This window comes from Proteus sp. G2669, assembly GCF_009915245.1.
GTDB lineage: Bacteria > Pseudomonadota > Gammaproteobacteria > Enterobacterales > Enterobacteriaceae > Proteus.
Window position 1 is genome coordinate 115343 of record NZ_JAABLX010000012.1, and the last position, 82158, is coordinate 197500.

Genomic DNA, 82158 nt, shown 5'->3' on the forward strand with positions numbered 1-82158 from the left:
AGAGCAAGTAATAAATGCATTTGAGAAAATTAATGCTCATCGCGAGATATGTTTAGTGAAATCATTTTCTAAAAAAACAATTAGTACTCGAAATAGAGAATTAAATAAATTTATTAAAAAAGGTGGGAGTGTTGTTAATGTATCTAAATATTCAGTAGAAGAATTTACGGATATTTATGATGAACTTTATTTCAAAAGACGAAATGAACATTCGAATAAAAAAGAGATACAAGAAATATTAAATACATTCCCTGATTTAGTCTTTGGTAATATATTATGGCTAGAGAATAATCCAGTTGCTATGCAATATGTTATAAGGAAAGAATCACCAAACTGGGTTTGTTTTGATTATATTAATAGCGGAATGGATATGAGTTATCCTGATTTATCTCTAGGAACAATAGCTGCCTGGGTAAATGTCCGTGATGCAATTGAATATACAAATAAAAGAAATTTAGAATTAAGATATTGTTTTGGTAGGCCAACATTTGATTACAAAGAAAGATGGTGTAACCGTTCCTCTCTACAAAGAGTAATATCAATATAGTTAGATTGGCTTTTTCATGCATAATACCTTGAAATTAAATTATATTTTTTAATCTTTACAATCTACTTTTGGGTAAAATGAAGAAAATAGGTACATTTTCTTCTGATATTCAATTTAATAGTATTCTTATTTTCTCTACGACAATGCTCGGGGAACTTTATGTGTAATACTTCTGTGGTCCGAGCTCACTATTTTGATGCACATATCATATTGGTTTCTAGCTAAAAATAAGTTATTAGTTGAAAATGATAATCAAATAGACAGCGTAGTAATGGCTGGTTGTCAGTACATTTTACGTAATACTTATGATGTAATCTCACATTTGGTTTAAAGAATGGATTGTTGCCAGCCTCTAGCCATGTTATTCAAAGTAAACTTGATGAAGTATTATATACATTAACTAAAAAAGATAAGGGACTTAACCCTTATCTTAATTAACTGAATTTAATTTTTAAATATTTTTTCTTTATACTTAGTCTTATTTTTTTATCAAGAATAAAACTAAGCATATTGAGTTCATTAATCCTGTTTTTTAATTTTTCGATAGTTTCTTTTTTTAGTTCCTTTTTATATTTATATAAATGAATTATACAGTGCGATATATTTAAATGGAGGTGTTTTTGGGGTAGTGTGTCTAGCATGGAGATCATAGCTTCAGCCATCAACTCTATTTTTTCTTTACTTAAATTATTTGATAGACTACTTGGATGTTTTATATAGTTATATAAAATACTATCAGAGTATAGAAATCTATTGGATAGATTTAGATATTTTGGGAAGAAAAAAGCATCTTCATAGCAAAAAACATCTGGAAACTCTATTTTTAACATCAGCTCTCTTAAGAAAAATTTACTACAAAGATGAGCTTGAAATTTTTTATGAACTAAAAATTCAGATATAATCTCATCTTTGCTTTCTATTTTATATTTTATATTTTCTTGTTTTTCTATTATTTGTTTATCATTAAATACTTCTTGTATTTTTGTTATAAGGAGATCTGGTTTTTCTTTACTTAGAATAGAAAAAATATCTAGCATATCAAAATCAGAAAGAAAATCATCACCATCTACAAAAGTAATATATTCACCTTTACATAAGGGAATAGTGTATTTTCTTGCTTTGCCAACATTATTAAAACAAACTTTTTTATAGTAAAAAGAAGGATGTGTATTTACATATTCTTTTAATATTTCTTCTGTTCTATCGGTTGAGTTATCATCAATAAGAAGCACTTCATAGTCATTTTGATTACAATTTCTAAGAGCATAATTAATTGAACTAACACATTTTTCTATTAGTGTTTCTAGATTTTTTATATTAACGATAATAGATAAAATCATAATAAATCCTAAAATAATCTTGATGGTAAGATGTAATGCATAGAATCAGAAATATATTTTTAGGTGTAATCATAACGTCAATAGAGTCAATTAAGATTACTTTTCTGTTTACTGAAGCTAAGATTAGTTAAAGTATTGAAAAACATCATGCGCACTTATCTCCCCAATATCCCCACCTTCTGCTTTTACAGCCGTTTGGGCTTTACCATAACCGCCAATTAAGCCGGGATCGGTAGGGCCAAATAGGGTGATATTGGGTTTATCTAATGCGGCCGTTAAATGGCTTAATCCGGTATCCACAGAAACGACGCTTTTAGCACCAGCAATAACCTGAGCCACTTGGGCTAATGACATCTTCGGTAATACATCAACGTAGTCAAAATCTTTTGCTAAGCGAATGGCTCTTTGATGTTCATGCTCTGCACCCCAAGGTAATTTGATGCGTACTCCAGAATCTGCAAGTAGGGCGATTAACTCTCTCCAATGGGATTCAGGCCAATGTTTTTCATCACGCGTAGTTGCGTGTAAAAAGACTAAATAAGGGCGCTCATCAAAGGAAGGAAGTGAGAGAAAATGTTGTGCAATTCCATAATCCCCCTGAGACTGTGGGATCGGATAATTTAAGCTTAGTGCAAATAGTTGGCGAATTCGTTCAACAGCATGCATTTTTTTACTGACATTGTGGCGAATGTCGTAAAAGAAACTTGCTAAAGGCTCGCGGGCACATTGACGAGAATAACCATGTTTAGTGCCTTTGGCGTATCGAGTCACTAAGAATGCACTTTTCAGTAACCCTTGCGCATCAATAACGGCATCATAATGATGAGATTGAATAGCGCGACGAAATTGCGCGCGCTCAGCACGAATAGGGGCACTAAACCAGTTTTTTCGCCAACGGCGTATCGCCACAGGAATAACCGTATCAACAGCTTGATGCCAGCTAGGGATCTGTGCAAAGCCTTCTTCAACTGCCCAATCAAAACGAATATCAGGATAAACATTTATTGCATCAGTTAATGCTGGCAATGTATGTAAGACATCACCCATGGAGGAGGTTTTAACAATTAATACCCGCTTCACGCTGATGGCTCCGTTGACAATAAACTTTCTAATTCAGCAAAAACCTTCTCTGGCTGAATATCAATTAAGCTTTGGTGATAGCCTTGTTCGGCATCCCCTTTACGTACTTTGTGGTAGCCAGTAATTAAACGGATCACGCGCGCTTTATGTGATAAAGGAGGGGTAAAGTCAGGGCTACTTGGGCCATAAAGTGCCACTAACGGACGCTCTAACGCAGCTGCAACATGCATTAAACCGGAGTCATTACTGACGACCGCTTTACAAGATGCAATCAAATTAACTGCCTGCTCAAGACTGGTTTCGCCAGCAAGATTAAAACACGCTTCTCGAGCATCTGGTGTTAAAGCTTGTTTTATCTCTTCACCGGCTTCTTTATCTTTTTGAGAGCCAAACAAGAAGATTTGATAGCCTTGCTCTGTGATAAGTTTTTGCGCTAAAGCAGCATAATGATAATGAGGCCAACGTTTTGCAGGGCCAAATTCAGCACCTGGGCAAAAACCAATAGCAGGACGTTGAATAGATAACGAAAATTGATGCAATGTGGTAGAGATATCACTCTCGGTTACGGATAACTTAGGCCATAACAGAGGTTGAGGTAAATCAGTCGCTTTTTGCACCTTTTGTTTGTCATAAGCAAGTGCAACATACCGTTCAACCATTAAAGGAAATGCGTCTTTGTCTAAAGGTCGTAAATCATTTAATAGCCCATAGCGCATTTCTCCACGCCATCCTGTGCGTTTAGAAATATCTGCAAAGAAAGGGACTAATGCAGACTTAAACGAGTTAGGTAATACATAAGCGTGAGTATAACCTTGCCCTTTTAATTGTTTTCCTAAGCGACGGCGTTCACCAATGGCTAAAGCACCGTGCCCTAATGGCATTGGGATCGCATTATCAACTTCTGGCATTTTTTCCAGTAATGGACGACACCACGCAGGTGCCATTACATCAATTGTTGCCGCCGGATGTAATGCTTTCAATGTACGATAAAGACTTTGGGACATCATCATATCCCCGACCCATGACGGCCCTACCACAAAGATTTTCATAAACAGTGATTACTTACCTTGATTTAACCATTGCATATAAAGCTCTACGCCTTCAGCAACTGTTTTAAAAGGTGCGGAATAACCTGCTTTACGTAAATTTGTTAGATCAGCTTGAGTAAAGGCTTGGTAACGACCTTTCAATTTCTCAGGGAACTCAATATGTTCAATAGAGAGATCTTTATCTTTATGATGAGCAATAACGGCATCGGCAACAGCTTGGAATGATTCCGCACGGCCTGTACCGCAGTTAAAAATACCGGATACATTATTACGCCAGAACCATAAATTAACCGCAGCCACATCTCCAACATAAATAAAATCACGTTGGAAGGTTTCGCTACCTTCAAATAATTTTGGATTTTGGCCAGCATTTACTTGGTTATTTAAATGGAATGCAACACTTGCCATGCCACCTTTATGTCCTTCTCGAGGGCCATAAACATTAAAATAACGGAAGCCACAAATCATCGAATCTGCTTCAGGTAAAATCTGGCGTACATATTCATCAAATAAGAATTTTGAATAGCCGTAGACATTTAAAGGTGCTTCGTATTTTCTATCTTCGATAAAATTATCAGTGCGACCACCATAAGTGGCTGCAGAAGAGGCATATAAGAAAGGAATTTGGCGTTCAAGACAAAAATGAAGTAGCTCTTTAGAATATTGATAGTTGTTATCCATCATATATTTGCCATCCCACTCAGTGGTAGAAGAGCAAGCACCTTCATGGAAAACAGCATCGATATCACCAAAATCATCACCAGCAACAACGCTCGCAATAAAATCTTCCTTATCCATATAATCAGTGATGTTTAGATCAACTAAATTAACGAATTTGGTGCCATCTTTGAGGTTATCAACAACCAAAATATCGGTATAACCTTCATCATTTAATGCTTTAACTATATTGCTGCCGATAAAACCTGCACCGCCCGTGACGATAATCATGTGGCTACCCCTTCATATAAAAATCTTAAAATTAGCTCTAGGTCTATAATAACACTGAACAGCGTTAACGGTAGTATTCATCACGGAACAACAGACTGAAATTCTCAAAAAATGCAGTGTGTATTAGTGATCTTAATTACATAAATAACATTATTTATTTACATTTGTCGTTTTTAATAGAACAAAGGAATAGAATAAGAAACAATATTGACTATATTATAGTCAAACTATTTATGTTTTCGCTTTTCAGCTTGCTGTCTTAGGAGAAAGTATGTCTACTCCCGCGTTTTATCAACAAATTAATCAACAACTCGAACAAACTCGTCAAGATGGCCTCTTTAAAAATGAGCGCATCATCACTTCTTCACAAAGCGCAGATATCGCAGTTGCTGACGGAAGCCATGTTATTAACTTCTGTGCCAATAACTATTTAGGTCTTGCTAATCATCCAAAATTAATTGAAGCCGCAAAAGCAGGTATGGATAGCCACGGATTTGGTATGGCATCTGTCCGTTTTATTTGTGGTACTCAAGATTCACATAAAACATTAGAAAATAAAATTGCTGAATTTTTGGGAATGGAAGACGCCATTTTGTATTCATCTTGCTTTGATGCCAATGGTGGATTATTTGAAACATTAATGGGCCCAGAAGATGCCATTATTTCTGATGCTTTAAACCACGCATCTATTATTGATGGTGTGCGTTTATGTAAAGCAAAACGTTATCGCTACGCCAATAACGATATGGCAGAACTACGTGTTCAACTTGAAAAAGCCAAAGCAGATAATGCCCGTCATATCATGATCGCCACTGATGGTGTGTTTTCAATGGATGGTGTTATTGCTGATCTAAAATCTATTTGTGATTTAGCTGATGAATTTGGTGCTCTCGTCATGGTCGATGATTCTCATGCTGTTGGTTTTGTGGGTGCACAAGGTCGCGGAACCCATGAATATTGTGATGTGATGGGAAGAGTTGACATTATCACGGGTACTTTAGGTAAAGCGCTAGGTGGTGCTTCTGGTGGTTATACCGCAGCACGTAAAGAAGTCGTTGAGTGGTTACGTCAACGTTCTCGCCCTTATTTATTCTCCAATTCATTAGCCCCTGCAATTGTTTCAGCCTCTATTGCTGTTTTAGATATGCTGAAATCAGGAGATGAAATACGTGCTCGTTTATGGCGCAACGCCTCTCTTTTCCGTGAAAAAATGAGTGCCGCTGGTTTTACATTGGCGGGTGCTGATCATGCCATTATTCCAGTGATGTTAAGTGAAGCTAAATTAGCGCAAGAGTTTGCAACACGCTTACTTGATGAAGGAATTTATGTCACAGGATTCTTCTATCCTGTTGTGCCTCAAGAGCAAGCGCGTATTCGTACACAAATGTCGGCTGCACATACTCCAGAGCAAATTGAACGGGCAGTGGCAGCATTTATTAAAATTGGTAAACAACTTAATGTGATTGCATAAGGCTCCCATATGAAAGCATTGTCAAAATTAAAAGCACAAGAAGGTATTTGGATGACCGATGTTCCAGTACCTGAAGTTGGTCATAACGATGTGATGATCAAAATTCGTAAAACAGCGATTTGTGGCACTGATGTTCATATTTATAACTGGGATGAGTGGTCACAAAAAACAATTCCTGTGCCGATGGTCGTCGGCCATGAATATATCGGTGAGATTGTTGCAATAGGACAAGAAGTTAAAGGCTTTAATATTGGTGATCGTGTCTCGGGTGAAGGGCATATCACTTGCGGGCATTGTCGTAATTGTCGTGGTGGTCGCACTCATTTATGTCGTAATACTATTGGTGTCGGTGTTAATCGCCCAGGTTGTTTTGCAGAATATCTAGTTATTCCTGCTTTTAATGCGTTTAAAATTCTAGACAACATTCCTGATGAGTTAGCCGCTATTTTTGACCCTTTTGGTAATGCTGTACATACCGCGTTATCTTTTGATTTAGTGGGTGAAGATGTACTGGTCTCTGGCGCTGGCCCCATTGGAATTATGGCCGCTGCAATTTGTAAACATGTTGGGGCTCGTCATGTGGTGATCACCGATATTAATGAATATCGCCTTGAGCTTGCGAAAAAAATGGGTGTTACCCGAGCCGTTAATGTTAGCAAAGAGAACCTGACTGATGTTATGAAAGAATTGGGTATGACCGAAGGGTTTGACGTAGGTTTAGAGATGTCTGGGGCACCTCCAGCGTTTCGTACCATGCTTAACACCATGAATCATGGCGGTCGTATTGCCCTTTTAGGTATTCCACCTTCCGATATGGCAATTGATTGGGGACAAGTTATCTTTAAAGGGCTGTTTATTAAAGGTATCTACGGTCGTGAGATGTTTGAAACGTGGTATAAGATGGCAGCACTTATTCAGTCTGGCCTTGATCTCTCTCCGATTATTACTCATCAATTTCCAATCGATGAATTCCAAAAAGGTTTTGATATCATGCGTTCCGGTCAATCAGGTAAAGTGATTCTTGATTGGCAGTAATGAGTGATCATTAAGCAAAAAAGAGCCTTCTAAGGCTCTTTTTTATTGCGTTACTTTTCAAATTCATCCATTGAATTAGGATTAGGAGGAGAGGGTAATTTCTTTTTTTCTGATGAGTCAAATCCATTGGATAACGTATTAATCAGTGTACTTTTTTTCATCGAAATAATGGCTTCTTGTGCTGGCTTTAGCCAAGACGCAGGTTTTGGCTCTTTGGGTTGTTCTGTTGGTGGTACAACTTTTGGTGGTTCAGGCTGTGCTGGTTTTTCTGTTTGTGGTTTTAATAAGCTACTTGGTGCGACTAATTGAATATCAGCAGGTAGTAAAGGCAGCTGTTGTTGCAATGCTCTGACGGTAGAAGGGTGAGGGTGTCCAATAGCGATGGCTGAGCCATTTTTTCGCGCTAAAGCAATTGCACGAGCAAGTTGTTGGCGAGTCTCAGCTTCTGTTTGTACGTTATCAAGAAAGACATGGCGACGCAAAGAAGGAACTCCTGCGGCTTTAGCAGCAATGGCAGCTTGTGTATTACCAATGGTTACGCTATCTAAAAAATAGAGGTTTGAGTGATTAAGCGCTTTAATAACTCTATCCATCGCTTGTCTATCTGATGTCATCGCACTGCCCATATGGTTATTCATACCGACAGCGTAAGGGACATTATTAATAGCATGTTGAATAATACGGTTAATTTCAGCCTGATCCATTGACGGTTTTAGTGTGTCGCGCTCTAGAGGTTGTTTACTAATGGGTGCCATGGGCATATGGATAAGAATTTCCCGTCCTTGTGCATGGGCTTTAGTCGCCACTTCTTTTCCATGAGGTGAATCAGGCAAAATGGCGATAGAAACCGCAGTTGGAAGTTGCAAAATTTGGTTATCTTCTTTTTTACGATACCCAAAATCATCAATCACAATAGCTAATTTGGCCGCAAATGCAGGTGTGCTCACAACCAGACTTAGCAACATTAAACTAAGTAAAAAAGCACTCTTGCGTTGTAATGTGCCAAGTAATTTCAAACCTACCTCCCAAGCCAAGGAACAGGGTTTACTGCTTTTCCTTGACGTCTAATTTCAAAATAGAGTGCTGAACGCTCTTGTCCACCACTGTTACCAACTAAAGCAATAGATTGGCCTGCTTTAACTTGTTGACCAACATTCACTAAAGCACTTTGGTTATAACCATAAAGGCTCATATCACCTTTACCGTGTTCAACCACGACAACTAAACCATAGCCTTGAAGCCAATCTGCTAATAATACACGACCATCAGCAATGGCTTTTACCTCGGTGCCTTGAGCTGCAGGTATAACAATCCCTTTCCAACGTAATTCACCAGAGCCAGAAATAGATTCACCAAAGCGGTGTAATAAAGAGCCCCTGATTGGCCAAATGGCTTGTCCTGCAGGTTTACCTAAACCGCCTGTACGTGACATCAATGATTGTTCTTCAGCTGTTGGTTTATAGGTTGAACCTCGCTGTTGGGCTTCACGTTGTTTGGCGGCGATGCGGGCAGCTTCTCGAGCTTCTCGCTCTGCACGGGCCTTAGCTTCTCGCTCTGCTTGAGCGATTTTATTTCTTAATTGGGATTCGTTAGCTCGCATAGTGGCTAAGTTTTTCTGATCCGCTTTTAAGGTGGATTCAAGTTGGGTTAGTGTTTTTTGTCGAGCCGCTAATGCGTTATCAAGCTTTTGTTTTTCTTGCTGCTGTTTAGTTAAGACTTGTTTTTGTTCGTTCTGTTTTGCTTGCTGTGCGTTTTTTTCAGCCTCAAGTTCTTTTGAGGTTTGAGCCAGTTCGGCCATTGTCTCTTTTCGTGCGTCGTTGATATAGCTGTAATACGCTAGAATACGCTCTTCACGCTGGCCTTCTTCCCCACGAAATAGAAGTTCAATACCTTGGTGTTTACCCTGACGATAAGCGGCGTCCATTTGGCGGGCTAATAACTCTTGTTGTGAATGATATTGTTTTTGTAGACGTGCAATATTCGCGGTGATGGTTTTGATCTCTTTACCTAAAGTTTGTAAGCGACTTTGAGTTTCATGCACTGAACGACCTGCATTAGAGATTTGTGTTTCTTGCGTTTTTAATTGATTAAGAAGTGCAGTACGTTGTTTTTGTTGCTCTTGAACTTGTTTTTCTTTTTCTGCAATCGTGGTTTGTAGATCTTTTAATTGATTGCGATTATCTGTTAATGAATTGGCAAAAACAGGTGCGGCTGAAAAGAGAGTTGTACTAATAAGCAACGTGATTAACGGTAAAGAAAATACACGATAAGACTGATGTGTTTTTTTTTGAAGATCCATTTTCTCTGCCATCTGACCAACGTACCTTTCATAACAGTTTGTAAGATTATTTCATGCCACAAAACAACTGACCAGCTAACATGAAATAAAGCCAAAATTTCAGATAATACCTAACAGGTAATCTATTCAATTAATAAGAGATTATAAAGCAATAATAGAAGGAGAGAGGAAAAAAGAGGCAATCCGTGTGACAGCGCAATAAAATATCACGCTGCCCACGAGAGATATTATTCGACGATAGTACCCCAAAGGTCATATTCATCTGCATGTTCAATAAGAACACGAACGATTTGTCCTGGTTCAACATCAAACTGCTCATTAAGGTAAACCGCACCATCAATTTCAGGTGCATCAGCCATACTTCGACCAATAGCGCCTTCTTCATCGACTTCATCAATCATAACAAGTAGCACTTTACCAATTTTCTCTTGTAAGCGTTCAGTCGAAATTTGTTGTTGTAGTTTCATAAAACGGTGATAGCGTTCTTCTTTCACTTCTTCAGGTACTTGATCGGCTAATTCATTCGCTTTCGCGCCATCAACAGGGCTGTATTTAAAGCAACCAACACGATCTAAGCGTGCTTCGGTGAGGAAATCCAATAACATTTGGAAATCTTCTTCTGTTTCACCCGGAAAACCAACAATAAAAGTAGAACGTAAGGTTAATTCGGGGCAAATTTCACGCCAGCGTTTTACACGCTCTAAGGTGCGCTCAACAGAGCCTGGGCGTTTCATCAGTTTTAAAACTTTCGGGCTTGCGTGTTGTAATGGAATATCTAAATAAGGCAAAATTTTGCCTTCAGCCATTAAAGGAATAACATCATCAACATGTGGATACGGATAAACATAATGCAAACGAACCCAAATCCCTAATTTTGCAAGCTGTTCACATAGACTCACCATACTGGTTTTAACTGGCATTCCATCCCAAAATCCTGTTTGATGCTTAGTATCAACACCATAAGCAGACGTATCTTGTGAGATAACCAGTAATTCTTTTACCCCTGCGTTGACTAATCTTTTGGCTTCATTTAATACTTCACCAATTGGACGACTGTCTAAATCACCACGCATTGATGGGATGATGCAGAATGTACAACGATGATTACAACCTTCAGAAATTTTCAAATAGGCGTAATGACGAGGTGTTAACTTGACACCTTGTTCGGGTACAAGGCTGATAAAAGGGTTGTGATCAGGTTTTGGTACATAGTGATGAATATGTGATAAAACTTGTTCGTAACTATGAGGTCCTGTGATTTCAAGTACCTTTGGGTGCACTTCACGAATTTGATTCTCTTTTGCACCTAAACAACCAGTAACAATGACTTTACCGTTTTCATCGAGTGCTTCACCAATTGCTTCTAGTGATTCTTGTACTGCGCTGTCAATAAACCCACAGGTGTTGACGATGACTAAATCAGCATCATTATAGGTAGGAACAACTTGATAACCTTCTGTACGCAGTTCGGTTAGGATACGTTCAGAGTCCACTAAATTTTTAGGACAACCTAACGAAACGAATCCAATTTTAGGCACTTGATTTGTTTGCGACATGCTCGTGTTCTCAATACTTTTAAATAAATAACAGATTGTTGTTTCTCAGACAGGTGTGAATTTTACGCAAAGGGTGATTTCTACGTAAATAGCCATTATAAGGGATGCTGATTTATTAATAGCTTGCCTGAAGAGGGATCTTGTAGAGTAAAAAGGGGTGACCTTTTTAATTCATCATTTTTCATAAATCCGATGCTAATGGTACATAAATCCGTCAATAAAAAAAATGATTGTTGAGAAACTTTCCGCAAAAACTGAAAGAGAAACGCAGGAATAGGCTGTAATTGCGCCATGACAAAGGTATACTTTGGCTCTTTGATACTATTTTTAACTAACGAGAGTGATTGCATCCTATGCTGCAAGAAGTAATGCAATTTTTCAACCGGCACACCCTGTTAAGTTTTGTTTGGGTTGCGCTGCTGGTGGCGGTCATTGTATTGACCTTTAAAGGGCTTTTTTCTAAGACGAAAAATATTTCCCGTACAGAAGCGATTTCTTTGATAAATAAAGAGAATGCGGTATGTGTTGATATCCGTAGCCGTGATGAATTCCGTAAAGGACACATCATTGATTCTATCAATTTAACGCCTTCTGAAATCAAAAATAATAATATTGCTGAGCTGGAGAAATATAAATCACAGCCAGTTATTGTTGTATCACCGTCAGGCATTGAAGGTGCAAAACCTGCTGAAAGCCTAATTAAACTCGGTTTTGAAAAAGTCTTTATCTTAAAAGATGGTCTTTCAGGCTGGAGTGGTGAAAATTTACCACTGGCTAAGGGTAAAAAATAACGAGCGAGCAGATTGAGTTCTATACTTACTGCTATTCAATTAATAAGGATATAAAAAGGTAAGATTATTATGTCAGAACAGCAAAACCAAGAGATGACTTTTCAAATTCAGCGTATCTATACAAAAGATATCTCTTTTGAAGCACCTAATGCTCCACAAGTTTTCCAAAAAGAGTGGCAACCAGAAGTTAAATTAGATTTAGATACATCTTCTAATACTTTAGCTGAAAACGTGTATGAAGTTATTTTGCGTGTCACTGTAACTGCAACTATGGATAACGAAACTGCATTCCTGTGCGAAGTGCAACAAGCAGGTATCTTCACTGTTGAAGGTATTGAAGGCACTCAATTAGCACATTGCTTAGGTGCATATTGCCCTAACGTTCTGTTCCCTTATGCTCGTGAATGTATCACTAACTTAGTCAGCCGTGGTACTTTCCCACAACTGAACTTAGCACCAGTTAACTTTGATGCGTTGTTTATGAACTATTTACAACAGCAACAAACTGATGCCGCTAATGAAGGGGCTGAAGAAGCTTAATGAACGCTTCTATGACAGTTATCGGTGCCGGTTCATACGGCACCGCTTTAGCGATTACCTTAGCGCGCAATGGCCATGATGTTGTACTTTGGGGTCATGATCCTGAGCATGTTGCTGCATTAGAGCAAGCACGCTGTAATCAGGCATTTCTGCCCGATGTTTCCTTTCCTGATAGTTTATACATGGAAGCTTCTTTGCAAAAAGCCATTGAAGCCAGCCGTAATATTCTTGTTGTGATCCCAAGCCATGTTTTTGGTAATGTATTACAACAGATCAAACCCTTTTTACGTCAGGATGCACGTGTTGTTTGGGCGACAAAAGGACTTGAGGCTCATACTGGTCGCTTGTTGCAAGATGTAGCGCGTGAAGTATTAGGTAATGAAATCCCGCTAGCAGTTTTATCAGGCCCTACTTTTGCCAAAGAGCTTGCAGCAGGTCTGCCTACTGCGATTTCAGTTGCATCAACGGACAATACCTTCTCTGAAGAGTTACAGCAGTTGTTCCATTGTGGCAAAAGTTTCCGTGTGTATAAAAACCCTGACTTTATCGGTGTGCAATTAGGTGGCGCGGTAAAAAACGTGATTGCGATTGGCGCAGGTATGTCTGATGGTATGGGGTTTGGTGCGAATGCACGTACAGCACTAATCACTCGTGGCCTTGCTGAAATGAGCCGTCTAGGTAAAGCATTAGGTGCAGATGCTGCAACGTTTATGGGAATGGCAGGATTGGGCGATTTAGTTTTAACCTGTACCGATAACCAATCTCGTAATCGTCGATTTGGTATGATGCTAGGTCAAGGTTTTGATGTTGATACTGCCCAAGAAAAAATCGGGCAAGTCGTTGAAGGTTATCGCAATACCAAAGAAGTTCGCGCATTAGCAGAACAAGTCGGTGTTGAAATGCCTATTACAGAGCAGATCTACCAAATTTTATATCAGCATAAAGACGCGAAAGAAGCCGCATTATCTTTATTAGGCCGAGCCACTAAAGATGAGATAGACAGCAATCTTTTCTAAGTCTATTTTAGATAGTTATTTATTTCTGTTTTAAACATAAAAAGCCTAAGTTTTTACTTAGGCTTCAATGTAAAAAGAATGAGAGTGAGTATGTCGCTAGAAGAGCTAAAAAGAGTCTGGGATCATATTAAAAATGAAGCAAGATGTTTGGCAGATTGTGAGCCAATTTTGGCGAGTTTCTTCCATGCGACATTACTCAAACATGAAAACTTAGGTAGCGCCTTAAGTTATATGTTGGCGAATAAGCTGGCAACCCAGACGATGCCTGCGATCGCCGTTCGTGAGATTGTTGAAGAAGCATATCGTAGCGATAATTCTATGATTGAATCAGCGGCTTATGATATTTCAGCCGTTCGTTTACGCGACCCTGCAGTTGATAAATACTCTACGCCACTACTTTATTTAAAAGGGTTTCATGCGCTACAAGCTTATCGTATAGCCCATTGGTTATGGAACCAAGATCGTAAAGCGCTTGCCGTTTATCTGCAAAATCAAATCTCTGTGACTTTTGGTGTCGATATTCACCCTGCTGCACGTATTGGTCACGGTATTATGCTTGATCACGCAACGGGCATTGTCATTGGTGAAACGGCTATCGTAGAGAACGATGTTTCTATTTTACAATCTGTGACTTTAGGTGGAACAGGTAAAACTTGTGGTGATCGTCATCCTAAAGTACGTGAAGGTGTGATGATTGGTGCAGGTGCTAAAATACTCGGTAATATTGAGATTGGTCGCGGTGCCAAAATTGGCGCAGGATCAGTCGTTTTACATGAAGTTCCTGCACACACTACCGTTGCTGGTGTTCCTGCCCGTATTGTTGGTAAGCCAACGAGTGACAAGCCTTCACTCGATATGGATCAACACTTTAATGGTGTGGTACCGGGATTTGAATGTGGTGATGGCATTTAATGGCATTAACTGAAGTTACGCTCTCTGAACTTAAGGCTTGTTTACACGCCGAGTATATTGGTGATAACAAGCCTTTTAGTTGGATAAGACTATTTCATCGCGTCTTTTTCTGCCAACGTTCACGTTATCTATTTTGGTGGCGTGTCGCCCAATTCTTTTATTTTTCTAAAAATCGTTTTCTTAAAAAATTAGGCATTCGTATTGGTGCTAAAAACAATCGTAAATATTGCAACGATATCTCATTAAGAACGCGCATAGGTAAAGGCCTTTCATTACCTCATCCCATAGGGATTGTACTGACTAATTACTGTCAGTTAGGTGAGAATGTGACGTTAATGCAAGGTGTCACCATTGGAGTAAAAGAGAAGGATGGCAAAGCAGATATTCGAGTTGGCAACCATGTTTATATTGGTTGTAATTCTTCGATTATCGGCGGAGAGATAGAGATTGGTGATAATGCGGTGATTGGTGCTCACGCATTGGTATTAAAGGATGTAGGGGAAGGGTGTCGGTATATTACTAAAGTTGTCGCCGAAATCAGACAATCATCAGAGTAATAAGTTAGATTTTTAGTCGTTTGAAATTAAAAAAAGCGCTAGTCATTATTTATGATCAGCGCTTTTTACATTTCAGTCTCTTAGTAATGCACCAGGATAACCAAGTTGACGCCATGCTTCAAAAACCACAACCGCAACGGTATTTGATAGGTTCATACTACGGCTATCTGCAAGCATTGGAACTCTGATTTTCTGCTGTGTTGGCATATTGTCTAACACATAAGGCGGTAAACCACGGGTTTCAGGTCCAAAAAGGAGATAATCTCCATCTTGATAACTCACATTACTATGTGCTGGTGTGCCTTTTGTCGTTAACGCAAATACACGTGCGCCAGTTGGCGATTGTGCATTATCAGGGTTTAAACCTTCACTTTCTAAAAAAGTATAGTAATCGTGGTGCTGTTTAATATCAGCAAATTCACGATAATCAAGCCCTGCACGACGAAGACGTTTATCATCCCAAGTAAAGCCCAATGGTTGGATCAAATGAAGATGAAAGCCTGTGTTAGCACACAGGCGGATAATATTACCCGTATTCGGTGGAATTTCGGGTTCAAATAAGACGATATTGAGCATGGTTTATTTAACTTGATAATAATTTTTATACCAATCAACGAACTGTTTTACGCCTTCATCTACACTTGTTTGAGGTTTATAGCCAGTTGCTTTAAATAAATCCTCAGTGTCTGCCCATGTGGTGTAAACATCACCAGGTTGCATTGGTAACATATTTTTATCTGCAGTTTTTCCTAAGTGAGCTTCTAATGCACTAATATAATCCATTAAATTAACTGGAGAACCATTACCAATATTATAGACTTTATAAGGTGCTGAACTATTAGCAGGAGTGCCTGTACTGACTTTCCAATCTTGCTGTGGTACTGGTATTACATCAGCGATGCGAGCAACACCTTCCACAATATCTTCAACATAAGTAAAGTCTCGTTTCATTTCACCATTATTATAAATATCAATAGGCTCATCGTTGATAATAGCTTTTGTAAATTTAAATAATGCCATATCAGGGCGACCCCAAGGACCATAGACGGTGAAAAAGCGTAATCCAGTTGTTGGTATACCATATAAATGAGAATAGCTATGAGCCATTAATTCATTAGCTTTTTTCGTTGCCGCATATAAAGAAACAGGGTGATTAGCTTGATCATGAGGTGAAAATGGTAATTCATCATTTAAGCCATAAACAGAACTGGAAGAAGCATAAACAAGATGTTTAATATTGTTGTGACGACAACCTTCTAAGATTGTCAGAAAGCCAGTTAAATTGCTATCAGCGTAAGAAAATGGGTTAATTAGTGAATATCTAACCCCAGCTTGTGCAGCTAAATGAATAACTTTATCAAACTTCTCAGTTTCAAATAGGCTAGCTATTTTTTCTCTATCAGCTAGATCAATAAGAGAAAATGAAAAATTATGTAGTTTATTCAGAATGTTAAGCCTAGATTCTTTTAAGGAGACATCATAATAATCATTGAGATTATCGATACCAACAACAATTTCACCTTGTTGGATTAGTTTTTTTATTAGATGAAAACCAATGAATCCTGCTGCACCAGTGACTAAATATTTCATTACGTAATTAACCCATATTTATTAATTAATCGTTACCAAATAGGTCACGAGTATAAACTTTTTCTTCAACGTCGTTTAGCACTGATGACATTCTATTGGTAATAATGACATCAGACATAGCTTTAAACTCATTTAAATCACGAACTAATCTTGAGTTAAAGAAGGTTTCTTCTTTCATTTCAGGTTCATAAATCACCACTTCAATTCCTTTGGCTTTAATGCGTTTCATAATGCCTTGGATAGAAGAAGAGCGGAAATTATCAGAGCCAGATTTCATAATTAAACGATAAACACCTACGATTTTTGGTGATTTAGCGATAATTGAGTCGGCAATAAAATCTTTACGAGTACGGTTAGCTTCAACGATAGCACTAATAATATTATTAGGAACAGAGTCGTAGTTTGCTAACAGTTGTTTGGTATCTTTTGGTAAACAGTAACCACCATAACCGAACGATGGGTTATTATAATGATTTCCGATACGAGGATCTAAGCAAACACCTTCAATGATTTGTTTTGCATTTAAGCCATAAGCTTGAGCATAGCTATCTAATTCATTAAAGTAAGCAACACGCAGTGCTAAATAAGTATTAGCAAATAATTTAATCGCTTCTGCTTCTGTAGAGTCAGTGAACAGAACATCAATATCTTTTTTCAGTGCACCTTGTTGTAAAAGGTCTGCAAATTTTTGTGCTCTTTCTGATTGTTCACCAATAACAATACGAGATGGGTATAAATTATCGTAAAGTGCACGACCTTCACGTAAGAATTCTGGTGAGAAAATAATATTATCCGTATTATATTTCTCTCTCATTTCTTTTGTAAAACCAACAGGAATGGTTGATTTAATAATCATTGTCGTATTTGGATTATATTCTAAAACATCACGAATAACAGACTCTACCGATGAGGTGTTAAAATAGTTTGTTTTAGGATCGTAATCAGTAGGTGTTGCAATGATAACAAAATCAGCATCTTTATAAGCGAATTCTTTATCTAATGTAGCCGTAAAGTCGAGCTCTTTGGTTGCTAAAAATTCTTCGATTTCTTTATCAGAAATTGGCGAGATTTTTTTGTTAAGTAATTCAACTTTTTCTTTATTGATATCTAACGCAACAACTTTGTTGTTTTGGGAAAGAAGTACCCCGTTAGATAGACCGACATAGCCGGTTCCTGAGATGGTTATTTTCATATTAATATCACTTTCAAATGTTAAGAGTTATTTATAATCTTTTTTTTATTGCATTAAAAATATAATGAAAAAAATAGTACACACTCTTGATTAATGGTAATTTCAACTCATTTCTGTAAATATTCCATTGCCATTTTATGGCATGATATTTATTCCCAGAAAGAGATTGATTACTTATTCTATATTTAGCTAAAAATTGTTGAATACAATAAGCTTTATCACATTTTTTTAAAATCGTTAACCACATTAAATAATCTTCATGTCCAATTTTTTTTTGATAAAATTTACCAAGTTTTTTGGCATTATATGTACCAGTTAAATTTCCTATATGACAAGTTTTCAGTAAATCATTAAATGAAAATATTTCAGGTGATTTTCTGTAATTAGTAATATTATTTTCATTAAAGGTTCCATAGTTAGAACAGACTACATTCCAACCCATATTAAAGTATTTTAAGTGTTGGGCTAGTTTCTCTTTTTCCCATAAATCATCACTATCTAAAAATGCAATATAATGTCCAGTACATAAATTTATTGCTAAATTTCTTGATTCAGCAACACCCATATTTACATTGTTATTAATAATAACTATTTTATTATTTTTATTGTACTTGGATAATATTTCTTTTGTATTATCTGTTGAACAGTCATTTACAATATACAATATATAATCAGAATATGTTTGTGAAAATACAGACTGAATACTGCTTTCGATAGTTTTTTCAGCATTATAAGCTGGCATGATAATTGAGAAGGTTTCATTTTTCATAATATTATTTTTTTTTAGAAAGTAATATCTTTATATTGCCTTTTATTAAGAAGTAACATTCTTTAAAAAAAGAATGTTTTTCTTTATATAAAGGATGTTTTTTAATTGCAAAGAATATACTGGCTATTAATGATTTATATCCTAGTATTCTGGCAAAACCAGCTCCTCTAGAAATTTCTAAAATAGGGGTGAATTTTAATCCAGTGCTAATAATATCAGGATGCCGTACAACAACTATAGGTATATAAGATATATCAATTCCCTTTTTATAACAATCAGTTATAAATATATGATATTCACAAGCTGGATATTTACAACCTAATCCAAACCTTTCATCTAATAAGATATTTTTAGCTTTAATAATATTACTTTTGAAAAATATTTCCCAATCACCAATAGATAATAATGAACGAAAAGTATGTTTAAAATGATTATTTTTATAATATTTTATATCTTTATTAGAGTTAATAATACCCGTTTTGAAGGTAATAATATCAGTATTTTTTTGTTGAAAATTATTAATTATTTTTTCTATTATACCTTTTTCATAAATTAAATCATCATCTGTAAATGTACATATATCTCCTATCATATTTTTAATAGCAAGGTTTCGACTAACAGATGTTCCTTTTTCAGTTACAGATAGAACTCTAATATTATCATGGGGGATATCTATTTTTGATGGTAAAGGGATATCTATACATTGATTTATTACCAATATATATATATCATCAATATTAATGTTCTGGAAAATTCTATCTATAAACTTTAAATCTGTTCTGTTTGTTGTTGCTACTAAAAATTCTACTTTCATTTTTAATAATCTCGATCTCTAGTTATATTATGTTCATAATTAACATTGAATATAGATTGATATTCTAGATTAACGGCATGTCTTTTATATATGGATATTTGAAAAAACAGAATAAGAAATATAGTTATACTTATTTTAAATAAAATATCTTTAGATGTTGATAATATATCAGCAAGAACAAATATACTAAATATTAGAAAATATTTTGACATTCTAGATATGTTAAGGTTTCCTGATGAAATTAAAAGTAGTATTATACCAAAAAAAATGAAGTTTACTAGTTTGTAATTAATTTTTTTATTTGATGAAAGAATGCAAATAGAAAAAATGAAAACATTCAATAATACACCTAGCCCACTACCAACGGCTTCTCCTACATTAGTATAATTGTTATTATAAGCGTAGTTTTTATATATAGGAAGAATTGAAAATAACTGTTTTATTACTATATTAATCCAACCAAGATAAAATGATATAATTGAAACTAAAATAATAATAAGCATTATATGTTTGGGCCATTTTATTTTCACTATATAAAAAAATGGTATCATCAAAAGAGCTGAAGTATGACAAATACTAGCAATTAAACAAATTATAGTATATTTAATAAATTCATTTGACTTTATATATTTCATTGAGTAGGCAAAAATTGACATTGCTAATGCCTGCCTTACTTGATCATCAAAAGTAAAATATCCAACATTTAATGTAATGAAAAATAATAATACATAATGGATATTATTTTTACTAGATAAATTGAGTATTAAAATAATACTACAAATGAAATAGCCACCTAACACATACACATAACCATGTTTACTAAAAGAAAATAAATTACTCATGTAATAAAATAAATATTCAACATACCAAGGTTTATCAATTCCTTTTTGTATCTCAGTAAATATACCTATATATCCTTTATAGTCAGGCCCCACATCATATCTAAGTATAGTTGGAATAATAATAATTAATAATGATGTTAATATAAAAAAGTAAGATAAAGCTTTATTGTTTTCCTTACTATAAAGGTAAGCAAAAAAAGTGGAAAATAGTAATATAAAATTATATATGATAAAATGGAAAATCATAATATTTTCTCATAAAGGTATATGATTTCTTTAATGCCATATTTATTTTTGATGGATTTTTTTAGTGTTTCTCTTGAAAAATTAATATTTAATAGCTCTTCTATTTTATCTGCAACTAATTCTTTTTCAATATCAAAAACAATACCATTACTCTCATTTATAATTTCATTTATTCCTCCTGGGCATATATTGGATATAGCTGGTGTTCCACAGTATATTGCTTCTAATAAAATATTGGGAAAACCTTCAAATCTACTACTTAAAATAAATACATCTGCCTTTTCAAGCCAGTTATATATATTATCTTTAAAACCAACAAACGAGACAATACTTTCTAAATTATATTTAACAACTATTTTATGTAACTTAATACTAATATCTCTTTTATCATTTTCTCCAACTCCTATAATTGTCAAATGGTACTTATTAGAACTTAATTTTTTTTTGGATATGTTTTTTAATAGTAAATCAAAGCCTTTTTGATAAGTTAATCGACCACATGCAATAATATTAATTTTATTTTCAGAAAGTTCTATTTTTTCATTTATATTACATGATAATTGAGAGTCAATATAATCCGTGTCAATTGGATTGTTTATTGTGTGGATTTTATGAGATGGTATATTAAATATATTAATTAGATCTTTTCTCATGTCATCACACTGGGCAATTATTAGGTCGTAGTTTTTATAAAAAAGATTATAAAATACTTTAGCTAAATATTTAGTTGTATTTAAACTTGCAAAATTAGTTTCTCTGACTATCCATTTTACTTTCTTATTAAATATAATTAAAGGGCTTAGAAGTAGGCCTAAATGACCTGAACCAATAAAAACAGTATCAGGTTTTATTTTTTTTACTGACTTCAGTATATCAAATAAGCAAAACTTTAAACTCTTATTTTTCTTTAATTCATATATTTTGATATTTGAGGTTATTTTCTCTAAAAATGTATGCTTTACATCAAAAACAAGTAACAACTCTATATTAAATTTTTCTTTATTAATATTATTTATTAAGTGAGTAATAATTCTTTCTGCTCCAGCACCAGTTAATGATGGAATAATAAAAAGTATTTTTTTCATTAGATACGCTTTTTATGTTTGTTATTAAAATAAGTAAGTTTCAATATGTTCCATGGCATAGGATATACCCAGTTAGATACAGCCCAAGTGAGAATAAACCTTATAAACATAGATATGCAGAATGCATAACTAACTCCAATTAGTTCATATTTTCTGATTAATATAAAAATTAATATTATATTTATACAGCCTGATATAATAGTAATTAGAGAGAGCAAGTATGTTTTTTTGACATAAGTGATATAGTTGGTTACTACTAAATATAACCCTTGAAAACTTTGTCCTATACATAACCAAAAGACAATTTCTTGAGCTTTTAAGTATTTAGAACCAGCTATAAAACTAATTATATATGGAGAAATTATGGATGCTAATAATCCTGATATTATACAAAATATAAAGAAAATATATGAATAAATAATGATTTTATTTTTTATTTCTGTATTCATATTTACATTTGTTAATTGTTGGAATAAATATGGCATGAAGGTTTTATTTAAAGCATCGAAGACTAAAATAATAGCTAAGCTAACTTGAACAGCCATCATATATATTCCTGCCTCTGATAAACCATATTCTTTATTTATTATGAATCTATCAATAGAACTTAATAGAAAAACCCCAAGTATGTGAGGAGCTAGTGGAATTCCAAAATATAAATTATCTTTAATATAAAATAGAGAGCTTTCTTTTGTTGACAATAAATTATTTTTATACAGTGAAATAAAACATAAGATAGCTGTAACAAAGGATGTGATTAAAATCCCATAAATTCTACCTTCTGCACCAAAATTTAAAAAAACAATTAAAAAAATTGATATGGTAAAACTTAAAAAGCTATTACTAACTTGAATTGCTCCATATTGAAATGCTTTATTTCTTATTTGCAACTGAGTTAATTTGAATCTTAATATATAGTCTAGAGTGGATGAAAAAATAGCAAATACAAGCCATTCTTTTGGAATGTTAAAAAATGAAATAAAACTGTCAGAAAATAAATAAAATAAGATAAATATAACAATTGAACTTAGAAATAGAATAATAAAACTTGAATTATTATATTGTATTAGTATTTTATTATCTTTTGTATCAAAGAACTTTCTACTAGCAGCTCCGGTGGTATTTAATCCTATAATAGCATTTAATCCAGATAAAAGAATCTGAAAAATTGCTATTTTGCCATATTCTTCAGTAGATAAATAATAACTAAATACGGGTAATAACACAAAAGGAATAGATGCATTTAATATATTAGAAGATAAATATATAAACGATTGTTTTAATAGAATATTTTTTTTCATTATCTTTTTGATTAAATAGAACATTTAATAGCTAAAAAACTATATAAACAAAGAAAAGCTACCGCACTGGGTTTACGGCTCCCAGAGCGCCAAGATTCATCTCGAAAAATCCTTATATCATTGTAATATAAAGACTTTATTATATAAGCATACTTTATCAATATGCTAAAAACCGCACTGAGAGTAGACTCTTCAAACCAGACGGTCAAGTAATAGCTGGGTATTTTAGCATTGATTGAGGATATATAAATACTGGAATAGCTGTCGATTCAGCCAGATCATTCTGAATTACATCAACAAACGTTAATGAAAAGAATATGCCACCTATTCATCAATAGGTGGTAGGATGTTTTGATACAACAATTTAATTACTCTATTTGTTTGTTTCCAATGGTTAAGTTTCTGTTCGTGATCCATGTTATCGGTTATTATTTACTTTAGTGTGTTATTCTCATGCTACTGCAAGAACTTCTTCAGAATTCTAATCACGGCGGTATTCACTAATCTCATTCCTTCCTTTATAGTAATCGTTTATAAGAGTAAGAAACTTTAAGTGTAAAATGAAAAATACCTATAAAATCAGCGTGTTGATGTCAGTATATAATGATTCAATACATTTGAATGAAGCTATAGATTCTATTTTAAATCAGACTTTTAAAGATTTTGAATTTATCATCATTAATGATGGTTCTACCGATTTGTCTATTGATATTTTAAAAGAATATGAAGAGAAAGATAGCAGAGTAAAAGTGTATACTAATGCATCTAATATCGGGTTAGCTAAATCTTTGAACAAAGGTTTTTTACTTGCGTCTGGTGATTATATTGCTCGAATGGATGCTGATGATTACTCATATCCAACTCGCCTTCAAAAGCAGTTTGAGTTTATGGAAGACCATAAAAACATTATGGTCTGTGGTACATCGATGGAAATTTATGAACAAGATGACAAATTCATGATTCTTCCAACAAGCCATAATGCAATAGCTGCTGGATTGATTTTTGGAACTAATTTTTATCATCCTACAGTCATATTTAGATCTGATTTCATTAAACAAAATAAAATTGTATACCCAGAAGATTATCAATATGCTCAAGATTATGGGCTCTGGGTCAATTTATTAAAGCTAAATCAGGAAAATATTTTTTCTAATCTAGAAGAGGCATTATTAAAATACAGAATTCATCCAGAAAGAAATAGAAAGAACTACTTTAGTACACAAACCTCATTTGCTATAAAAGCACAAATTAATGCGTTAAGTATGTTTAATATAGAAGCCAGCAAAAATGTATTATACAACTTAAATTTTTCAAATGAAGAATTAAGTTTATGTAATATAAAAGAATGTGATGTAATTTTGGATAAAATAAGAACTAAAAATAAAGAACTTTGCCCTTATTTTTACAAAAATCTTGAAGTTGCTATTGTGCGAAAAAAAGTATCATTATTTCGGCGTTGTGAGAAAAAAAGCCTTTTTTATCCTTATATGAAAGTCAAAGCAAGGCTTATTTACTTAATGAATAGGAAAATGATTAAGGCTCTAAACTAAGGGTCCGCCCTTAGTTTAGTTTTAGGTAATTTCCAAATATTAGATCAACATTTTTGTTTTCTTCATTATTTAATTCTTTATCCATACCTGCTGACGGAATAAAGGTTAATTCTCCAAAATGAATTACACCACTATTTAGGTATAAATCGACTCTAACAAAAGGAAATGGTTTGGATAGTTTTTCAGCATATTCAAAGAGTTTTTGATAGTTTTGAGGTTTATCTAAAACAGTAGATACTTCACTATTTTTATAATCAATACCATAAGGTAATAATTCCCATTCTTTGTTAACAAAATAGAATTTAGGGTGTTGTGATTCTCTTTCAGTGCAGATCATGACAAACAAAGGTTCACCATGAAAACAGAATAATTTGTAATCATATGGAAGTTCATTATTTTTTGTTTCTATGAATTTTTCACAAATTATTTTTTTAGAGATATCCTTATAAACAAATTCAACAGCTAATCGCCAATAGTCTTCATTTAGCCAAGTTGTTAATGTTTGTCTAATGTTATCTGGGGATATCTTATCTTTATCTCTGCAAATGATATTATAACCTGCACCATGATTGCATTTTAGTACAAATTTATTAGGCAACTCAGAGAAGTTAATATCGTCAGGTTGATCCCATACTTGATGGATTTCATTAAGTATTTCTTCGCAACCACAATCTTTAACATATTCTCGAGCAGCGTATTTATCTGCACATTTTGTGACTAATGGGTTATTTTTATATAAATTTAACTTTAGGTGCTGTAATTTCTCATTAAATGTTTGTGGAAAATCTAAATTTAGAGTTTTCCTCATTCGTTCTTTATATATTGATTTAGTTACTAATTCTGGAAAAGTATCACAATATTTATAACGTAATTTATTTCTTAAAATTTTCAGGTATTTATTCATAAAGGTAATAAAATATAATTTAGCAAAATCGTATTTTAAGGCTAAAAATCACATTTAGATAGATTTTACTTTGTTTTTGGCAACCAAATCTCAACCCTTAACCCACCTAATGGGCTATCATCAGCTTTAACATGACCTCGATGTTGGCTTACGGCTGTTTCTACAATAGCTAACCCCAAGCCAGTACCCCCTGATTCACGATCTCTTGCTTCATCTGTTCGGTAGAACGGTCGGAAGATATGCTCTCTATCTTCAGGACTAACACCTGGACCATCATCATCAACAATAATAGTGATACCTTGGTTTTGTTCAGTAAATGCAACCTCAATGCGAGAGTTTGAATAACGTAGAGCATTACGAACAATATTTTCAAATGCACTAGCAAGTGAATATGGATTGCAGTAAATAGGCCATGCTCCCGGAGGAGTTGTGACTTGTAGGGTCTTATTACTTTGTTCAGCCTCAAATTTGGCATTATCTAAAATGTCATCCCACAATTCGTTGGCTTTTACTGTTTCGCGTAATAACTCGTTTTTATGCTGGTTGCGTGAAAGAACGAGTAAATCATTAATCATGCCATCAAGACGCTGAGTTTCAGTTTCAATACGCTCTAGCTCTTTACTTTCTCCACTACGACGACGTAATAATGCACTCGCTAATTGTAAGCGTGTTAATGGTGTTCGTAGTTCGTGAGAAATATCAGAAATTAACCGTTGTTGTGCCTCAACCATGCGTTCAAGAGCACTTATCATCTGATTAAAGCTGGTACCTGCTGCCAAAAATTCTTGAGGGCCTGTTTCTAGTTCAGGGTGAGGGCGTAAATTACCTTTCGCAACATCATCAGCCGCATTTTTAAGTTGTCTTGCCGGTTTTGCTAGGCTCCAAGAAAGCCACACTAATAACGGTGTGCTGATAAGCATGGTAAATATGAGTAGTAATAACGGTTTATCAAATAATAAGTTGATAAAGTCAGATTGAGGGCTACTTGATGGACGAACAAGATAAAGCTGGTAATGATCTTCACCATCTCTTACTGAAAATGGCCCTAACATCTCAGAACGGCCATATTTTTTCTTTTTAGGGTGATCGGCGTTATCAGATTGACCAATAAAGTTTCTGACAACCTGCATCTCATTACGTTGAGCACCGATAATGCGTCCTTCACTGGTCACGATAATTAAACGCTGACCAGGTGGAGCCCATTTATCAATAGCGCGAATTAATCGACGCCACCAAAGGAGATCGTTAGCGGGATCTTGAGCTAATTCCGCTTCGATATGTTGTTCTAGCATAACACCTTGACGGTACTCACTCTCTAAAAGAGGGGTAAGCTGGCGCGAGTCCAGCTTTGGAACCATCATAACTAGCACCAGAACTAATGCTAGCGTCAGCCAGAATATTGCAAAAATACGCGCTGACAGACTATTTATCATAAAAAATATTTATCAAGTTATTGAAACCATCAGATAACCACGGCCACGTAACGTTTTGAACCACGGTTGTCCATCTGTTCTTTCTGGTAATTTACGGCGTAAATTGGAAATATGCATATCAATCGCTCTATCAAAAGGTGTTAAGCGCTTACCAAGCACTTCTTGACTTAGATGTTCGCGTGATACGACTTGCCCCAAATGCTGAGCAAGTAGATAAAGCAAAGTAAACTCAGTTCCTGTTAACTCTAGCGGTTCGTCATCAAAACTCGCTTCTTGTCGGCCTGGGTTAAGTTGTAGTTTATCAACCTGTAGTGTTGGAGATGTATTGCTATCAGTCTGTTTTTGTTCGCTCCAGTTAGAACGACGTAAAATAGCTCTGATACGAGCAACTAGCTCTCTATCATTAAAAGGTTTTGGTAAATAGTCATCAGCACCAAGCTCTAAGCCAAGTACTCGGTCAAGATCACTGCCTCTTGCCGTTAACATGATGACAGGGGTCTGGAAATTTTGGCGTAACTCTTTGAGTGTCTCAATCCCGTTTTTACGTGGCATCATAATATCCAGTAATAACAAGTCGATAGAAGCATCCAAAAGTTTAAGTGCTTGTTCGCCATCAGAGGCGATTACAACATTAAAGCCTTCCATTTCAAGCAATTCTTTCAATAGCGATGTTAATTCGCGATCGTCATCCACTAATAAGATTTTATGCATTCGTCAATTCCTCCAAGAGAAAAATACGATAATAAATAGCGCGAATCTATGACTTTACGTTCTTTTACACGCTCTGACGCTAGTTTGCAGCCGCAACGGTATAGTAATCCACATAGCAAAGAATTACACATATTTAGGTAGCATTAATTAGGTCGGTATTAATCACCGAGTTTAGGAGTAAGAGCAATGCGTAAAGTAGCAGTAGTTGCATTAGCATCAATGTTTTTAGCAGCTCCGACAGTGGTATTAGCTGAAACAGCAAATACCAATCCGCCTACTGAGCAACAATATAATGGTAATTATCACTGCGGTTATGGCTATGGTATGCATGGCGACCGTGATTATAGAGGTCACCGCGGACAACGTGGCCATATGATGAATAACGGTGGACAAATGATGGATCGCAATTATGGCGGATCTCATATGTTTAACGGAATCACATTAACTGAGCAACAACGTACCCAAATGCGCGATTTAATGCGCCAGCATCATCAAGGCAGATATAACGGAAACTACCGTCAACGTCATGAGAATATGCATAAATTAGTTACTGCACCTCAATTTGATGAAGCAGCAGTAAGAGCACAAATGCAAGATATGGATAAACAAGCAATTGAGCGCCATGTTGAAATGGCGAAAGTCCATAATCAGATGTATCAGTTATTAACCCCAGAACAGAAAGCGCAGTTGGAAAAGAATTACCAACAGCAAATGTCAGATTTTGACCAACAAGGTCAACAAAATCAGTAACGAAGTAAGTAAGAGTGTAGTGCAGCAGTACCTAGTTAGAGAGTAAGTAGCAACAACGAAGTTTTTTCCTTGCCATAGACACCATCCCTGTCTTTTGCAGCCCCTCTGGAGAGGGGCTTTTTTTTGTCCAGACCTACAACAACGCCTCAGGAGATTCAGGTAAAATCTGTCCGCCATCGACGATAATTGTCTGGCCTGTAATATATTTTGCTTCATTTGAGGCAAAGAAGGCGGCGGCGTAGCCGATATCTTCTGGCTCACCTAAAGTATGTGTTGGGATAGAAGCCTTCATTTGATTTAAATACGCTTCGCCTTGGGCTTGCAAGCCTTCAGTGAGGATATTTCCCGGCATCACAGCATTAATGGTAATACCATGACGCGCATATTCTAATGCTGCACTACGCATAAAGCCAAGTTGTCCTGCTTTACTTGCGCCGTAGTGGCTCCAACCAGGATAGCCTGTGATTGCTCCCGTAATGGATGACGTGATAATCACACGACCTTGTTTTTGTTTTTCCATGACACGAAGTGCTGCCTTCACTAAAAAGAACATACCTTTAAGGTTAACTGTATGCATTTTATCCCAATCAGCTTCAGTCATCTCTTTAATAGTTGCTTGAGGGAAAATGCCAGTATTGGAACAAAGAATATCAAGTTTGCCATACTCTTTTACGACATCATCAATGACTTTTTCACAGGCAGATTGCTGAGTGACATCAAGATGCATAAAACCTACATCTAATTCATCTTTTGTTTTATTACCAGCTACATCATCAATATCCGCAATAATCACTTTCGCACCACTGTTTTTTAGTGCGATAACGATACCTTTGCCAATACCCTTTGCGCCACCTGAAACTAAAGCGATTTTACCCGTTAAATCAAACATAAAACCTCCTATAAAGTGTAAGTTCTACTGTATCAGTCTAGGTTGAAAAGCGGTAAATCACCCAGAGAACTTTGTTGTGGGTCACAAATGTACCTTAGATAATTTTTTTCTTTGAATGGATGTCATCACGAAATCGAGAGATAAACGTCAGATAGAATGCTGTACCAGAGAAAAACTGAATATTTATCAAAATATGCCGATGCTATTTTTTAGCATAAATAGCGTTTTTTTGAGGTGAATGCAAAAAGGCAGTAAAGTGTCTGTATAAAAAGTGTTAACTTATTAGTGAAACACATTTGAGATAGACTAGTCTAAACTTTAAACAGGCTGTCTGATTAGTTTAATGCGCATCAAGTTTATGAAAAAAAATGTACGATAATGATGAACTGGTAAAAAATATGCGTACAATGGTATTGTTGAATCAATTCAGCATTTGCGATATCGGAAAATAACACCAGATAAGCCGATATTGAAATAAAAAGTTATTCCAACAATTTTGCAATAATTACATCGAATAAGAATCAGAGGTAATCATGGTCAATGGGATCAAAAGAATTGGGGTTTTAACAAGTGGTGGTGATGCACCCGGAATGAATGCCGCGATCCGTGGCGTTGTTCGTGCCGCACTAAGTGAAGGTTTAGAGGTTTATGGGATTATGGATGGCTATATGGGGCTATACGAAAATCGCATGAAAAAACTCGACCGTTTTAGCGTGTCAGACATGATAAACCGTGGTGGTACATTCCTTGGTTCTGCTCGTTTCCCTGAATTCCGTGAAGACAATGTGCGTGCTGTTGCCATTGAAAACATGAAACAAAATGAGCTTGATGCTTTAGTTGTTATTGGTGGTGACGGTTCTTATTTAGGTGCGAAAAAATTAACGGAAGCGGGTTTTCCTTGCATCGGTTTACCAGGCACAATCGATAATGACGTAGCAGGTACTGACTACACCATTGGTTATTTCACGGCGTTAGAAACAGCAGTTGAAGCAATTGACCGTTTACGTGATACCTCAACGTCTCACAAACGTATCTCTATCGTAGAAGTAATGGGCCGTTATTGTGGCGACTTAACTCTATCTGCGGCAATCGCAGGTGGATGTGAATTTGTTGTTCTGCCTGAGGCAGAATTACCGTTTGATCGCGATGAACTGCTGGCGGAAATCAAAGCAGGTATTGAACGTGGTAAACGCCATGCAATCGTCGCAATCACAGAACACGTTTGTGATGTACATGAATTAGCTCGTTTTATTGAAGCTGAAACTAAACATGAAACACGTGCAACAGTGTTAGGTCATATTCAACGTGGTGGCTCTCCTGTTGCTTACGATCGTATTTTAGCCTCACGTATGGGTGCTTATTCTGTACAACTGCTATTAGAAGGTTATGGCGGTCGTTGTGTTGGTATTCAAAATGAAAAACTGGTTCACCATGATATTATTGATGCGGTCATGAATATGAAACGTGTCTTTAAAGCTGACTGGTATGAAACAGCGAAAAAACTCTATTAATCAATAGTGTTATCGTAATACCCTAGCCTTTCTGAGTACTATCCTTATTCGTGAACTACTCTGATACATGTTGTCTGCGTGTCAGAGTAGCTTCTCGAGTGAAAACATTTCATTTAATAATCTTATTCTCCATCAATACTGCCTAACATCCCTTGTATAGATAGTTATATTCCTGTTGTGTATATCAATCGGCTTTTTGTTATTTCATCGTTATAAAACTTTCTGTCAGCCTAGTTAAATATTTAACAATAGGGGATGGAGAGATATGTTTAAACAATGGGGTTTATTATCAACGACTTTAGTCGCATTACTTTTTTCTAATAGCTTATGGGCTAAAGATATTCAGTTATTAAATGTCTCTTATGATCCGACAAGGGAACTTTATCAACAGTATAACCAAGCATTTAGTCAGTATTGGCAGCAGAAAACGGGAGATAGGATCACTATCCGCCAATCACATGGTGGATCAGGAAAGCAGGCGACATCAGTTATCAATGGTATTGAGGCAGATGTTGTGACATTAGCTCTTGCCTATGATATTGATGCGATCGCACAAAGAGGAAGTATCGATAAGCAATGGATAACACGACTACCCGATAACTCTGCGCCTTACACTTCAACGATTGTTTTTCTGGTGAGAAAAGGAAATCCTAAGCAGATAACAGATTGGGATTCACTGATAAAACCAGGTGTTTCCATTATTACACCTAACCCTAAAACTTCAGGTGGTGCAAGATGGAACTATCTTGCTGCTTGGGGGTATGGGTTAAAAGCTAATCATCAAGATAACGAAAAAGCAAAAGCATTTGTGAAAGCACTTTATCAGCAAGTTGAAGTGTTAGACTCAGGAGCGCGAGGCGCAACCAATACATTTGTTGAGCGAGGTATTGGTGATGTATTGATTGCATGGGAAAACGAGGCATTATTAGCAATTAATGAATTAGGTGCTGATAAGTTTGAAATTGTTACACCTTCGGTTTCTATTCTGGCAGAGCCTACGGTATCTGTAGTGGATAAAATTGTCGATAAACGAGGAACACGAGAAATTGCCACCGCGTACTTAGATTATCTTTACTCACCACAGGGACAAGAGATTGCAGCAAAAAACTATTACCGTCCTAGAGATAAAGTGCTCGCTGAGAAATACCAAAACAGTTTCCCAAAACTCGAACTATTTACGATTGATGAGGTTTTTGGTGATTGGCAATCAGCACAGAAAATACATTTTGCGACAGGTGGTGTATTTGATGAAATAAGTCGTCGTTGATGTGTCATAAAGCAAAAACAAAAAAATCACCTTCTGGTTTTATATTCAGCAAGGTGATTTTCTTTATTTTTTATCCATTAAAGGCGTAAGCCAGAAAGATAAAAATTATTTTTTCGCTTTAGCTTGTGCTGCTGCTTTCACGATGACGGCAAATGCATCAGCTTTCAGTGAAGCACCACCGACTAATGCGCCATCAATGTCTGGTTGACCAAACAGTTCAGCTGCATTTTTATCGTTCACAGAGCCACCGTATTGGATGATAACTTGTTCAGCGATAGCGGCATCTTTTTTCGCGATATGATCACGAATAAATTTATGGACAGCTTGTGCTTGTGCTGGAGTTGCAGATTTACCAGTACCGATAGCCCAGATTGGTTCATAAGCAATAACCGCATCTTTAAATGCAGCTGCACCATGTGCATTTAAAACAGCATCGATTTGGCGAGCACAGACTTCTTGTGTTTTACCCGCTTCGTTTTCTGCTTCGGTTTCGCCAATACATAATACAGGCGTTAAACCTAACTCTTTTAACACGCCGAATTTTTGAGCGATAAACTCGTCAGATTCTTTATGATAAGTACGACGCTCAGAGTGACCAATGATAACGTATTTAACATCAACGTTTTTCAGCATTTCTGCTGAAGTTTCACCAGTAAAAGCACCAGATAGGTTAACACCTGTATCTTGAGCACCTAATGCAATACGGCTTCCGCCAATTTCATGGCGTGCTTGGCATAGGTAAACTGCGGGTGGTGCGATAGCAACATCACAACCTGCAACACCGCTAACTTCTTTACGTAGTGCAGCAATTAATTCATGAACCATATGAATGCTGCCGTTGAGTTTCCAGTTACCCATGACTAATGGATGGCGCATAACTTTTCCTCCAACCGAGTGGTTTAAATTTAGTTTGCTAATAAACATGAATTCTGTTGATACACAACAGTATAGAGAACAATGAATAGAATAGCTTTGTTTTTTATCACGGAATAGCTGAAACGATCTTGCTGTTTAAAGAAAGCTTAATCGGTTCAATTGCAAAGGTCGTTAATTGTTCACCTTCATGCGCAATAATATAGCGGATCGCACCAACATTATGGCTTACATAAGCCGGAGTTTGGTTTTTAAATGCAAACAAATCGAGAACTTCTTGAATTTGTGTAGGCGTTATTGAAGGGTCAAATTGAGCGATCAAAGTCACAATGTATTGTGTGGTGATCTCACGGTTCATTTTTTCTAATTCAGGTGAGTCTGATGTATGGATAAGCGTCAGTTGCAGACTTTTAATTTTTTCACTGCCACGTTCTAATATCGCTGAAGAGTAAATATAAGGTGTAATACGAGTTGCGGCTCTGACAAGCGGAATAGCAATATCGTGATTAGTGATAATTTTATATTCATTAAGCGATAGCAACGGATTTTGTTGGTTGAATTTTGTTCGTAGCTCCGGAATAGTTATCTCAAAAACGGGTGCATCCTGTTTAAGATAGGCAATATCATCTTTAGTGGGCTGTTTTTGTGCGACAGATATCCCTGTTGCAAAAACAGTAGTTGGCAAACAAAGAGCAATGCTTATGATTATCAGGTATAACGTAGAAAGTGTACTTTCTTTTATCATCTGTCCTCCGTTTGTCAGTGCTGTTATTGGCTAGTCTGTATTATTTGATACTAAATGGACAGTGTAATTCACACATTAAGTAAATTATTGAGAATTTATGACCTTACAACATTGGGCATTTTCATTCAAAGGACGAATTGGACGTCGTGATTTCTGGGCAGGTTTAGGTGTTTGTTTCGCTCTTTTTTCAGGCCTTTTTATTATCAATGACATGATTTATCCATTACCTGCCATTGTAACGTGGATATTGATCTTCTTTATTCTGTATCCCTTGTGTGCGATTTTCACTAAAAGACTCCATGATAGAAATAAAAGAGGAATATGGCTTTTATTACTTTTACTCGCTGTGATGTTGGGGCTGGCTGATACAAGTAGTTTAGAACCTTTTTGGCAGTGGGCGATAGGGCGTTTTCTACCTTCCTTTATCGGGATGATTATGTTGCTTGATTGTGGTGTTTTTATTGGCAATCAAAGTGAAAATTACTTTGGTAAACACACTGAGCAAGTAGATTATCGTCGCTGGCGTTAATCCTTTTTATTAAAATAAATCAGATAAGGGCAAAAAGAGAAAATTGCCCTTATTTTTCTTTTCATATTACCAATATTGTTCGCTGGTGATATGTCCTGGTTTGCGGCGTAAGTGTTTACGCATTTCTCGTTGTTCTTTTAATAGTTGTTGGGTATCTCTTACCATTTGTGGATTGCCACATAACATAATATGGCTCTCTTCTGGAGAAATGGTTAAGCCCACCGTTTTTTCTAAGGCACCACTTTCAATTAACGCAGGAATACGACCTGTTAATGAGCTAATATGATTTTCACGGCTAACAATAGTTTGAATACGTAATTTTCCTTGGTAACGCTCAACAAGTTTTTCCATTAATGGGAGATAACTTAAGTCATTAGCATATCGAACCGCGTGAACAAGAACGATATTTTCAAATCTATCCAGATCTTGGCCTAATTGTAAAATCGATAAAAAAGGCCCTATGGCTGTCCCTGTAGAAAGCATCCAAAGTGTATTGGCACTAGGAATTTCTTCTAATACAAAAAAGCCACTGGCTTGCTCGGTGACAAGTAATTCATCCCCTATTTCTAGAGCACTTAATTTAGGGCTTAATTTTCCTTCGGGTACAGTCACCAGATAAAATTCTAAGTTAGGATCATTCGGCGCATTCACATAAGAATAGGCACGTTGCACTCGTTCGCCATCAATATCTAATGCTAATTTTGCAAATTGCCCCGCTGTAAATTTATCAACAGGGGCATTTACAACAAGACTTATTAACGTGTCAGTCCAGCGATTAACTTGGATAACTTTTCCATTCACCCAATTTGCCATAGAGGTTATCTCCTTACGATAAATGCGTTTATGTCGCTTATTCATTCTAAATAGGAAGCGATTTTTTATTTATCAAGATGATGTGGTGATGTTATTTATCTGAATTTTTGTCAATGAATGACACAATATGTACATTTATATTGACAACTATGGTGTTTTTCTCTGACATTAGTCGATGTACAAAAATTGCTGACTATCTCGCAAATTTCTACAAATTTGTTAACTTAGTCTCATTCTTAAAAGGTGTATATTTTGCAGAGTTTATTTTTATAAATTCTCTGTCGTGTACGCCTGTCCGTTAATTTATTTGAAATTCCTGAGCAAAGAAAAGAAATGAGAAAGTTAGAGCATGCAAATCTATTATTATTGATAATTGCACTGGTTGCTGTGGGTCAAATGACACAAACCATCTATGTTCCAGTCATTGCCGAAATGGCGGTTTACTTTGGTGAGCCGACAGGTGCTGTACAGCAAGTAATGGGCGCTTATCTTTTTTCTTATGGTTTTTCACAGCTCATTTATGGGCCTATCTCCGACAAAGTAGGGCGTCGCCCCGTTATTTTAGTCGGAATGACGATTTTTTGTTTATCAACACTGGTAGCGATTTTTTCACAAAATTTAACCACACTGGTTATTGCAAGTACCTTACAAGGGATGGGAACAGGTGTGGCAGGAGTCATGACGCGTACTCAACCTCGTGATTTATATACAGGTACGGCATTACGTTACGCTAATAGTTTGTTAAACATGGGGGTTTTAGTTAGCCCATTATTAGCGCCGATGATTGGTGGTGTTGTGGCTCACTTCTTTGGCTGGCATGCGTGTTATATCTTCTTATTATTATTGGGAAGTAGTGTTCTTTTCTGTATGTATCGTTGGATGCCAGAAACTCGGCCAGTACAAGTTGAGAAACGTAAAATGCTGTCATCATTTTACTTACTGCTTTCCAATAGTACCTTCAGTGCATTTTTGATTATGCTAATTTGTGCATTATCAGGTATTGCAGTTTTTGAGGCATCAAGTGGTGTCTTAATGGGCGGAGTATTAGGCTTAAGTAGTATTACTATCAGTATATTATTTATTTTACCGATCCCTGCTGCGTTCTTTGGGGCTTGGTATGCTGGTCGTGAAGGTAAAACCTTTGTACAACTGATGTGGCACTCTGTTTTTTGTTGTTTATCAGCTGGTATTTTAATGTGGATCCCCGGTTGGCTAAATATCATTAATATTTGGACTCTTCTGGTACCTGCCGCACTATTTTTCTTTGGTGCAGGTATGCTATTCCCATTAGCAACAACGGGTGCAATGGAGCCATTTCCATATTTAGCAGGCTCTGCGGGGGCACTGGTGGGTGGATTACAAAATGTGGGATCAGGTGTTGCAACATGGTTTTCAGCCTTATTACCACAACATAATCAATTTAGTTTAGGTATGATTATGTTCGCTATGTCAGTGGCTATTATGCTTTGTTGGCTTCCTTTGGCTCACCGTTTTAGCCATGAAGAACATACTATTTAGACTATTGGTGTAGTCAATTAAATAAAAAATGCCGAGAATAGAATTTCTCGGCATTTTGGTTTTGTAGCCTAGGCTACTTCTCTCTCAACTCGTTGTATTAATTAAGCGCGATCTTCCCACTCTTGTGCACGAGCAACCGCTTTTTTCCAACCGTTATAACGGTAGTTACGCTCAGTGGTTTCAATACCAGGGCGGAATTCTTTATCAATCGCCGCTTTATTTTTAACTTCTTCTAAATCGTTCCAGAAGCCAATAGCAAGACCCGCAAGGAATGCGGCACCTAGTGCGGTACTTTCACGGACAACAGGGCGTTCAACACGAGTGCCTAAAATATCGGACTGGAATTGCATTAAGAAGTTATTGGCAACAGCACCACCATCAACACGCAATGATTGTAAACGCGCACCTGAATCGGCTTGCATTGCATCAAGTACATCACGTGTTTGGTAAGCGATAGATTCTAAGGTTGCACGAATAATATGATTACGGTTAGCGCCACGGGTTAAACCAAAGATAGCACCGCGGGCATACGGATCCCAATATGGTGCGCCTAAGCCGGTAAAGGCAGGAACAACATAGACACCATTCGTATCGTTTACCTTAGTTGCGAAGTATTCAGAGTCGGTTGCTTCATCAATGAGTTTTAATTCATCACGTAACCATTGAATGGACGCACCACCAACGAATACAGCACCTTCTAAGGCATAGTTCACTTCACCACGAGGGCCACAGCAGATAGTTGTTAACAAACCATGATTAGAGCGAACGGCTTCTGTACCTGTATTCATCAGTAAGAAACAGCCTGTACCATAGGTATTTTTCGCCATACCACTTTGTACGCAAAGTTGACCATAAAGTGCAGCTTGTTGGTCACCCGCCATACCCGCGATAGGAATACGTGTACCACCTTTACCACCAATGTTTGTTTGGCCATAAACTTCAGAAGATGGCACAACTTTTGGTAACATATTGCGAGGAATATCCAGCAGATCGAGGATTTTCTGATCCCAATCTAAAGAGTGGATGTTAAATAACATGGTACGTGAAGCGTTAGTGAAATCGGTAACGTGAACGCGACCTTGTGTCATTTTCCAAACTAACCAAGTATCGACAGTACCGAATAACAATTCGCCATTTTCTGCTTTTTCACGAATACCTTCGACGTTGTCGAGGATCCATTTTAATTTTGTACCAGAGAAATATGGGTCAACCATTAAACCGGTGTTTTGACGAATATATTCTTCAACACCTTCTTTATCTTTTAAGCGGGTACAGAAATCGGCAGTACGACGGCATTGCCATACAATGGCGTTATAAACAGGTTTACCCGTTTCTTTATCCCACACAATGGTGGTTTCACGTTGGTTTGTGATACCAATACCAGCTACATGATCAGATGGAATATCTGCTTTTGCTAATACTTCAACTAGGGTTGCACTTTGTGTTGCCCAAATTTCCATTGGATCGTGTTCGACCCAGCCTGGCTTAGGATAAATTTGAGTGAATTCGCGTTGTGAAATACTGACGATATTTGCATCATGATCAATAACTACGGCACGTGAGCTGGTTGTACCCTGATCAAGTGCAACAATGTATTTTTTTTCGGTATTCGATGTATTTGTTTCTGTTGTCATGTTAGTAACCTGTTCTGATAATCAACAATCTTGCTCTAAGTATTATTTATCGTCTTCAATTTTGCAGGTATCGCAAGGTAAGTGACGGCCAATTAATTTACGGTAAGCCAATGCACCCAAGATACCACCGATAAATGGAGCAATCATTGGAACTAAGAAATAAGGAATATCACGTCCACCAGTCAGTGCAATATCACCCCAGCCAGCAAAGTACGCAACCAGTTTTGGACCAAAGTCACGGGCAGGGTTTAAGGCGAATCCTGTTAGTGGACCAAATGCACCACCGATAACGGCAATTAAGATACCAATCAGTAAAGGCGCTAATGGGCCTTTAGGTACACCGTTACCATCATCAGTTAAGGCTAAAATTAAGCCAACAAGGATAACGGCAATAATAACTTCGACAACAAAAGCATGTGCAACGGAAATTTGAGCTGCGGGATAAGTAGAGAATACACCGGCAGTGAAGAGACTTTCTTGTGAGCCTCTGACAATGCCATTAACTTGTTCGTAGTCGAGAAAAACACTGTAGTACATAAAGTACACAATGGCTGCGGCAAAGAAGCCACCTAACATTTGTGCAATAATATAAGGGATAACTTTTCTGCGTTCAAAGCAAGCGAATAACCAAAACGCAACGGTAACTGCCGGGTTCAAGTGAGCACCAGATGTGCCCGCGGTAAGATAAACGGCTAAGGCAACACCCAGCCCCCAGATAATACTTATCTCCCATAGTCCTAGCTCTGCTCCTGCAATACGTACTGCAGCAACACAACCAAGGCCGAAGAAGACTAGCAACGCAGTTCCGATAAATTCAGAAATGCATTGACCCATAAGAGAGGTTTTCGTCTGGCTCATATATTCTATCCTGAAAGAGGTTATTTATTGTTAGTATTCTTTTCGAATTGAAAAGATAACTGTGAATTTATCGTTAATGAGCGTAAACGAGAATAAGCGAAATTGAAATTTGTGTGTCTCATCAAGAAAATGAGTGAAAACGCTCTTAATTAGTGACTTGATCGACATTTGTAATGTGATCTGACCAGTGTTTTTGATAAATTGAAAAAAGAATGTAATTCCACGGAAGATGCTAGACAGTTGTTGATAGGCTACTTACAATCGGAAGTATCGATTATATGGGGGATTACAGTATGTCATTTGAAGTTTTCGAAAAGTTAGAATCAAAAGTACAACAAGCTATTGATACCATCACGTTATTACAGATGGAAATTGAAGAGTTAAAAGAAAAAAATGATGCGCTGAACCAAGAAGTTCAAGAAGCGAAAGGATCACACGAAGCCCTTGTTCGTGAAAACGAAGAGCTAAAACAAGAGCAATCAAGCTGGCAAGAGCGTTTACGCGCGCTGTTAGGCAAAATGGAAGACGTACAGTAATTGTCTTTAAATTGTCTTTATTTTGTCTCTAAAGCCTAAAAACAAAAGCCACCAGACGGTGGCTTTTGTGTCTTAAATCATAAGAAAGCAGATAAAAGTAAAATTATTCTTCTATTAAATCTTCATCTAAGCCCAAAGGCTCTTCTGATAAGATGATCCCGGTATTATCGGCATAAAGATAATCACCAGAGAAGAACGTAACACCGCCAAAGTTGACGCGGATATCACTTTCACCAATACCTTCACTCGGGCAACCCGCTGGTATCGCAGCCATGGCTTGAATACCTAAATCAAGTTCTGACAATGTATCAACTTGACGTACTGCGCCATAAACGACAATGCCTTCCCATTCATTCGATACGGCAAGTTGTGCCAATTCAGCATCAATTAAGGCTTTGCGTACAGAGCCACCGCCATCAACTAAAAGAATACGGCCTTTGCCATTTTCTTCTAGTAAGTCATAAAGCAGGCCATTATCTTCAAAACATTTCACGGTGATGATTTGCCCACTAAAGGCACTTTGACCACCAAAGTTTGAGAAAAGCGGTTCTACGACATTGATATCTTCTTGATAGATATCACAGAGTTCAGAAGTATCATATTTCATAGGAGATTACGTCAGGTTGCCACAGGAAAAGCCAGTATATCCCTTAACGGGGGTAGTTGGCAAAAGACTCACTGAAAATTCAGTGAGTCAAATCAACAATCGAGCTAAATTATTCTAAAACTAAACCTAAAGAGAAGAGTACGTTAGTGAGTAGTGCTGCTTTTACCATATGTTCAAGTAAAGGGCGCATTGCTTCACCTGAATGATCGGCATTAACACGTTTAATATGCAATAAAAGCATCGGTGTTGCGAGTAAGAATAGCCATGCTGTCCAGCGGTGCATATACAGAAGCGTGAAGATAATTAAGCAAGCAATAGAGAGAAAAATGACACACGTATGGTAAGTTCGTGAGCCAGCAGGGCCTAAGCGAACGGCTAATGTATTCTTGCCCGCTTGAATATCACTTTCTAAATCGCGCATATTATTAATGTTTAGAACGGCGACAGACAGTAAACCACAGGCCGTGGCCGGAAGTAGGGTGACAATATCGAAGGTGTTAGATTGTAAGTAATAAGTTCCGATTACGCTTAACCAACCAAAGAATATTAAGACAGAAATATCACCTAATCCCATATAGCCATAAGGGCGTCGGCCTACGGTATAGGTAATGGCTGCGACAATAGCGAGTAATCCCATCACTAAAAAGCCAATGGCATCTTCAGGTTTTTTACATGCAACAATAATCAGTGCAATACCTGAAATACAAGAGATGATGACATTTAATATTAAGGCTTTTTTCATTTGAGCTGGCGTTATTACGCCTTTTTGCATTCCACGAAGTGGCCCTAAACGCTCTTCTGTATCGGTACCTTTTACAGCATCACCGTAGTCATTAGCAAGGTTTGATAGAATTTGTAATGTGCCAGCTGTCAAAATAGCAAGCAGTGCAATAGGTAGCTCAAAATGCCCCATCCAATACGCTAATGCGGAGCCAGTCACAATGGCAATTAACCCTAAAGGCAGTGTTTTGGGTCGTAAACTTTCAAGCCAGGCTTGAGTCCGGCTAGTGGAATTTAGAGAGCTCATGCTGAAATTCGATACTCATGTTCGTTGTTATTATAAAAATAAGAATGGGAGGCAAGCCTCCCACGTAAATATTGCTGATAAGGATCGCACAAGTTGATTATAAAATAAATCGACTCAGATCTTCATCTGCTACAAGCTCATCCAGATGCTGTTTCACATATTCTGCATCAATCAATATAGATTGACCTTGTCGTTCGCTTGCATCGTAGGAAATTTCTTCCATTAAACGTTCTAAAACAGTATGTAAACGACGAGCACCGATATTTTCGGTCGTTTCATTTACACGCCACGCTGATTCAGCAATTTTGCGAATACCGTCTTCAGTAAAGCTAATAGAAACCCCTTCGGTTGCCATTAAAGCTTCATACTGTTTTGTTAACGATGCATTAGGCTCTGTAAGAATACGCTCAAAATCTTCTGCTGTCAGCGCTTGAAGTTCAACGCGAATTGGCAGACGTCCTTGCAACTCAGGAATTAAATCAGAAGGACTGGAAACTTGGAAAGCACCTGACGCAATAAACAGAATATGGTCTGTTTTTACCATACCGTGTTTTGTTGAAACTGTACAACCTTCAACCAGTGGTAAGAGGTCACGTTGTACACCTTCACGAGAAACGTCAGGGCCAGAACTTTGACCGCCACGTTTACAGATTTTGTCTACTTCATCAATAAAGACAATACCGTGTTGTTCTACTGCATCAATAGCTTGTTGTTTAAGCTCTTCAGGATTAACTAATTTAGCGGCTTCTTCTTCAACAATCAGCTTAAACGCATCTTTGATTTTCATCTTACGCGCTTTTTGTTTTTGCCCTGCTAAATTTTGGAACATAGATTGTAATTGATTTGTCATCTCTTCCATTCCTGGAGGAGCCATGATTTCAACACCCATTGGTGTTGCAGATAATTCAATTTCAATCTCTTTATCGTCTAATTGACCTTCACGTAATTTTTTACGGAAAGATTGACGAGCGGCCGAAGGTTCAGAGGTTTGCTCTGTGACACCCCAGTTATTTTTTGCAGGTGGAATAAGTGCATCAAGAATGCGTTCCTCAGCCATTTCCTCAGCACGGAAACGATTTTTATCAATCGCTTGGCTACGCACCATTTTGACCGCAGAGTCGGTTAAGTCACGGATAATAGAATCAACTTCTTTACCTACATAACCCACTTCTGTGAATTTAGTTGCTTCTACTTTGATGAAAGGTGCATTGGCTAATTTTGCTAAACGACGTGCAATTTCAGTTTTACCCACACCAGTAGGGCCAATCATCAGAATATTTTTAGGTGTTACTTCATGGCGCAGCGCTTCGTCGAGCTGCATGCGACGCCAGCGGTTACGTAGGGCAATTGCCACAGCACGTTTCGCTTTATCTTGACCAATAATAAATCTATCAAGTTCGCTGGCTATTTCGCGAGGAGTCATTTCAGACATGCTCTCAAATCCTTACTCTTTTGAAGAGAGTTCTTCAAAGTTGACATTATGGTTAGTGTAAATACAGATATCTCCAGCGATGCTCAGCGCTTTTTCAGCGATCTCGCGTGCAGAAAGCTCAGTATTTTCTAGCATGGCTCTTGCCGCTGCTTGTGCATAAGGGCCACCAGAACCGATTGCAATTAAATCGTTTTCTGGTTGAACAACATCACCATTACCTGTGATGATAAGTGATGTGTTTTCATCTGCAACAGCAAGTAGTGCTTCTAATTTGCGCAGCATTCTGTCTGTACGCCAATCTTTTGCTAGCTCTACCGCAGCTTTGGTTAAATGCCCTTGGTGAAGTTCTAATTTGCGTTCAAACAGTTCAAAAAGAGTAAAAGCATCAGCAGTGCCGCCAGCAAATCCCGCAATGACTTTGTCGTTATAAAGACGGCGTACTTTGCGAACATTGCCTTTCATGACGGTATTACCCATCGTCGCCTGTCCATCACCACCGATTACAACTTGGCCCTTACGGCGAACACTTACGATTGTAGTCATGAGTCAGCCCCTGGTTTAATCAATAAAAATGAGACGGGAAGTGCTTATATTTGAAATACAGCACTGCCCGTTATGTGAATTAGAATTATAGGTGGGGGAGAAAATTTATTTTTCAACCCCCAGAAGAGCGAAGAATACAACCGGATACGCCAGCACCGGCGGCTTGTCTACTTACTGAATTGGCTTGTTCTTTACTGTAAGGGCCTGATAATACGCGTATCCAGCCATCATTGCCTTTTGTTACTCGGCTTTCAACACCAGAAAAAGCCAAAGTTGCTCTTACTGATTCGGCTTGCTCTGTATTTTTAAATGAGCCACATTGCACTAAAAAGTTTGCTTCAGTAACAGCAGGTTTAGGCGGTGTAACAACAGCCGGTGCAGGTGCTTGCTCTGGTTGAGTCTGTGTTGGTTGTTGAACAACAGAAGGCTGGGGTGTTGCTGGTGGTGTTACTATCACTTGCGAGCGTGGAACTTCCCCATTGTAAGGGACTTCGGGTAACTGAACAGCAGGTTGACGTTTATCTGCTTCAATTTGTTGTAAAAATCTCAGCTGTTCAGGTGAAAGTGTTGCTTTCGGATTAATCTGGCTACCTGAAGAGGGAGATTCGGGCAATAAAGGTGTACCCACCTGACGATTTTCCAGTTCTTTAATGTACTGCCAACGCTCTTGCGGTTTAGGCGGTAAACTATTTGCTGGATGCTGCCCAGTGATTGCTGGTGCTGTTTCTACGACTTCTTTTTTATTATGCGTAATAAAATAGAGGCCGCCGATAAACAGCGCCACAATTGCGATTGCCGCGATAAGTGTTGTTAAAGGCAGCCCTTTAGCAGCCTTTTTACTTTTACTTTTCGTTGTTTTTTTACGACGAGCAGATGTCTGCCCTCGTCCCACATAGTCTCGTTGTGCCACAGTTCGATTCGCTGATAATTAAAGGAATAGGTATCACGAACGATATGTTACTTAACATAGTGTGTTTTGCCTAGCTTTTAAGCTGACAGACACTATCTCTTATAATTAGCTCACAATCTAATAAACGAGAACCCGGTGCGACAGGTCTACCTTGTAATTGATCAAGCAATAACAACATAGATTGACGTCCAATTTCATAACGGGGTTGTTCCATCGTTGTTAGTGCGGGTTCGCTGTAACGTGTGATATCAAGATTATCAAAACCAATAACAGAAAGATCTTTTGGGAGTTCTAACCCTAATTTTTTCGCCTGCCACATAACGCCAATCGCCATAATATCACTATGGCAGAACACGGCAGTCGGTGGTTCAGGTAAAGAAATCAGTTTTTTCAGACTTTCTGCACCGCTTTCATGGGTAAAATCACCACGAATAATATAGTCTTCACGTAAAGGAACACCTGTTCTACGCATAGCTTGAATATAACCTTGTAAGCGATAACGACATAAAGGCATATCTTCTGGGCCTGTAATACAAGCAATACGCTTATGACCCATTTGCTGTAAATAGTGTGTTGCTCTAAAAGAGGCAGTGAGATTATCAATATGAACAGTAGGTAGCTCAAGTTCAGGTGCAAACTCATTTGCCATGATCATTGGAGGTAGGTTTTTCTGCTCTTCTTTGGAAACATCAAAAGGAATGTGTGAACCAAGCAGTAACATACCATCAATTTGTTTGGTGATAATGAGGTTAATAAATGCATTTTCGTGTTTTTGCTGATGTTTACAATCACCAATAAGAACGAGATAACCATGTTGTGCCGCAGTTTCTTCAATGCCACACACAACATCAGTAAAAAAAGGATCACTGATGTTAGGGACGATCACAAGGATCGTTTTTGACTCATTGCGCTTAAGATTTTTTGACAGGTTATGTGGGTAATAGCCCACGTCAAGAACAGCCTGTTCAACTTTCTGACGGGTTTGTGAGGATACTTTTTCCGGATTCATTAAAGTACGTGACACGGTTGCTGTGGACACGCCGGCTGCAAGGGCAACATCTTTCATTGTTGCTTGCGTATTATCTTTATTATTCTGTTGCAAACCCCATACCTCCCTTTTGGATGGTTTAGTTAAACGATTGCTTTTTTATTTGCAAAAAAACCGCCGGTGCTCAAAAAAAGATTTTATCGACGGTTTTAATTCGAGAAATATTCTAAATTGTTATTCTACCCGCTTTTTAAATAGATACTGTTACCTAGTTTGCATAAAAAGTGTGATACCAATCGTTTTTATGAGTTAGTTCGCAAAATTGATAAATAGTCTTGGACTGTAACTAGTATTTAATCAGAATTTTATTCTCAACATAAATTTGACTGAAATATATTCAAATAGACATAAAAAGACGATTAACAATCTGTTGGGTCAACATCAATATTCCATTTCACTTTCTTACTCTCAGGTAAAGCCACAATTTGAGGATAAGTGACGGACATTAGTTTTTGTAAATAACCCCGCGAAGGATGTTGTAGCAATAATTGCCAACGATAGTTCCCTCCACGTTTAGCTTGAATAGCAGGAACCGGCCCCATAACCCATAAATGGGGATCTCGCATTGGATGTTGTTCAAAAAACTGTTTGAGTTGCCGTAAAAATTGAGGTGCACGTTGGTTATTATGATCTTCTGAACGGATCATTATATGGCTGGAGTAAGGCGGTAAGAAGGTGGCTTGTCGCTCTTGTAAGGCTTCTTTGGTAAAAGCATCATAGCCTTTTTCTAATAGCGTTAATAAAAGAGGGTGGTCAGGTTGGTGAGTTTGTAAATATACCGCGCCTTGCTTACCTGCTCGGCCTGCACGGCCTGATACTTGTGTATAAAGCTGGGCAAAGCGTTCGGCTGCACGGAAATCACTGGAGAACAGAGCGCCATCAACATCCAGTAAAGCCACTAAAGTCACATCGGGAAAATGATGCCCTTTGGCTAGCATTTGTGTACCAATAAGAATGCGAGAGCCACCTTGGTAAATATCATCAAGTTGTTGCTCTAAAGCCCCTTTACGGCTGGTGGTATCTTTATCAATTCGTGTTACAGGCGTATCAGGAAATAACTCACCAATCCCTTGTTCAAGTTGCTCTGTTCCCAACCCTACAGGCATTAAATTCGTTGAACCGCATTGTGGGCATTGCGCTGGAATTCGTCGTTGACTATCACATTGATGGCAACGCAACATGCCATGCTTTTGATGTAGCGTGTAATAGTGATCACAGCGAGGGCATTCTGCTATCCATCCACACTCATGGCATAACAATGCGGGTGAAAATCCACGACGATTTAAAAAGAGCATGGCTTGGTTTCCTGCATTTAGATGCTCTTTTATCGCTTTAATAAGAATAGGAGACAGCCCTGTTGTGAGTGGTTGCCCTTTTAAATCAATTAAGTGTTCGGTTGCGGGCTTCGCATTGCCTGCTCGTTGGGTGAGTGTTAATTGCTGATATTTTTTCTGTTCAACATTAAAACTGGTTTCAATTGATGGCGTTGCTGTTCCCATCACGATAGGAATATTTTCTTGTTTTGCACGGAATACCGCTAAATCCCGAGCATGGTAACGCCAGCCATCTTGTTGTTTATAAGAGCTGTCGTGCTCTTCATCGATAATAATAATACCAAGATGTTGAAAAGGGGTAAGAAGTGCTGAACGCGTGCCAATAATAATCGCATTATCACCACGTTTGGCTCGTAACCAAACGGCTAAGCGCTCAGTATCATTTAATCCGGAATGCAAAACATCCACTGGGGCATTAAAGCGAGCCTTAAAACGACGAATTGTTTGAGGTGTTAAGCCAATTTCAGGTACCAGTACTAGTGCTTGTTTACCTTGTGCGAGAATTTTTTCTAATACACTTAAGTAAACTTCTGTTTTGCCTGAACCGGTGATCCCTAATAACAACCAAGGTGAGAATTGATCAGCTTGAGCTGTAATGGCACCAACCGCTATAGCTTGTTCCGTATTTAATTTAAAGCGTTCACCTTGCACTGAAAAGTCATTGTGCCAATGTATGGGGGCGGGTTGTATTGGGCGTAAGTCTGCAAACTCTTTCTTTTTTAGGTTATTGAGTGTTGCAGTGGTGATATCGAATTCATCAAGCTGATGGCGATATAAAGGTGTACGGCGAAGCGCAGCTAAGGCCTGTTGTTGTTTTTTCGCCCCTTTTAAACTGTTAAGGTCGAGATTAGCTCCCTCTTCTGTGGCATACCATTGCCATAATGGAGTAAATTCAGCGGGTTTACCTTGTCGTAATAAAATAGGCATGGCATGAAAAAGCACTTCCCCTAAAGGATAGTGATAATAAGCCGATGCCCAATTTAACATATCCCATAAAACACCTGGAAAGAGTGTTTCACTATCAAGGATCTCATCAATAGGCTTTAGCTTTTCGATAGGAAACTCACTGTGTGTACTGAGTCCTTTGACAATACCAAGAGAGCGGCGTTTATTACCAAAAGGCACGATCACCCGGCTACCTACAACAGGCGCATCGATCCCTTCTGGTAACAGATAATCAAAAGAGGAGAACAGTGGTACAGGTAAAATTACCTGAACTATAGTCATATCAGGGTTTCCGAGAGTTTTAGCGAAAAGATGACGTTAAGAATATCACAAAAAGTGTGCAGATTTCATTGCGCGTTTAGTGGATATTCTGTATGATCCGCCCCCTTTGGTAGATAAATTACCAAACACTTAATTTCAATCAACACGACGTGTGGTGTTCGGCTGTGGGCTGAATGGCGACACGGCCTTAGTAGAGGTTTTCCATGCAAAAAGATATCCATCCTAAATACGAAGAAATTACTGCATCTTGTTCTTGCGGTAACGTTATGAAAATCAACTCCACTGCAGGTCATAACCTGAATCTGGACGTTTGTGACAAATGCCACCCATTCTATACTGGTAAACAACGTGATGTTGCAACCGGTGGTCGTGTTGATCTGTTCAACAAACGCTTCAAAATCCCAGGCAGCAAATAAGATATTTGTTGTCACAAGATATCAGCAAAGCCTAATATCTTGCGGACAGTTTGGAATTGAAAAAAAGCCCAAAGTTTTTGCTTTGGGCTTTTTTGTTCGTGTTAATCAAGCAATAAGTCAATAAATCGACGCTGATTAATACTCCCAAGTATCGGGATCAACCCCGCGCTGGCGCATTATTTCTTTTGCCTCTTCAGGGATTTCATCGTTACGTTCTTTACGTAAGTCTTCATCATTTGGGAGAGGCTGTCCGGTAAATGCGTGCAAAAATGCTTCACACAATAATTCACTATTGGTTGCATGTTTTAGGTTATTAACCTGACGGCGAGTGCGTTCATCGGTTAAAATTTTCAACACTTTCAACGGAATTGAAACCGTGATTTTCTTAACTTGCTCACTCTTTTTGCCATGCTCAGCGTAAGGGCTGATATATTCACCGTTCCATTCAGCCATGGATTACCTTTATTAATATCATTTAGTTGAAGTCAGAATAGGGTTAACCCTCATTCTGATGGGCGATACCAGTTTATCATGACTTTTCTAAAACCACCGACTGTTCTGACTGAAGGTGAGAGAAAAAGTAATAGTCACTGGTGATATCCTTAATTTGGCTATTATTTCATTACTTAATCTATCCGTAAAGGAGTTTAGATGTCTAGATGTATTGACGTCTTGGTGTCTAATTGGATATGCTGTTGTCGACTTTCCCACTTATCGCTGTGACAAGGTGCCTGTATGACGAAGAAAACAGCAACAATTGCTATCCATAATGGGCTAAATGAAGACTCACAATTTGGTTGTGTAGTACCGCCTATCTATCTTTCTAGTACCTATAATTTTTTAGAATTTAATCAACCTCGTGACCATGATTATTCTCGCCGAGGTAATCCAACACGCGATATGGTGCAAAAAGCATTAGCAGAACTAGAAGGTGGCGTAGGCGCAGTTGTCACAAGTAGTGGAATGTCAGCTATTCATTTAATTTGCACAGTTTTTCTTAAACCAGGTGATGTCATTGTTGCACCTCATGACTGTTATGGGGGGAGTTATCGCCTGTTTAATAGTCAACAAGAACGTGGAGCTTATCGTGTCATTTTTGTTGATCAAAATGATGATGTTGCATTACAACAAGCTTTGGCTCACAAGCCTAAAATTGTTTTTATTGAGACACCTAGCAACCCATTACTGAGAATAACGGATATTCGAAAGATCAGTGAGTTGGCTCATCAACAAGGGGCTTTAGTGGTGGCGGATAACACCTTTATGAGCCCTGTTTTGCAAAAGCCGCTAACATTAGGCGCAGATATCGTTGTGCATTCCTGTACAAAATATCTTAATGGGCATTCTGATATTGTGGCAGGTGTTGTTATCTGTCAGAGTCAGAAATTACTTGAGGAGTTAAGCTGGTGGGCAAATAATATCGGTGTGACATCTGGCGCGTTTGATAGCTATTTATTATTACGAGGTATAAGAACCCTCGTGCCACGAATTCGACTTCAACAAGAAAATGCACAGGCATTAGTGGCCTTTTTACAGACACAACCTTTAGTCGAGAAAATATATTACCCCGCACTGGAAAATCATGCAGGCCATCAAATAGCAAAAAAACAGCAGCAAGGTTTCGGTGCGATGTTAAGTTTTGAGTTAAAAGGAGGATTGGCGGTGATTAAACTCTTTTTATCTCAATTAACACTCTTTACACTGGCAGAATCTTTAGGTGGGGTAGAAACCTTAATTTGTCACCCTGCCACGATGACACATGCAGGTATGTCAGATGAGGCGAAAAAAATAGCGGGGATCAGTCCCTCATTGCTTCGGATCTCTGTAGGTATTGAAGATAGTCAGGATTTAATTAACGATTTGCAAAGTGCGTTTGATGCAGCAACTAAAAGGTAACCATGGATCATGAGCGTAGTGGCAATTAAACAACAGGCGGAACCGATTTGCCGCCAGTTACATAAATTCGGTGGTAGCAGTCTTGCAGATATAAAATGTTATCAACGTGTCGTGAATATAATGACAAACTATAGCCAACCTAATGATCTTATGGTGGTTTCAGCAGCAGGATCAACAACTAATCAGCTAATTAGCTGGCTCAAACTGAGTCAAAGTGATCGCATTTCAGCGCATCAGGTTCAGCAAACATTACGACGTTACCAATTATCATTAATTGAAGGACTTCTTTCAAAAGAGAATGCGGAACTTCTCTCTCAAGCCTTTATTGCTGATCTCGAACGTTTGAGTTATTTGCTTGATAAACCTATTACAGATGCGACTTATGCCGAAGTTGTCGGTCATGGTGAAATTTGGTCTGCGAAATTAATGGCAAAATTACTGACTGAACAAGGTTTACCGAGTGTTTGGTTAGACGCCCGTGAATTTTTGTGTGCTGAAAGAGCCGCACAGCCTCAAGTGAACGAAACGTTATCTCGGCCATTATTGCAATCACTATTAGCCAAGCATTCTGAAAGCCGTTTTGTAGTCACTGGTTTTATTAGTCGTAACCAACAAGGTGAAACGGTTTTATTGGGGCGTAATGGCAGTGACTATTCAGCGACGCAAGTCGGTGCGTTAGCTGATGTCGGAAAAGTGACAATTTGGAGTGATGTTGCGGGGGTATATAGCGCTGATCCACGTAAAGTTAAAGATGCTTGCTTATTACCTCTATTACGTTTAGATGAAGCCAGTGAATTGGCGCGTTTAGCCGCCCCAGTTTTACATACACGTACATTGCAACCCGTATCAGGTAGTAACATTGATTTGCAACTTCGTTGTAGTTATCAACCAGAGCAGGGTTCTACACGCATAGAGCGTGTCTTAGCATCAGGAACTGGTGCGAAGATAGTCACAAGCCACGACGATGTTTGTTTAATTGAGCTACAACTCTCATCCCATCAAAACTTTGAGCAAGTAGCAAAAGAAGTTGATGAATTACTTAAGCGTGCGCAAATTCGTCCTTTAGCAACTGGCGTGGATAAAGACAGCCAACTTTTACAACTTTGTTATACCAGTGAAGTGGCTAACAGTGCTTTAGATGTATTACAAGACGCAGTTTTGCCGGGTAAATTACATTTGCGTGAAGGGTTCTCTTTAGTGGCGTTAGTTGGTGCAGGTGTGTGTAAAAATCCACTGCATTGCCATCGTTTTTATCAGCAACTTAAAGATCAACCAGTTGAATTTATTTGGCATGCTGAAGATAACATCAGTTTAGTCGCTGTATTGCGCAATTATACTGAGCATCTATTACAAGGTTTACACCAAACATTATTTAGAGCTGAAAAACAAATTGGCTTAGTGCTGTTTGGTAAAGGAAATATTGGTTCTCGTTGGTTAGAGCTTTTTGCTCGTGAACAAGAGCCGTTATCCGCACGCAGTGATTTTGAATTTATTCTTGCGGGTGTCGTTGATAGTCGTCGTAGTTTACTTGATTATCAAGGCATTGATCCTAGTCGTGCCTTGGCTTTTTTTGATGAAGAAGCCACAGAACATACTGAAGAATCACTTTATCTTTGGATGAGAGCACACCCTTATGATGATTTAGTGGTTGTTGATATTACGGCGAATGAGTCCCTTGCTGCATCTTATGAAGATTTTGCCAGCTATGGTTTTCATGTTATTAGCGCTAATAAAATTGCAGGCTCTGCATCAAGTTTGCGCTATCGCACCACACGAGACGCTTTCTCTAAAACTGGTCGTCACTGGTTATATAATGCCACTGTAGGCGCTGGTTTACCGATTAACCATACAGTGCGCGATTTACGTGAAAGTGGCGATTCCATTTTATCAATTAGTGGTATTTTCTCAGGTACATTATCGTGGTTATTCTTACAATTTGATGGCTCTGTGCCGTTTAGTGAATTGGTAGAACAAGCATGGCAACAAGGGTTAACAGAGCCAGATCCGCGAATTGATTTATCAGGACAAGATGTCATGCGTAAGTTGGTTATTCTTGCTCGTGAAGCAGGTTATGACATCGAGCCAGAGCAAGTACGAGTTGAATCTTTAGTGCCTGTACAAGCTGAGACGGGTTCTCTAGAAGAATTATTTGATAACAGTGCGTTGATCAATGAGCAGATGGCACAGCGATTAGCAGCAGCAAATGAAATGGATATGGTATTGCGGTATATCGCGCGTTTTGATGCCAATGGAAAAGCCAAAGTGGGTGTGGAAGCAGTGAGAAAAGATCATCCACTGGCCTCATTGTTACCCGGAGATAATTTGTTTGCGATTGAAAGTCGTTGGTATCGTGATAATCCACTGGTCATAAGAGGGCCGGGAGCAGGAAGAGATGTGACCGCTGGCGCAATTCAATCAGATTTAAACCGTCTTTCTCAATTACTATAATTTAATTATTTCTTTTTTATAAAGGTTATCAGTAGGTTATTTTATGCTGATAACTTTTTATCATTTTTGTGTCATATCACTCAATTTTTTTAAATTCTTTGGCTATACTTGAAGCATCTCTAGTCACAAAGGAGCGATTGATGTCAAAAGTAGTAAGACAGATTGTCCCACTAAGAAATGAAATGACGGAGGTGAACCATCAAGCTAAAGAGAACTATTGTCAGTAGCTCATGATGTGAAATTTAAGCGTCTTGAGTGGAAGTTGAAGTACAGTTACAACGTATTTGAACGTTATTAAGAGTACAATTCGATTTACCACGTGTTTTACAACAGACAATTTAATTTACTGAAAGAACAATTCGTTATTCTTAATTTAAAGCGCTGAATTTTCAGCGCTTTATTCGTTTTTAAGGCAAGATAGCAAAAGAACGTACAGGGAAACCACTAGCATTATTGGGTTTGGCTACAATGTTAAAAATAACAGCCCCACGAGTGGGAAGTTGATCTAAATTAGTCATTAATTCAATTTGATAAGTATCCTGTTCCAATACGTAATACTCACCTAATAACGCATTGTTTTTATGGAATTCTTTTGCTGGATCTGTATCAAATGTTTCATGACCAATGGCTTTTATTTTTCGTTCTTCAAATAAGAATTTGAGAGCATCAATCCCCCAACCCGGAATTTGATTTTTTCCTTCAGCATCTTTGTTATCCATCGCCTCTTGTGAAGGCCAGCGCTTGCTCCAATCAGTACGTAATGCGACAAAAGTACCCGCTTCAATTTCACCGTGCTGTTTTTCAAATTCAAGAATATCATTTTTTGAAAATGAGAAATTAGCGTCAATTTTTGCACGCTCTGATTGGTCAATAACAATCAATGGGAGTACCAATTCTTTCAGTTCTAATTCATGCAGATAGCGAGTATTAGGAACAAAATGGCAAGGTGCATCAATATGCGTACCGTATTGACCTGGAAATGTAAATTACTGTGCAAAAAAGCCATCTTGATAATCAAAAAGGGTTTTAAACTGCGCGGGATCAAACATAAAAAAGTGAGGCGAATCTTTATCAAAACTGTGTGTTAAATCGACCCATTTTTTAGATTTAATAATAGAAAGTGCATTAATTAATTCATTTTTCATTGGCTTCCCCTGTCTGATAACCAAAATAGTAATAGTGCGATTTGAGCATTTTTAATGTTATGGATGTTGAATTTGATTTTTTAAACAAAATTGGGTTTGTTTGAGTGATAATAAATGTAAAGAAAAAACAAAATAAAGCGTTAAACCTGTTTGATAATAAAAATCTTAATCTGACAGAGTGAGTAAAAAAAGATAAGAAAAATAAGGTATGAGATAGCGCTATTGGTTATAACACATCAGAGAAGTAGGCTAAAAAGTAAAAATAGACCAGACAAATTATCAATATTAAAAAAAATCATCTAAATTTTTCGCCAGATAAATTTTCACGTATTCCCTCCTTTCTAGTAAAAAACTCTTCTTAGTGGATAAGAAACGAAAAAATGTCCTTATTCTTGGCAAAATTGAGCTAAAACAACACGAATATTAGCCATTCTTATAAGACTAAAGTCGTAATTAAATTTCAGAAAAATCCCCCAAAACGATTATTTTCTGATATGAATAGTAGGCTAAGTAAAAAAAGCAGTGTGGCTTATCACAAAAATCAAAATAAAGTCACATTAGAAATGAAAGTTAATTACACAACTGGGAGGACATGACTTTTCTGATAGGAAGATGCATGTTGTTACCGCCACAAAGACAAGGTCAGGAGTCTCATGAATCAACAATATTCTGCTATGCGTAGCAATGTCAGTATGCTTGGCAAGCTACTTGGAGATACGATAAAAGAAGCACTTGGTGAAGAAATTTTAGATAAGGTTGAATCTATTCGAAAACTATCTAAATCATCACGAGCAGGTAATGAAGTGCAGCGACAAAAGCTGCTACTCACGTTACAGAATCTCTCTAATGATGAATTATTACCTGTTGCTAGAGCATTCAATCAATTCTTGAACCTGACGAATGTAGCCGAACAATACCATAGCATTTCACCTCATGGTGAAGCTGCGAGTAATCCGGTGGCATTGGCAAAATTAATCTCTCGACTGAAAGATAAGAATTTTACGGATGCACAATTAAAAGAAGCCGTAGAACAAATCTCTATTGAGCTGGTATTAACGGCGCATCCAACCGAAATTGCACGTCGTACACTGATCCATAAGCTGGTTGAAGTTAATACTTGTTTATCTCAACTCGATCATGATGATTTAGCCGATTATGAACGCACGAATATTATGCGTCGCTTACGCCAGTTAGTTGCTCAATCATGGCACACAGATGAAATTAGAAAAATTCGTCCAACGCCAATTGATGAAGCAAAATGGGGTTTTGCTGTTGTTGAAAATAGCTTATGGGAAGGGGTTCCCGCTTTCCTACGTGAATTTAATGAACAACTTAAAGAATCGATAGACTACAACTTACCTGTAGAAGCCTCACCTATTCGTTTTACATCATGGATGGGGGGAGATCGTGATGGTAACCCAAATGTGACAGCTGAGATCACACGCCACGCTTTACTATTAAGCCGTTGGAAAGCCGCTGATTTATTCTTAAATGATATCCAAGTCCTTGTTTCAGAACTTTCGATGACAGAAAGTACACCTGAACTACGTGAATTGGCGGGTGGTGCTGAAGTTGCAGAGCCTTATCGTGAAATTGCTAAACAGTTACGTACTCGCTTACAAGTGACCCGCGATTATTTAGAACAACGCATTAAAGGCCAACAATCTCTGCCACCTGAAGAGTTATTAATTGATAATGCAGAGCTTTGGGAACCGCTATATGCGTGTTATCAATCGCTGACTCAGTGCGGTATGCGTATTATTGCTAATGGGCAACTATTAGATACATTACGTCGTATCCGTTGTTTTGGCTTACAACTGGTTAAACTGGATATTCGTCAAGAAAGTACCAATCACACAGAAGCGCTCTCTGAATTAACACAATATTTAGAGTTGGGGGATTATGCAGCTTGGTCGGAAGAGCAAAAACAAACATTCTTACTGGAAGAATTAAACTCTAAGCGCCCGCTTATTCCTACAAATTGGCAACCTAGCGCCCCAACACAAGAAGTCTTTGAGACTTGCCGTGTTATTGCACAATCACCAAAAGATTCTATCGCTTCTTATGTCATCTCAATGGCAAAAGTGCCTTCTGATGTATTAGCAGTAAAACTTTTATTAAAAGAAGCGGGTGCGGATATTCGCTTACCTGTTGCGCCGTTATTTGAAACACTTGAAGACTTAAATAACGCTGAAAGCGTGATGACGCGTTTGTTTGATATTCCATGGTACCGCGATTTAATTGATGACAAGCAAATGGTGATGATTGGCTATTCAGACTCTGCAAAAGATGCCGGTGTGATGGCTGCGTCATGGGCACAATATCGAGCTCAAGATTCGTTGATCAAACTCTGTGAAAAATCAGGCGTGACATTAACGTTATTCCATGGACGGGGTGGTACTATTGGTCGTGGCGGTGCGCCAGCTCATGCGGCATTACTTTCTCAACCACCGGGAAGCCTGAAAGGTGGCCTACGTGTAACTGAGCAAGGTGAAATGATCCGCTTTAAGTTTGGTTTGCCACAAGTGACAATCAGCAGCCTTGCTCACTATGCAGGCGCGATTTTAGAAGCAAATTTATTGCCACCTCCAGAGCCTAAAGCTCCTTGGATTGAAGTGATGGATTCATTGTCTGATGTTTCTTGTGCAATGTATCGTGACTATGTTCGAGGACAAGAAGATTTTGTGCCTTACTTTAGGGCGGCAACCCCTGAAGGGGAATTAGGAAAATTACCGCTTGGTTCACGTCCTGCCAAACGTCGCCCAACGGGTGGTGTTGAAACTTTGCGTGCTATCCCGTGGATCTTCGCATGGACACAAAATCGCTTAATGTTACCTGCTTGGCTAGGTGCTGGTGCTGCATTACAGCATGAAATTGATAGCGGAAAACAAGCGGTATTAGACGATATGTGTGAAAACTGGCCGTTCTTCAATACACGTATTGCTATGTTGGAAATGGTGTATGCCAAAGCGGATTTATGGTTAGCGGAATATTATGATCAACGTTTAGTTGAAGAGCGTTTATGGCCATTAGGAGCGAAATTACGCCAACAACTTTCCGATGATATAAAGAGTGTCTTGGCAATTTCAAAAGATGAGCACTTAATGGCTGATTTACCATGGGTTGCGGAATCTATTGCACTACGTAATGTGTATACCGATCCATTAAACGTACTTCAGGCTGAATTATTGCAACGCTCTCGTACTCATAGCGAGTCTGATCCTCGAATTGAACAAGCGCTAATGGTTACAATCGCTGGTATTGCGGCAGGTATGCGAAATACTGGTTAGTACTTCACGAGTTAAAAATTAAAAACAGCGCTCAATTAGGCGCTGTTTTTTTTATGCTTATTTATTTTAAAGATGTGATAAATAAAATGCAGTTAACACGAAAAATAAACCAGCGTTGATGCCAATCAGTTACTCCTTTATTGAGAGAGGAAAATAAAGAGCAACTAGAAAATTGTTTTGCGATTATTTTTTGATTTTTTGCATCACAACATTTACGAAAAAGAATAAAAAAACTGCCTAACTCACGAATGGCCTGTTGGCGGAGTGCTTTTGCTAATAACTGATCAGATTGTTTATCGGCTTCTTTTAATAGTTGTAAGATTATCTGCAAATAACTTTGTGTTCGCTTGGCTTCTTTTTGTGGATCGGGTTTACGTGTAATAGAGTCAGGATTAGCACAGTAATAATAGAGAGGTTGGTTATCAAAACCTATTCGCTCTGCAACAAGTGCTAATTGTGTTGTCCACAGAATATCTTCATGATAAAGCCCCTCAATAAATCGAAGTTGGTATTTTTTTATTAAGTCATGCCGGATTAATTGCAACCAAACGAAATGTGGCCATTGATGTTGAGTGACGGCATAAATGATCCACTCACTGCCTTTGATGACTTTTTGATAAGGTTGTCGTTGATGGATTGGTCTTTGGTGCTTTTTAAGATCACTTGGATTGAATCGTTCGCCATTGCCAATTAAAACATCAACGTGTTGCGTAACGGCTAGTTGATACCAATGTGCAAGTAATTCAGGTTTAATAAAATCATCACTATCAAAAAAAACTATCCATTCGCCTTGGGCATATTTTAAACCTGTATTTCTTGCGCTAGATAATCCCTGATTAGTTTGATGATGAATCTTTACACGTGCATCTTTTTGACAATAAGACGTTGCGATTTCAGCACTATTATCTGTCGAACCATCATTAATAATAATGACTTCAATATCGGTGAAAGTTTGAGTGATCACACTATCCAATAATCTCGTAATACGAGACGCTTCATTAAACATAGGAACGATGACAGAAATTTGGGGTGTTTTCACAAGATTGAGCCAGTTATCAATAAATAAAGTTTTACTATCTTACCCTTTTTTTGCCTCTTCATAAGACTCAATCACTCTTATTCGTGCTTTGGCGTGATCAATTATCGGTAATGGATAATCAAGAGGATTATTAGTTTTTGCTGCCCACTCATGAGGTGTGTGAATATACCGACTAGGCACATTGGCTAGCTCAGGAAGCCAATGACGGATAAATTCGCCATCGGGATCAAACTTACGGCCTTGGGTTGTGGGATTGAATATTCGAAAATAAGGTACTGCATCGGTTCCTGTGGACGCGGCCCATTGCCAACCACCATTATTTGATGCGAAATCGCCATCAATAAGTCGTGACATAAAATAACGTTCACCCCAACGCCAATCAATTAACAAATCTTTGATAAGAAAACTTGCTGTGAGCATACGTAAACGGTTATGCATCCAACCTGTCTGATTAAGTTGTCTCATGGCAGCATCAATAATAGGAAATCCGGTTAAACCCTGTGCCCAAGCATTAAATTCCTCTTTATCATTGCGCCAATTAATTTTTTCTGTCCAAAGCTGAAAGGCAATGTGTTTGCATAAATGGGGATTAGCCACAATTAAGTGTTGATAAAACTCTCGCCAAACCAATTCGTTAAACCACACAAAAGCACCTGATGCACTGTTTTCTAAAAAATCAGGCTCTGTTTGGTATAGGCGATTAAAACATTGGCGAATAGACAATAATCCAATCGAAAGATAAGGGGATAATCGACTTGTGCCATCTACTGCAGGAATGTCTCGCCATTTTGCATAATGTGGGGCGCTTTCATAACAGAATTGTTTTAAGCGTTTAAGTGCTTCTTCTTCAGTGGCGATAAAAGAGGGTGAGCTTATATTTTCAAGTGAAAACAACGGGGCTTTTAAAGGTGATACCGCTTTTTGATGTGTTCTGATCTCTGGAATAGGTAACGAAGCGTTATCTTGTGAAAAAAAGAGCCGCAAGAATGCATTTCTAAAGGGAGTAAAAACCTTATACATCTCTCCTTGTTGGGTGACTACATTACCCGGTGGAATAAACACATTGTCATGATAGGCATAAACGGTTGTCTTGTTCTTTAGTAATTCCGTGACTTTTTTATCACGGCGTTGCTCATTAAGGGCATATTGGTGATTGAAAAAAAGCGCGGTAACTTGATGTTGTTGACAATAGTGTGTGACTTCATTGGCGGCATTTGAATAAGTGTCGCTAATCACTAATGTTAGTGGAATATTAAGTTTTGCCAGCGATATCGAAAGATTAAGTAATGCATCATGAATAAACGCCTGACATGACAAAGCCATATGATGGGCTTTCCATTGTTCAGGCGTAATAGTGAAAAGGGCATGCACCTGTGCGTGTTTATCTTGGCAAGCATTAAAGAGTGCTTTGTTATCCATCACTCTTAAATCATTACGAAACCAAACTAAATGAACAGGGGACGGGTGCATGTAACCTCTCTTAATCTAACTTAGGATGTTGATCGATAAGGGCTTGGCGTTTTTTCTGCAATGCTTCAATTTCCGCTTCGATATCTTCAACACGGTGTTCAATACTATCATAGTGCTCTGATAAAATTTCTTTAGCTTCTGATTTATCAGATGCTGCCGGTGTTGCTCCACGTAACGGTTTGTTGGCAGTTTCAATCATTTTAATCCCTGTGATCAAACCGACAACGGCAACAATCATCAGATAATAAGCAGGCATATACAAATCACCGGTCGCTTCAACTAACCATGCAGCTGCTGTTGGTGTTGCACCCGCAATTAATACTGAGATATTAAATGCGATTGCTAATGCACTATAACGAATATGGGTCGGGAATATGGCAGGTAAAATGGATGCCATTACTCCTGTAAAACAGTTAAGTAAAACCGCAAGAATTAATAATCCTAAGAAAATCAAACCGATTTCATCACTGTTAATCATCATAAACGCAGGGTAAGCAAGGACAAATAAGCCAATACTACCGCCAATAACAAAGGGTTTACGGCCAATTTTGTCACTCAATAACCCAATTACAGGTTGTACGAACAACATACCTATCATAATCGCGATGATGATCAGTACACCGTGATCTGCCGAATAATTTAGGTTATGAGATAAATAACTCGGCATATAGGTTAATAACATATAGTAGGTGACATTAGTGGCAATCACTAAACCTACACATACGGTTAAACTTTTCCAATATTTTGATGCGATTTCACGTAATGAAACACGAGGTGGATCTTGAATAGATTTTCGGTCGTCGCTATTCATTGCATCAACGTGTTGTTGGAATGCAGGTGTTTCTTCTAAAGCATGACGTAAATATAAGCCAATAAGACCTAACGGTAATGCTAAGAAGAACGGAATACGCCATCCCCATTCATGAAATGCGGCTTCACCCAAAATAGTTGAGATAAGTACAACAACACCCGCACCCATGACAAAGCCGGCGATGGAACCGAAATCTAACCAGCTTCCCATAAATCCACGTTTACGATCTGGTGAGTATTCAGCAACGAAAATTGCTGCTCCTGAATATTCACCACCAATAGAGAAACCTTGTGCTAGCTTGGCAAGTAATAATAAGACTGGTGCCCAAATACCGATGGTTTCATATGCAGGGATAAGACCGATGGCAAACGTACTGAGTGCCATAATAATGATGGTGACAGATAACACTTTCTGACGACCAAATTTATCCCCTAGCATTCCAAAAACAACACCCCCTAATGGTCTTATCAAGAAAGGTACAGAGAAAGTGGCAAGAGCCGCAATCATCTGTACGCCAGGTGATGCTCCAGGGAAGAAGACTTGACCTAAAACGTAAGCAAGGAAGCCATAAACACCAAAATCGAACCATTCCATGGCATTACCTAATGCGGCAGCAGTAATGGCTTTTTTGAGCTTACTATCATCAATAATGGTTATATCATTGATTTGTAGTGGTTTATTTCTTTTTTTCTTCATTTTCATATTAAGTGACCTTTATTAAGGTATTCGTAATTTCTTGTTATTCAATTAATTAAAAGAAATGAAGTGACTATTTGTTAGCGAGAAGAGTGAGTGATAAAAATTCACTAAAAAACAGCTTACTTCTACCAAAATTAAATAGTGATATTAAGCTAATAGATAAGAGAATATTTATTAAGTATAGATGAGATTGAATAAGATAATAGGAAGTTTTCTTTGTTGTTTTGATATAACAAAACATAGCCTCTAAGTATTAAAATGTGATCGTTATCATAACGTAATTCTGCTTTTCTGTAAAATTTATGGTGTTAGTGATTGTAAATTTAGCTTAAGTGAAGGGAAAGTGTTTGCAATAAAATCGTGAAGTAAAAATTAAAATTCTATTTTAATAACATGATGTTAGGCTGGTTTATTATTTTTTTGATTCAGGCTAACGCATTTGTATGAGTATTGTGCATAATACAAAGGTTGATAGATAAGTAGAAAATAATAACACCTTATTTTGCTTTATTATTCTTTCGAATAGTTAAAGTGAATGTGTGGATAATAGAATAGATCTCGCTATTCTTATTATAAGATTAAATCAAGATAGTATGACGAGATATCACGATAGAGATATTAAAGATAGTTTATCTATTACTCATATTTAGAATAAAAATTTATAAAATTAATAATTAACCGCGCATTTGTGCAGATTAACCCAGGTACCTCTATGAACATTAATCAACTGAAAAGCTTTGTTGAAGTCGTAAAAAATAATTTCAACATTACTAATGCGGCTGAAAAACTCTACACCTCTCAACCCACAATTAGTAAACAACTAAAAATATTAGAAGATGAGCTCAGTGTGTCTCTGTTTGTCCGTAAAAATAATAATTTATTGGCATTAAGCCCAATGGGTAAAGAAGTGCATAAAATTGCCTGCGATATTCTCGGGCAAGTTGATCGAATTAAAAGCATTGTGGCTGAAGAAGATCGTAATAAAAAAGTTGATTTGCATATTGCGACAACACATACCCAAATTCGCTATTCATTGCCCAATGTTATTGACCATTTTCGGCGTTATTACCCTAATATTTCCTTGCATTTTCATCAAGGAGCACCAGCTCAATTAGCGGAAATGGTCAAAAATGGTGATGTGGATTTTGCTATAGCAACAGAGTCTATGCACTTGTATGAAGATTTAATTACTCTGCCTTGTTATCGCTGGACACGTAGTTTACTCGTTCCTTATGACCATCCTCTTGCTGAATTACAAGATGATGAACAAGTCACTATTGAACAAATGGCTGAGTATCCATTAATTACTTATGTTTTTGGTTTTACTCGGGGATCGAAGTTAGACAAGGTATTTTATAAAAATAATCTTAAGCCCAAAGTAGCATTAACGGCAACGGATACAGAGATTATTAAATATTACGTTAAGCGTCATTTAGGTATTGGTGTTATTGCAACGGCTTCTTATGATGAAACGGAAGATAGTGGTGCATTAAAATGTATAAACATCGATCATCTTGTACAACCGAGTTATACCCATATCTGTGTCAGTAAACATACGCATATGAAAGATTATATGCATGAGTTTATTTCTCTTTATGCTCCTCATATTGATAAAAATATTATTCAGATGCCAGAGCAGTGGGAAAGCCAATGGCATAGTAAAGAGGTCTACCAAGAATTACCTGATTTACGCTCTGTAAATATCAATAATAGCGTTGCAGAATAGACATCAGATCAGAATAGAAAAAAGCCCGTTGTGCGGGGGCAATAACGGGCTTTGGGCAGAATAATAAAAGATTAGCGGGTCAGAATGTTAACAAAAATCTGAGCACCAACTAATAAACAATCATCATCGACAAAATAAGGATTTGCGTGAAGGTAATTATTAATTCCTTTCGCTTGGTTACCACTTCCTAAGAAGAACATGGCTCCGACTTTGCCTTTAGTCGCGTTAACCATGTAGCTAAAGTCTTCACTGCCTGTCATTGGCTTACCGTTCGATTCAATATTCTCTTCAGGTAAGAATTTACGCATTGCATCTAATAAACGCTGATGCGCAGTTGGATGATTCACAACAGCAGGGTATCCGCTATAACTTAATGTGGTTTTAAATCCACCAGCTGTACTACGAGCCACAATTTCATCAAAACTTGCTTTCAGTACTTGGTCAGTATTTTCATCCATAGAACGGATAGTACCGCGAGCTTGAACGTGGTCAGCTAATGCGTTAGGGATAGTTCCCCCATTGATCATGCCACAACCAAAGACTGCAGGGCTAAATGGATCTGTTTTTTTCGCAACAACATAATCCATATAATCAATTAAGCGAGTCGCTTCACGAATGGCATCTAAACCTTTGTGTGGTGTTGAACCATGTGCAGAAACGCCATAAACATCTAATGTCCATGCTGAGCCATAAGATGACATCACGCCATCATTAAAGCGTACACAACCAGTTTCAATAGCTGCATCATTATGAAGTGCGTAGGTTTCATCAACGCCTTCCATGCAACCCATTTCAACCATTTTTTCAGCACCAGGAACACGCATATCTTCTTCAGCCATTTGGAAAATAAAGCGGACGTTCGCACTCATCTCTTCTTTATTTTCGGCAAGATATTTTGCACTGGTTAATGCCATGGTCATATGAGTATCGTGACCACAGTTATGCGCACAGCCTTGGTGAATTGAGCTATGTTCATTATTAGTTAAGTCTGGCATTTCTAATCCATCCATATCAGCACGGATGGCAATTAATGGAAATTCAGCATTAACAATTAAGTCAGCAGTAAAACCGGTATATCCATCAAAAGTTCTAATTTGATAACCAAAACTTTCCATTAATTCACGGCAATACTTTGATGTCTTATATTCTTCACCTGATAACTCAGGTATTTTGTGCAAGTCTTGTCGTGTTTTTTTACTAAAGTCATTTAATTGAAAGAGTTTTTCACTGACATTATAAATATTATTCATTAGATAACTCCCTGGATAGTAAATCCAATTTGCGCGACGATTGATGCTCCAAAGAAACAACATGTTGAAACAATCATGAAAATAAGAATAACTTTCCATGACATTTTCTTAAGTTCTTCTAATTGACCACCAACAGATAAACCAGCAAATGCTAATAAAGGAACACAACAAGATAAGAAAGAGACTTTACCAATAGAACTAATAAAGAAATCTCTTACTGGTGTTTCGGGTAAACAAATAAGTATCCCAATAATTGTTGCATAAGCAAATGTTGGTAAAGATGAAGGTAAATAATGTTTTGCAACGAGTGAAATAAATACCACTAATGACATAGCAATAAAGCTATCCCACATTGCATAAAGAGCGATCCCTGATGTTAACGTCTGAGTAAACATTGCCAGTAAAATAGCAACGAATACAAATTTCATATCAATAATTATATTTTTCATGCAGTTTTGCCTCTGGTGAAAATTTTATAAATTTTTTCTGAAAGAGGTAAACCTAAATAGGTTAATGACAGTGCGCCAAGTGCTGATGATAATAAGTTAGATGCAGCGGCAACACTTAATACTTGCTGTGCTAATGCTTCATCAAGACCATTAATTAACGCACCTGATGCAGCACTTAACATTGAACCAGAACCCACGCCAGAGCCTGCAGCGAGTGCAAGTGGGTGTAATCCTGTTAATGGAGCAATACTACCTAATACACTAAACCACAAAGTACCAATAACAGAACCACATAAATAGATGGCTAATACACCAATATATTCTTGTGAGCCTGTACCGAACTTACCTTGAATTACAGCAATAGAAGGTTCACGGCTAATAGATGAACAAGCACCAATTGCACGACGACCAAATCCAAATTTAATTGCTAATGGAACTGCAATTAATACAGGTAATAAGTTTCCTAGTTCCTGAACAAATAAAGGAACACCGACACTTAAAATCATTTTAATATTAGGAACAATCATTCCTGCATATTGCGTACCTAAAATAAGTAGGCTAAAACCCACCATTTTACCGCAGAAGCCTTCTTCTTTTTCTGTAAATAATTTACCCCATACTTTAATTTTTTTACGGGTAAATCCAGCAGATATACACATACCAATAATGACAGCAAAGAGCATTGGTAGAATAGGTATTACTGCAATGCCAATCTTAATTTCTTTTTTACCAATCACGTATTGTGAAATAAAAATCAAGAAAAGGACTGCCAGAATACTAATAAAGAAAACCTTTATCGGACTTCTACTTTTGTCCATCCGTTAATCTCCGTCGAAAAATAATCAGGCTTTATTTTAGAGGACAAAAAGCAAAAGGTAGCGTGACCAATGTCATGTTTACTTCATACCTCTTTTTCATGGAGTATGAAATAATACAATGGTGATAAATTTATTAACAAATAGAAGAAAGTTAAATTTTTTAATAAAGACAGTGGGTAAGGCTGAAATGAGTCAGCTTAATTGTTAATAAAGATGTGATGTGAAAAACTATAATTAAAAATTATTTTAATTATTAAAATAATCCTATAAATAACTTTTGTCCATTATTTAGTAAATAATAATACGTTATTAATGAGATATATTCTTATTTAATGCGATTATTATAAATTTAATGAATGTATTTGTAAGTGATATTTTATTTTTACATTTTTTACCGATGCTAACTTTATCACGACAGTGACATTATAGTGATTGGTGTTATTCTTTATATTTGAGTTAATGAAACAAATTTCTCTGTAAGTAAGTGAAGGACAGAGATCAAAAAACACAAGGAAATAGGCTTAGCTCACAGAGATACAATTCACCCAAAACTGAGGAAAGACATCACCATGAGTAAGCAAACAGTTGCAACCTATATTGCTAAAGTACTCCATAATGCAGGTGTAAAACGTATTTGGGGCGTGACAGGCGATTCTCTCAATGGATTAAGTGATAGCTTGCGAAAGATGGGAACGATTGAGTGGATGGGAACCCGCCATGAAGAAGTGGCCGCATTTGCTGCAGGCGCAGAAGCCGCAGTCAATGGAGAATTGGCGGTTTGTGCGGGCTCTTGTGGACCGGGAAATTTACATCTTATCAATGGACTTTTTGATTGCCATCGTAATCATGTTCCTGTGCTAGCCATTGCTGCGCATATTCCTTCTGCTGAAATTGGTAGCAATTACTTTCAGGAAACTCATCCTCAAGAGCTTTTCCGTGAATGCAGTCATTATTGTGAATTAGTCTCAAACCCAGAGCAGATCCCGCAAATTCTCGCTATCGCTATGCGAACCGCGATTTTGAGAAAAGGGGTAGCGGTTGTGGTTTTACCGGGAGATGTTGCGCTAAAACCGGCTCCAGAAGATGCACATGAAAATTGGTATCCGTTGCAGTTTCCACTGGTTATGCCTAATCGTTTTGAAATCGAAAAATTATCTGATGCACTGAATAACGCAAAAAATATTACTTTAATGTGTGGTGCAGGGTGCGCTCAGGCACACGATGAAGTGATTAAATTGGCTCAAACTTTAAAAGCACCTGTTGTACATGCATTACGAGGCAAAGAGCACATTGAATGGAAAAATCCGTACAGTGTAGGAATGACAGGATTAATTGGTTTTTCATCAGGTTATCATGCGATGGAAAATGCAGATACACTGGTGCTATTAGGAACACAATTTCCTTATCGTGCGTTTTATCCATCAAAAGCCAATATTATTCAAATCGATATTAATCCAAGCAGCCTCGGTTCACATTGTCATGTCGATATGGCAATGATTGGTGATATTAAAGCAACACTAAATGCGATACAGCCTCGTTTAAAAGAGAAAACAGATACCTCTCACCTTGATGCCTCGTTGAAACATTACGCAAAAGCACGACAAGATTTGGATGCACTTGCACAACCAAGTGAACGAGAACTTATTCATCCACAATATCTAGCACGCAAATTGAGTGAGTTGGCAAATGATGATGCCATTTTTACCTGTGATGTCGGAACACCAACAGTGTGGGCGGCTCGTTATGTAGGAATGAATGGAAAACGCCGTTTGCTGGGCTCGTTTAATCATGGCTCTATGGCAAATGCGATGGCTCAAGCTATTGGTGCACAAGCATTAGATAGAAAACGCCAAGTTGTTGCAATGTGTGGTGATGGTGGATTCACCATGTTAATGGGCGATTTTATCTCGTTAGCGCAAATGAATTTGCCAGTGAAAGTGATTATTTTTAATAACAGCGTATTAGGTTTTGTGGCGATGGAGATGAAAGCTGGTGGTTATTTAACTGATGGAACAGATTTGCATAACCCTGATTTTGCTGCCATTGCTAATGCATCTGGTATCAAAGGTATTCGCGTTGAAAAAGGTGAAGATCTGGATAAGGCACTGAAAGAGGCTTTTGAACATGATGGCCCCGTGATTGTGGATGTGGTAACTGCAAAACAAGAGCTTTCTATGCCTCCTGAAATTAAGTTTGAACAGGCAAAAGGTTTTAGCTTGTATATGATGAAAGCGATTATTAATGGTCGAGGTGATGAAATTGTTCAACTAGCCAAAACTAATTGGTTACGCTAATCGCCTACCCGTAACTCGAATTATTTAGAGTATTAATTGAAGATAAAAACCCTATCAACTGGGGTCAGTTCATAAGCCGATAGGGTTTTTTATTATTGCGTTTTTTCTGTTAAACAGAAGTTTTCAATTAATTGTCCCATCAATTCACGAGTTGGTTCAATAAATGCCATATCAATAAATTCATCAGGCTGGTGGGCTTGTTCAATTGAACCTGGGCCTAATACTAAGGTAGGACAGAGATCTTGAATAAATGGCGCTTCAGTACAGTAGTTCACTGTTTGTGCTTTCTCACCTAATAACTTTTCAATGACTGCAACCATTTTATGATCGGTCGGGCACTCATAACCGGGAATAGGATCATGTAGCGCTTCAACATTTAAGCGACCCGGCCAACGTGCTTTTACGGGCGCTAATGTTTCGTGTAGTAAATCATCTAAATCTTGCAATGTAAGCCCGGGCAATGGGCGAATATCCATATGTAATTCACAGCAAGCACAAATCCGATTTGCTGCATCACCACCATTAATATAACCAAAGTTCATGGTCGGATAAGGGATAACAAATGCAGGGTTGTTATAGCGTGTTTTTAGCGTATCGCGCAGTGTACTAAGGTGAGTAATGGATTCATGCATTAGCTCAATCGCATTCACCCCTTTTTCTGGATCGCTAGAATGTCCTGATTGCCCTGTAATGCGTATTGCATTTGATAAATGCCCTTTATGAGCACGAATCGGCTTTAGGGATGTTGGTTCGCCAATAATGGCAAAATCAGGGCGGATTGTTGTATTGGCGGCAAAATAACGTGCACCTGCCATAGAGGTTTCTTCATCTGCCGTGGCGAGAATATAAAGAGGGTGAGTTAACGTGTTAGTATCTACATCTCGTAATGCATCAAGAATAAAAGCAAAAAAGCCTTTCATATCTGCAGTGCCTAAGCCGTATAACTTATTTTCTTTTTCTGTCAGTGTAAAAGGATCTTGTGTCCAACGACCTTCATCAAATGGCACCGTGTCAGTATGACCACAGAGTAATAACCCGCCTTTTCCTGTTCCTAATGTTGCTAAAAGGTTAAATTTTCCTCGAGTTTCAGGTACAGGTTGAATTTCAATTGAAAAACCTAATGTTTCCAACCAATTAGCAAGCAAATTAATCAGCGATTCGTTGCTTTGATCGTTCTTAGCATCTGTAGCACTGATAGAGGGCGTTGCAATTAATTGACGATAAATCTCAATAAATGTAGGTAATTTAATATTCACTGTTGACAGCCTTTCTTCATAATAGTATCAATATTCATGCACTTTTTTTGAATAAAAATACATTAATCGGTTTGTGTTCATAGTACAAGGTAAGAATGACATGTTAAATACTCTGATTGTAGGAGCAAGTGGTTACACTGGCGCTGAATTAGCCGCCTATCTTCAGCAGCATCCTCATGTGAATTTGAGCAGACTGATGGTATCAGCTCAAAGTGCAGATGCAGGAAAACGCTTTTCTGAACTTCATCCTCAATATCGTGGCTTAGTGGATCTCCCTTTAGAGCCAATGGTTGATGTTGTTAAAGCGGCTGAAAATATTGATATCGTTTTTTTAGCAACAGCCCATGAGGTCAGCCATGATATTGCCCCGATTTTTTTAGAGCAAGGTTGTGTGGTGTTCGACTTATCGGGTGCCTATCGAGTACAAAACAAGCATTTTTATCAACAATACTATGGATTCGAGCATAAGAATACAGATTGGTTATCACAGGCAGTGTATGGATTAGCTGAATGGAATGCTGACATTATCAGTCAGGCGCAATTAATTGCTGTGCCGGGTTGTTATCCAACGGTATCTCAGTTGTCATTAAAACCCTTAGTGGAAGCGGGACTGTTAGATACCGCGCAATGGCCAGTCATTAATGCCACCAGCGGTGTAAGTGGTGCGGGTAGAAAAGCCTCTTTAACCAGCAGTTTTTGTGAAGTGAGTTTGCAACCTTACGGTGTGTTTACTCATCGTCATCAACCTGAGATTGCAACACATCTGGGCATTGATGTGATTTTCACCCCCCACTTAGGCAATTTTGCCAGAGGGATCTTAGCCACTATCACCTGTAAGTTAAAAGCAGGCGTGACACAAGAGAAAATCAGACAAGTCTTTGATGAAGCTTATCAAGACAAGCCATTAGTGCGTGTTTATGACAAAGGATTACCTGCATTAAAAGCCGTGGTAGGAACTGCATTTTGTGATATCGGGTTTGCTCAACAAGGCGAACATCTGATTGTAGTAGGTGTTGAAGATAACTTGTTAAAAGGGGCCGCAGCGCAGGCGGTGCAATGTATGAATATTCGGTTTGGTTTCGCTGAAACCGAATCACTTATTTAAATAATGAGTAGGGAAGTTTCATGGAACCATTAATTATCAAACTGGGTGGTGTACTCCTTGATAACGAAGAAGCGCTAACACGTTTTTTCACCGCATTACAACAATATCGTTCAACACACTCTCGCCCTTTGGTCATCGTACATGGTGGTGGCTGTTTGGTGGATGAATTGATGGGTAAATTGCAATTACCTGTCGTGAAAAAGCAAGGCCTGCGTGTTACACCCGCTGATCAGATAGATATCATCACAGGAGCATTGGCCGGAAGTGCCAATAAAACCTTGTTATCGTGGGCAACTCAGTTTGGGCTTAATGGGGTGGGGCTTTCTTTGGGTGATGGGCAATTAGCAAAAGTCACTCAAATTAATGAAGAGTTAGGCCATGTAGGAAATGCAACTCCCGGCTCTCCAGATTTACTTAATTTATTACTGGGGGCAGGCTATCTACCTATTATCAGCTCTATCGGTATGACTGAGAAAGGTGAGCTGATGAATGTCAATGCAGACCAAGCTGCAACCGCTATCGCAGAAACATTGGGTGCTGATTTAGTGTTGCTTTCAGATGTTAGTGGCATTTTAGATGGTAAAGGTCAAAAGATAGCAGAGATGTCAGCCGAAAAAGCACAGACATTAATTGATCAAGGCATTATCACTGACGGCATGATTGTGAAAGTAAATGCAGCGTTAGAAGCGGCTAAAACACTTGGTAGACCCGTTGAAATTGCCAGTTGGCGCCATGCTGAAAAACTAACCGCACTGTTTAATGGTGTTGCAGTAGGCACCCGTATTTTAGCTTAAAAATGACTCTATAAATCTTATCACTATTTGATAGTTGGCTGAATTTAAACAAATTAGGAATTGAAGGTTATCACTATGACTAAAGGTATTAAGAAAATCGTACTAGCGTACTCAGGCGGATTAGATACTTCGGCGATCATTCCTTGGTTAAAAGAGCATTACGATAACTGTGAAGTTGTTGCTTTTGTTGCTGATGTTGGGCAAAGCCGTGATGATTTAGTTGGCGTAGAACAGAAAGCGTTAGCGTCAGGAGCATCTGAGTGTTACGTCGTTGATTTACGTGAAGAGTTTATCAAAGACTATGTTTATCCTGTGTTAAAAACCGGTGCTTTATATGAAGGTAGCTATTTATTAGGTACTTCAATGGCACGTCCAGTTATTGCTAAAGCTCAGGTAGAATTGGCATTAAAATTAGGTGCTGATGCTGTTGCTCATGGCGCAACGGGTAAAGGTAACGATCAGGTTCGTTTTGAAAGCACCTATGCAGCTCTTGCTCCGCAACTAAAAGTCGTCGCGCCTTGGAGAGAGTGGGATTTACGTTCTCGTGAAGCACTGCTGGATTATCTGAAAATCCGTAATATTCCCACTACGGCTACACTTGAGAAAATTTATAGCCGCGATGAAAACGCATGGCATATCTCAACGGAAGGTGGTGTATTAGAAAGCCCATGGAATGCATCAAATGAAGATTGTTGGGCATGGACTGTCGATCCTAAGAAAGCACCAGAAACACCAGAATTAGTCACTGTTACAGTTAAAGCGGGTGAAGTTGTCGCGGTAAACGGTAAAACACAATCACCTTTTGAGTGTTTAGATACATTAAATACATTAGGTGTTAAGCACGGTATCGGACGTATTGATATTGTTGAAAACCGTTTAGTGGGAATGAAATCTCGTGGCTGCTATGAAACTCCAGGGGGCACTATCATGATGGCTGCTCTGCGTGGTGTTGAGCAACTAGTTCTTGATAGGGATGCGTTTAAATGGCGTCAACAACTCGGTTTAGAGATGTCGTATGTAGCCTATGACGGTCGTTGGTTTACGCCAATCCGTGCTTCATTACAAGCGGCTGCGGAATCGCTGGCAAAAGATGTGAATGGCGAAGTGGTTTTAGAGCTTTATAAAGGCCATGTGAATGCCATTCAGAAAAAATCAGAAAATAGCCTGTACTCTGAGGAATTTGCAACCTTTGGTGAAGATGAAGTTTACGATCACAGTCATGCTGAAGGTTTTATCCGTTTGTATTCCCTGCCATCACGTATTCGTGCACTGAGCAAGAAATAACGTAAGGCAATAGAGTGGTGCTAACAAGCATCACTCTTACTCTCTTTTATTACACAGAATAAATACAGGAAGCGATTATGGCACTCTGGGGTGGACGTTTTAGTCAGGAAGCTGATCAACGGTTTAAACAATTCAATGATTCACTGCGGTTTGATTTTCGACTGGCACAACAGGATATCTTTGGCTCAGTAGCTTGGTCTAAAGCGTTAGTCACAGTGGGTGTATTATCGCAAGATGAACAAGCTCAACTTGAGCAAGCTTTAAATGAATTATCAGAAGAAGTAACAGCAAACCCACAATCTATTTTACAAAGTGATGCAGAAGATATTCATAGTTGGGTTGAAAGTAAGCTTATTGCCAAAGTCGGTGATTTAGGTAAAAAATTACATACAGGTCGTAGCCGTAATGATCAGGTCGCAACAGACTTAAAACTATGGTGCAAAGAAGAGGTCATTCATCTTCGCCAAGCGATTGTTGAGCTACAAAAAGCTTTAGTTATTACCGCAGAACAAAATCAAAATGCAGTGATGCCGGGTTATACCCATTTACAACGCGCTCAACCAGTAACATTCGCACACTGGTGTTTGGCCTACAATGAAATGTTAGCCAGAGATGAAAGCCGTTTAGCTGATGCTTTGAAACGTTTGGATATCAGTCCGTTGGGATGCGGTGCATTAGCAGGCACAGCTTATGATATCGATCGTGAACAATTAGCGGGATGGTTAGGTTTTGCGAGTGCAACTAACAATAGTCTAGACAGTGTATCTGACCGTGATCATGTATTGGAGCTATTATCTTGCGCATCTATTGGGATGGTGCATTTATCTCGTTTTGCAGAAGATCTTATTTTCTTTAATAGTGGTGAAGCGGGCTTTATTGAATTATCAGACAAAGTGACCTCAGGCTCATCGTTAATGCCTCAAAAGAAAAATCCAGATGCACTTGAGCTTATCCGTGGAAAATGTGGACGAGTACAAGGTGCATTAACGGGCATGATGATGACCTTAAAAGGTCTGCCTTTAGCTTACAATAAAGATATGCAAGAGGATAAAGAAGGGCTGTTTGACGCTATTGATACATGGTCTGATTGTTTGCATATGGCAACATTAGTTCTTGATGGCATTCAAATTCGTCGTTCTCGCTGTGAAGAAGCCGCTAAACAAGGTTATGCTAATGCTACTGAACTGGCAGATTATCTTGTTGCTAAAGGCGTGCCATTTCGTGAAGCGCACCATATTGTGGGTGAAGTGGTTGTTTGTGCCATTGAGCAAGGTAAAGCAATTGAAGAACTTCCTCTTTCTGAATTACAGATGTTTAACGATAAAATCATGATTGATGTGTATGATATTTTATCACTTCAATCATGTTTAGATAAACGTCTTGCAAAAGGGGGCGTTTCTCAAAAACAGGTCGCTTGTGCGATAGAAAAAGCAAAAGAAACACTCAGTATGGATAAATAAAAAAAGAGTTTATTTAAGACAACTTACTGTTATTCCATAAGAACAGGGTATTTATTGCCCTGTTTTTTTATTTTGAATTGCCGATAATATCTATGCTCATCTTGAATTCTTTAGAATATGAAGTAATTAGATTTATTTATTAAGAAAATATCAAAAAAGAGAGACAGAATAACATTCGACTGATAGAAAAATTTATCAGTTACTATATTATCTATAGACATTAACTATCAGCAATAAATGTGGGATCTGCAATGAATATCCGTGACTTGGAATATCTGGTGGCTCTAGCTGAGCATAAACATTTTCGTCGTGCGGCAGATTCTTGCCATGTGAGTCAGCCAACATTAAGTGGTCAAATTCGTAAGCTTGAAGATGAATTGGGTGTAATGTTGCTTGAACGAACTAGCCGTAAGGTTCTGTTTACGCAACAAGGTTTGTTGCTGGTGGATCAAGCGAAAACTGTTCTACGTGAAGTCAAAGTGCTACAAGAAATGGCTTCATTGCAAGGCGAAAGTATGGCAGGGCCTTTACATATCGGGCTGATCCCTACTGTCGGTCCTTATTTGTTGCCTCATATTATCCCTGAGTTACATAAAAACTATCCTAAGTTAGAGATGTACCTTCATGAAGCACAAACTCATAGCTTATTAGCTCAATTAGATAGTGGAAAGCTTGATTGTGTAATTTTAGCAATGGTTAAAGAGAGTGCGCCGTTTATTGAAGTTCCTTTATTTGAAGAGCCAATGAAATTAGCGATTTATGAAGGGCATCCGTGGCATGAACGTGAGTCTGTGCCAATGGGCGACTTAGCGGGACAACGTTTATTGATGCTAGAAGATGGGCACTGTTTACGGGATCAAGCGTTAGGATTCTGCTTTCAAGCGGGCGCAAAAGAAGATACTCATTTTAGAGCAACGAGTTTAGAGACATTACGTAATATGGTCGCTGCTGGTAGTGGAATAACCCTATTACCTGATTTATCAGTACCTCAAGAGCAAAAACGTGATGGAGTTTGTTACTTAGAATGTACAGATCCAAATCCATCACGTTCTATTATCTTAGTCTATCGTCCCGGATCGCCTTTGCGTAATCGTTATGAGCAGTTAGCAGAGACAATCCGTGAACATATGACCGCATTTTATGCAGAAAAACAAAACGCATTAAAATAAGCGGTTTAAACCATTAAGTGCAGCAACACGATAGGCTTCTGCCATTGTTGGATAGTTGAAGGTCGTATTAACGAAATATTCGATAGTATTACCTTCACCTTTTTGTTCCATAATCGCTTGGCCGATATGAATAATTTCTGCAGCACGTTCACCGAAGCAGTGAATACCTAAAATTTGCTTGGTTTCACGGTGGAAGAGAATTTTTAAACTCCCCACATTCATACCTGCTATTTGTGCTCTTGCCAGATGTTTAAACTGAGAACGACCCACTTCATAAGGGATCTTCATTGCAGTGAGTTGTTGCTCTGTTTTACCTACAGAACTAATTTCAGGAATGGTGTAGATCCCAGTTGGAATATCTTCAATCAAGTGTGTTTCTGATTTTCCCGTTGTGATTGCCAAAGCCGCAATACGACCTTGATCATAAGCTGCTGAAGCTAGACTTGGATAACCAATGACATCACCTACAGCATAAATGTGTTCACAACTGGTTTGGTAGTGGGCATTAACAGAAACGAGTCCACGACTATCGGTTTTAATACCGACGTTTTCTAAGCCTAGAGTGTCTGTATTTCCTGTTCGGCCGTTTGCGTAGAGTAGGCAATCTGCTTTGACTTTTTTACCTGATTTTAGGTGAACAATAACACCATCATCGACACCTTCAATGCTTTCGTATTCTTCATTATGACGAATAACAATACCGTTATTCCAGAAGTGATAAGAAAGTGCATCAGACATCTCTTGATCAAGGAAAGACAATAGGTGATCACGAGTATTGATTAAGTCTACTTTTACTCTTAATCCTCTAAAGATAGAGGCATATTCACAACCAATGACACCTGCGCCATAAATAATGACATGGTGAGGCTCATGCTCTAAATCGAGAATAGTGTCACTGTTATAAATACGAGAATGAGAGAAATCGACATCCGGTGGGCAATAAGGGCGAGAGCCCGTTGCAATAATAAAGCTATCAGCAGAGAGAATATCGCAAGTACCATCAGGGTAACGTACGCTGATCCTGTGTTCGTCAATAAATGCCGCTTCACCCGAATACATTGTACAGTTATTGCGTTCGTAGAAACCTTGACGCATTTTAGTCTGCTGACTAATCACGGTGCTGGCTTGACGAAGTATTTGAGAAAAAGAGGAGTTAATAAGACGAGATTGGTCGCTATAAAGTGGGTTTTGATTAAACTCGATAATGCGACTTACTGCATGGCGTAGGGCTTTGGAGGGAATAGTACCCCAATGCGTACAGCCACCACCAACTTTGTTATAACGTTCTATAACTGCGACGCGTTTTCCTTGTTTAACAAGCCCCATGGCCGCGCCTTCACCGCCAGGACCTGAACCGATAACAATGGCATCGAAATGAGAATGTTGCATAGGAAGAGACCTGTTTTATACAAACCGACAACGCTATATTAACATTAGAATGAATAATAGCCCAATTGACATTAAGGGCATTAGTCACACTTTGTTGAGTTTTTATGAGAATGTGTCTTTAGAGATGATTGTACGCACTGCTTTTTTAACAAAGTTTGATATATTGAGCATAAACCAAATTAGGATTATCAGGATTTCTGTGAGTAATAATATTGGCATCAGAGCTAAACAAAAAGAAAAAACCCGTCGCTCTTTAATTGAAGCTGCTTTTAGCCAACTGAGTGCTGAGCGTAGCTTTACTAGCTTAAGCTTACGAGAAGTGGCTAGAGAAGCTGGTATTGCGCCTACTTCATTTTATCGTCATTTTAAAGATGTGGATGAGCTTGGGCTGACAATGGTTGATGAAAGTGGATTGATGTTACGTCAATTAATGCGACAAGCACGTCAACGCATTGCGAAAGGTGGCAGTGTTATCAGAACATCAGTAGCTACTTTTATGGAATTCATTGGTAATAACCCTAATGCGTTTCGATTATTATTACGTGAACGTTCTGGGACTTCAGCAGAATTTCGTGCCGCAGTCGCACGAGAGATCCAACATTTTATTGCAGAACTGGCAGACTACCTTGAGCAAGAAAGTCATATGCCACGTTATTTTACAGAAATGCAATCTGAAGCAATGGTCACTATTGTATTTAGTGCAGGCGCAGAAGCACTGGATATTGATATTGAAAAGCGTCAACAATTAGAAGAAAGATTAGTTTTACAACTGCGTATGATTGCTAAAGGTGCTTATTATTGGTATCGACGTGAGCAAGAGACGCAAACACCTCTACAAGATAACCCAGAAATAAAGAAAAAAACGCATCAGAAAGGAGACAAATGATGGAACAAAATCGCTGTGAAAAAAGCACGCTATTACTTGCCACAGTCATTGGTGTCGCTTTACATGGTACTTATTCGAGTTTTTTTAATTCATTTATTGAGACGTGGTCAGTTTTCCCACTAATCAGTTTAATCTTGGCAGTTTACTGTTTATATCAGCGTTATTTAAATCAACCTATGACCGATGGTATGCCTAAGCTGATTTTTTCATTCTTTTTACTAGGCTTATTCGGTTATAACGCTTACACCAGAACCGTTAACCCTGAATGGGGTTCAAACTTTTTCTCTTCTGTTTGTATTGTTATTGTTGCGTTGTGGATTTATCGTCAATTTAAACAGCGCCAACGCTTACGCCTACAGGCTGAAGAAGCTGAAAGAGCATCACAAGCAGAACAGTACTAGTCTGTACTTATCTCTTTGTTGTAAACACAGCGAAATTTTGACACCAGCAAGTTATCTTGCTGGTGTTTTTGTTTTTATTCGCGTTATTAAAGGATTTTTTACTCTAAGAAGAGAAATAAGCAGTTATCTTTTTTCTAATAACACACCACATTCCATATGATGGGTGTATGGAAATTGATCGAATAAAGCTAATTTGCTGATTTTATGTGTTTTTATTAGGGTTTCTAAATTTTGACACAATGTTTCTGGGTTACAAGAAATGTATAAAATACTAGGGTAAGTTTTAACCAGCTCTACAGTTTTCTCATCTAAACCACTACGAGGTGGATCGACAAAAATGGTTTCACATTGATAATCTTTTAAATCAATCCCTTCAAGACGTTTAAATTCTCTTACCCCATTCATTGCTTGTGTAAAATCTTCCGCAGACATACGAATAATTTTTACATTATCAATGTGGTTCATTGCTATGTTGTATTGCGCCGCATGAACAGATGGCTTTGCAATTTCTGTTGCCAGCACTCGCTCAAAATTACGTGCAAGCGCTAATGAAAAGTTGCCATTACCGCAATACAATTCAAGCAGATCACCTTTCGCGTTTTCTGTTGCCTTTAATGCCCATTCCAACATTTTAATATTGACCTGAGCATTAGGTTGCGTGAAGCTATTTTCAACTTGGCGATAAATCATCTCTTTACCCGCGACAGGTAACACTTCATCAATAAAATCGTTATCGAGCATAATTTTTGTTTTATATGCACGACCGATTAACTGTACATCAAAGCCTTGGACAATTAAGGTCTGGCGTAATGCTTGCGCTTCTTGTTGCCAAGTTTCATCAATTTTTTTGTGATACAGCAAAGAGACAATAATTTTATTACTCAACGTAGAAAGATAATCAATCTGAAATAGTTTCTTTCTAAGTGTTGGCTTATCTTTTATTTCTGCCAACAAAGCAACCATCATTTTATTAATAAGCTGGCTGGCTACGGGAAATTGGTCAACACGAATACGCTGCTTAGTCTCTTGGTCAAACATAATATGATAGAGAGAATCTTCTTCATGCCAGATACGGAATTCCGCACGCATACGATAATGCTGTTCTGGTGATGAAAAAACCTCTGCATCAGGCGCATTAAAAGGAGCCATCATCGTTTGTAGACGTTGTGTTTTTTCATTCAGTTGAGACTGATATGTTTGCGTTGGTAATGAATTCTGCATGGTATCTCGCCTTTTTTTGGCAGTAATAAAGTTAAGCGAGCGAAATTGTAGAGATCCTCATGAAGATGTCCAGTATTCTTCATGTTCAATTTCTGGACTCAGTGGAGTTGAAATCGTAGCATAGTTGTTCGGCCTCCTTATAGGAGTGAAAAGGGAATCTGGTGCAAAGCCAGAACTGACGCGCAGCGGTAATAGGATCAAGGATAATAAAAGACACTGCAAAGCACCCATATAAGTGCGGTGGGAAGTCATTATCTTAAATACACAAAATTGTTTATTTAACCTAGAGTCCGAAGACCTGCCGAAGACCTGTCGCATCTTAAATTAAATACGCGCTTTATTTAATTTTGGCGGCATCCTGCTACTTATTCTGTTGGATGCAGATTTTCATGAATAATAAAAAAGTTTTCTTTATTTCAAGTATAGCTTCGAGTGTGGCTTTGAGTGTAATGGTGAGCAGTTTTGGTGCGTTTGCTAATAACAGCGATACATTAAGTGTGACAGCAAACCGCTTTCAAGAGCCGAACTCTTCTATTTTAGCACCTATCACCGTTGTTGAACGTGAACAGATTGATCGCTGGCAGAGTAATAGTGTGATTGATGTATTACGCAGAATGCCGGGTATTGATGTGGGGCAAAATGGTGGAATAGGGCAGATGAGTTCTATTTATGTACGTGGCACTGAATCTCGACATGTACTGATCTTAGTGGATGGTGTGCGTTTAAATCAGGCTAATGTGTCTGGTAGCTCTGATATTAGCCAAATTCCCCTTTCTCTTGTTCAACGTATTGAATATATAAGAGGGCCTCGTTCTTCTGTTTATGGTTCAGATGCAATTGGCGGAGTGATTAATATCCTGACAGAAAGAAAAACGGAAGGAGGAACGCTTAATGCCACAATGGGTTCTCATGGTTATCAAGAATATGATGGCTCTGTAAAACAGAAAGTTGGAGATAGAACGACATTAACAGCGGCGGGCAGTTATCTCTATACCAAAGGCTATGATGTAGAAGCCAATGGGAATACCGGTGGGCATCCACAACCTGATCGCGATGGATTTATGAACAAATCGTTGTGGTTAGGGGTTAATCACGATATTAACGATGACGTTTCTTTATATGCACGCGCTTATGGTTTTGATAATCGCACCGCTTATGATGCTTATTATGACAGTGGTAACGATATCTTAACGGATACAAGAGCACTATTTAGCCGTACCTATGATGGCGGAGTGAAGTTCCATCGTGATAACTACTCTTCTTCTTTCAATACCAGCTATAACTACACCAAAGATTATGACTATGATCCACGTTATGGTCGCTATGGTAAAGGAAGTCGTTTTACTAACTCTGAACAATATAACGTGCAGTGGGGTAATCACCTTTTATTAGAAAATGGCAGTATCGGTGGAGGTGTTGATTGGCAACGCCAATCTATTAAAGCAGGCTCTAGTGGATTTCCTAATAAAGAACACTTCGACAATACCGGCTTATATCTAACAGGACAGCAAAAGTTAGGCGAGATTATCGCTGAAGCTTCAGTGCGTTCAGATAAACACTCTGAATATGGTTGGCATACCACTTGGCAAACTAACTTAGGTTGGGAATTTGTCGATGGCTATCGTGTGATTGGTGGTTATGGTACGGCATTTAAAGCACCAACACTGATGCAACTTTATAGTGAATGGGGAAGTAATCCAAACTTACAACCCGAAAAGAGTAAACAGTGGGAAGGGGGCTTTGAAGGATTAACAGGGCCTTTAGAGTGGCGATTAACTGCATATCGTAATGATGTTGATTCGTTGATCCAAAGTGAATCGAACTACCCATATCGTAATTACAATGTTGGAAAGGCATTAATTAAAGGCGTGGAATTTACAGGGGAAATGGATACGTGGATTTTTCATCATACCTTTAACCTTCAATATATAGATGCAAGAAATAAAGAAACACATCAACGTCTTGATCGTCGCGCTCGTCAACAGTTGAAATATCAACTTGATTGGCAAGTTGAGAAACTCGATATGGGAGTGACTTACCAATATATCGGTCAGCGTACAGATAAAGATTACGGCACGTATGAGAATGTTTCTTTAGGTGGAGTGAGTATTTGGGACTTAACTGCGTCATATCCTATTACATCACATCTCTCAATTCGTGGTAGAATAGCCAACCTGTTTGATAAAGATTATGAGACAGCTTATGGCTATCGCACGCCAGGACGTGAATACTTCCTCACAGGAAGCTACAACTTCTGATGCACAACTTACCGCTAACCCTACTGTATTAGTTTTTGATTCAGGGGTTGGCGGTTTATCTGTTTATCGAGAGATCCGTGAAAAATTACCGGATGCTCACTATATCTATGTTTTTGATAATGAAGCTTTCCCTTATGGTGAAAAATCACAGGAATTCATTATTGACCGTGTTGTTCATATCATTAGCGCGGTTGCTGAGAAGCACTTTCTCGCAGCAATTGTTATTGCCTGTAATACCGCTAGTACTGTAAGCCTTCCGGCTTTACGTGCAAAGTTTACTGATATTCCTATTGTGGGAGTTGTTCCTGCTATTAAGCCCGCTGCTAAATTAACATGTAATGGGGTGGTTGGATTATTAGCGACAAGAGCAACAGTTAAACGTCCTTATACCCATGAATTGATAGAGCGCTTTGCAACTGATTGCAAAGTTCACTCTTTAGGTTCAGCCGAGCTGGTGGAACTAGCAGAAAGAAAACTTCATGGTGAAGAAGTTTCTCTAGATGAGCTTCGTAAAATTCTTACACCTTGGCTAAAAATGAAAGAGCCACCAGATACGGTAGTATTAGGTTGTACTCATTTCCCTTTATTAGCAGACGAGCTTCTTTCTGTTTTACCTGATGGCACACGAATTATCGATTCTGGGGCTGCAATTGCACGAAGAACTGCGTGGTTGGTCGTAAATCAAGCGAAAATAAAAGGTTCAAATGAAATTAGTTTCGCTTATTGTCTAAAAGAAGATGAGAATAGCGAATTGCTAAAACCTGTTTTAGCAAGTTTTGGCTTTGAATCGCTCAGAAAACTGGCGCTTTAAGTGAAATTTGGTGGAAAATTCAACGGTCAGTAAAAAAACTCAAAAAAAGTGTTGCCAGCTTCACAAAACTCCCTATAATGCGCCCTCGTTGTCACGGCAAACCACGCTAAGTGAGTTAGCCGAGAGAACAAAGAAAAAAAGTGAAAAGCCTTGAAAATAAACGCTTGACACTGAATGAGGAAGATGTAGAATGCACCTCCTCGCAACAACGCGGAAGACCGGAAACGGCAGCGAATGTTGCACTGCTCTTTAACAAATTATCAGACAATCTGTGTGGGCACTCGCAGAGACGATATCTTCTAAAATATTAGATGTATCAAGTCTTGAAGAGTGAACAACAAAAGTAAATTCATTTATGAATAGCTAAGTTTTCGATTTCTTTGAGCATCAAACACTTTTAATTGAAGAGTTTGATCATGGCTCAGATTGAACGCTGGCGGCAGGCCTAACACATGCAAGTCGAGCGGTAACAGGAGAAAGCTTGCTTTCTTGCTGACGAGCGGCGGACGGGTGAGTAATGTATGGGGATCTGCCCGATAGAGGGGGATAACTACTGGAAACGGTGGCTAATACCGCATGACGTCTACGGACCAAAGCAGGGGCTCTTCGGACCTTGCGCTATCGGATGAACCCATATGGGATTAGCTAGTAGGTGAGGTAATGGCTCACCTAGGCGACGATCTCTAGCTGGTCTGAGAGGATGATCAGCCACACTGGGACTGAGACACGGCCCAGACTCCTACG

At 38.1% G+C, this 82158-nt stretch carries 71 protein-coding genes, 1 rRNA gene, 1 pseudogene and 1 riboswitch (2 of these 74 only partly in view); of the genes and pseudogenes, 31 read left to right on the top strand and 42 right to left on the bottom strand.

All coding sequences use genetic code 11. The features are described from left to right. A protein-coding gene (locus GWI68_RS02715) for an antimicrobial resistance protein Mig-14 (protein WP_243733282.1) crosses the window boundary here: on the top strand, window positions 1–547 show its 3' portion. The gene continues 329 nt to the left of window position 1, outside the view; the window shows 547 of its 876 coding nt (coding positions 330–876); the start codon falls outside the window, past its left edge; the stop codon is at window positions 545–547. Window positions 548–981: 434 nt separating this feature from the next. Here the strand turns inward: GWI68_RS02715 and GWI68_RS02725 are convergent, their stop codons facing one another. The 4 genes from GWI68_RS02725 to rfaD all read right to left on the bottom strand — a co-directional run bounded on the left by GWI68_RS02725 (window position 982) and on the right by rfaD (window position 4964). Beyond that, the gene (locus GWI68_RS02725; protein ID WP_166539306.1) at window positions 982–1887 is read right to left on the bottom strand and encodes a glycosyltransferase family 2 protein; all 906 of its coding nucleotides are present in this window, start codon (window positions 1885–1887) and stop codon (window positions 982–984) included. Window positions 1888–2010: 123 nt separating this feature from the next. Continuing rightward, entirely contained in the window at window positions 2011–2967 is a 957-nt protein-coding gene (gene rfaC, locus GWI68_RS02730) for a lipopolysaccharide heptosyltransferase RfaC (protein ID WP_166539307.1), read from the bottom strand. Further along, complete coding sequence (rfaF, locus tag GWI68_RS02735) at window positions 2964–4016, bottom strand: ADP-heptose--LPS heptosyltransferase RfaF (protein ID WP_166539308.1); 1053 nt, start codon at window positions 4014–4016, stop codon at window positions 2964–2966. Before rfaF ends, rfaC begins: the two co-directional genes overlap by 4 nt. Window positions 4017–4025: 9 nt before the next feature. Then, window positions 4026–4964 carry an ADP-glyceromanno-heptose 6-epimerase gene (gene rfaD, locus GWI68_RS02740; protein ID WP_109409868.1) on the bottom strand — a complete coding sequence of 313 codons (939 nt, stop codon included), beginning with the start codon at window positions 4962–4964 and terminating at the stop codon, window positions 4026–4028. Between the two features lie 271 nt (window positions 4965–5235). On the opposite strand from rfaD, the gene GWI68_RS02745 reads away from it, so the two are divergent. Together GWI68_RS02745 and tdh are read left to right on the top strand one after the other, a co-directional pair. Continuing rightward, window positions 5236–6435 (top strand): glycine C-acetyltransferase, encoded by a 1200-nt coding sequence (locus GWI68_RS02745; protein ID WP_166539309.1) that lies wholly within the window; start codon window positions 5236–5238, stop codon window positions 6433–6435. Between the two features lie 9 nt (window positions 6436–6444). Then, the gene (tdh, locus tag GWI68_RS02750) at window positions 6445–7470 is read left to right on the top strand and encodes an L-threonine 3-dehydrogenase (RefSeq protein WP_166539310.1); all 1026 of its coding nucleotides are present in this window, start codon (window positions 6445–6447) and stop codon (window positions 7468–7470) included. Window positions 7471–7520: 50 nt separating this feature from the next. On the opposite strand, the gene GWI68_RS02755 is transcribed toward tdh, so the two are convergent. From GWI68_RS02755 to rimO, 3 genes are all read right to left on the bottom strand, one after another. Beyond that, complete coding sequence (locus GWI68_RS02755; RefSeq protein WP_243733285.1) at window positions 7521–8435, bottom strand: divergent polysaccharide deacetylase family protein; 915 nt, start codon at window positions 8433–8435, stop codon at window positions 7521–7523. Window positions 8436–8488: 53 nt separating this feature from the next. Then, window positions 8489–9781: a murein hydrolase activator EnvC gene (gene envC, locus GWI68_RS02760; protein ID WP_166539312.1), complete on the bottom strand. Its 1293-nt coding sequence runs from the start codon at window positions 9779–9781 to the stop codon at window positions 8489–8491. A 215-nt stretch (window positions 9782–9996) separates the two neighbouring features. Beyond that, window positions 9997–11325: a 30S ribosomal protein S12 methylthiotransferase RimO gene (gene rimO / locus GWI68_RS02765; RefSeq protein ID WP_072070442.1), complete on the bottom strand. Its 1329-nt coding sequence runs from the start codon at window positions 11323–11325 to the stop codon at window positions 9997–9999. Window positions 11326–11678: 353 nt separating this feature from the next. Here rimO and GWI68_RS02770 point away from each other — a divergent pair, with 353 nt between their 5' ends. From GWI68_RS02770 to GWI68_RS02790, 5 genes are all read left to right on the top strand, one after another. After that, window positions 11679–12116 (top strand): rhodanese-like domain-containing protein, encoded by a 438-nt coding sequence (locus GWI68_RS02770; protein WP_023583406.1) that lies wholly within the window; start codon window positions 11679–11681, stop codon window positions 12114–12116. A 69-nt stretch (window positions 12117–12185) separates the two neighbouring features. Then, window positions 12186–12656 carry a protein-export chaperone SecB gene (secB, locus tag GWI68_RS02775; protein ID WP_006534205.1) on the top strand — a complete coding sequence of 157 codons (471 nt, stop codon included), beginning with the start codon at window positions 12186–12188 and terminating at the stop codon, window positions 12654–12656. Next, complete coding sequence (gene gpsA, locus GWI68_RS02780) at window positions 12656–13672, top strand: NAD(P)H-dependent glycerol-3-phosphate dehydrogenase (RefSeq protein WP_166539313.1); 1017 nt, start codon at window positions 12656–12658, stop codon at window positions 13670–13672. The genes secB and gpsA overlap by 1 nt, the downstream gene beginning before the upstream one ends. Before the next feature lie 90 nt (window positions 13673–13762). Further along, entirely contained in the window at window positions 13763–14584 is an 822-nt protein-coding gene (gene cysE, locus GWI68_RS02785) for a serine O-acetyltransferase (protein WP_072064676.1), read from the top strand. Continuing rightward, complete coding sequence (locus tag GWI68_RS02790; RefSeq protein WP_166539314.1) at window positions 14584–15141, top strand: serine acetyltransferase; 558 nt, start codon at window positions 14584–14586, stop codon at window positions 15139–15141. The genes cysE and GWI68_RS02790 overlap by 1 nt, the downstream gene beginning before the upstream one ends. A 72-nt stretch (window positions 15142–15213) precedes the next feature. Here the strand turns inward: GWI68_RS02790 and trmL are convergent, their stop codons facing one another. From trmL to GWI68_RS02830, 8 genes are read right to left on the bottom strand one after another with little or no spacing between them, the layout of a single operon-like run. Continuing rightward, the gene (trmL, locus tag GWI68_RS02795; protein WP_166539315.1) at window positions 15214–15717 is read right to left on the bottom strand and encodes a tRNA (uridine(34)/cytosine(34)/5-carboxymethylaminomethyluridine(34)-2'-O)-methyltransferase TrmL; all 504 of its coding nucleotides are present in this window, start codon (window positions 15715–15717) and stop codon (window positions 15214–15216) included. 3 nt (window positions 15718–15720) lie between these two features. After that, window positions 15721–16731, bottom strand: a complete 1011-nt coding sequence (locus tag GWI68_RS02800; protein WP_166539316.1) for an NAD-dependent epimerase — start codon at window positions 16729–16731, stop codon at window positions 15721–15723. Between the two features lie 25 nt (window positions 16732–16756). Next, entirely contained in the window at window positions 16757–17923 is a 1167-nt protein-coding gene (locus GWI68_RS02805) for a nucleotide sugar dehydrogenase (protein ID WP_166539317.1), read from the bottom strand. 31 nt (window positions 17924–17954) lie between these two features. Next, a complete protein-coding gene (locus tag GWI68_RS02810) occupies window positions 17955–18692 on the bottom strand; it encodes a glycosyltransferase family 2 protein (protein WP_166539318.1) in 738 nt (245 codons plus the stop codon). A gap of 4 nt (window positions 18693–18696) precedes the next feature. Then, entirely contained in the window at window positions 18697–19506 is an 810-nt protein-coding gene (locus GWI68_RS02815; protein WP_166539319.1) for a glycosyltransferase family A protein, read from the bottom strand. Between the two features lie 2 nt (window positions 19507–19508). Continuing rightward, entirely contained in the window at window positions 19509–20594 is a 1086-nt protein-coding gene (locus tag GWI68_RS02820; protein ID WP_166539320.1) for an EpsG family protein, read from the bottom strand. After that, entirely contained in the window at window positions 20591–21679 is a 1089-nt protein-coding gene (locus GWI68_RS02825) for a glycosyltransferase (RefSeq protein WP_166539321.1), read from the bottom strand. Before GWI68_RS02825 ends, GWI68_RS02820 begins: the two co-directional genes overlap by 4 nt. Beyond that, window positions 21679–22980, bottom strand: coding sequence for an oligosaccharide flippase family protein (locus GWI68_RS02830; RefSeq protein ID WP_166539322.1), 1302 nt, complete (start codon window positions 22978–22980; stop codon window positions 21679–21681). The genes GWI68_RS02825 and GWI68_RS02830 overlap by 1 nt, the downstream gene beginning before the upstream one ends. Window positions 22981–23540: 560 nt before the next feature. On the opposite strand from GWI68_RS02830, the gene GWI68_RS02835 reads away from it, so the two are divergent. Beyond that, window positions 23541–24530 carry a glycosyltransferase family 2 protein gene (locus GWI68_RS02835; RefSeq protein ID WP_166539323.1) on the top strand — a complete coding sequence of 330 codons (990 nt, stop codon included), beginning with the start codon at window positions 23541–23543 and terminating at the stop codon, window positions 24528–24530. A 10-nt stretch (window positions 24531–24540) separates the two neighbouring features. On the opposite strand, the gene GWI68_RS02840 is transcribed toward GWI68_RS02835, so the two are convergent. From GWI68_RS02840 to cpxR, 3 genes are all read right to left on the bottom strand, one after another. Further along, window positions 24541–25434 (bottom strand): ATP-grasp fold amidoligase family protein, encoded by an 894-nt coding sequence (locus tag GWI68_RS02840; RefSeq protein WP_166539324.1) that lies wholly within the window; start codon window positions 25432–25434, stop codon window positions 24541–24543. Window positions 25435–25499: 65 nt separating this feature from the next. Beyond that, a complete protein-coding gene (cpxA, locus tag GWI68_RS02845; RefSeq protein ID WP_166539325.1) occupies window positions 25500–26867 on the bottom strand; it encodes an envelope stress sensor histidine kinase CpxA in 1368 nt (455 codons plus the stop codon). A gap of 12 nt (window positions 26868–26879) precedes the next feature. Then, complete coding sequence (cpxR, locus tag GWI68_RS02850) at window positions 26880–27578, bottom strand: envelope stress response regulator transcription factor CpxR (RefSeq protein ID WP_109409897.1); 699 nt, start codon at window positions 27576–27578, stop codon at window positions 26880–26882. Between the two features lie 186 nt (window positions 27579–27764). Here cpxR and cpxP point away from each other — a divergent pair, with 186 nt between their 5' ends. Further along, on the top strand, window positions 27765–28328 hold the full coding sequence (gene cpxP, locus GWI68_RS02855) for a cell-envelope stress modulator CpxP (RefSeq protein WP_166539326.1): 564 nt from the start codon (window positions 27765–27767) through the stop codon (window positions 28326–28328). A gap of 133 nt (window positions 28329–28461) precedes the next feature. Here cpxP and fabG read toward each other — a convergent pair whose 3' ends face one another. Then, complete coding sequence (fabG, locus tag GWI68_RS02860) at window positions 28462–29217, bottom strand: 3-oxoacyl-ACP reductase FabG (RefSeq protein WP_166539327.1); 756 nt, start codon at window positions 29215–29217, stop codon at window positions 28462–28464. Between the two features lie 533 nt (window positions 29218–29750). Here fabG and pfkA point away from each other — a divergent pair. Beyond that, complete coding sequence (gene pfkA, locus GWI68_RS02865) at window positions 29751–30728, top strand: 6-phosphofructokinase (RefSeq protein ID WP_166539328.1); 978 nt, start codon at window positions 29751–29753, stop codon at window positions 30726–30728. A 265-nt stretch (window positions 30729–30993) separates the two neighbouring features. Beyond that, the gene (locus GWI68_RS02870; protein WP_166539329.1) at window positions 30994–31995 is read left to right on the top strand and encodes a sulfate ABC transporter substrate-binding protein; all 1002 of its coding nucleotides are present in this window, start codon (window positions 30994–30996) and stop codon (window positions 31993–31995) included. A gap of 105 nt (window positions 31996–32100) precedes the next feature. Here GWI68_RS02870 and tpiA read toward each other — a convergent pair whose 3' ends face one another. After that, window positions 32101–32871 (bottom strand): triose-phosphate isomerase, encoded by a 771-nt coding sequence (tpiA, locus tag GWI68_RS02875; RefSeq protein WP_069366847.1) that lies wholly within the window; start codon window positions 32869–32871, stop codon window positions 32101–32103. Between the two features lie 106 nt (window positions 32872–32977). Then, window positions 32978–33613, bottom strand: coding sequence for a DUF1454 family protein (locus GWI68_RS02880; RefSeq protein WP_166539330.1), 636 nt, complete (start codon window positions 33611–33613; stop codon window positions 32978–32980). Window positions 33614–33710: 97 nt separating this feature from the next. Here GWI68_RS02880 and GWI68_RS02885 point away from each other — a divergent pair, with 97 nt between their 5' ends. Continuing rightward, window positions 33711–34142 (top strand): DUF805 domain-containing protein, encoded by a 432-nt coding sequence (locus tag GWI68_RS02885; protein WP_166539331.1) that lies wholly within the window; start codon window positions 33711–33713, stop codon window positions 34140–34142. 66 nt (window positions 34143–34208) lie between these two features. Here GWI68_RS02885 and fpr read toward each other — a convergent pair whose 3' ends face one another. After that, on the bottom strand, window positions 34209–34955 hold the full coding sequence (gene fpr / locus GWI68_RS02890; protein WP_109409905.1) for a ferredoxin--NADP(+) reductase: 747 nt from the start codon (window positions 34953–34955) through the stop codon (window positions 34209–34211). Window positions 34956–35288: 333 nt separating this feature from the next. On the opposite strand from fpr, the gene emrD reads away from it, so the two are divergent. Next, a complete protein-coding gene (emrD, locus tag GWI68_RS02895; RefSeq protein WP_166539332.1) occupies window positions 35289–36473 on the top strand; it encodes a multidrug efflux MFS transporter EmrD in 1185 nt (394 codons plus the stop codon). Window positions 36474–36574: 101 nt separating this feature from the next. Here the strand turns inward: emrD and glpK are convergent, their stop codons facing one another. Further along, window positions 36575–38107, bottom strand: coding sequence for a glycerol kinase GlpK (glpK, locus tag GWI68_RS02900; RefSeq protein ID WP_166539333.1), 1533 nt, complete (start codon window positions 38105–38107; stop codon window positions 36575–36577). Window positions 38108–38149: 42 nt separating this feature from the next. Further along, entirely contained in the window at window positions 38150–38965 is an 816-nt protein-coding gene (locus GWI68_RS02905; protein WP_109409908.1) for an MIP/aquaporin family protein, read from the bottom strand. Between the two features lie 293 nt (window positions 38966–39258). Between GWI68_RS02905 and zapB the strand changes: the two genes are divergently transcribed. Further along, complete coding sequence (gene zapB / locus GWI68_RS02910) at window positions 39259–39501, top strand: cell division protein ZapB (protein ID WP_166539334.1); 243 nt, start codon at window positions 39259–39261, stop codon at window positions 39499–39501. A gap of 103 nt (window positions 39502–39604) precedes the next feature. Here the strand turns inward: zapB and rraA are convergent, their stop codons facing one another. The 7 genes from rraA to priA form a co-directional block, all read right to left on the bottom strand. Continuing rightward, window positions 39605–40108: a ribonuclease E activity regulator RraA gene (rraA, locus tag GWI68_RS02915; protein WP_166539335.1), complete on the bottom strand. Its 504-nt coding sequence runs from the start codon at window positions 40106–40108 to the stop codon at window positions 39605–39607. A gap of 109 nt (window positions 40109–40217) precedes the next feature. Continuing rightward, window positions 40218–41135 (bottom strand): 1,4-dihydroxy-2-naphthoate polyprenyltransferase, encoded by a 918-nt coding sequence (locus GWI68_RS02920; protein ID WP_109409910.1) that lies wholly within the window; start codon window positions 41133–41135, stop codon window positions 40218–40220. A 97-nt stretch (window positions 41136–41232) separates the two neighbouring features. Continuing rightward, entirely contained in the window at window positions 41233–42567 is a 1335-nt protein-coding gene (gene hslU, locus GWI68_RS02925; protein WP_109409911.1) for an HslU--HslV peptidase ATPase subunit, read from the bottom strand. Window positions 42568–42579: 12 nt separating this feature from the next. Then, on the bottom strand, window positions 42580–43110 hold the full coding sequence (gene hslV / locus GWI68_RS02930; protein ID WP_006534149.1) for an ATP-dependent protease subunit HslV: 531 nt from the start codon (window positions 43108–43110) through the stop codon (window positions 42580–42582). 112 nt (window positions 43111–43222) lie between these two features. Further along, the gene (gene ftsN / locus GWI68_RS02935) at window positions 43223–44020 is read right to left on the bottom strand and encodes a cell division protein FtsN (RefSeq protein WP_109409912.1); all 798 of its coding nucleotides are present in this window, start codon (window positions 44018–44020) and stop codon (window positions 43223–43225) included. Window positions 44021–44090: 70 nt separating this feature from the next. Then, window positions 44091–45122: a DNA-binding transcriptional regulator CytR gene (gene cytR, locus GWI68_RS02940; RefSeq protein WP_036933288.1), complete on the bottom strand. Its 1032-nt coding sequence runs from the start codon at window positions 45120–45122 to the stop codon at window positions 44091–44093. A 305-nt stretch (window positions 45123–45427) separates the two neighbouring features. Then, window positions 45428–47629, bottom strand: coding sequence for a primosomal protein N' (gene priA / locus GWI68_RS02945; RefSeq protein ID WP_166539336.1), 2202 nt, complete (start codon window positions 47627–47629; stop codon window positions 45428–45430). Window positions 47630–47832: 203 nt separating this feature from the next. Between priA and rpmE the strand changes: the two genes are divergently transcribed. Next, entirely contained in the window at window positions 47833–48045 is a 213-nt protein-coding gene (rpmE, locus tag GWI68_RS02950; RefSeq protein ID WP_006534140.1) for a 50S ribosomal protein L31, read from the top strand. A gap of 135 nt (window positions 48046–48180) precedes the next feature. Here the strand turns inward: rpmE and metJ are convergent, their stop codons facing one another. Continuing rightward, entirely contained in the window at window positions 48181–48498 is a 318-nt protein-coding gene (metJ, locus tag GWI68_RS02955) for a met regulon transcriptional regulator MetJ (RefSeq protein WP_006534139.1), read from the bottom strand. A 282-nt stretch (window positions 48499–48780) separates the two neighbouring features. Here metJ and metB point away from each other — a divergent pair, with 282 nt between their 5' ends. Together metB and GWI68_RS02965 are read left to right on the top strand one after the other, a co-directional pair. Continuing rightward, window positions 48781–49941 carry a cystathionine gamma-synthase gene (gene metB / locus GWI68_RS02960; RefSeq protein WP_166539337.1) on the top strand — a complete coding sequence of 387 codons (1161 nt, stop codon included), beginning with the start codon at window positions 48781–48783 and terminating at the stop codon, window positions 49939–49941. 9 nt (window positions 49942–49950) lie between these two features. Continuing rightward, window positions 49951–52389, top strand: a complete 2439-nt coding sequence (locus GWI68_RS02965) for a bifunctional aspartate kinase/homoserine dehydrogenase II (RefSeq protein ID WP_166539338.1) — start codon at window positions 49951–49953, stop codon at window positions 52387–52389. A gap of 407 nt (window positions 52390–52796) precedes the next feature. Here GWI68_RS02965 and GWI68_RS02970 read toward each other — a convergent pair. Further along, window positions 52797–53534, bottom strand: a pseudogene (locus tag GWI68_RS02970) (cyclase family protein). 653 nt (window positions 53535–54187) lie between these two features. On the opposite strand from GWI68_RS02970, the gene ppc reads away from it, so the two are divergent. Continuing rightward, a complete protein-coding gene (gene ppc / locus GWI68_RS02975) occupies window positions 54188–56824 on the top strand; it encodes a phosphoenolpyruvate carboxylase (protein ID WP_166539339.1) in 2637 nt (878 codons plus the stop codon). Window positions 56825–56885: 61 nt separating this feature from the next. Here ppc and GWI68_RS02980 read toward each other — a convergent pair whose 3' ends face one another. The 3 genes from GWI68_RS02980 to proP are packed head-to-tail and all read right to left on the bottom strand — an operon-like array spanning window position 56886 to window position 60846. Continuing rightward, window positions 56886–57863: a glycosyltransferase gene (locus GWI68_RS02980; RefSeq protein WP_166539340.1), complete on the bottom strand. Its 978-nt coding sequence runs from the start codon at window positions 57861–57863 to the stop codon at window positions 56886–56888. A 39-nt stretch (window positions 57864–57902) separates the two neighbouring features. Further along, complete coding sequence (phrB, locus tag GWI68_RS02985; protein WP_166539341.1) at window positions 57903–59333, bottom strand: deoxyribodipyrimidine photo-lyase; 1431 nt, start codon at window positions 59331–59333, stop codon at window positions 57903–57905. A 10-nt stretch (window positions 59334–59343) separates the two neighbouring features. Next, on the bottom strand, window positions 59344–60846 hold the full coding sequence (gene proP / locus GWI68_RS02990; RefSeq protein WP_072070617.1) for a glycine betaine/L-proline transporter ProP: 1503 nt from the start codon (window positions 60844–60846) through the stop codon (window positions 59344–59346). 709 nt (window positions 60847–61555) lie between these two features. Here proP and GWI68_RS02995 point away from each other — a divergent pair. Next, on the top strand, window positions 61556–62569 hold the full coding sequence (locus tag GWI68_RS02995) for a LysR substrate-binding domain-containing protein (protein ID WP_072070616.1): 1014 nt from the start codon (window positions 61556–61558) through the stop codon (window positions 62567–62569). A 71-nt stretch (window positions 62570–62640) separates the two neighbouring features. On the opposite strand, the gene GWI68_RS03000 is transcribed toward GWI68_RS02995, so the two are convergent. Genes GWI68_RS03000 through GWI68_RS03010 form a run of 3 tightly spaced genes read right to left on the bottom strand, consistent with a single transcriptional unit; the run spans window position 62641 to window position 65086 of the window. Next, on the bottom strand, window positions 62641–63819 hold the full coding sequence (locus GWI68_RS03000) for a M20 family metallopeptidase (protein ID WP_109409922.1): 1179 nt from the start codon (window positions 63817–63819) through the stop codon (window positions 62641–62643). Next, on the bottom strand, window positions 63819–64268 hold the full coding sequence (locus GWI68_RS03005; RefSeq protein ID WP_006534124.1) for a hypothetical protein: 450 nt from the start codon (window positions 64266–64268) through the stop codon (window positions 63819–63821). The genes GWI68_RS03000 and GWI68_RS03005 overlap by 1 nt, the downstream gene beginning before the upstream one ends. After that, complete coding sequence (locus GWI68_RS03010) at window positions 64265–65086, bottom strand: DUF3100 domain-containing protein (RefSeq protein WP_166539342.1); 822 nt, start codon at window positions 65084–65086, stop codon at window positions 64265–64267. Before GWI68_RS03010 ends, GWI68_RS03005 begins: the two co-directional genes overlap by 4 nt. 569 nt (window positions 65087–65655) lie before the next feature. Between GWI68_RS03010 and poxB the strand changes: the two genes are divergently transcribed. Next, window positions 65656–67380: a ubiquinone-dependent pyruvate dehydrogenase gene (gene poxB, locus GWI68_RS03015; protein WP_166539343.1), complete on the top strand. Its 1725-nt coding sequence runs from the start codon at window positions 65656–65658 to the stop codon at window positions 67378–67380. Window positions 67381–67472: 92 nt separating this feature from the next. On the opposite strand, the gene argE is transcribed toward poxB, so the two are convergent. After that, window positions 67473–68636, bottom strand: coding sequence for an acetylornithine deacetylase (gene argE / locus GWI68_RS03020; RefSeq protein WP_166539344.1), 1164 nt, complete (start codon window positions 68634–68636; stop codon window positions 67473–67475). A gap of 100 nt (window positions 68637–68736) precedes the next feature. On the opposite strand from argE, the gene argC reads away from it, so the two are divergent. From argC to oxyR, 5 genes are all read left to right on the top strand, one after another. Next, window positions 68737–69741, top strand: a complete 1005-nt coding sequence (gene argC / locus GWI68_RS03025; protein WP_109409926.1) for an N-acetyl-gamma-glutamyl-phosphate reductase — start codon at window positions 68737–68739, stop codon at window positions 69739–69741. A 20-nt stretch (window positions 69742–69761) separates the two neighbouring features. Continuing rightward, window positions 69762–70535, top strand: coding sequence for an acetylglutamate kinase (gene argB, locus GWI68_RS03030; RefSeq protein ID WP_109409927.1), 774 nt, complete (start codon window positions 69762–69764; stop codon window positions 70533–70535). Window positions 70536–70610: 75 nt separating this feature from the next. Next, complete coding sequence (locus tag GWI68_RS03035; RefSeq protein WP_166539345.1) at window positions 70611–71819, top strand: argininosuccinate synthase; 1209 nt, start codon at window positions 70611–70613, stop codon at window positions 71817–71819. Between the two features lie 77 nt (window positions 71820–71896). Further along, window positions 71897–73279, top strand: a complete 1383-nt coding sequence (argH, locus tag GWI68_RS03040; protein WP_166539346.1) for an argininosuccinate lyase — start codon at window positions 71897–71899, stop codon at window positions 73277–73279. 251 nt (window positions 73280–73530) lie between these two features. After that, window positions 73531–74448, top strand: coding sequence for a DNA-binding transcriptional regulator OxyR (gene oxyR / locus GWI68_RS03045; protein WP_166539347.1), 918 nt, complete (start codon window positions 73531–73533; stop codon window positions 74446–74448). Here the strand turns inward: oxyR and sthA are convergent. Continuing rightward, on the bottom strand, window positions 74440–75837 hold the full coding sequence (sthA, locus tag GWI68_RS03050) for a Si-specific NAD(P)(+) transhydrogenase (protein WP_109409930.1): 1398 nt from the start codon (window positions 75835–75837) through the stop codon (window positions 74440–74442). The two genes, oxyR and sthA, sit on opposite strands and share 9 nt — an antisense overlap. A gap of 199 nt (window positions 75838–76036) precedes the next feature. Between sthA and fabR the strand changes: the two genes are divergently transcribed. Together fabR and GWI68_RS03060 are read left to right on the top strand one after the other, a co-directional pair. Further along, window positions 76037–76723, top strand: a complete 687-nt coding sequence (gene fabR, locus GWI68_RS03055) for an HTH-type transcriptional repressor FabR (protein WP_072070605.1) — start codon at window positions 76037–76039, stop codon at window positions 76721–76723. Beyond that, on the top strand, window positions 76723–77124 hold the full coding sequence (locus GWI68_RS03060) for a YijD family membrane protein (protein ID WP_036933245.1): 402 nt from the start codon (window positions 76723–76725) through the stop codon (window positions 77122–77124). The genes fabR and GWI68_RS03060 overlap by 1 nt, the downstream gene beginning before the upstream one ends. A 123-nt stretch (window positions 77125–77247) precedes the next feature. Here the strand turns inward: GWI68_RS03060 and trmA are convergent, their stop codons facing one another. Then, on the bottom strand, window positions 77248–78345 hold the full coding sequence (gene trmA / locus GWI68_RS03065; protein ID WP_166539348.1) for a tRNA (uridine(54)-C5)-methyltransferase TrmA: 1098 nt from the start codon (window positions 78343–78345) through the stop codon (window positions 77248–77250). Between the two features lie 112 nt (window positions 78346–78457). After that, window positions 78458–78666, top strand: a riboswitch (cobalamin riboswitch). 68 nt (window positions 78667–78734) lie between these two features. On the opposite strand from trmA, the gene btuB reads away from it, so the two are divergent. The 3 genes from btuB to GWI68_RS03080 form a co-directional block, all read left to right on the top strand. Beyond that, window positions 78735–80603, top strand: a complete 1869-nt coding sequence (gene btuB, locus GWI68_RS03070; protein ID WP_166539349.1) for a TonB-dependent vitamin B12 receptor BtuB — start codon at window positions 78735–78737, stop codon at window positions 80601–80603. Then, window positions 80548–81414 (top strand): glutamate racemase, encoded by an 867-nt coding sequence (murI, locus tag GWI68_RS03075; protein ID WP_166539350.1) that lies wholly within the window; start codon window positions 80548–80550, stop codon window positions 81412–81414. The genes btuB and murI overlap by 56 nt, the downstream gene beginning before the upstream one ends. A 398-nt stretch (window positions 81415–81812) precedes the next feature. After that, window positions 81813–82158, top strand: a 16S ribosomal RNA gene (locus GWI68_RS03080) (it continues 1197 nt past the right edge of the window).

Coding starts and splice junctions, on each gene's coding strand:
- GWI68_RS02725 (WP_166539306.1), bottom strand. CDS start 1,887: ATGATTTTATCTATTATCGTTAATATAAAAAATCTAGAAACACTAATA.
- rfaF (WP_166539308.1), bottom strand. CDS start 4,016: ATGAAAATCTTTGTGGTAGGGCCGTCATGGGTCGGGGATATGATGATG.
- rfaD (WP_109409868.1), bottom strand. CDS start 4,964: ATGATTATCGTCACGGGCGGTGCAGGTTTTATCGGCAGCAATATAGTT.
- GWI68_RS02745 (WP_166539309.1), top strand. CDS start 5,236: ATGTCTACTCCCGCGTTTTATCAACAAATTAATCAACAACTCGAACAA.
- tdh (WP_166539310.1), top strand. CDS start 6,445: ATGAAAGCATTGTCAAAATTAAAAGCACAAGAAGGTATTTGGATGACC.
- GWI68_RS02755 (WP_243733285.1), bottom strand. CDS start 8,435: ATGTTGCTAAGTCTGGTTGTGAGCACACCTGCATTTGCGGCCAAATTA.
- envC (WP_166539312.1), bottom strand. CDS start 9,781: ATGGCAGAGAAAATGGATCTTCAAAAAAAAACACATCAGTCTTATCGT.
- rimO (WP_072070442.1), bottom strand. CDS start 11,325: ATGTCGCAAACAAATCAAGTGCCTAAAATTGGATTCGTTTCGTTAGGT.
- GWI68_RS02770 (WP_023583406.1), top strand. CDS start 11,679: ATGCTGCAAGAAGTAATGCAATTTTTCAACCGGCACACCCTGTTAAGT.
- secB (WP_006534205.1), top strand. CDS start 12,186: ATGTCAGAACAGCAAAACCAAGAGATGACTTTTCAAATTCAGCGTATC.
- gpsA (WP_166539313.1), top strand. CDS start 12,656: ATGAACGCTTCTATGACAGTTATCGGTGCCGGTTCATACGGCACCGCT.
- cysE (WP_072064676.1), top strand. CDS start 13,763: ATGTCGCTAGAAGAGCTAAAAAGAGTCTGGGATCATATTAAAAATGAA.
- GWI68_RS02790 (WP_166539314.1), top strand. CDS start 14,584: ATGGCATTAACTGAAGTTACGCTCTCTGAACTTAAGGCTTGTTTACAC.
- trmL (WP_166539315.1), bottom strand. CDS start 15,717: ATGCTCAATATCGTCTTATTTGAACCCGAAATTCCACCGAATACGGGT.
- GWI68_RS02800 (WP_166539316.1), bottom strand. CDS start 16,731: ATGAAATATTTAGTCACTGGTGCAGCAGGATTCATTGGTTTTCATCTA.
- GWI68_RS02805 (WP_166539317.1), bottom strand. CDS start 17,923: ATGAAAATAACCATCTCAGGAACCGGCTATGTCGGTCTATCTAACGGG.
- GWI68_RS02810 (WP_166539318.1), bottom strand. CDS start 18,692: ATGAAAAATGAAACCTTCTCAATTATCATGCCAGCTTATAATGCTGAA.
- GWI68_RS02815 (WP_166539319.1), bottom strand. CDS start 19,506: ATGAAAGTAGAATTTTTAGTAGCAACAACAAACAGAACAGATTTAAAG.
- GWI68_RS02820 (WP_166539320.1), bottom strand. CDS start 20,594: ATGATTTTCCATTTTATCATATATAATTTTATATTACTATTTTCCACT.
- GWI68_RS02825 (WP_166539321.1), bottom strand. CDS start 21,679: ATGAAAAAAATACTTTTTATTATTCCATCATTAACTGGTGCTGGAGCA.
- GWI68_RS02830 (WP_166539322.1), bottom strand. CDS start 22,980: ATGAAAAAAAATATTCTATTAAAACAATCGTTTATATATTTATCTTCT.
- GWI68_RS02835 (WP_166539323.1), top strand. CDS start 23,541: ATGAAAAATACCTATAAAATCAGCGTGTTGATGTCAGTATATAATGAT.
- GWI68_RS02840 (WP_166539324.1), bottom strand. CDS start 25,434: ATGAATAAATACCTGAAAATTTTAAGAAATAAATTACGTTATAAATAT.
- cpxA (WP_166539325.1), bottom strand. CDS start 26,867: ATGATAAATAGTCTGTCAGCGCGTATTTTTGCAATATTCTGGCTGACG.
- cpxR (WP_109409897.1), bottom strand. CDS start 27,578: ATGCATAAAATCTTATTAGTGGATGACGATCGCGAATTAACATCGCTA.
- cpxP (WP_166539326.1), top strand. CDS start 27,765: ATGCGTAAAGTAGCAGTAGTTGCATTAGCATCAATGTTTTTAGCAGCT.
- fabG (WP_166539327.1), bottom strand. CDS start 29,217: ATGTTTGATTTAACGGGTAAAATCGCTTTAGTTTCAGGTGGCGCAAAG.
- pfkA (WP_166539328.1), top strand. CDS start 29,751: ATGGTCAATGGGATCAAAAGAATTGGGGTTTTAACAAGTGGTGGTGAT.
- GWI68_RS02870 (WP_166539329.1), top strand. CDS start 30,994: ATGTTTAAACAATGGGGTTTATTATCAACGACTTTAGTCGCATTACTT.
- tpiA (WP_069366847.1), bottom strand. CDS start 32,871: ATGCGCCATCCATTAGTCATGGGTAACTGGAAACTCAACGGCAGCATT.
- GWI68_RS02880 (WP_166539330.1), bottom strand. CDS start 33,613: ATGATAAAAGAAAGTACACTTTCTACGTTATACCTGATAATCATAAGC.
- GWI68_RS02885 (WP_166539331.1), top strand. CDS start 33,711: ATGACCTTACAACATTGGGCATTTTCATTCAAAGGACGAATTGGACGT.
- fpr (WP_109409905.1), bottom strand. CDS start 34,955: ATGGCAAATTGGGTGAATGGAAAAGTTATCCAAGTTAATCGCTGGACT.
- emrD (WP_166539332.1), top strand. CDS start 35,289: ATGAGAAAGTTAGAGCATGCAAATCTATTATTATTGATAATTGCACTG.
- glpK (WP_166539333.1), bottom strand. CDS start 38,107: ATGACAACAGAAACAAATACATCGAATACCGAAAAAAAATACATTGTT.
- GWI68_RS02905 (WP_109409908.1), bottom strand. CDS start 38,965: ATGAGCCAGACGAAAACCTCTCTTATGGGTCAATGCATTTCTGAATTT.
- zapB (WP_166539334.1), top strand. CDS start 39,259: ATGTCATTTGAAGTTTTCGAAAAGTTAGAATCAAAAGTACAACAAGCT.
- rraA (WP_166539335.1), bottom strand. CDS start 40,108: ATGAAATATGATACTTCTGAACTCTGTGATATCTATCAAGAAGATATC.
- GWI68_RS02920 (WP_109409910.1), bottom strand. CDS start 41,135: ATGAGCTCTCTAAATTCCACTAGCCGGACTCAAGCCTGGCTTGAAAGT.
- hslU (WP_109409911.1), bottom strand. CDS start 42,567: ATGTCTGAAATGACTCCTCGCGAAATAGCCAGCGAACTTGATAGATTT.
- hslV (WP_006534149.1), bottom strand. CDS start 43,110: ATGACTACAATCGTAAGTGTTCGCCGTAAGGGCCAAGTTGTAATCGGT.
- priA (WP_166539336.1), bottom strand. CDS start 47,629: ATGACTATAGTTCAGGTAATTTTACCTGTACCACTGTTCTCCTCTTTT.
- rpmE (WP_006534140.1), top strand. CDS start 47,833: ATGCAAAAAGATATCCATCCTAAATACGAAGAAATTACTGCATCTTGT.
- metJ (WP_006534139.1), bottom strand. CDS start 48,498: ATGGCTGAATGGAACGGTGAATATATCAGCCCTTACGCTGAGCATGGC.
- metB (WP_166539337.1), top strand. CDS start 48,781: ATGACGAAGAAAACAGCAACAATTGCTATCCATAATGGGCTAAATGAA.
- GWI68_RS02965 (WP_166539338.1), top strand. CDS start 49,951: ATGAGCGTAGTGGCAATTAAACAACAGGCGGAACCGATTTGCCGCCAG.
- ppc (WP_166539339.1), top strand. CDS start 54,188: ATGAATCAACAATATTCTGCTATGCGTAGCAATGTCAGTATGCTTGGC.
- phrB (WP_166539341.1), bottom strand. CDS start 59,333: ATGCACCCGTCCCCTGTTCATTTAGTTTGGTTTCGTAATGATTTAAGA.
- proP (WP_072070617.1), bottom strand. CDS start 60,846: ATGAAAATGAAGAAAAAAAGAAATAAACCACTACAAATCAATGATATA.
- GWI68_RS02995 (WP_072070616.1), top strand. CDS start 61,556: ATGAACATTAATCAACTGAAAAGCTTTGTTGAAGTCGTAAAAAATAAT.
- GWI68_RS03000 (WP_109409922.1), bottom strand. CDS start 63,819: ATGAATAATATTTATAATGTCAGTGAAAAACTCTTTCAATTAAATGAC.
- GWI68_RS03005 (WP_006534124.1), bottom strand. CDS start 64,268: ATGAAAAATATAATTATTGATATGAAATTTGTATTCGTTGCTATTTTA.
- GWI68_RS03010 (WP_166539342.1), bottom strand. CDS start 65,086: ATGGACAAAAGTAGAAGTCCGATAAAGGTTTTCTTTATTAGTATTCTG.
- poxB (WP_166539343.1), top strand. CDS start 65,656: ATGAGTAAGCAAACAGTTGCAACCTATATTGCTAAAGTACTCCATAAT.
- argC (WP_109409926.1), top strand. CDS start 68,737: ATGTTAAATACTCTGATTGTAGGAGCAAGTGGTTACACTGGCGCTGAA.
- argB (WP_109409927.1), top strand. CDS start 69,762: ATGGAACCATTAATTATCAAACTGGGTGGTGTACTCCTTGATAACGAA.
- GWI68_RS03035 (WP_166539345.1), top strand. CDS start 70,611: ATGACTAAAGGTATTAAGAAAATCGTACTAGCGTACTCAGGCGGATTA.
- argH (WP_166539346.1), top strand. CDS start 71,897: ATGGCACTCTGGGGTGGACGTTTTAGTCAGGAAGCTGATCAACGGTTT.
- oxyR (WP_166539347.1), top strand. CDS start 73,531: ATGAATATCCGTGACTTGGAATATCTGGTGGCTCTAGCTGAGCATAAA.
- sthA (WP_109409930.1), bottom strand. CDS start 75,837: ATGCAACATTCTCATTTCGATGCCATTGTTATCGGTTCAGGTCCTGGC.
- GWI68_RS03060 (WP_036933245.1), top strand. CDS start 76,723: ATGGAACAAAATCGCTGTGAAAAAAGCACGCTATTACTTGCCACAGTC.
- trmA (WP_166539348.1), bottom strand. CDS start 78,345: ATGCAGAATTCATTACCAACGCAAACATATCAGTCTCAACTGAATGAA.
- btuB (WP_166539349.1), top strand. CDS start 78,735: ATGAATAATAAAAAAGTTTTCTTTATTTCAAGTATAGCTTCGAGTGTG.
- murI (WP_166539350.1), top strand. CDS start 80,548: ATGGCTATCGCACGCCAGGACGTGAATACTTCCTCACAGGAAGCTACA.